118 protein-coding genes, 2 tRNA genes, 2 pseudogenes and 1 riboswitch (1 of these 123 running past the window's edge) are annotated in these 115343 nt (G+C 41.6%); of the genes and pseudogenes, 33 read left to right on the top strand and 89 right to left on the bottom strand.

Annotation, left to right across the window (positions count from 1 at the left end):
* The 27 genes from infA to rpsL all read right to left on the bottom strand — a co-directional run.
* On the bottom strand, positions 1-11 hold the start of the coding sequence (infA, locus tag AC2JF7_RS05650; protein ID WP_500727718.1) for a translation initiation factor IF-1. The gene continues 211 nt to the left of window position 1, outside the view; the window shows 11 of its 222 coding nt (coding positions 1-11); it begins with the start codon at positions 9-11; its stop codon lies beyond the left edge, outside the window.
* Between the two features lie 68 nt (positions 12-79).
* Positions 80-733: an adenylate kinase gene (locus tag AC2JF7_RS05645; protein WP_500727717.1), complete on the bottom strand. Its 654-nt coding sequence runs from the start codon at positions 731-733 to the stop codon at positions 80-82.
* A gap of 10 nt (positions 734-743) precedes the next feature.
* On the bottom strand, positions 744-2039 hold the full coding sequence (secY, locus tag AC2JF7_RS05640) for a preprotein translocase subunit SecY (protein WP_500727716.1): 1296 nt from the start codon (positions 2037-2039) through the stop codon (positions 744-746).
* A complete protein-coding gene (rplO, locus tag AC2JF7_RS05635; RefSeq protein ID WP_500727715.1) occupies positions 2039-2479 on the bottom strand; it encodes a 50S ribosomal protein L15 in 441 nt (146 codons plus the stop codon). Before rplO ends, secY begins: the two co-directional genes overlap by 1 nt.
* 20 nt (positions 2480-2499) lie before the next feature.
* Positions 2500-2685 carry a 50S ribosomal protein L30 gene (gene rpmD / locus AC2JF7_RS05630; RefSeq protein ID WP_500727714.1) on the bottom strand — a complete coding sequence of 62 codons (186 nt, stop codon included), beginning with the start codon at positions 2683-2685 and terminating at the stop codon, positions 2500-2502.
* Between the two features lie 13 nt (positions 2686-2698).
* Positions 2699-3205 (bottom strand): 30S ribosomal protein S5, encoded by a 507-nt coding sequence (gene rpsE, locus AC2JF7_RS05625; protein ID WP_500727713.1) that lies wholly within the window; start codon positions 3203-3205, stop codon positions 2699-2701.
* A gap of 16 nt (positions 3206-3221) precedes the next feature.
* Complete coding sequence (rplR, locus tag AC2JF7_RS05620) at positions 3222-3578, bottom strand: 50S ribosomal protein L18 (protein ID WP_500727712.1); 357 nt, start codon at positions 3576-3578, stop codon at positions 3222-3224.
* A 23-nt stretch (positions 3579-3601) separates the two neighbouring features.
* Positions 3602-4132, bottom strand: a complete 531-nt coding sequence (gene rplF, locus AC2JF7_RS05615) for a 50S ribosomal protein L6 (protein WP_500727711.1) — start codon at positions 4130-4132, stop codon at positions 3602-3604.
* A 24-nt stretch (positions 4133-4156) separates the two neighbouring features.
* The gene (gene rpsH / locus AC2JF7_RS05610; RefSeq protein ID WP_500727710.1) at positions 4157-4555 is read right to left on the bottom strand and encodes a 30S ribosomal protein S8; all 399 of its coding nucleotides are present in this window, start codon (positions 4553-4555) and stop codon (positions 4157-4159) included.
* A 21-nt stretch (positions 4556-4576) separates the two neighbouring features.
* Complete coding sequence (locus tag AC2JF7_RS05605) at positions 4577-4762, bottom strand: type Z 30S ribosomal protein S14 (RefSeq protein WP_046307561.1); 186 nt, start codon at positions 4760-4762, stop codon at positions 4577-4579.
* Positions 4763-4782: 20 nt separating this feature from the next.
* Positions 4783-5325, bottom strand: a complete 543-nt coding sequence (rplE, locus tag AC2JF7_RS05600) for a 50S ribosomal protein L5 (protein WP_500727709.1) — start codon at positions 5323-5325, stop codon at positions 4783-4785.
* Between the two features lie 14 nt (positions 5326-5339).
* Positions 5340-5591, bottom strand: a complete 252-nt coding sequence (gene rplX / locus AC2JF7_RS05595) for a 50S ribosomal protein L24 (RefSeq protein WP_500727708.1) — start codon at positions 5589-5591, stop codon at positions 5340-5342.
* A 16-nt stretch (positions 5592-5607) separates the two neighbouring features.
* Positions 5608-5976 carry a 50S ribosomal protein L14 gene (rplN, locus tag AC2JF7_RS05590; protein WP_500727707.1) on the bottom strand — a complete coding sequence of 123 codons (369 nt, stop codon included), beginning with the start codon at positions 5974-5976 and terminating at the stop codon, positions 5608-5610.
* Between the two features lie 31 nt (positions 5977-6007).
* Complete coding sequence (gene rpsQ, locus AC2JF7_RS05585; RefSeq protein WP_500727706.1) at positions 6008-6274, bottom strand: 30S ribosomal protein S17; 267 nt, start codon at positions 6272-6274, stop codon at positions 6008-6010.
* 18 nt (positions 6275-6292) lie between these two features.
* On the bottom strand, positions 6293-6490 hold the full coding sequence (gene rpmC, locus AC2JF7_RS05580; protein WP_500727705.1) for a 50S ribosomal protein L29: 198 nt from the start codon (positions 6488-6490) through the stop codon (positions 6293-6295).
* The gene (gene rplP, locus AC2JF7_RS05575; protein WP_500727704.1) at positions 6480-6920 is read right to left on the bottom strand and encodes a 50S ribosomal protein L16; all 441 of its coding nucleotides are present in this window, start codon (positions 6918-6920) and stop codon (positions 6480-6482) included. Before rplP ends, rpmC begins: the two co-directional genes overlap by 11 nt.
* The gene (rpsC, locus tag AC2JF7_RS05570) at positions 6920-7588 is read right to left on the bottom strand and encodes a 30S ribosomal protein S3 (RefSeq protein ID WP_500727703.1); all 669 of its coding nucleotides are present in this window, start codon (positions 7586-7588) and stop codon (positions 6920-6922) included. Before rpsC ends, rplP begins: the two co-directional genes overlap by 1 nt.
* A 13-nt stretch (positions 7589-7601) precedes the next feature.
* Positions 7602-7955, bottom strand: coding sequence for a 50S ribosomal protein L22 (rplV, locus tag AC2JF7_RS05565; RefSeq protein WP_122018831.1), 354 nt, complete (start codon positions 7953-7955; stop codon positions 7602-7604).
* Between the two features lie 19 nt (positions 7956-7974).
* Complete coding sequence (rpsS, locus tag AC2JF7_RS05560; RefSeq protein WP_500727702.1) at positions 7975-8256, bottom strand: 30S ribosomal protein S19; 282 nt, start codon at positions 8254-8256, stop codon at positions 7975-7977.
* 18 nt (positions 8257-8274) lie between these two features.
* Positions 8275-9111, bottom strand: a complete 837-nt coding sequence (gene rplB / locus AC2JF7_RS05555) for a 50S ribosomal protein L2 (protein WP_500727701.1) — start codon at positions 9109-9111, stop codon at positions 8275-8277.
* A 15-nt stretch (positions 9112-9126) separates the two neighbouring features.
* Positions 9127-9432 (bottom strand): 50S ribosomal protein L23, encoded by a 306-nt coding sequence (gene rplW, locus AC2JF7_RS05550; protein WP_500727700.1) that lies wholly within the window; start codon positions 9430-9432, stop codon positions 9127-9129.
* Positions 9429-10061: a 50S ribosomal protein L4 gene (gene rplD / locus AC2JF7_RS05545; protein WP_500727699.1), complete on the bottom strand. Its 633-nt coding sequence runs from the start codon at positions 10059-10061 to the stop codon at positions 9429-9431. Before rplD ends, rplW begins: the two co-directional genes overlap by 4 nt.
* Before the next feature lie 14 nt (positions 10062-10075).
* Positions 10076-10705 carry a 50S ribosomal protein L3 gene (rplC, locus tag AC2JF7_RS05540; protein ID WP_500727698.1) on the bottom strand — a complete coding sequence of 210 codons (630 nt, stop codon included), beginning with the start codon at positions 10703-10705 and terminating at the stop codon, positions 10076-10078.
* A gap of 26 nt (positions 10706-10731) precedes the next feature.
* Positions 10732-11040 carry a 30S ribosomal protein S10 gene (gene rpsJ, locus AC2JF7_RS05535; RefSeq protein ID WP_500727697.1) on the bottom strand — a complete coding sequence of 103 codons (309 nt, stop codon included), beginning with the start codon at positions 11038-11040 and terminating at the stop codon, positions 10732-10734.
* A 369-nt stretch (positions 11041-11409) separates the two neighbouring features.
* On the bottom strand, positions 11410-13503 hold the full coding sequence (gene fusA / locus AC2JF7_RS05530; RefSeq protein ID WP_500727696.1) for an elongation factor G: 2094 nt from the start codon (positions 13501-13503) through the stop codon (positions 11410-11412).
* A gap of 21 nt (positions 13504-13524) precedes the next feature.
* Positions 13525-13995, bottom strand: a complete 471-nt coding sequence (rpsG, locus tag AC2JF7_RS05525) for a 30S ribosomal protein S7 (protein ID WP_500727695.1) — start codon at positions 13993-13995, stop codon at positions 13525-13527.
* 14 nt (positions 13996-14009) lie between these two features.
* The gene (gene rpsL / locus AC2JF7_RS05520; protein ID WP_046307589.1) at positions 14010-14417 is read right to left on the bottom strand and encodes a 30S ribosomal protein S12; all 408 of its coding nucleotides are present in this window, start codon (positions 14415-14417) and stop codon (positions 14010-14012) included.
* Between the two features lie 179 nt (positions 14418-14596).
* Between rpsL and AC2JF7_RS05515 the strand changes: the two genes are divergently transcribed.
* On the top strand, positions 14597-15277 hold the full coding sequence (locus AC2JF7_RS05515) for a prepilin peptidase (RefSeq protein ID WP_500727694.1): 681 nt from the start codon (positions 14597-14599) through the stop codon (positions 15275-15277).
* A gap of 61 nt (positions 15278-15338) precedes the next feature.
* On the opposite strand, the gene rpoC is transcribed toward AC2JF7_RS05515, so the two are convergent.
* The 19 genes from rpoC to pth form a co-directional block, all read right to left on the bottom strand.
* Entirely contained in the window at positions 15339-19004 is a 3666-nt protein-coding gene (rpoC, locus tag AC2JF7_RS05510) for a DNA-directed RNA polymerase subunit beta' (protein WP_500727693.1), read from the bottom strand.
* 12 nt (positions 19005-19016) lie between these two features.
* Positions 19017-22661, bottom strand: a complete 3645-nt coding sequence (rpoB, locus tag AC2JF7_RS05505) for a DNA-directed RNA polymerase subunit beta (RefSeq protein WP_500727692.1) — start codon at positions 22659-22661, stop codon at positions 19017-19019.
* A gap of 209 nt (positions 22662-22870) precedes the next feature.
* The gene (locus AC2JF7_RS05500; protein ID WP_500727734.1) at positions 22871-25369 is read right to left on the bottom strand and encodes an ATP-dependent Clp protease ATP-binding subunit; all 2499 of its coding nucleotides are present in this window, start codon (positions 25367-25369) and stop codon (positions 22871-22873) included.
* Positions 25370-25571: 202 nt separating this feature from the next.
* A complete protein-coding gene (locus tag AC2JF7_RS05495) occupies positions 25572-25832 on the bottom strand; it encodes a hypothetical protein (RefSeq protein ID WP_500727691.1) in 261 nt (86 codons plus the stop codon).
* Between the two features lie 459 nt (positions 25833-26291).
* Complete coding sequence (locus tag AC2JF7_RS05490; RefSeq protein ID WP_500727690.1) at positions 26292-27869, bottom strand: ATP-binding cassette domain-containing protein; 1578 nt, start codon at positions 27867-27869, stop codon at positions 26292-26294.
* 33 nt (positions 27870-27902) lie between these two features.
* On the bottom strand, positions 27903-28319 hold the full coding sequence (locus AC2JF7_RS05485) for a hypothetical protein (protein ID WP_500727689.1): 417 nt from the start codon (positions 28317-28319) through the stop codon (positions 27903-27905).
* Positions 28320-28828: 509 nt separating this feature from the next.
* Positions 28829-28902: transfer RNA gene (locus AC2JF7_RS05480), tRNA-Pro, on the bottom strand.
* A 42-nt stretch (positions 28903-28944) separates the two neighbouring features.
* Positions 28945-29016, bottom strand: a tRNA-Gly gene (locus tag AC2JF7_RS05475).
* A 459-nt stretch (positions 29017-29475) separates the two neighbouring features.
* A complete protein-coding gene (gene lysS, locus AC2JF7_RS05470) occupies positions 29476-31023 on the bottom strand; it encodes a lysine--tRNA ligase (protein ID WP_500727688.1) in 1548 nt (515 codons plus the stop codon).
* Positions 31016-32056 (bottom strand): tRNA dihydrouridine synthase DusB, encoded by a 1041-nt coding sequence (gene dusB / locus AC2JF7_RS05465; protein ID WP_500727687.1) that lies wholly within the window; start codon positions 32054-32056, stop codon positions 31016-31018. The genes lysS and dusB overlap by 8 nt, the downstream gene beginning before the upstream one ends.
* A gap of 96 nt (positions 32057-32152) precedes the next feature.
* On the bottom strand, positions 32153-32779 hold the full coding sequence (locus tag AC2JF7_RS05460; RefSeq protein ID WP_500727686.1) for a histidine phosphatase family protein: 627 nt from the start codon (positions 32777-32779) through the stop codon (positions 32153-32155).
* Between the two features lie 230 nt (positions 32780-33009).
* Entirely contained in the window at positions 33010-33894 is an 885-nt protein-coding gene (gene hslO, locus AC2JF7_RS05455) for an Hsp33 family molecular chaperone HslO (protein WP_500727685.1), read from the bottom strand.
* Between the two features lie 55 nt (positions 33895-33949).
* On the bottom strand, positions 33950-36187 hold the full coding sequence (gene ftsH / locus AC2JF7_RS05450) for an ATP-dependent zinc metalloprotease FtsH (protein WP_500727684.1): 2238 nt from the start codon (positions 36185-36187) through the stop codon (positions 33950-33952).
* Between the two features lie 86 nt (positions 36188-36273).
* Complete coding sequence (gene tilS, locus AC2JF7_RS05445; RefSeq protein ID WP_500727683.1) at positions 36274-37533, bottom strand: tRNA lysidine(34) synthetase TilS; 1260 nt, start codon at positions 37531-37533, stop codon at positions 36274-36276.
* Positions 37523-37891, bottom strand: a complete 369-nt coding sequence (locus tag AC2JF7_RS05440) for a S1 RNA-binding domain-containing protein (protein WP_500727733.1) — start codon at positions 37889-37891, stop codon at positions 37523-37525. The genes tilS and AC2JF7_RS05440 overlap by 11 nt, the downstream gene beginning before the upstream one ends.
* A complete protein-coding gene (locus tag AC2JF7_RS05435; protein ID WP_500727732.1) occupies positions 37888-38265 on the bottom strand; it encodes an FtsB family cell division protein in 378 nt (125 codons plus the stop codon). Before AC2JF7_RS05435 ends, AC2JF7_RS05440 begins: the two co-directional genes overlap by 4 nt.
* Before the next feature lie 78 nt (positions 38266-38343).
* Positions 38344-38586: an RNA-binding S4 domain-containing protein gene (locus AC2JF7_RS05430; RefSeq protein WP_500727682.1), complete on the bottom strand. Its 243-nt coding sequence runs from the start codon at positions 38584-38586 to the stop codon at positions 38344-38346.
* A gap of 14 nt (positions 38587-38600) precedes the next feature.
* Positions 38601-42092: a transcription-repair coupling factor gene (gene mfd / locus AC2JF7_RS05425; protein WP_500727681.1), complete on the bottom strand. Its 3492-nt coding sequence runs from the start codon at positions 42090-42092 to the stop codon at positions 38601-38603.
* Between the two features lies 1 nt (position 42093).
* Positions 42094-42660, bottom strand: coding sequence for an aminoacyl-tRNA hydrolase (pth, locus tag AC2JF7_RS05420; RefSeq protein WP_500727680.1), 567 nt, complete (start codon positions 42658-42660; stop codon positions 42094-42096).
* Between the two features lie 221 nt (positions 42661-42881).
* On the opposite strand from pth, the gene cbpA reads away from it, so the two are divergent.
* The gene (gene cbpA / locus AC2JF7_RS05415; RefSeq protein WP_500727679.1) at positions 42882-43589 is read left to right on the top strand and encodes a cyclic di-AMP binding protein CbpA; all 708 of its coding nucleotides are present in this window, start codon (positions 42882-42884) and stop codon (positions 43587-43589) included.
* A gap of 58 nt (positions 43590-43647) precedes the next feature.
* Here cbpA and alr read toward each other — a convergent pair whose 3' ends face one another.
* The 10 genes from alr to rbsK form a co-directional block, all read right to left on the bottom strand.
* Positions 43648-44784, bottom strand: a complete 1137-nt coding sequence (alr, locus tag AC2JF7_RS05410) for an alanine racemase (protein ID WP_500727678.1) — start codon at positions 44782-44784, stop codon at positions 43648-43650.
* 2 nt (positions 44785-44786) lie between these two features.
* Entirely contained in the window at positions 44787-45140 is a 354-nt protein-coding gene (gene acpS, locus AC2JF7_RS05405; protein ID WP_500727677.1) for a holo-ACP synthase, read from the bottom strand.
* Positions 45141-45213: 73 nt separating this feature from the next.
* Entirely contained in the window at positions 45214-46794 is a 1581-nt protein-coding gene (gene cshA, locus AC2JF7_RS05400; RefSeq protein ID WP_500727676.1) for a degradosome RNA helicase CshA, read from the bottom strand.
* 10 nt (positions 46795-46804) lie between these two features.
* Positions 46805-48172: a UDP-N-acetylmuramoyl-tripeptide--D-alanyl-D-alanine ligase gene (locus AC2JF7_RS05395; protein WP_500727675.1), complete on the bottom strand. Its 1368-nt coding sequence runs from the start codon at positions 48170-48172 to the stop codon at positions 46805-46807.
* 130 nt (positions 48173-48302) lie between these two features.
* Positions 48303-48551: a type B 50S ribosomal protein L31 gene (locus tag AC2JF7_RS05390; protein WP_500727674.1), complete on the bottom strand. Its 249-nt coding sequence runs from the start codon at positions 48549-48551 to the stop codon at positions 48303-48305.
* A 114-nt stretch (positions 48552-48665) separates the two neighbouring features.
* Entirely contained in the window at positions 48666-49508 is an 843-nt protein-coding gene (locus AC2JF7_RS05385) for a transporter substrate-binding domain-containing protein (RefSeq protein ID WP_500727673.1), read from the bottom strand.
* Between the two features lie 10 nt (positions 49509-49518).
* On the bottom strand, positions 49519-50259 hold the full coding sequence (locus AC2JF7_RS05380) for an amino acid ABC transporter ATP-binding protein (RefSeq protein ID WP_500727672.1): 741 nt from the start codon (positions 50257-50259) through the stop codon (positions 49519-49521).
* A 5-nt stretch (positions 50260-50264) separates the two neighbouring features.
* Positions 50265-50942, bottom strand: coding sequence for an amino acid ABC transporter permease (locus tag AC2JF7_RS05375; protein ID WP_500727671.1), 678 nt, complete (start codon positions 50940-50942; stop codon positions 50265-50267).
* Positions 50923-51582 carry an amino acid ABC transporter permease gene (locus AC2JF7_RS05370; RefSeq protein ID WP_500727670.1) on the bottom strand — a complete coding sequence of 220 codons (660 nt, stop codon included), beginning with the start codon at positions 51580-51582 and terminating at the stop codon, positions 50923-50925. Before AC2JF7_RS05370 ends, AC2JF7_RS05375 begins: the two co-directional genes overlap by 20 nt.
* A gap of 421 nt (positions 51583-52003) precedes the next feature.
* On the bottom strand, positions 52004-52909 hold the full coding sequence (gene rbsK / locus AC2JF7_RS05365; RefSeq protein WP_500727669.1) for a ribokinase: 906 nt from the start codon (positions 52907-52909) through the stop codon (positions 52004-52006).
* Positions 52910-53107: 198 nt separating this feature from the next.
* Here rbsK and AC2JF7_RS05360 point away from each other — a divergent pair, with 198 nt between their 5' ends.
* The gene (locus AC2JF7_RS05360) at positions 53108-54439 is read left to right on the top strand and encodes an APC family permease (RefSeq protein WP_500727668.1); all 1332 of its coding nucleotides are present in this window, start codon (positions 53108-53110) and stop codon (positions 54437-54439) included.
* A 177-nt stretch (positions 54440-54616) separates the two neighbouring features.
* On the top strand, positions 54617-55258 hold the full coding sequence (locus AC2JF7_RS05355; protein WP_500727667.1) for an SDR family oxidoreductase: 642 nt from the start codon (positions 54617-54619) through the stop codon (positions 55256-55258).
* Between the two features lie 70 nt (positions 55259-55328).
* Here AC2JF7_RS05355 and AC2JF7_RS05350 read toward each other — a convergent pair whose 3' ends face one another.
* Together AC2JF7_RS05350 and AC2JF7_RS05345 are read right to left on the bottom strand one after the other, a co-directional pair.
* A complete protein-coding gene (locus AC2JF7_RS05350) occupies positions 55329-55388 on the bottom strand; it encodes a hypothetical protein (protein WP_500727731.1) in 60 nt (19 codons plus the stop codon).
* Between the two features lie 640 nt (positions 55389-56028).
* The gene (locus tag AC2JF7_RS05345; protein WP_500727666.1) at positions 56029-56940 is read right to left on the bottom strand and encodes a LysR family transcriptional regulator; all 912 of its coding nucleotides are present in this window, start codon (positions 56938-56940) and stop codon (positions 56029-56031) included.
* A gap of 110 nt (positions 56941-57050) precedes the next feature.
* Here AC2JF7_RS05345 and vprA point away from each other — a divergent pair, with 110 nt between their 5' ends.
* The 4 genes from vprA (at position 57051) to AC2JF7_RS05325 (ending at position 60984) form a co-directional block, all read left to right on the top strand.
* Complete coding sequence (vprA, locus tag AC2JF7_RS05340; RefSeq protein ID WP_500727665.1) at positions 57051-58505, top strand: vinyl phenol reductase; 1455 nt, start codon at positions 57051-57053, stop codon at positions 58503-58505.
* Between the two features lie 180 nt (positions 58506-58685).
* A complete protein-coding gene (locus AC2JF7_RS05335) occupies positions 58686-59564 on the top strand; it encodes a hypothetical protein (RefSeq protein WP_500727664.1) in 879 nt (292 codons plus the stop codon).
* A gap of 46 nt (positions 59565-59610) precedes the next feature.
* Positions 59611-60390, top strand: a complete 780-nt coding sequence (locus AC2JF7_RS05330; protein WP_500727663.1) for a helix-turn-helix domain-containing protein — start codon at positions 59611-59613, stop codon at positions 60388-60390.
* A gap of 45 nt (positions 60391-60435) precedes the next feature.
* The gene (locus AC2JF7_RS05325; protein WP_500727662.1) at positions 60436-60984 is read left to right on the top strand and encodes an AraC family transcriptional regulator; all 549 of its coding nucleotides are present in this window, start codon (positions 60436-60438) and stop codon (positions 60982-60984) included.
* A 171-nt stretch (positions 60985-61155) separates the two neighbouring features.
* On the opposite strand, the pseudogene AC2JF7_RS05320 reads toward AC2JF7_RS05325, so the two are convergent.
* Positions 61156-62177, bottom strand: a pseudogene (locus AC2JF7_RS05320) (zinc-binding alcohol dehydrogenase family protein).
* Positions 62178-62335: 158 nt separating this feature from the next.
* Between AC2JF7_RS05320 and AC2JF7_RS05315 the strand changes: the two are divergent.
* Complete coding sequence (locus AC2JF7_RS05315) at positions 62336-62680, top strand: winged helix-turn-helix transcriptional regulator (protein ID WP_500727661.1); 345 nt, start codon at positions 62336-62338, stop codon at positions 62678-62680.
* A gap of 106 nt (positions 62681-62786) precedes the next feature.
* Here AC2JF7_RS05315 and AC2JF7_RS05310 read toward each other — a convergent pair whose 3' ends face one another.
* Positions 62787-63548 carry a hypothetical protein gene (locus AC2JF7_RS05310; RefSeq protein ID WP_500727660.1) on the bottom strand — a complete coding sequence of 254 codons (762 nt, stop codon included), beginning with the start codon at positions 63546-63548 and terminating at the stop codon, positions 62787-62789.
* Positions 63549-63962: 414 nt separating this feature from the next.
* Between AC2JF7_RS05310 and AC2JF7_RS05305 the strand changes: the two genes are divergently transcribed.
* From AC2JF7_RS05305 to AC2JF7_RS05295, 3 genes are all read left to right on the top strand, one after another.
* Positions 63963-64931 (top strand): helix-turn-helix domain-containing protein, encoded by a 969-nt coding sequence (locus AC2JF7_RS05305; protein ID WP_500727659.1) that lies wholly within the window; start codon positions 63963-63965, stop codon positions 64929-64931.
* A 106-nt stretch (positions 64932-65037) separates the two neighbouring features.
* Positions 65038-65892, top strand: a complete 855-nt coding sequence (locus tag AC2JF7_RS05300) for an SDR family NAD(P)-dependent oxidoreductase (protein WP_500727658.1) — start codon at positions 65038-65040, stop codon at positions 65890-65892.
* A 208-nt stretch (positions 65893-66100) separates the two neighbouring features.
* On the top strand, positions 66101-66262 hold the full coding sequence (locus AC2JF7_RS05295) for a hypothetical protein (RefSeq protein WP_500727657.1): 162 nt from the start codon (positions 66101-66103) through the stop codon (positions 66260-66262).
* A 471-nt stretch (positions 66263-66733) separates the two neighbouring features.
* On the opposite strand, the gene guaA is transcribed toward AC2JF7_RS05295, so the two are convergent.
* Positions 66734-68284, bottom strand: coding sequence for a glutamine-hydrolyzing GMP synthase (gene guaA, locus AC2JF7_RS05290; RefSeq protein WP_500727656.1), 1551 nt, complete (start codon positions 68282-68284; stop codon positions 66734-66736).
* Between the two features lie 188 nt (positions 68285-68472).
* A riboswitch (purine riboswitch) is annotated at positions 68473-68570 on the top strand.
* A gap of 71 nt (positions 68571-68641) precedes the next feature.
* Between guaA and AC2JF7_RS05285 the strand changes: the two genes are divergently transcribed.
* The gene (locus AC2JF7_RS05285) at positions 68642-69220 is read left to right on the top strand and encodes a xanthine phosphoribosyltransferase (protein ID WP_500727655.1); all 579 of its coding nucleotides are present in this window, start codon (positions 68642-68644) and stop codon (positions 69218-69220) included.
* Positions 69220-70521, top strand: coding sequence for a nucleobase:cation symporter-2 family protein (locus tag AC2JF7_RS05280; RefSeq protein ID WP_500727654.1), 1302 nt, complete (start codon positions 69220-69222; stop codon positions 70519-70521). The genes AC2JF7_RS05285 and AC2JF7_RS05280 overlap by 1 nt, the downstream gene beginning before the upstream one ends.
* A 47-nt stretch (positions 70522-70568) precedes the next feature.
* On the opposite strand, the gene AC2JF7_RS05275 is transcribed toward AC2JF7_RS05280, so the two are convergent.
* Positions 70569-70775, bottom strand: coding sequence for a hypothetical protein (locus tag AC2JF7_RS05275; protein WP_500727653.1), 207 nt, complete (start codon positions 70773-70775; stop codon positions 70569-70571).
* A 55-nt stretch (positions 70776-70830) separates the two neighbouring features.
* Positions 70831-72405 carry an ATP-binding cassette domain-containing protein gene (locus AC2JF7_RS05270; RefSeq protein WP_500727652.1) on the bottom strand — a complete coding sequence of 525 codons (1575 nt, stop codon included), beginning with the start codon at positions 72403-72405 and terminating at the stop codon, positions 70831-70833.
* Positions 72406-72689: 284 nt separating this feature from the next.
* Between AC2JF7_RS05270 and AC2JF7_RS05265 the strand changes: the two genes are divergently transcribed.
* Positions 72690-74105: a C69 family dipeptidase gene (locus tag AC2JF7_RS05265; protein WP_500727651.1), complete on the top strand. Its 1416-nt coding sequence runs from the start codon at positions 72690-72692 to the stop codon at positions 74103-74105.
* 61 nt (positions 74106-74166) lie between these two features.
* On the opposite strand, the gene AC2JF7_RS05260 is transcribed toward AC2JF7_RS05265, so the two are convergent.
* The 12 genes from AC2JF7_RS05260 to AC2JF7_RS05205 form a co-directional block, all read right to left on the bottom strand.
* Positions 74167-74772: a response regulator transcription factor gene (locus AC2JF7_RS05260; protein ID WP_500727650.1), complete on the bottom strand. Its 606-nt coding sequence runs from the start codon at positions 74770-74772 to the stop codon at positions 74167-74169.
* Positions 74765-75913 carry a sensor histidine kinase gene (locus AC2JF7_RS05255; protein WP_500727649.1) on the bottom strand — a complete coding sequence of 383 codons (1149 nt, stop codon included), beginning with the start codon at positions 75911-75913 and terminating at the stop codon, positions 74765-74767. Before AC2JF7_RS05255 ends, AC2JF7_RS05260 begins: the two co-directional genes overlap by 8 nt.
* Before the next feature lie 53 nt (positions 75914-75966).
* A complete protein-coding gene (locus tag AC2JF7_RS05250; RefSeq protein ID WP_500727648.1) occupies positions 75967-76704 on the bottom strand; it encodes an ABC transporter permease in 738 nt (245 codons plus the stop codon).
* Positions 76705-76707: 3 nt separating this feature from the next.
* On the bottom strand, positions 76708-77583 hold the full coding sequence (locus tag AC2JF7_RS05245) for an ABC transporter ATP-binding protein (protein ID WP_500727647.1): 876 nt from the start codon (positions 77581-77583) through the stop codon (positions 76708-76710).
* A 471-nt stretch (positions 77584-78054) separates the two neighbouring features.
* Positions 78055-78927: a fructokinase ScrK gene (gene scrK / locus AC2JF7_RS05240; protein WP_500727646.1), complete on the bottom strand. Its 873-nt coding sequence runs from the start codon at positions 78925-78927 to the stop codon at positions 78055-78057.
* 130 nt (positions 78928-79057) lie between these two features.
* Positions 79058-79435: a VOC family protein gene (locus AC2JF7_RS05235; protein ID WP_500727645.1), complete on the bottom strand. Its 378-nt coding sequence runs from the start codon at positions 79433-79435 to the stop codon at positions 79058-79060.
* 13 nt (positions 79436-79448) lie between these two features.
* Complete coding sequence (locus AC2JF7_RS05230) at positions 79449-80858, bottom strand: GH32 C-terminal domain-containing protein (RefSeq protein ID WP_500727644.1); 1410 nt, start codon at positions 80856-80858, stop codon at positions 79449-79451.
* A gap of 18 nt (positions 80859-80876) precedes the next feature.
* On the bottom strand, positions 80877-81287 hold the full coding sequence (locus AC2JF7_RS05225; protein WP_500727643.1) for a PTS sugar transporter subunit IIA: 411 nt from the start codon (positions 81285-81287) through the stop codon (positions 80877-80879).
* A gap of 15 nt (positions 81288-81302) precedes the next feature.
* A complete protein-coding gene (locus AC2JF7_RS05220; protein ID WP_500727642.1) occupies positions 81303-81791 on the bottom strand; it encodes a PTS sugar transporter subunit IIB in 489 nt (162 codons plus the stop codon).
* Positions 81792-81802: 11 nt separating this feature from the next.
* Positions 81803-82591, bottom strand: coding sequence for a PTS system mannose/fructose/sorbose family transporter subunit IID (locus AC2JF7_RS05215; protein ID WP_500727641.1), 789 nt, complete (start codon positions 82589-82591; stop codon positions 81803-81805).
* On the bottom strand, positions 82584-83357 hold the full coding sequence (locus AC2JF7_RS05210) for a PTS mannose/fructose/sorbose/N-acetylgalactosamine transporter subunit IIC (RefSeq protein WP_500727640.1): 774 nt from the start codon (positions 83355-83357) through the stop codon (positions 82584-82586). The genes AC2JF7_RS05215 and AC2JF7_RS05210 overlap by 8 nt, the downstream gene beginning before the upstream one ends.
* A gap of 142 nt (positions 83358-83499) precedes the next feature.
* The gene (locus AC2JF7_RS05205) at positions 83500-86235 is read right to left on the bottom strand and encodes a sigma 54-interacting transcriptional regulator (RefSeq protein WP_500727639.1); all 2736 of its coding nucleotides are present in this window, start codon (positions 86233-86235) and stop codon (positions 83500-83502) included.
* Between the two features lie 390 nt (positions 86236-86625).
* On the opposite strand from AC2JF7_RS05205, the gene AC2JF7_RS05200 reads away from it, so the two are divergent.
* The 4 genes from AC2JF7_RS05200 to AC2JF7_RS05185 all read left to right on the top strand — a co-directional run bounded on the left by AC2JF7_RS05200 (position 86626) and on the right by AC2JF7_RS05185 (position 89017).
* On the top strand, positions 86626-87054 hold the full coding sequence (locus tag AC2JF7_RS05200; RefSeq protein WP_500727638.1) for a hypothetical protein: 429 nt from the start codon (positions 86626-86628) through the stop codon (positions 87052-87054).
* Positions 87055-87309: 255 nt separating this feature from the next.
* Complete coding sequence (locus tag AC2JF7_RS05195; protein ID WP_500727637.1) at positions 87310-87807, top strand: hypothetical protein; 498 nt, start codon at positions 87310-87312, stop codon at positions 87805-87807.
* 67 nt (positions 87808-87874) lie between these two features.
* Complete coding sequence (locus AC2JF7_RS05190) at positions 87875-88504, top strand: hypothetical protein (protein ID WP_500727636.1); 630 nt, start codon at positions 87875-87877, stop codon at positions 88502-88504.
* Positions 88505-88654: 150 nt separating this feature from the next.
* Entirely contained in the window at positions 88655-89017 is a 363-nt protein-coding gene (locus AC2JF7_RS05185; RefSeq protein WP_500727635.1) for a hypothetical protein, read from the top strand.
* 88 nt (positions 89018-89105) lie between these two features.
* Here AC2JF7_RS05185 and murA read toward each other — a convergent pair whose 3' ends face one another.
* From murA to AC2JF7_RS05135, 10 genes are all read right to left on the bottom strand, one after another.
* Complete coding sequence (gene murA / locus AC2JF7_RS05180) at positions 89106-90377, bottom strand: UDP-N-acetylglucosamine 1-carboxyvinyltransferase (RefSeq protein ID WP_500727634.1); 1272 nt, start codon at positions 90375-90377, stop codon at positions 89106-89108.
* 129 nt (positions 90378-90506) lie between these two features.
* Positions 90507-92126, bottom strand: a complete 1620-nt coding sequence (gene pyrG, locus AC2JF7_RS05175; RefSeq protein ID WP_500727633.1) for a CTP synthase — start codon at positions 92124-92126, stop codon at positions 90507-90509.
* 126 nt (positions 92127-92252) lie between these two features.
* A complete protein-coding gene (rpoE, locus tag AC2JF7_RS05170) occupies positions 92253-92798 on the bottom strand; it encodes a DNA-directed RNA polymerase subunit delta (protein WP_500727730.1) in 546 nt (181 codons plus the stop codon).
* 46 nt (positions 92799-92844) lie between these two features.
* The gene (locus AC2JF7_RS05165) at positions 92845-93249 is read right to left on the bottom strand and encodes a YwiB family protein (RefSeq protein WP_500727632.1); all 405 of its coding nucleotides are present in this window, start codon (positions 93247-93249) and stop codon (positions 92845-92847) included.
* Between the two features lie 259 nt (positions 93250-93508).
* Positions 93509-94228: a PucR family transcriptional regulator gene (locus AC2JF7_RS05160; protein ID WP_500727631.1), complete on the bottom strand. Its 720-nt coding sequence runs from the start codon at positions 94226-94228 to the stop codon at positions 93509-93511.
* Between the two features lie 122 nt (positions 94229-94350).
* Positions 94351-95292: a carbamate kinase gene (gene arcC, locus AC2JF7_RS05155; RefSeq protein WP_500727630.1), complete on the bottom strand. Its 942-nt coding sequence runs from the start codon at positions 95290-95292 to the stop codon at positions 94351-94353.
* A 17-nt stretch (positions 95293-95309) separates the two neighbouring features.
* On the bottom strand, positions 95310-96743 hold the full coding sequence (gene arcD / locus AC2JF7_RS05150; protein WP_500727629.1) for an arginine-ornithine antiporter: 1434 nt from the start codon (positions 96741-96743) through the stop codon (positions 95310-95312).
* Positions 96743-97789, bottom strand: a complete 1047-nt coding sequence (gene argF / locus AC2JF7_RS05145; protein WP_500727628.1) for an ornithine carbamoyltransferase — start codon at positions 97787-97789, stop codon at positions 96743-96745. Before argF ends, arcD begins: the two co-directional genes overlap by 1 nt.
* 32 nt (positions 97790-97821) lie before the next feature.
* Positions 97822-99066, bottom strand: coding sequence for an arginine deiminase (gene arcA / locus AC2JF7_RS05140; RefSeq protein ID WP_500727627.1), 1245 nt, complete (start codon positions 99064-99066; stop codon positions 97822-97824).
* Between the two features lie 327 nt (positions 99067-99393).
* The gene (locus AC2JF7_RS05135) at positions 99394-100569 is read right to left on the bottom strand and encodes an MFS transporter (protein WP_500727626.1); all 1176 of its coding nucleotides are present in this window, start codon (positions 100567-100569) and stop codon (positions 99394-99396) included.
* A 197-nt stretch (positions 100570-100766) separates the two neighbouring features.
* Here AC2JF7_RS05135 and AC2JF7_RS05130 point away from each other — a divergent pair, with 197 nt between their 5' ends.
* From AC2JF7_RS05130 to AC2JF7_RS05120, 3 genes are read left to right on the top strand one after another with little or no spacing between them, the layout of a single operon-like run.
* Positions 100767-102125, top strand: a complete 1359-nt coding sequence (locus AC2JF7_RS05130; RefSeq protein WP_500727625.1) for an HD domain-containing protein — start codon at positions 100767-100769, stop codon at positions 102123-102125.
* A gap of 10 nt (positions 102126-102135) precedes the next feature.
* The gene (locus AC2JF7_RS05125) at positions 102136-102483 is read left to right on the top strand and encodes a hypothetical protein (RefSeq protein ID WP_500727624.1); all 348 of its coding nucleotides are present in this window, start codon (positions 102136-102138) and stop codon (positions 102481-102483) included.
* 16 nt (positions 102484-102499) lie between these two features.
* On the top strand, positions 102500-102787 hold the full coding sequence (locus tag AC2JF7_RS05120; RefSeq protein WP_500727623.1) for a bacteriocin immunity family protein: 288 nt from the start codon (positions 102500-102502) through the stop codon (positions 102785-102787).
* 268 nt (positions 102788-103055) lie between these two features.
* Here AC2JF7_RS05120 and AC2JF7_RS05115 read toward each other — a convergent pair.
* The 3 genes and pseudogenes from AC2JF7_RS05115 to AC2JF7_RS05105 all read right to left on the bottom strand — a co-directional run.
* Positions 103056-103178, bottom strand: a pseudogene (locus tag AC2JF7_RS05115) (IS3 family transposase); the annotation flags it as partial.
* 60 nt (positions 103179-103238) lie between these two features.
* A complete protein-coding gene (locus AC2JF7_RS05110; protein WP_500727622.1) occupies positions 103239-104486 on the bottom strand; it encodes an MFS transporter in 1248 nt (415 codons plus the stop codon).
* A gap of 11 nt (positions 104487-104497) precedes the next feature.
* Complete coding sequence (locus tag AC2JF7_RS05105; RefSeq protein WP_500727621.1) at positions 104498-105154, bottom strand: ThiF family adenylyltransferase; 657 nt, start codon at positions 105152-105154, stop codon at positions 104498-104500.
* Positions 105155-105392: 238 nt separating this feature from the next.
* Between AC2JF7_RS05105 and AC2JF7_RS05100 the strand changes: the two genes are divergently transcribed.
* The 10 genes from AC2JF7_RS05100 (at position 105393) to AC2JF7_RS05055 (ending at position 113499) form a co-directional block, all read left to right on the top strand.
* Positions 105393-105662: a helix-turn-helix domain-containing protein gene (locus AC2JF7_RS05100; protein ID WP_500727620.1), complete on the top strand. Its 270-nt coding sequence runs from the start codon at positions 105393-105395 to the stop codon at positions 105660-105662.
* A complete protein-coding gene (locus AC2JF7_RS05095) occupies positions 105662-106258 on the top strand; it encodes an Rgg family transcriptional regulator (RefSeq protein WP_500727619.1) in 597 nt (198 codons plus the stop codon). The genes AC2JF7_RS05100 and AC2JF7_RS05095 overlap by 1 nt, the downstream gene beginning before the upstream one ends.
* 95 nt (positions 106259-106353) lie before the next feature.
* Positions 106354-106629: a hypothetical protein gene (locus AC2JF7_RS05090; protein WP_500727618.1), complete on the top strand. Its 276-nt coding sequence runs from the start codon at positions 106354-106356 to the stop codon at positions 106627-106629.
* Positions 106630-106818: 189 nt separating this feature from the next.
* Positions 106819-107181, top strand: coding sequence for a hypothetical protein (locus AC2JF7_RS05085; RefSeq protein ID WP_500727617.1), 363 nt, complete (start codon positions 106819-106821; stop codon positions 107179-107181).
* 974 nt (positions 107182-108155) lie between these two features.
* Positions 108156-108254, top strand: coding sequence for a putative holin-like toxin (locus AC2JF7_RS05080; protein ID WP_500727616.1), 99 nt, complete (start codon positions 108156-108158; stop codon positions 108252-108254).
* A gap of 37 nt (positions 108255-108291) precedes the next feature.
* On the top strand, positions 108292-109119 hold the full coding sequence (locus AC2JF7_RS05075) for a helix-turn-helix domain-containing protein (RefSeq protein ID WP_500727615.1): 828 nt from the start codon (positions 108292-108294) through the stop codon (positions 109117-109119).
* A gap of 677 nt (positions 109120-109796) precedes the next feature.
* Complete coding sequence (locus AC2JF7_RS05070; RefSeq protein WP_500727614.1) at positions 109797-109940, top strand: type A2 lanthipeptide; 144 nt, start codon at positions 109797-109799, stop codon at positions 109938-109940.
* 22 nt (positions 109941-109962) lie between these two features.
* Positions 109963-110124 (top strand): hypothetical protein, encoded by a 162-nt coding sequence (locus tag AC2JF7_RS05065; protein WP_500727613.1) that lies wholly within the window; start codon positions 109963-109965, stop codon positions 110122-110124.
* Between the two features lie 484 nt (positions 110125-110608).
* The gene (locus tag AC2JF7_RS05060; protein ID WP_500727612.1) at positions 110609-112756 is read left to right on the top strand and encodes a peptide cleavage/export ABC transporter; all 2148 of its coding nucleotides are present in this window, start codon (positions 110609-110611) and stop codon (positions 112754-112756) included.
* 17 nt (positions 112757-112773) lie between these two features.
* Positions 112774-113499 (top strand): hypothetical protein, encoded by a 726-nt coding sequence (locus tag AC2JF7_RS05055; protein ID WP_500727611.1) that lies wholly within the window; start codon positions 112774-112776, stop codon positions 113497-113499.
* Positions 113500-114203: 704 nt separating this feature from the next.
* On the opposite strand, the gene AC2JF7_RS05050 is transcribed toward AC2JF7_RS05055, so the two are convergent.
* On the bottom strand, positions 114204-114800 hold the full coding sequence (locus AC2JF7_RS05050; RefSeq protein WP_500727610.1) for a recombinase family protein: 597 nt from the start codon (positions 114798-114800) through the stop codon (positions 114204-114206).
* Between the two features lie 149 nt (positions 114801-114949).
* Here AC2JF7_RS05050 and AC2JF7_RS05045 point away from each other — a divergent pair.
* A partial coding sequence (locus AC2JF7_RS05045) for a hypothetical protein (RefSeq protein WP_500727609.1) occupies positions 114950-115343 on the top strand: 394 nt, incomplete at its 3' end.

The raw sequence follows: 115343 nt of genomic DNA, 5'->3' as shown, positions 1-115343 counted from the left end.
TCTTTTGGCAAAGCTGTTCCTCCGCATTTAAACAGTCATACTTTGAAATTATAACACGGAAAAGTAAAGATACCAATTATTAGTTTTTACTTAAAACCGCATCGACTTTTTCAAATACTTTTTCTGTAGATTGTTCACCGTCAACAACAGTCAACAACCCATTCTTTTGGTAATAGTCCTTCAAAGGAGTATTCATCTTTTCGTTAACTTCCAAACGATTCTTAACTACTTCAGGCTTGTCATCTGGACGTTGGTAAAATTCATGGCTGCCGCAACGATCACAAGTGCCTTCAACTTTAGGCATCTTTGTAATCTTGTTATAAGTGGCGCCGCAACTTTTACACATGAAGCGTGCCGATAAGCGTTTAACCAAAGTTTTCTCATTGACTTCTAGTGAAATCACACTGGTCAGAGGCTTATTCAACCGTTTAGTGATCCCTTCCAAAAGTTCTGCTTGAACAATTGTCCGGGGAAAGCCATCTAATATATAGCCTTGCTTGATATCCGGTTGGCTTAAGCGTTCTTCAACCAGCCGAGCAGTAACTTCGTCTGGTACCAGATTGCCCTTGTCAATATAACTTTTAGCTTCAAGACCAACTTTGGTCTTGTTAGCCATTGCTTCTCTAAACATATCCCCAGTTGAAATATGAGTTAGATGATATTTATCGACAATTTGTTCTGATACCGTGCCTTTCCCTGCACCCGGCAATCCTAAAAGAAATAAGTTAATCATTTATCCATTCCTATCTGATGAATCCAATGTATTCTCTCTTCATTAACAAACCGTTAACTTGACGAGATAATTCTAAGACAACTCCGATAACGATCAAAAGGCTTGTTCCGCCTAGACCAATAGAACTAGGTAAGTTCCAAAGATTAGTTGCAAGCTGTGGTAGTAAGGCTACTAGTCCCAAGAAAACAGATCCAACTGTTGATAGTCTAATCAACAACTTGGAGACGTAATCTTGAGTGTCCTTACCTGGCCAAACGCTAGGGATATATGCACCTTGCTTCTGCAGATTCTTTGCCAGCTTCTCAGGGTTAACCTGAACAAAAGCATAGAAGAAGGTAAACAGAATAATCAAAATGGTGTAAATTATCACCCCTGGCGTTGTCTGCATACTAAAGATGTCAGTCATTACTTTGTACCATTGCTGATCGCCTTGGGATCTTTGAAAGGCCATTAAAATTGTTGCTGGTGTAATAATAAACGAACTAGCGAAAATTACGGGAATAACACCTGAAACGTTAACTTTTAATGGTAGGAAACTTTCAGAGCCACTGATAGTTGCTCGTCTTGTATATTGGATTGGAATCCGGCGATCTGCCTGTTCAACCCACGTAACGATCTGCGTTACGATGAGGATTGCAATGATAATCGCGATGAAGAACAAAATCCCTTGCCAACGATTATCCGCACTAGTATTGACAACTCCCTCTTTATAAAGCTGCCAGAGGCCGCGTGGGAGTCGTGCAATAATACCGGCAAAGATAATCACTGAAACACCATTGCCGAGACCCTTGTCAGTGATTTCATCACCAAGCCAGGTCAAAAGCATTGTTCCTGCCGTCATTACGATGGCAATTTCAATATAGGTCTGTGGTGTTTGCGTCTTAACCAAACCCATTTGGGTTAATGCATTAAAGCCAAGCGTAATGCCTATGCTTTGTACAAATGCAACTCCCAATGAGAGCCACCTAGTGACTTGGTTAGTCTTGCGCCGACCAACTTCACCTTGCTTGCCCCACTCTACTAATGTTGGAACAATGTCCATCTGCAACAATTGAATAACAATTTGGGCAGTAATATAGGGGGACACACCCAGTGAAAAGATTGAATAATTATCTAGCCCACCACCGGAAACAGTATCCAGCATTGGGACTAAGCCAGTCTGTGCGACTTGAGTAATCGCTTTTGCATTAACACCTGGAACCGCAATATTAGCCCCAATACGGTATAGCAAAAGAATAAAGAGCGTGAAATAAATCTTATTTCTTATTTCTTTATCCTTAAAGGCGTTCTTCAAGGTCGAAAACATTAGATCACCTCAACAGATCCGCCAGCTGCTTCAATTGCTTTTTGAGCAGCGGCAGAAACTTTGTTAACCTTTACGTTTAACTTAACTTTTAACTCACCTTTGGCAAGTACTTTAACACCTGATAATTCTTTCTTAACCAAGCCTTTTTCTTTAAGACTAGCAACAGTTACTTCGCTGCCGTCTGCAAACTTGTTTAAGTCTTCCAAATTAACAATTACGTAATCCTTACGGTTAACATTCTTAAAACCACGCTTAGGCATAGTTCTGAATAATGGCATTTGACCACCTTCAAAACCTAAACGAGTATGGCCGCCTTGACGAGACAATTGTCCCTTTTGTCCACGACCAGAAGTCTTTCCGTGACCACTTGAAGTACCACGACCAACACGTTTTCTTGTGTCGCGTGAGCCTTCAGCGGCATGTAATTCATGAAGCTTCATTAATTTGAGCACCTCCTCGATTAATTTTTAATCTCTTCAACAGAGATCAAGTGGGCAATTTTCAACAATGCGCCACGAGTGGCAGCATTGTCTGGTAGAGTAGCTGAACTGTTGATTCTACCCAAGCCAAGAGCCTTAACAATTTTCTTTTGGTTAGGTAGACGGTGCGCAGCACTTCTAATTAAAGTAACTTTTAATTCAGTCATTTATCTAGTCTCCCTAATCTAAATTTGCGTGGCGAAGTTTTTCAATATCTTCACTCGTTCTTAGCTTCTTCAAGCCATCCATCGCTGCGCGAACGACATTGATTGGCGTGTTTGAGCCCAGTGACTTAGAAGTAACGTCTGCAATACCAGCCATATCCATGACGATACGAACGGCACCACCAGCTGCAACACCAGAACCGGCAGGAGCAGGCTTGAATAAAATGCTGCCTGAGCCATAGTGACCAATTACTTCATGCGGAATGGTTGATCCAACTGTTGGAACGGTAATCATATTCTTCTTACCAGCTTCAACTGCCTTACGGATTGCTTCTGGAACTTCTTGAGCTTTACCAGTACCAAAGCCGACGCGACCTTTTTTGTCGCCAACGATTACCAGGGCAGCAAATCTCATTCTTTGACCACCCTTGACAACCTTGGTGACACGATTGATAGCTACTAACTGATCTTCGATGTCGTCTTTATTTCTGCGATTATTATGAGAATCGTTGCGGTTTGCCATGTATTATTCTCCTTCCCTAGAAATCTAATCCGTTTTCACGAGCGGCATCTGCCAAAGCTGAAATACGGCCGTGGTATAAGTAACCACTTCGATCAAACACAATGCTTGAAATGTTTTTTGCTTTAGCTGCTTCGGCAATAGCCTTGCCAACAGCTTGGGCTTGTTCTACCTTAGTCGAACCCTTAACAGATTCATCTAAAGTTGAGGCACTTGCTAGCGTTACACCCGCTACGTCATCAATTAATTGAGCGTAGATGTTTTTATTTGAACGGAAAACACTTAAGCGTGGGCGCTCAGCAGTACCAGAAATCTTGCTACGAATACGTTTATGACGCTTTAAGCGCAATTTATTCTTATCTGGTTTTGAAATCACAATTTCACCTCAAAATTTATTTATTACTTACCTGTCTTACCTTCCTTACGACGTACGTATTCATCAACATAACGAATACCTTTGCCCTTGTAAGGTTCTGGTGGACGTACAGCACGAATTTCAGCAGCAAACTGTCCAACATTTTGCTTCGAAATTCCTTCTACTTCAATATCTGTGTTTGAAGTGGCATTTACAGAAACACCTTCTGGTGCAGTCATTACGACTTGGTGCGAAAAGCCAACGTTTAGCGTTAACTTGTTACCCTGTGTAGTAGCACGGTAACCAACACCAATTAACTTCAATGTCTTCTTGTAGCCGTTAACTACGCCTTCAATCATTGATGCCAAGTTAGCTCTTTCAGTTCCGTGAAGTGCTTTGTCACTTTCACTAGAACGAGAAAAATTAATCTTGCCATCTTCTTGCTTAAAGGTAATTTTCGGATCGAAGTATCTAGTTAATTCACCCTTTGGTCCCTTAACCGTAATGTCGTTACCCTTTTTGGTAACTGTGACATTGTCCGGGACTTCAATTGTTTTTAAACCTATACGGCTCATTGATTATGCTCCTTTCTGTCAGAATTACCAAACGTAAGCAACAACTTCGCCGCCAACGTCTTTTTGTCTAGCTTCCTTGTCGGTAATTACACCAGCAGAAGTAGAAACGATGGCAATGCCTAAGCCGTTAAGAACTTTAGGCAAGTTCTCAGCGCCAACGTAATTTCTTAAGCCTGGCTTAGAAATACGCTTTAAACCTGAAATAACCCGTTCTCCGTCTGGACCATACTTCAAGAAAATCTTGATAACGCCTTGCTTATTGTCATCAGTTACTTCGTAATCACGGATGAAGCCTTCGCGTTTCAAAATTTCTGAAATAGATTTTTTAATATTTGATGCAGGAATTTCAACTGAACTATGCTTTGCCATGTTGGCATTTCTAATTCTAGTCAAGTAATCTGCGATCGGATCTGTCATGACCATTATGCTATCCTCCTAACCGTATTACCAACTGGCCTTTTTAAGACCTGGGATTTGACCCTTGTGAGCTAAATCCTTCAGACAAATACGGCATAAGCCAAATTTACGGTAAACGGAGTGTGGACGACCACATCTCTCGCAACGAGTATATTCACGTGAAGAAAATTTAGCAGGACGATGATTTCTAATTTTTTGTGATGTTTTAGCCATTAATGTCCTCCATTATCTTGCTATTTTGCAAACGGCATACCAAATTGACTGAGTAGCGCTTGGGCTTCCTCGTCAGTGTTGGCAGTAGTAACGATAACAACATCTAACCCTCTAGTCCGATTAACCTTATCAAAGTCAATTTCGGGGAAGATAAGTTGTTCCTTAATACCTAATGTGTAGTTGCCACGGCCATCGAATGAACGACTTGAAACGCCGCGGAAGTCACGAACACGAGGAAGTGAAACATTGACTAACTTGTACAAGAAATCGTACATCCGATCTCCTCTAAGTGTTACCTTAGCACCAATCGACATACCTTCACGCAAGCGGAAGTTAGCGATTGACTTTTTAGCCTTAGTGACTAATGGCTTTTGACCAGAAATTAAAGTCAATTCTTCAACTGCTTCATCCAAATTCTTGGCATTTGAAACAGCATCACCAACACCCATGTTCAGAACAATCTTATCGATTTTAGGAACTTGCATTACAGACTTGTATTCAAACTTTTCTTGTAGTGCAGGAATAATTTTTTCTTTATATTCTTGAGCTAATTGATTTGTCATTTGTATCCTCCCTTCTATTTCTTAGTTTCTTCTTTTTTGCTTTCAGACTTGGCAATAACCTTGACATTTGATGCGTGAATTGAACCTTCAGATTCAACTACACCACCATTTGCATTGTTTTGCGAAGGCTTTTGGTGTTTCTTAATCGTATTAACGCCCTTGACAACCACACGGTTTTTCTTAGTGTTAACAGAAAGAACGATTCCTTCTTTGCCCTTGTCTTTTCCGGCAATAACTTTTACTTTGTCACCAGTTTTAACAAACATCAGTGCACCTCACTTATTATAAGACTTCAGGAGCAAGAGAGACGATCTTCATAAAGTCGTGCTCACGCAACTCACGTGCAACAGGCCCGAAGATACGAGTACCACGTGGACTCTTGTCTGCATTAATAACTACGCCAGCATTCTCATCAAATTTAATGTATGAGCCATCTTCACGGCGTGCGCCTGATTTTGTCCTAACAATGACCGCTTTAACAACGTCACCCTTTTTGACAACGCCACCTGGTGTTGCTTGTTTAACAGTTGCTACCACGATGTCGCCAATGTTACCGGCCTTACGCTTTGATCCACCTAAGACTCTAATAACCAAAAGTTCTCTGGCACCTGAGTTATCAGCAACCTTCAAACGGGATTCATTTTGAATCACGATATAATCCTCCCCTCACTAAATCCGCAAGTTAAACAGATTTCTTAACAATTTCTACTAAACGAAAGCGTTTTGTACGAGATAATGGACGAGTTTCCATGATACGAACAGTATCGCCAACTTTAGCTTCATTATTTTCGTCTTGTGCGTAGTATTTCTTGGAATATTTGATACGCTTCTTGTATACAGGGTGGTTCTTGTAAGTATCAACAACAACAGTAATTGTCTTGTCGTTCTTATCAGAAACTACGCGACCTTGATATACGTGACGATGATTTCTTTCGATTGATTCGCTCAAGTTAATAACTCCCTTCCACTAATCGTTCTTCAATGCTTTTTCACTAAGAATTGTTTTAATTCTAGCGATGTTTTTGCGGACTTTACTCAGGCGAGCGGTGTTTTCTAATTGACCCGTTGCTTGTTGGAAACGTAAGTTAAAGAGTTCTTCTTTATATTGCTTTTCCTTGTCTAACATTTGATCAGTGGTTAATGCTCTGATTTCCTTAGCCTTCATTAGAATTGCCACCTACTTCCGAACTTTTCATCACAAACTTACATTTAATTGGCAGTTTGGTTGAGGCAAGACGGAGTGCTTCACGCGCAACTTCTTCGCTCACGCCACCAATTTCAAACATGATCTTTTCTCTCTTGACTACAGCAACCCATCCGGCTGGTGCACCTTTACCAGAACCCATCCGGACACCAACACCTTTAGCAGTGTATGATTTCTGCGGGAAAATTCTAATCCAAACTTTACCACCACGCTTCATGTAACGAGTCATCGCAACACGGGCAGCTTCAATTTGTTGAGAGGTAATCCAGTGTGATTCAAGGGCTTGCAGTCCAAATTCACCAAAGGCAATGGTCTTACCGCCTTTAGCAGCACCACGCATCTTTCCACGGAATTCACGACGGTGTTTTACTCGCTTTGGTACTAGAGGCATTATTTGTTTCCTCCCTTCACATTTTCGGGCTTCTTACTCTTAGAAGGTAAGATTTCACCCCGGTTGATCCATACTTGAACACCAATTTCACCGTAAGTGGTGTAGGCATTTACCCAAGCATAGTCAATATCCGCTCTTAATGTTTGCAACGGAACACGGCCTTCTGTATGCCATTCTCTTCTTGCCATGTCAGCACCATTTAGACGACCAGATGTTTGAACTCTGATTCCTTTGGCACCTGCACGCATAGTTCTTTGCGTAGCTTGACGGATTGCACGTCTAAAGGCAATACGAGCCTCTAATTGACTTGCAATGCTGTCTGCTACAAGCTTGGCATCAAGGTCCGGCTTCTTAATTTCAACAATATTAACGTGAACTTGCTTGTTAGTCAAAGCATTTAGTTCTTTTCTTAAAGTTTCAACTTCAGAACCACCTTTACCAATTACCATACCTGGTTTAGAGGTATTGATTGATACATTGATTCTGTTAGCTGCACGTTCAATTTCAACAATAGAAACAGAGGCATCCTTTAATTTCTTAGAGATGAATTTTCTAATTTTCAGGTCTTCAGTTAAGGTTTCTTTGTATCCCCTGTCAGCATACCATTTAGATTCCCAGTCACGAATTACGCCGAGACGAAAACCATTTGGGTTAATCTTCTGACCCATTAATATACCTCCCTTAATCGTTCTTTTCAGAAACTACTACAACTACATGACTAGTTCTCTTGTTAATCGGAGAAGCCATACCTTTGGCACGGGGTCTAAATCTCTTCAATGTTGCACCTTCATTTACGTATGCTTCTGATACGTAAAGGTTTGCACTTTCAAGATCGTAGTTGTGTTCTGCGTTAGCAATTGCTGAGCGCAAAACCTTTTCAACGATTGGGGAAGCAGCTCTAGGCGTAAATTGCAAGATTGCCAATGCTTCAGCAACGTCCTTGCCGCGAATCAAGTCAACGACTAAACGTGCTTTTCTTGCAGCAATTCGAACAGTTCTTGCTTCAGCCCTAGCTGAACTTATTTGTTCTGCCATTTAAGTGTTTCTCCTTCCTCTATTTTGCAGTAGCCTTGTCACTAGATGTCTTATGTCCACGGAAAGTTCTCGTTGGAACAAATTCACCTAGCTTGTGGCCAACCATGTCTTCAGTAACATATACTGGAACATGTTTTCTACCATCGTAAACAGCTATAGTCAATCCAACGAAGGAAGGGAAAATAGTTGAACGACGTGACCAAGTCTTAATAACCTGTTTTTTATCTGAGTTTGCCTGTGCATCAACTTTCTTTAATAATGATGCATCTGCAAAAGGCCCTTTTTTAATACTACGGCTCATTAATTAACCCTCCTTCTACTAATTGCTACCCTTACGGTGACGAATAATCAAGCGTTCGCTGGCTCTCTTCTTGTTTCTTGTCTTAACACCACGAGCCTTCTTGCCCCATGGAGTCATCGGTTGAGGACGACCAACTGGAGCCTTGCCTTCACCACCACCGTGTGGGTGATCGTTAGGGTTCATTACGGAACCACGAGATTGTGGACGTCTGCCCAACCAACGGCTGCGACCTGCCTTACCCAATTGGATAAGTGAGTGCTGCTCGTTGCCAACGACACCAATAGTTGCCCGGCAAACAGACAAGATCTTGCGAACTTCGCCACTTTGCAGTCTAACTAAGGTGTACTTGCCATCATTGCCTAATACTTGGGCACCAGTTCCGGCACTTCTTACCAGTTGGCCACCCTTGCCTGGTCTCAATTCAATGTTGTGAATTGTAGTACCAGTAGGAATGTCCTTAAGTGGTAAAGCATTACCTGGCTTAATATCAGAATTAGGACCAGACTCAACAATATCGCCAACTTTTAGACCCTTAGGAGCTAAAATGTAGGCCTTAATACCATCAGTGTAGTGAAGAAGCGCAATGTTAGCAGTTCTATTTGGATCGTACTCGATTGCCTTGACAACTGCCTTAGCGTTGTCCTTATTACGTTTAAAATCGATAATACGGTATTTTTGCTTGTGACCTCCGCCACGGTGTCTACTAGTAATATGACCATATGAATTACGACCTGCAGTGTGTGATTGCGATTCAAGCAAGGTACGTTCAGGCTTGCTCTTAGTAATCTCAGCAAAGTCGGAAGAAGTCATATTACGGCGACCATTTGTGGTTGGCTTATAAATTTTAATAGCCAATTGACTGACCTCCTATTACTTACTTTCTTCGTTATTTTCGTCTTTAAAAATCTTGATGTAGTTTGAATCATTTGTCAGAGTAACGATTGCCTTGCGGCTGCGGGCAGTCTTACCAGTGTAACGACCAACTCGCTTGTCCTTGCCCCGAACATTCATGATGTTAACTTTCTTAACTTTGACATCAAAGATTTCTTCAACAGCATCGCGAACTTGCGTCTTGGTTGCAGTTAAAAGCACGTTGAAAGTGTACTTCTTATCATCCATTAAGTTCGTTGACTTTTCAGTAATGACAGGTCTTAAAATGATATCGTGTGCACTCATTTTTGTGAAGCCCCCTCAACATTCTTTTCAATTTCTTCAACAGCATTCTTAGTTAAGATTAACTTGTCGCAATTGACAACATCTTCAACATTTAAGCCGTTGATTGCAATTACCTTGACCTTGGGTAAGTTCTTGGCAGATAAGTGGACATTCTTGTCCTCTGCAACAACCAATACCTTGCCTTCAACTTTCAAACCATCCAGAATTGCTTTGAATTCCTTTGTCTTAGGAGCTGACATTGTCAAGTTGTCCACAACAATTAAATCTTGGTCAAGCAACTTTTGTGAAAGAGCTGACTTGATAGCCAGGCGACGTTGCTTCCTTGGCATTGAATATGCGTAAGAACGTGGGGTTGGTCCGAAGACTACACCACCGCCGCGCCATTGTGGTGATCTGATGGAACCTTGACGAGCACGTCCAGTACCCTTTTGCTTCCATGGTTTCTTACCACCGCCGCGAACAGCAGATCTATTCTTAACCTTTGAGGTGCCTTGCCGCTTACCAGCTCTTTGTCTGATAATTGCGTCAAAAACAACGCTTTCGTTTGGTTCAATCCCAAACACATCATCTTTTAAAGTAACTTCGCCAGCAGCTTTACCCTTTTGATCGATAACCTTTAAATTAGCCATTCTAGTCCTCCTTCCTAATCGTTATTCTTAACAGCAGATCTAACAGTAATCAATGAGTTCTTAGCACCTGGAACATTGCCTTTGATCAGCAATACATTCTTGTCAGCTACAACTTTTTCAATTACTAAATTTTCAATGGTAACTTTCTTAGTACCCATGTGTCCTGGCAATCTCTTGCCCTTTGGCACACGGTTAATGATGGAACCCATTGAACCAGGAATTCTGTGGTATCTTGAACCGTGAGTTTCTGGTCCCCGTGATTGGCCCCAACGCTTAATGTTACCTTGGTATCCATGACCTCTTGTAATTCCAGTAACGTCAACAACGTCACCTTCCTTAAATGTGTCCACAGTTATTTCTGAGCCGACTTCGTAGTCCTTAAGCTCAACTCCGCGGATTTCACGTATGAAGCGCTTAGGCGAAGTCTTTGCTTTTGCAGCATGACCTTTTTCTGGTTTGTTGCTCAAAACTTCACGCTTATCCTGGTACCCAACTTGAATTGCTTCGTAGCCGTCTGATTCAACAGTCTTAACTTGCATAACAACGTTAGGAGCTGCTTCAACAACAGTTACGGGTACAAGGATACCATCTTTGGTGAAGACTTGAGTCATACCGACTTTTCTTCCTAAGATTCCTTTGGTCATGATCACACCTCTTTCTTTTTTTAAAATTATAACTTAATTTCGATGTCAACGCCGCTTGGTAGATCAAGCTTCATTAGCGAATCAACAGTCTTAGGTGTTGGATTTAAAATGTCGATCAAGCGCTTGTGCGTCCGTATTTCAAATTGTTCACGAGAATCCTTGTTCTTGTGTGGAGAACGCAAAACAGTGAACAAAACCCTTTCTGTTGGCAAGGGAACTGGACCTGAAATTTCAGCACCCGTTCTCTGCGCAGTAGCTACAATCTTTGCAGCTGATTCATCGAGAATACCATGTTCGTATGACTTAAGTCTGATACGAATTGATTGACTTGCCATTAAATTACCTCCTTAACGTCTTCTTTAAAAGATGACTAGCTTCCGCAAAAATTCCCAGCTCCACCACTGTGGCAATGCATCCTGGTGTGCCGCAACCTTTTGCATCAACGCTTTACAACAAATATGCGCATAAGGACAGAGTATGCCCTAAAAGCACAAAAACTAGTATACCTTCTCTAAGCTGAAATATCAAGGGTTTTAGGGGCTTTTATTAATCTTTTTTACATATTTAAGCTTCCCGTGATGAACAGTCTTTACTAATAGAAAATCACAGCTATTTCCAACTGCTTTTTGGTACACAAAAAGAGGCATTGGCTCTACCAATGTCTCGATTTACTATTTATATTCAGTTTTTATCTGATAATAATCTTATTCAGCGTGACCGCCACGTGACTTAATGATTTCTTCCTGAATTGACTTAGGAGTAACTGCATAATGGTCAAATACCATAGTGAAGGTACCACGACCTTGAGTCGATGACCGCAAAGTAGTTGCGTAGCCAAACATTTCAGCAAGTGGAACCATTGAGTTCAAGACTTTAGCACCTGCACGGTCTTCCATGTTGTCCATCGTACCACGACGAGCAGTAATGGAACCCATAACATCACCCAAGTAATCTTCTGGCGTAATTACTTGCACTTTCATGATTGGCTCAAGGATTACAGCACCAGCTTTTGATGCAGCATTTCTCAAGGCTAGCGATGCAGCAACCTTGAAGGCAGCTTCAGAAGAGTCAACTTCGTGGTAACTACCATCGTAGAGTTTAGCCTTAACGTCAATGAGTGGGTAACCGGCGAGGATGCCATTCTTCATTGATTCTTGCAAACCTGCATCAACGGATGGAATAAATTCACGCGGGACTACCCCTCCGACAATGGCATCTTCAAATTCATAGCCCTTACCACGTTCGTTAGGTGTAAATTCAATCCAAACGTCACCGTATTGACCCTTACCACCAGATTGACGCACAAACTTACCTTGTGCCTTAGTTGGTTTAGTAAAGGTTTCCCGGTAGGCAACTTGTGGTTGACCGATCTTGGCTTCAACGTGGAACTCACGCTTCATCCGTTCAACCATGATTTGCAAGTGGAGTTCACCCATTCCGGAAATCAAGGTTTGACCAGTTTCAGCATTGGTTTCAGCCCTGAAGGTCGGGTCTTCTTCTGTCAGCTTTTGCAAAGCAACATCAAGCTTATCACGGTCAGCCTTAGATTCAGGTTCAATTGAGACCTGGATAACTGGATCTGGCACTTCCAAACTTTCCAAGATCAATGGATGATCTGGGTCGGTTAATGAATCACCTGTAGTAGTATTCTTTAAACCAATTGCACCAGCAATATCACCTGAGAAGACTTCAGAAATTTCGCTTCTTGAGTTGGCGTGCATTTGCAGCAAACGACCAACACGTTCACGGTTATTCTTAGAAGCATTCAGTACGTATGAACCGGATTCAAGTGATCCAGTGTAAACCCGGATATAAGTCAAACGGCCAACGAATGGGTCGGTAGCAATCTTAAATGCAAGTGCGGCAAACGGCTTGTCGTCGCCAGCCATTAATTCACTTTCTTCACCTGTCTTAGGATCATGAGCGATATAAGGCTTAACGTCTACTGGAGATGGCAAGTAGTCAACAACACCATCAAGCATCATTTGCACACCCTTGTTCTTGAAGGCTGACCCAGCAAATACTGGGAAGATCTTCAAGTCCAAAGTAGCTTTACGGATAGCTGCTTTCAGCTCTTCAACGGAAATTTCTTCGCCGCCCAAGTACTTTTCCATGATGTCATCATCGACATCAGCAACTTGTTCAACTAACTCATTGCGCCGCTTTTCAGCTTCTTCCTTGTATTCATCAGGAACGGGAATAGTGTCCCAGTTTGAACCAAGCTTGTCTTCGTCATAAACGTCCGCTACCATGTCAATTAGGTCGATTACCCCTTCAAAGGTCTCGGCAGAACCAATTGGCATTTGAACGGCCAAAGCATTGGCGTTTAAACGCTCGTGCAGGGACGTGACAGAGTTGTCGAAGTCAGCACCAATTTTATCCATCTTGTTAACGAAAACAATTCGTGGAACACCGTAAGTTTCAGCTTGACGCCAAACATTTTCAGTTTGAGGTTCAACGCCGGCTTGAGCATCAAGAACAGTCACCGCACCATCAAGCACACGCAAGGACCGTTCAACTTCGATTGTGAAGTCAACGTGTCCGGGAGTGTCAATGATGTTGATCCGGTAGTCTTTCCACTGCGCAGTCGTTGCGGCTGAAGTAATGGTAATACCACGTTCTTTTTCTTCGTCCATCCAGTCCATCTGGGAGTCACCCTCGTGGGTTTCACCAATCTTGTGGATTTTGCCAGTATAGTAAAGAATACGCTCTGTAGTGGTTGTCTTACCCGCATCAATGTGGGCCATGATACCAATATTACGTGTTTTTTCTAATGGAAATTCACGCTTATTAGCCATAAATTTTTCTCTCCTTAAAAATTAGAAACGATAGTGGGCAAATGCACGGTTGGCTTCAGCCATCCGGTGAACATCTTCCCGCTTCTTAACAGCTGAACCAGTATTGTTAGAAGCATCAATGATTTCATTGGCCAAGCGTTCATCCATTGTATGTTCATTACGCAGACGTGCATATGAAACAAGCCATCTCAAGCCCAAAGTTGTTCTTCTTTCAGGACGAACTTCAACTGGGATCTGGTAGTTAGAACCACCAATACGGCGTGCTCTAACTTCCAAAACTGGCATGATGTTGTTCATAGCTTCTTCAAAGACTTCAAGTGGTTCCTTGCCAGTCTTGTCTTTAACGATGGTGAAAGCATCATAAAGGATTGAGGATGCCTTAGCTCTCTTACCGTCCAGCATCAAGTGGTTGATCAACTTGGTTACGAGCTTTGAGTCGTACACTGGATCTGCTAAAATATCTCTTTTAGTTACATGTCCTTTTCTAGGCATTATTTAACTCCTCCTTAATCTTTCTTGGCACCGTACTTAGAACGGCTCTGCTTTCTGCCATCGACACCAGCAGTATCAAGGGCACCACGGATGATGTGGTAACGCACACCAGGAAGGTCCTTTACACGACCACCACGGATTAGAACAACCGAGTGCTCTTGCAAGTTGTGGCCTTCACCTGGAATGTAGGCAGTAACTTCGATTAAGTTAGAAAGGCGAACACGGGCATACTTACGCAATGCTGAGTTTGGCTTCTTTGGCGTCATTGTACCCACACGAGTTGCAACCCCACGCATTTGAGGAGCAGGATTGTTGACCAATTCCTTCTTCATACTATTGTAACCGTAGCTTAAAGCTGGCGATTTTGATTTAGTCGTCTTGGTGTGACGACCTTTTCTTACCAATTGGTTAATGGTTGGCATTAAATTTTTCCTCCTAAAATCATTTTTGTTCACACATCCAGGAGTTTCTTTTTTACTCCTGAAATATACTTCAAAATGCACAAAGACTATTGTACGCGCTTCTAGGAAAAAATCAATCTCTATTTAATAAAAAGATAAAAAACTAGTTTTCAGCATACTTACTAAGTGAGGTGGTAACGATGGAGAAAATTTATTGCTTAACTAACTTTGTGCTTGGCGCATGCCTGGCTTCGCATGCAGCTGTAGTCGTCGAACGGATGGGCAAAGAAGACTTCATTTTCGCGCGTTCTCGTTGTGCTGCATGCCATAATGAGCTTAGCCTGCTAGATGAATTGCCGATTATTTCTTACTTTTGGCTTAAAGGGCACTGCCGCTACTGCCATAGTCCTATTCCTGCTAACTTATTAGTTACTGAAGTCATAGGTGGGGCAGCATATTTTGGCGTTGACTTCAGCCGCATCCAGGGACTTGCACTTGCACTTTTGCTTTTCAGTTTGTTGTTAACTGCCCTTTCTGACTGTGAACAGCAGGAATTCGACCTTGCTTTATTGCTGCCCACAATCATACTTGCACTTGGTCAGATTAACAAGGTTCTCCATTTCCAAATTTTTGACTTCATTGAGCTAGTTCCCATACTGCTGCTTTTAATTTACTATGTCTGTTGCGGTAAATTGGGCAGTGGCGATCTGATTATCTATTTGATTCTTGTCGTTTACTTTAATCCGCATTTTGCTAATCTAGTTTTCCTGCTTGCTTGCCTATTTTTCATCGTCCACTTCTTACTGGAAAGAGCAAACACTTCAGCCCAGGTGGCCTTTGTTCCCTACCTCTTTTTGGGATTGACTGTCTTACTGCTTTGAAAACAAAAAAGGCCTTTCTACTCTAATAGTAGAAAAGCCTTTTTACTTGCAACAACGTTGCCTAGCTTTGTGGTTCCTTTGTTTCATCAGCCTCTTTCATCTTCTTTTCAATATCAGCGATTGAATATACAGACTTTGGCTTTTTAACATCGGATTCAGGTTCCATGTTGCGGTAAACGGGGAGACCGGTACCAGCTGGAATAATCTTGCCAATAATGACATTTTCCTTCAGACCAAGTAGTGGATCATTCTTGCCTCTAATCGAAGCATCAGTCAGAACCCGAGTCGTTTCTTGGAAGGAAGCAGCAGATAAGAAGCTGTTCGTCTCAAGGGCGGCCTTGGTGATTCCCAGAATGACACTTTGGGCCGTAGCCGGGATGCCTCCAGAAATAATCACGGACTTGTTGCGATCCTTGAATTGGTCGATATCCATTACCTCACCTGGAAGCAAAGTAGTCTCGCCTGGATCAAGGATACGAACTTTTTGCAGCATTTGTCTAGTTAAAACCTCGACGTGCTTGTCAGAAATGTCCACACCTTGCATCCGGTATGCCTTTTGAACTTCAACCAAGATGTATTCTTCTGTCGTTAAGGTGTCGGTAACTTGAATCAATTCCTTCGGATCAACTGACCCTAAAGTCAACTTGTCGCCGCGGCGAACTTCATCGCCTTCAGCAACAGCTACTGAGGCAGTATAAGGAATGCTGTAGCTTCTAGTATCAATCTTGCCCTTAACGGTAATTTCACGTGTATGCTCAGCTGGGTTCTCCTGAATTGAATCAATTGTCCCATCAACTTCAGAGATGATTGCACGACCTTTAGGATTACGTGCTTCAAACAGCTCCTGCACACGAGGAAGACCCTGAGTAATATCTTCAGCGCCGGCCACACCACCGTTGTGGAAGGTCCGCAAGGTAAGCTGCGTACCTGGTTCACCGATTGACTGGGCAGCAACAGTACCAACTGCTTCACCCACTTCGACCTCTTCACCAGTTGCCAAGTTCATACCATAACACTTGCGACAAATACCATGAGACGTATCACAAGTCAAAATTGATCGTATCTTAACATCTGTAACGCCTGCGTCGCAAATCTTCCGCGTCAGATTTTCATCAATCAACTCGTTAGGACCTACAATTGCTTCACCAGACTGTGGGTCCTTGACAGTTTCAGCCGTAAAACGGCCTAGCAGACGATCGTAAAGCGGTTCAATCAGTTCATCGCCTTCCATGATTGCATGCACATTGATTCCGCGATCAGTGCCACAGTCATCTTCACGAATGATCACGTCTTGAGCAACATCAACTAGCCGTCTAGTTAAGTAACCAGATTGAGCAGTCTTTAGCGCCGTATCAGTCATTCCCTTACGAGCACCGTGAGTGGACATGAACAATTCAAGAACAGACAAGCCCTCTTTGAAGTTAGAGGTAACAGGAATTTCAAACAAACCACCGTTTGGCGTAGCCATCAGACCACGCATCCCGGCCAATTGCGTAAAGTTTGAAATGTTACCCCGGGCTCCAGAGTCAGCCATGATGGTGATTGGATTACGTGGATCATAAATCTGCGCAATCTCATCCTGTACCTGGTCCTTACACTCGTTCCAGATACTAATAACACGATCGTGTCGTTCTTGCTCAGTAATCAGACCCCGTCTAAATTGCTTAGAAACAACATCAACTTGCTTGTGGGCCTTGGCTACCTTTTCGTCCTTGTCATCGATTTCAGGAACATCGGTCATACCAATGGTGATGCCTGAAGTAGTAGAGCTGGTGTAGCCCAAAGTCTTCAAGTCATCAAGGTATTCTGACGTCCTTTGAACCTTGTAGTACTTATAAATCGTGGCAATTGAATCAGACAAGAAAGACTTCTTGAATGGCGTGGAAACCAGTTCACCGGCCACATCATCAATCTTTTCATGGATGTCTTCCCCTGCTTCTAAGAAGTACTTAGCTGCAAGCGGATTATTCAAATTCTCTTCCGTTGGCTCATTAATATAGTAGTAATTTTCTGGGAAGATCTGGTTGAAGATTACGCGACCGTATGTGGTAATAAAAATACCATGTTCATAACCTTTAGGCCATGCCTTTTGCGGCATTGAATCAGCAGCAATACCAATGATTGAGTGGTAGTGAATGTCGCCATTGTTATATGCAACAGTTGCTTCATCAGGCGAATTGAAAATCATCCCTTCGCCTTCACGACCTTTTTCAGCTTGAGTTAACCAGTAGTTGCCCAAAACAATATCCTGTGATGGCGTAACGATTGGCTTACCATCTTTAGGAGCCAAGATATGGTGGGCCGCAAGCATCAGCAAACGTGATTCTGCAACTGCTTCATCTGATAGTGGAACATGGATGGCCATCTGGTCACCATCGAAGTCGGCATTGTAGGCCTCACAAGCTAGTGGGTGTAAACGAATCGACTTACCAGGAACGAGTACTGGTTCAAAAGCCTGAATACTTAACCGGTGCAATGTTGGTGCGCGGTTCAATAAGACAGTTCTTTCCTTGATGACATTTTCTAGTACATCCCAGACATCATCATCTTCACGGTCAATCTTGCGCTTGGCACTCTTGATATTTGATGCCAGCTTGCGCTTAACTAATTCGTGCATTACAAAGGGCTTGAACAGTTCAAGTGCCATTGGACGCGGAACACCACACTGATAGAACTTCAATTTTGGTGAAACATCAATAACTGAACGACCAGAGTAGTCAACACGCTTACCCAGCAAGTTTTGACGGAAACGTCCTTGCTTACCCTTGAGCATGTGTGACAGGGACTTGAGCGGACGGTTGCCCGGTCCTACAACAGAACGGCCACGCCGGCCATTGTCGATCAAGGCATCAACTGCTTCTTGCAGCATCCGCTTTTCGTTTTGGACGATAATATTTGGTGCATTAAGGTCAAGCAGACGCTTCAAGCGATTGTTACGGTTAATAACCCGACGATACAAGTCGTTTAAGTCAGAAGTCGCAAAGCGGCCACCTTCTAGTTGTACCATTGGCCGCAAGTCTGGCGGAATAACTGGTACAGCATCAACTACCATCCATTCAGGCTTATTGCCCGAATTATTGAAAGCATCAAGAATATCTAGTCGTCTGATTGCTCGCGTCCGCTTTTGTCCTGTTGCCGTCTCCAGCTCTTTACGCAAGTCAGTAACTTCTTTGCCTAAGTCAACCTTGCGCAACAAGTCCCGAATTGCTTCGGCACCCATCTTAGCGATGAAGCGGTTGCCATACTTGCCCTTTTGCTCACGGTATTCAGCCTCAGTCATCAATTGCTTGAACTCAAGATCAGTATCACCTGGGTCAATCACAATGTAAGCCGCAAAGTAAATAACTTCTTCTAGCAATCTAGGTGACATATCAAGAATCAGACCCATCCGCGATGGGATTCCTTTAAAGTACCAAATATGAGTAACAGGCGCAGCTAATTCAATGTGGCCCATACGTTCTCTTCTAACTTTAGAAGAAGTAACTTCAACCCCGCACCGGTCACACACTATGCCACGATATCTTACGCCCTTGTACTTGCCACAGGCACAAGACCAGTCCTTGGTTGGACCAAAGATTCGTTCATCGAATAAACCATCTTTTTCTGGCTTAAGGGTACGGTAGTTAATTGTTTCTGGCTTCTTAACTTCGCCATATGACCAACTCCGGATCTTGTTCGGTGATGCAAGGCCAATCTGCATACTTTCAAATTTATTTACGTCGATCAAAAGTTTAACCTCCTACTTATTAGAAATCTTGTTTTCATCATCAGACTCATCTACAGGAGTTTCAGCTTCTGCCGGTTCTTCTGCTTCACCATCTTCAGATTTTGCGGTTTCTTCGGCCAACTTCTTCTTTTGTTGCTCTTCAGCCATCTTGGATAGAGTGTCGATGTTCAAATGCTCATTAGAGTCATCATCCATGTCGCGCAACTCAATTTCCTTGTGATCCATGTCAAGAACTCGAATGTCTAGTCCTAGAGATTGCAGTTCTTTAACTAAGACCCGGAATGATTCGGGAACACCTGGCATTGGAATTCTTTCACCCTTGACGATTGCTTCGTATGCCTTCACCCGGCCAACAACATCATCTGACTTGTAGGTCAGAATTTCTTGAAGCGTGTATGCAGCACCATAAGCTTCCAGGGCCCAAACTTCCATTTCACCGAAACGCTGGCCCCCAAATTGTGCCTTACCACCAAGAGGCTGCTGCGTAACCAATGAGTAAGGCCCAATTGAACGCGCATGGATCTTATCGTCAACCATGTGGGTTAGCTTCAAGTAGTGCATGATACCAACGGAAACACGGTTATGGAATGGTTCACCTGTACGACCATCGTAAAGAACAGTTTTACCATCCTTGTCAATACCAGACTTGTGGACAGTGTCCCAAACATCATCTTCGCTTGCACCATCAAATACTGGAGTAGCCACATGAATACCAAGACTATTAGCAGCACGGCCCAGGTGCAATTCAAGCAGCTGGCCAATGTTCATACGTGATGGAACACCCATTGGGTTTAAACAAATATCAACTGGTGTACCATCTGGCAAGTAAGGCATGTCCTCTTCTGGAACCACGGCTGCAACCGTACCCTTGTTACCGTGACGACCAGACATCTTGTCGCCAACTTGAATCTTTCTCTTTTGGGCAATATAAACTCGAACTAACGTGTTTACGCCAGGAGAAAGCTCATCTCCGTTTTCACGGGTATAGACTTTGACATCACGGACAATACCGCCGCCACCGTGGGGTACGCGCAAAGAGGTGTCACGAACTTCACGGGCTTTTTCACCAAAAATCGCGTGCAGCAGTCTCTCTTCTGCTGATAGTTCAGTCACTCCCTTAGGCGTAACCTTACCAACTAAAATGTCGCCGTCATGTACTTCAGCACCAATGCGAACAACTCCTTGGCCGTCAAGGTCCTTCAATGCATCTTCACCTACATTAGGCAATTCACGTGTAATTTCTTCAGGACCAAGTTTAGTATCGCGGGCCTCTGATTCATAGTCTTCAATACTAATAGACGTATAAACATCATCTTTAACCAGACGCTCTGAAAGCATGATAGCATCTTCATAGTTGTACATGTTCCAAGTCATAAAGGCGATAACTGGGTTTTGGCCCAAGGCTAGTTCGCCATGGTCCATTGTTGGACCATTGCCAATGACTTCGCCTTCATCAACCTGATCACCCAATCTCACGTTAGGAGTTTGGTTGTAGGACTTGGAGTTGTTAGAACGACGGTACTTTTCAAGCGTGTACTTGTCCAGTGTGCCATCTTCGCGTCTAATCCGGATTGTATTGGCGTCAACGTATTCAACCGTTCCTGCAGCCTTAGCTAAGACTGCTGCACCTGAATCATGCGCAGCCCGGTATTCCATACCAGTACCAACAAGTGCACTATGTGGATTGATCAGTGGAGCAGCCTGACGCTGTTGATTGGCACCCATCAATGCCCGGTTAGAGTCATCGTTTTCCAAGAAAGGAATACATGCTGAAGCTACGGAAACAACTTGCTTAGGAATAACATCCATGTAGTCAATCTTATCAGAAGTGACTTCGACGTTGTCTTCTTTTTGCCGCGCTAAAATCAAGTCGTCTTTAAATGAGCCGTCTGGATTCAAGCGGGTGTTGGCACCAGCAATTGTGTAATTATCTTCAACATCAGCAGTCAAGTAGTCAATGCGGTCAGTAACCTTGTGCGTCTTCCAGGAAACGCGTCGGTATGGTGTTTCAATAAAACCATACTTGTTAATTACCGCATAAGTAGCCAGGGAGTTGATTAGCCCGATGTTCGGGCCTTCTGGCGTTTCAATTGGGCACAAACGACCGTATTGCGTATAGTGCACATCCCGGACTTCATAGCCGGCCCGGTCACGGGTCAACCCACCAGGCCCCAAAGCAGACATCCGCCGTTTATGCGTCAACTCGCCCAAGGGGTTGTGTTGATCCATAAATTGAGACAGTTGCGAAGAACCAAAGAATTCTTTGATGCTGGCAACAATCGGACGAATATTGATTAATTGCTGTGGCGTAACAGTTGACGGGTCTTGAATGGACATTCTTTCCCGTACAACACGCTCCATTCTAGCTAAACCAATTCTAAACTGGTTTTGGAGCAATTCGCCTACCCGCCGAATGCGGCGGTTGCCCAAGTGGTCGATATCATCTGTATTGCCAATGTCATCCTGCAACAACAAGAAGTAGTTTATCGAAGCCAAAACATCGGCTGGCGTCAAGTACTTGACCCCCTTGTCAATGTGACCATTAGAAATCAACTTGACCACACGCTCTGGATTAACCTTAGAGTAAACTTTAATCTCTTGAACGTTGATTGGGTCTTGCATTACGCCTTCTTTTGAAGGTTGGTAGGTAACCATCTTGAAGTCGTCCCGGTCAAGGTACTTTTCCAGAGTTTCCATTAATTCATGGGTAACAATCGTGCCCTTTTTAGCAACGATTTCACCTGTATCAGGATCGGCTAGCGTTTCTGCTAAAGTCTGTCCGTATAAGCGGTTTTTAAGCGAGAGCTTCTTATTAACCTTGTAACGACCAACCGAAGCCAAGTCATAGCGACGTGGGTCAAAAAAGCGTGCATAAAGAAGTGACCGTGACGAATCAGTCGTCTTTGGTTCACCTGGACGCAAACGTTCGTATACATCCTTTAGCGCTTCAGCAACGCGTGAATCTGCCGGATTCTTGTGTACATCCTTTTCCAAAGTGAATTGTAAAGTATCACTTTGTCCAAAAATGTCCATAATCTCATCTTCAGAGCCGATTCCAAGCGCCCTAATCAAAACCGTTAGGGGCAGTTTACGCGTGCGGTCAACGCGGACATATGATACGTTCTTGGCATCTGTTTCGTATTCAAGCCAAGCTCCGCGGTTGGGAATAACCGTCGTGCCAAAAATCTGCCGACCATTTTTATCGTAGTCACCAGAATAATAGACACTTGGGGATCTAACTAATTGGGAAACGATAACTCTTTCAGCACCATTAATAATGAATGAACCTGATTCAGTCATTAGGGGCAAGTCACCAAAGAAAACATCTTGGGTCTTAATTTCACCGGTTTTTTGGTTGGTCAACTTTAAGGTGACATTCATCGGTGCAGAATAAGTTGCATCGTGGTCTCGCGCTTCATCTACAGTATACTTTGGTTTCTGCAGCTTATAGCCGATATATTCCAGAGAAAGCTTACCTGAAAAGTCACTAATGGGCATTATGTCGTCAAAAACTTCTTTAATACCTTCATCCAAAAACCATTGATATGATTCGGTCTGGACATCGGTCAAGTTAGGTAGTTTAAGCACTTCTTTAATGCGGGAAAAACTACGTCTTGTACGATGCTTGCCAAAATTCACTACGTGTCCGTTTAACAAGGAGAAAACATCCTTTCTGTCAGAGAAAGCTAATATTACATTTTGGTTACAATTTTAAAAAGGATTGATTTTAGGCATAAAAAAGACAAAAACAACCATTGTCGTTTTTGTCCTTATTATTTTGCTGGACAATATATCAGCAAAATCCTGAAAATCAGCTTTTTAGTCACGCATAAGCATAACAAAAAAACTTTTTAATGTCAACGACCTTACCTTGCCCCAACAAGTTTGCCAGACTGCGCATGCACAATCTCAAACTTCAACTTATTGTGGCTACAGCCAATTTTCAACAAGTCGCCTGCTCTTAGGTCGCCTTTGATAAGCATTGCGGCGATCTCGTCTTCAATGTCCGTTTGAATAGCCCGGCGCAACTGCCGTGCTCCCATTTCTGGATCATAACCATCTTGGGCAACCTTGTCTAGCGCTGCTGGCGATATCTTTAAACTGATTTCTTGCTTGTGCAAGCGGTCAATCAGCTTATGGGTCAGCAAAGTCACAACTTGACGCAGCTGCTTTTGGTCAAGCTCGTCAAAGATAATTGCTTCATCAATCCGGTTGAGAAATTCTGGCCGGAAGAACTGCTTTAAGGCTTGTTGAACTCGGTCATGCCGCATTTTGGCTTGACTAGTATGGTCTGCTGCAAAGCCAACTGCTTTAGTGTCAAACAGAGACCGTGACCCTAAATTAGAAGTCATAATAATAATCGTGTTCTTGAAGTCAACCTTGCGTCCCTTAGAGTCAGTTAAAAAGCCATCATCCAGCACCTGAAGCAGCAGATTAAAGACGTCGGGGTGAGCCTTTTCAACTTCATCCAGCAAAACCACTGAATATGGGTGGCGCCTAACTTGCTCAGAAAGTTGGCCACCTTCATCATAGCCCACATATCCAGGTGCCGAACCGATCAGCTTGCTGCTGGCAATTTGATCCATGTACTCTGACATATCGATTCTGATTAAATTATTTTCTGAGCCAAAAATTGCCGCTGCAATTGCCTTGGCCAGTTCAGTCTTACCAACACCAGTTGGTCCTAAAAACAAGAAGGACCCAATTGGACGATTTTCATCCTTGATGCCGCTGCGGCTACGTCGTACTGCACGACTAACTGCTGAAACAGCCTTGTCTTGACCAATAATCCGCTTATGCAGGTCGCCTTCAAGGTTGGCTAACTGCTTAGTTTCATCACGATTCATCTGCGTAACTGGCACGCCAGTCCAGTTGGAAACCACTTTGGCAATATCTTCCGGCTGGACGATAGCCTTATGGGTAACTGACTTTTCCAGGCGGTCAGTCAGCTTATCTTGTCTAATCTGCAAACTATTTTGCCGGTCTTGCAGCTGTGCTGCTTTAACAAAGTTTTGGTTAACAGCAGCTTGATTTTTTTGGTTAATTACATTTTTAATCTGCTCGTTAATCTGCAGCAATTGGTTGTTAGACCCTTTGCCAAACTTAACCTTAACAGCCGCACTGGCCTCATCAACCAAGTCGATAGCCTTGTCTGGCAGGTAGCGGTTAGAAATGTAGCGGCTAGATAAATCAACTGCATTTTCAAGTGCAGTATCCATGATTCTAACATGGTGAAACTTTTCATATTTGGGCTTCAAGCCGTTCAGAATTGCCAGCGACTCAGTGCGCGATGGTTCTTCTAAACGTACAATCTGAAAGCGCCGGGCCAAGGCCTGGTCTTTTTCTACGTATTTTTGATATTCATCAAAGGTTGTAGCGCCAATCATTTGAATATCGCCTCTAGCCAGTGAAGGCTTCAAGATATTGGCTGCATCAATTGAGCCTTCAGCGCCCCCTGCACCAATCAGCGTGTGCATCTCATCAACAAAGAGAATAATGCTGCCATCTGCCGTGATTTCTTTGATAATCTTTTTCATGCGATCTTCAAATTCACCACGATACTTGGTTCCAGCTACTAAACCGCCTAGATCAAGCGATACTACCTGCTTGTCTTGGAGGTCGTGAGGCACGTTTTTGTTAATGATTGCTGTTGCTATTGCTTCAGCCACAGCCGTCTTCCCAACGCCAGGTTCACCAATAAGAACGGGATTGTTTTTATTGCGCCGTGAAAGTATCTCAATTACGCGCGCCACTTCTCGATCACGTCCAATTACTGGATCAATCTGCCCATTCTTGGCACGTTCATTCAAGTTAACTGAAACCTGGTCAAGTGTTGGGGTTGAGCTTTGCGCATTAGGCGTATCATAGTCAGGGCCATTAAAATTGGACCAACCACTGTCATCTGCTTGACTGCTGCCACTCACGTCTTCTTCTTCGCCAAGGCTATGAAGAACATCATTGCGCAGTCCCTCAAGATCAATGCTCAAGTTGCGCAAGATAACTGAGGATAGCACTTTTTCATTGAGAATAAGGCCAAGCAGGATATGGCAAGTTCTAATCTTGGCTGAGCCCTCGCGTTCGGCCAAAGTTCCAGCATAGGCCAGCACCATGCTCAAGCGCGGCGACATCTCCATATATGTAGTCTTGCCTGCAGACCCATAACCGGTATAGCGTTCAATTTCTTCGCGAATTGCTGTTGGCGTTGCACCCCAAGCACGCAAGTCTTTACCCGCTTCACCGTCTGATTCGATTACCATAGCCAGCAGCACATGCTCTGTCCCAATCAATCGATGGTGAAAGGCCTGTGCCTGCTCGCGCGCAATTTCCAAAACTTGGTTTGCACTGTTTGTATAAGATTTTTTCATCATTGCACCACCTTTAAAAATGACGTGTTTCGACTATAAACTTTTTCATCGAAATGTAAATTATTATGTACTTATTTTTTGCTCACGTAAAAACATTGCAATCATTATAGCAAAGTCCACCATGTGATGCTAATTTTCCTCTTTTTCGTGAATTTTATAAAGAAAAAAACTCGCTAGTGCGAGTTTTGTATCCAAATTATTATTAAATCCAAACAAAAATGCCTTTATCGGGAAAAGATAAATGCCCTAAACTTTTCTGAATTTCCTTCATTGAAGCTCCAGAATCGAATAATAGGGATGCATGTATTTGCCTAAAGGCGTGCATCGTTAAATCTTCAGCGACTAAACTCTGCTTGTGACTGCTTTCAACCAAAACTCCTCCTGCACCATCACCAAACAAAACCTCCGCTCCAATAACAATGCCGTATCGATAGATAGTTATCAATTTACCTGCAATCGTCAAGGCATAGACAAAACCTGCACTTGCATCATTAGTTGTCTGCTGACATAGCCGCCACAATTATAAAATCAATATTTTCTGCTGAACATTTACCTTTTTTCAGTAAATCTTATGCTGCTTTTGTTGCTAAATCAGATGTTTGTTAACTTTTAGCAACATGGCGTATTTTAATTCCTGTACGTGAAAGGATCAATTCATTCGAAGTATCATCATTATTTAGTGACTATCTTAGCAGGAACATAAAGAGCGTTTTTTATTTTAAGCTCCATACAAATTATTCCTTTTATTTTCAAATTTTACGGTTATCCTCAAAATTGCTTTAAACTACTAATTTAATCTTAGAAACAGCAAAAGGTATTAAAATTAGACAAAATCAACATGTTAATTGATATGATGCTTTATTTTTTGTGCTCCACAATACTAATACATTTATGGTGTCAATCTCTTTTTCCAATCTATTATTTACCTATCTTGATAATCTGCTAAATTAATTACCTGATCATACTTGTCTAAATCAGCAATTTGATAATGATGAATCACCTCTATGAAGGTTAAATTTGAATGCAATAATATCTGATGAATTGCGGCTGAAGTCGCTTGATCGAGTGAAGCATTGATTTCATCAAGTAACAGAATTGGACGTTTTGATAAAATTGCTCTGGCTAATTCAATTCTCGCTAACTGTCCACCAGATAGCTTGTCGGCATTATCCCCTAATTGATAATTAAAACCTTTTTCCTCTACCATGGTATTTAACTCTAATTGCTCACAAACTTGTTCAACTTCGTTCACAGGTAATTTTTCACCTAACGTTAAATTAAACCAAAGTGTATCAGCAAAAATAACTGGTGCTTGACTGGAATATGCAAATAGATTAGATATTTGATCAGCCTTGACTTTTTGATTATCAATCAAGATATTTGATGCTTTTCCAAATTTATTAGACATCATAAAATACAACAAAGTAGACTTGCCGCTGCCAGAAGGTCCAATAACTGCTATCTTTTCTCCAGGATTAATAGTTAAATTAAGCCCACTGAGAAGTTGCTTTTTATCCCTTACCAAACAGATATTTTGCCAATTTACTTGTTTATTGAAAGTATATTTGTCTGATAACTCTTTGGTAGTTGACAGATCCAAATAATAATTAACCTTTTTTACAATATCTTTAGTCGTTGATAAGTGATTGCGCTCTTCTAAAATTTGCATAAGCGGATTAACAAACGAATTTGATAATTGAACAATTGCAAACAGGACACCCATCGTTGTTTGCCCGTGTAATACCATTAACCCGCCTAAATAGGCTGGAATGACAAATGTACCATAAATTCCTACAAAACCTATAACTGTACGAGTATTATCACTCAACAAATTAATCTTACACAGAGCTTGTTCTAATCTTGAAACTTTTGGTAAATTTTCATCAACAGCATTAGCTTGCTTTTGATATAACTTTAAAGAATCCGTTCCTGCTAAGATGTTTTTTATTTGACTGACATACCTACCATTGGCTTTGGTCCAATGATTTGAAGCTTTACGTATTGGCTTTTGTAATAAAGCTGAAACTAGTATTGGAAGGGTAGAACCTATTAGAAAAAATACCGTCAAAATCATATTAATATACATTGCATAAATTAGTGAAAGCGCCACCGTCACAAAATAAAAGACAATATTAATTTCAGCATTAAATCGATTAGTTTCTAACAATTTAAAATCATTGGTTAAAAACCCTAAAGCCGAAGCATTATCTTCTTTAGACGTTTCTAACATTCCTGCGAGAATTTTGGTTCTCAAAAGGGTATTGACTTCCTTAACAGCATCATTTTTTAAATAATTATAGCCTAACTCAGCTACTAAAACGATTAAGAATAAAATTAGAGCAACTAAAAACATGTGCGGTAGCTCATGCAAATTTCTATCTGCTAATGCATTTGTCATGGTTTCTAACACATAAGCCATCACAATATTCTGTGTACTAGCAATTATGCCAAGTATTGCAAGTGCTGCAAGCTTCCATTTAGTATAATATCTAACAATCATGATTTCTCCTTGCCTAATACTAATAATAATTGCTTATTTTAAATCATTACTGATAAGTAACTTTCGGTATTCACTAGCTCCTACCCATTGATCAGGAGCAGAAAAAATAAGTTGTTCTAAATTATTGTAGAAATCATTCTGATAATTAAAAGTACCTTCTTTAAAACTAATAATAAGCTGATCATTGGAAATTCTTGTATACATTGATACATAAGCAATCGATAATTTTCTAATCATGTCTTCTAACCTAGAAGAATAAATATATTTATTTCCCATAAAGTCTAAAGTTCTTCTGTACCTTTTAATAGGAAGCTCAGTTGAAAAATCACCAGCAATTGCAACTGCTTTATGATGTTTTACCTTTTCTAAAAGATCCCATATTGCATTTTCACTATCAGAAAATTTGACAATAGTAGCTTCTATTTTTCTTTCTAATATAGATAATATCATCCTTTATCAAAAATAAAAAATTTTTGAAAATAAATATAATATTATTATAAAACACAAAGATTTATATAATTTATTTTTTACTGCTCTCACCAAAGGGCCAACATCGTGCTTTTTAAGACCATTACCACGGTTAATGGTTTTGAATTTGTGAATTTAGACCAGTTAGAAGGAGTATTGCAGACGATGGTCTACCTCGCGCACCCTTACACTTCTTGTGAGAAGAACGAGATTGAGAGGCACAACCGATTAATCAAGCATTTTATGCACAAAGTCCAGTACATTGCTGTCTTTTATTATCAAAGTACAGCTTTTTTAGTATAGCCTGGTATTTTGCATCACAATTATTAACGGCTTAACAGATTATATATAAGCCTAATGCCTAATTATAGTCACTAGTTAATAACATGAATTTTTCAGCCCGTTTTAAACCAATTTCAGAAAACTTAAAAAACAAAAATGCCTTCATGCCAACGTTTCAAGCCGTTAGCATAAAGGCAAAGTGCTCATTATCGGGAAAACAGGATTCGAACCTGCGACCTCTACGTCCCGAACGTAGCGCTCTACCAAGCTGAGCTATTTCCCGTTCAATAAAAAACCCACCATAAGCGGTGGGCTTTTTCGATAGAGCGGAAGACGGGATTCGAACCCGCGACCCCCACCATGGCAAGGTGATGTTCTACCACTGAACTACTTCCGCAAGACAGATATTATTATAGCAAATGAATTTGATTTTGCAAAGTCTTTTTGCCAAAAAAATCAAAAAGTCTTACTTGCAATAAGGTAATGCTTATCAACCACCAGCAGTTTACAATTAAAGATGAGAATGAACTGTTCACTCTCGTCAAGACTATTTGGCACAATATGTCAGTAACCTTTATCGACGATGAGCTCAAGCACAGACTAGACTGACAGAAGAAGTAGAATTGTACCGCTTGTATAGCTTGCTGCGCCTGCTGCAAAACTGGTGCTTTTTCAGCAACTCACCAATCGTCATGTCCAATGCCTCCCATTACTCTGCAAGGTTAAGTATAGTCTAGCCTACTGTGAACAATACTGACAATAAGTCTTATGTAATGATGCATGAAAAACAGTTAAAAGATTGGAATTTTAATTTATACCAAAAGAAGACGAACGCAGAGTTCGTCTTCTTTTTCTATTATTTACTTTTATCCTTTTTCTTCAAATCTTCTTGCACTTCACGCTCAATGTCTTCAATCTTTTCTGGACGCATCGTCGGGAAGAGCAGCACATCGCGAATTGCTGGAGCGTCAGTCAAGAGCATGACTAAACGATCAATTCCAATACCTAAGCCTCCCGTTGGCGGCATACCGAATTCCATCGCCCGAAGGTAGTCCTCGTCAATCATGTCGGCTTCATCGTTGCCGGCTTCACGCTCAGCCATTTGTGCCTCAAAGCGCTCGCGTTGGTCATCTGGATCATTGAGCTCGGAAAAGGCATTGCCATATTCCTCACCCATGATGTAGATTTCGAAACGATCAGTAAAGCGTGGGTCATCGGCATTCTTCTTGGCCAGCGGCGAAATTTCTACCGGGTGACCGTACACAAAGGTTGGGTCAACGATGGTTTCTTCACAATACTTTTCAAAGAAGGCATTAATGATGTGGCCTACGCCCCAGAAGCTTTCAACTTGAATCTTATGGTCACGGGCAATTTGTTTTGCTTCTTCTAAGCTCATCTGTTGCCAGAAGTCAACGCCGGTCTTCTCTTTAATAAGATCAACCATGTGTACGCGGCGGAAGGGCTTGCCTAGATCAATTTCTGTACCTTGGTAAGTTACCTTGCCATCGTCGGTTACGACGCTGGCAGCGGCCCGGATAATGCCTTCTGCTTCATCCATCACATCATGGAAGTCCCAGTATGCGGCATAGGTTTCGAGCTCAGTAAATTCTGGGTTGTGGTGAGTATCTAGGCCCTCATTACGAAAGACACGGCCAATCTCATAAACCCGCTCCATGTCACCAACAATCAGGCGCTTAAGGGGCAATTCAAGTGCAATACGCATGTATAAATCAATGTCTAAGGCATTATGATGGGAAATAAATGGTCTAGCTTCAGCACCACCAGGAATATTATGCAGGACTGGCGTTTCTACTTCTAAAAAGTCCTTCTCATTTAGGAAGTCACGAATTGCCTGAATGATCTTGGTCCGGTGGACAAAACGCAAGTAACTTTCATGGTTAGAAATGAGGTCAAGATAACGTTGGCGGTAAATGTGTTCAACATCCTTGAGGCCGTGGTACTTGTCGGGTAATGGCCGCAAAGCTTTTGACAAGAAGGTGACGTGCTGGGCGCGAATTGTTAATTCACCTGTGTCGGTCTTCATGACCTCGCCATCAATTCCTAAAAAGTCACCGATGTCAGCCTTTTTAAAAATCTGGTAGTTCTCTTCACCCACAATATCCTTGCGGACATAAATTTGCACCTTGCCAGTACGGTCATAAAGATCAGCAAAACCAACCTTGCCCTTGCCTCTTTTTGCCAATATTCTGCCAGCAATCTTAGTCTTAGGCAATTTTTCGTTTAACTCATCCTTATCTTCTCCGCGATATTTTTCATTCAAAGTGCGTGCTAAGTCCTGACGGTCAAACTTTCTCATGCCAAACGGTTCAATACCATTTTCACGCAATTCCTGCAACTTTTGCCGACGAACAATCAATTGATCATTCATTTCACTTTTAGCCAATTACTTTTCCTCCAATAGTTCTTTCACTTCTAGCAGATCGTTGGGCCTGCCTTTTTTCATAGTCTTCCACAAAATTATCAAGCAAGTCATAAACTTCTTGCGCAGTCCAGACCTCATTTACCTTGGCACGAGTTCGTGCTGAACGAGGTATTCCCTTAAGGTAATACGCGGCTTGCTGGCGAAACTCTGGAACCGCAATCTTCTCGCCTTTGAGCTCGACTAACCCCCGCAGTTGATGCTCAGCGGTTGCAACTCGCTCACGCACCCCTTGAGGCTCGAGCTTTTCACCAGTTTCCAAGTAGTGGACCATATCTTTAAGAATCCATGGGTTGCCTAATGCAGCTCGACCCACCATAACAGCAGTACAGCCTATTTCTTTTAATGCCTTTTCTGCCAGCTCAGGCGTAGCAATATCACCATTGGCTACAAAGGGCACGTCAAGAACCTGGGCGACATCATGTAGCGTTTCCCAGTCGGCTTCTCCTTGATACATTTGCTTACGCGTCCGTCCGTGCATTGCAATCATTGCAGCACCAGCCTCTTGAGCTGCAAGTGCATTTTCAACAGCAAAAATATGCTTGCGATCCCAGCCAATACGCATCTTAACTGACACGGGTTTGGAAACGTTTTGCACTACCCTATGCACCATTTGGTAAATCTTGTTGGCATCAAGCAGCCATTTAGACCCAGCATCCGTCTTAGTGATTTTCGGTACCGGGCAACCCATATTAATGTCAATAATGTCAGCTGCTGTATGCTGATCTATGTACTGTGCTGCCTCCAGCAAGGTCTCCTCAGAGCCCCCAAAAATCTGGATGCTCATTGGGTGTTCACGCGGATCGACCTTCATCATCGCCATTGTTTTTTTATTGCGGTAAATAATTCCATGATCGGAAATCATCTCACACACGACTAGCCCAGCACCAAATTCTTTGCAAATTATGCGAAAAGCTGCGTTAGACACGCCTGCCATGGGCGCTACAACAACCCGATTGGGAATGGTTAAATCGCGAATTTTCCAGCTATTATCCACCAAATCATCCTCTCATATCTTTCATATCATACCAAACAGCACCTAATTAGCAAAATCTCAAGGGACCTTGTGGGCCAAAAAGGGCTAGATTCTAGTTTATTTTGCAATAATAAACTTTCCTGGTGCAACGCGATTATAATAGCGCAAAAATGCCTTCTTGCTGTGGTCATCAACCAAAATGTTAGTTACAGCAGCATTTTGGACTTCACCAATACTGGCAATCGCTGGTATTTTCAAAATGCCTTGAACCAGTGCTCGAGAAGCTGTGCCATGAAAAACAAGGACAACTGCTGCATTTGTATGTTTTTGCACCAGGTCACTCCAAAAATCCATCAGTCGCGCAGTCAAATGTTCATAGCTTTCACCAGAAGAATAATCACTATATTTTTCATTAAAGTAGCCTAGCTCGTCAAAGACCTGAGGGTACTTGGCTGCAATTTCCTCAATTAACTTGCCATCCCAATTACCATAATTCATTTCTTTTAAGCGGTCATCTAAGATAATCTGGTGTCTGTCCTGGTCCAAAATTTCAGCTGTCTGCTTTGCCCGCAAGAGTGGGCTGGCATATACATAATCAATATTGCTTGTATCAAAGCTGTCACGCAGAGTTTCAACTTGCTTGATTCCTGTTTCGTTTAAAGGCAGGTTGGTTCTTGACCCATTGATGGCATCAGTCTTGTTAGTATCTGTTTGTCCATGGCGCACAATGTACACGTTCAGCATTAGGGAACTCCTTTGGTTTAGATTAATTCAACTCTTTCATTATAATCAAAATCGGTCTTTACCGCACCCCTTTAAGCTGGTAAATTAAGCAAATTACAAGCAATATGCCAATACTGACTAGTCTGCTCCTCTACTAATTTGACCACATTATCAGCGTACTGCAATTCTGTTGCCCAGAAGTCAACGCTAATAATTGCTGCGTAGAGCAAATAAGCAGACCTTGAGCACTTTTATTTCACGTCTTCTCTTCTTTCCAATATCGTCTTCAATTCTGCCTCGCTATAGTGGTATTTATTGCCACAGAAGCTGCAAGTTAGTTCAGCACCATGGTCTTCATTGATCATTGCCAATAACTGATTCTTTTTGATCGTAGCTAAGATTTTACCATACTTTTCTTTAGAACAATCACACTTAAAGGCAACTGGGGCTTTTTCCAGTATTTTGCAATCTTCTCCTAAAATTCGCGGCGCCAGGTCTTCAGGGGGCATTTCCTCTAAAAAGGAACTAGACAGTTCTGGCAAGCGATTGATACGCTCAATTGTCTTGTTAATCAAGTTATCACTAGCGCCCGGCAAAGCCTGGAGCATAAAGCCGCTGGCCTCACCGATTGTATTGTTAGGATTAACAAAGACTGATAAACCAACCGCAGAGGGAATCTGTTCAGATTTAGTTAAATAATAAGCTACATCTTCGGCAATTTCACCTGACACAATTGGTACTTGGCCTGTGTAAGGCTCTTTTAGACCCAGGTCCTTGGTCACTTCAAGCCAACCTTGGCCTACTGCCTGCTTTACGTCAATGTGACCATTCTTTTTGGGTGGAAGTGCAATGTGGGGATTTTTCAGGTAGCCCTTAACCGACAGGTCAGCCTTGGCTGTAACTACTGTTGGACCAACTGGTCCATTGCCAAGAAGGCGGACGGTTAATTCCTCTTGATCGGTTAATTCTGCACCGGCAAGCAATAACCCAGCAACCAAGGTGCGGCCAAGTACTGCAGAAGATGCTGACCAAGTGTCCTGCCTAGTTTGTGCTTCTTGGACTACACCTTTGGCGGTTATAGTCAATAAGCGCAAATTTTTACTTCGGTCAATTGCTTTAATTAAATAGTCTTCCATGATATTCTCCTAAAAAAATAGAGCCCGCAAGCGGCTCTATTTATAATGTTAAATTTTAACGATGATCGTCTTCATTCGCATCTTCACTTGAATCAGTATTGTGCGCATTAGACTCTGTAGAAGTTGACTTGAAAGAGTCAGCATCAGCAGCTTCACTAGTGGAATCTGCTTGCTGTGGTCTTTCCTGATTTTCTTCTTCAGTCTTGCGATTCTTTTCCAAAGGAGTTTCGTCAACTTTATTAAGAGTTGCTTGGTCCCTTAGCTCTTGTCCATCTTCTGAATTAGCAATGGTTGCTTTTTGGGTTTCTTTTTTCTCTGCAGCAGCCTTAGCTTCTTCATAAGTTAATGCCTTAGATTCACTTGGATATTCTTGCTCAGTTTTTTCTGGCATCTTACCCGTCGTGTATAGCGACATGATTTGCTTTTCGTCTAATGTTTCATACTTAAGCAATGCTTCAGCGATAATGCGGTGCTTTTCACGGTTGTTCTTAACAATCTTGACCGCCTCTTCGTGAGCTTCATCAAGCAATTGCTTCACAGCCTGGTCAATCTTGGCTGAGGTTGCTTCACTGTATGGCTTAAAGCCATATGGGTTAGTATCGCCTTCTTTTTCAAGTTCAACCATACCTAATGAATCAGTCATACCATAGTTGACGACCATGCTGTGAGCAATCTGAGTGGCTTGCTCAAAGTCGTTTGAAGCACCAGTTGATTGATCGCCTACAACAACTTCTTCACCAGCGCGGCCACCCATCAGGCCCACGATCTGCTCCATCAGCTGCTTTCTTGTCAGCAAGAACTGATCATCTTTAGGCAGCATCAAGTTGTAGCCACCAGTACGGCCATGAGGCACAATGGTAACTTTGCGGACGGTCCGCGAATCACTTAAGACCAGGCCACAGATTGAGTGTCCCGCTTCGTGGAAGGCAACTCTTTGTCTCTCCTTCTTCGAAATCAAGCTATTCTTCTTGGCTGGACCAGCGATCACCCGGTCTTCTGCCTCATCAAGGTCGCTGGCAGCAATTTCACTAGCATTGCGGCGAGCAGCTAGCAAGGCGGCCTCGTTCAACAAGTTGGCCAAGTCTGCACCAACAAAGCCTGGGGTTTGCCGTGCAATTTCTTTCAGATCAACGTCTGCAGCCAGTGGCATGTTCTTGGCGTGTACCCGCAAAATAGCTTCACGGCCACGTACGTCAGGACTGCCAACCAAAACCTTACGGTCAAAACGACCAGGCCGCAGCAAGGCTGGGTCCAAAACGTCTGAACGGTTGGTGGCAGCAATAACGATAACGCCCTCGTTGCCTTCAAAACCATCCATTTCAACCAGTAATTGGTTTAAAGTCTGCTCCCGCTCATCATTGCCGCCGCCGGCTGAATTGCCGCCGCGACGTCGACCAATTGCATCAATTTCATCGATAAAGATGATGCTGGGGGCATTCTTCTTGGCATTGGTAAACAGGTCACGTACTCGACTGGCACCAACACCGACAAACATTTCAACGAAGTCGGAACCAGAAATTGAGAAAAAGGGAACATTAGCTTCACCAGCAACGGCCCGCGCCAAAAGTGTTTTACCAGTACCAGGAGGACCCTCAAGAAGGACACCAGACGGAATCTTAGCACCAAGTTTGGTAAACTTTGCCGGACTCTTTAAGAATTCAACTACTTCTACCAGTTCCTGCTTTTCTTCCTCTTCACCAGCAACATCGGAAAAACGAACCTTGTTCTTTTTAGGATCTTCTGGTTTTACGTGGGAGCGACCGAAATTCATGATGCCGCCACCATTACCGCCGCGGCCACCGCCACTGCTCTGGCTCATCAACATCCAAAGCATGACAATAAAGAGAATAGTCGGAACTAACATGACAATGGTCGAAATCCAGTTGCCAGATTGCGACTCACCCTGAGTCGTCATCTTGGTGCTGTTCTTTCGAGCCAAGTCTTGCACAGTCGCTACGCTGGAATCATTCTGCAGCATCGTCGTGGAAAAGCGCGACACCTTAGGATTGGAACTACCACCAAAGAAGTCAAAATTATTCTTTGTCTGTGCTTTAGTGTCTTGTGCTTCCTTGTAATCGCCCGTAACGGTATAAATGCCGTTTGCGGGCTGAACACTAAAGTTCTTAACTTTGCCTTGACGCAGGTCTTGCACAAACTCTGAGTAGCTGATATTTTCACTGCCACCAGAATTGTCAGACCCGCCAAGAGCCCAGTTAATTCCCCCTAGTAATAAAAGGAAAACAATTATATAGAATAAACCGTTTGAAAACAGCCGATTCCGGTTATTTTTCATAAAAAACCTCCGCAAAGTGTCTAGAGATACACGAATAAGAGTTTACCATAAATTTTACTCACACTCTAACATTTTATATTTTCTTATTAATTGCTTACATATAAATAATATTTCTGTAAGCCATCTGAATTGTGCGGCTTGCAATAAACGTGTTCAATATATTCAACCTTGCCATCTTCATACAAGGTCAAGCAGTATGGCCGCAAAGCAGCTGGAATTTTTGCTTGGGCAAACTTCTTTTTGCTCTTGGCATGCTGCCCGTTCTTGAGCAGCAATTTTTTGCCTGCTAAAAGCGAGCCTACGTTTAACTTTGCAGCTTGCGGCAAGAATATGTGATCCAGCAGTTGGCCTTGCTGGCATTTAGTCGTAGTTAGAAGAAAGCGCCGCGGTCCAAATGAAAATTCATGCTCCACTGTGATTGGACTAATTGTAATCGCAGGGGGCAGGCGCTTAGGCAGCAGATAGAAATAGCCTTGATAGGTAATTAGGCCCATGCTGCCCAAATTTTCATTTACACGCACATGCTGCTTGTGCCAGATAAAATTTTGCCAGTAAGCAGTCTGCTGGTCCGGTGAAAGATTGGCTAGGGCTGCTTGCGGCAGTCGAAATGCCAATCCTAAAAAAGACTGCGGTTGCTCTAAGTGTGAAAATTCAGTTTCAATTAATGTCGTCATCTGGCTAATCTGCCTGCTAAAGCGCAAAGCATTTTGACCAAGTTGTGTGTTTTCACGCTTGAGCATGGGCACTACCTGGTGGCGGAGCCGGTTGCGTAAGACCGTGTCTTCCTTGTTGCTTTTATCAATTACAAAGGGAATATCATGACCACGATCATAGACCAGCAAAGTTTCCTTTTCAATTGATAAGAGCGGCCGCAATAGTAATGCCCCGCGCCACTTGCTTACAGCGGTCAAGCTATTCATTTCACTTGGATTGCCTGAACGAATAAACTTGATCAAGATATTTTCTACCAAGTCATCACAGTGGTGTGCTGTTAGCAAGTAGTCTCCTGCGTTTGCCTGCATCACTTGCGCCAAAAAGTCATACCGGTACTTGCGTGCAGCAGCTTCTGTTCCATTTTGGGGATGTATGCTTTGGGGCCAGGAACCATGTACCGTCTTGATTTGCTTGTCTTGACAATAGCGGTCAATCACTTCAGCTTCACGCTGGGAGTCTTGGCGCAGCTGGTGATCTAAATGGGCTGCAATCAAGTGGAAGTTCTGGCTAGTTTTAATATTATTAAGCAAATCCAAAAGCGCCATTGAATCTGGGCCTCCGCTAGTCGCCACTACCAGTGTTTTACCGTTTAAAGACAGGTCTTCTCTTTGGAAAAAAGCTTCAATCTGCATAGCTAGCCAGCTCTTGCTGCAATTTCTCAAGCTCTTTTTGGCCATCAGCCACAGTTTGGGTCAACACGGTCCCAAAATCTTCATTTTTGACTTTTGTAAATTGGTTAGTCCGATCCGCCAGGCTTGGGTCATTGACCCTCATCTTAGAAAGGGCAATCTTGCCCTTGTAGACATTCAAGACTACCACGCGAACAGACTGACCTACTTGGTAATTGCGCCTTTCACGTGCCCAATTGTCCACAAAATCGCTATGGTGAATAAGACCTGAAGTCTGCTTGGGCAGCGTCAAAAAAATGCCTAAGTCGCTAATGTTATTGATGATGCCTGTAATACGTTGTCCAACTTGATACTTCATCAGTTGTTGTTCTTATCCTCTGGCAAATTATAAATTGTCTCATTTGGTTTTGAATATAAAAACTTGAAGCGAACCAGCTTTGCCACATAGTCTGGATCTTTTAAGTCATTTTTCTTAGTAGTCAAGCTACTCTTTTGACTATTGATCTTTTTCAAAGTTTGCTTGGAAGTTTGCACTCGCTCGTTGATTTGGCCGGTCTGGGCATGCGTATATGCAATTTGACCACCCAAGACGGCAAAAATCAGTATAAAAATGGCAACTATCCGGTTACGTCGAATCCGGTGAACTTCTTTTCCCCTTTTTTCCTGCTTACGCCGCAGACGCGCCATCCGCTCCTCAGGGCTGAGCGAATTATAGATGCGTGGTCCCTTCATAATTTCAAACCTCTATTACTAAAACAATACTCTTTTAATTATAACAAGGGCCCCTATAAAAGTCATTACACAGTAGACGATTTAATCGACTAATTCGTAGAGTTCGCTTGCTTCAGCCTTTTTAGTCGTCTCTTTAATATCACAAACCTTGGCCTTAACCATCCTGGAACCATAGCCAACCTCTATTACATCGCCAACCTTGACGTCATAACTTGACTTGACAACGCGGTCATTTACTTTAATGCGGCCTTGATCAGCCATTTCTTTAGCAATTGGACGTCTCTTGACCAAGCGCGAAACCTTTAAAAATTTGTCTATTCTCATTTTAATACCTCTTTTTATCTTTGAATAATATCACTAGCTGCACTCATAAACCTGGTTAATTCATTAAAGAGCTGGCGGCTATGCAAGCCTTCTGTCATCTTGAGCAGCACCACCAAGGTATGTTGCGGCGTTAAGCTGATTTTGGCCTTGAAAGACACATGTTCTAATGCTTTTAAAATATTAGGGCCAGTGAGTTCTTTTGCTGCATGGTGTTGAAATTCCACCTTCACCTGTTGGCCAGTCTTAATAATGCTTAGCACTTGGGCCTGATCAGCTTCAGCTTTTAACTGCGAAATTGCTAGCAGGTTTTCAACTGGTTCAGGATAGTCTCCAAAGCGGTCAATCAGTTCATCCTGAATCTGGTCAATATCTGCAATATCGGCTGTCTTGATCTTTTTGTAAAACTCAATCTTTTCTTCTTGGTCACCGATATAGCTGGCAGGAATATAGGCTTCAAGACCCAGGTCAATCTCTGCGTTGCCCTTTTTGACTTTTGCTTTGCCTTTACGGCTTTTAACAGCATCAGCCAGCATCTGTGAGTACAAGTCGTAGCCGACACTGTCAATAAAGCCATGCTGCTGGGCACCCAACATGTTGCCAGCGCCGCGAATTGACAAGTCGCGCATGGCTATTTTGAAGCCGGACCCAAGTTCTGTAAAGTCGCGAATAGCGTCCAGCCGCTTCTCACCCACCTCAGTCAGTACCTTATTAGATTGATACAGAAAGTAGGCATACGCAAGTCGAGCACTGCGCCCAATCCGACCGCGCAACTGGTAAAGCTGGCTGAGGCCGTAGTGGTCAGCATCTTCAACGATCATTGTGTTGACATTGGGCATGTCGATCCCCGTTTCAATGATAGTGGTAGTGACCAAAATATCAAATTCACGGTTCAGGAAGCGATAAAGTATATCCTCCATCAAGTGCTTGCCCATTCGTCCGTGGACACTAGCTATCCGTGCAGTTGGAAGCAAGCCTTGCAATTCATTGACCACCTCATCGATATCGCCAATCCGGTTATGCAGGTAAAAGACTTGTCCGTCTCGCTCCATCTCACGCAAACAGGCATCCCTAATTACGCTAGGAATTTGCTCCATCACATATGTTTGAATTGGATAACGGTTAGAGGGCGGCGTCTCCATCACTGACAAGTCACGTACGCCAACCATCGACATGTGCAAGGTGCGCGGGATGGGGGTTGCGGTCAAAGTAAGGACATCAATATTGGCTTTCAGTTCCTTTAATCGTTCCTTATGCTTAACACCAAAGCGTTGTTCCTCGTCGACTATTAGCAGGCCTAAATTTTGGAAGTGAACATCTTTTGATAAAAGTCGGTGCGTTCCCACTACTAGGTCAATCTTGCCACTCTTGAGGCCGGCAATAATTTCTTTTACTTCCGCCGGGGTTTGGAAACGAGATAAAACAGCATAATTTACTGGAAAGTTTTTAAAGCGGTCCTGAATAGTTTCATAGTGCTGCTGGGCCAAGATGGTGGTAGGCACTAAAAAAGCAACCTGCTTGTTATCTTCAATTGCCTTAAAGGCAGCTCGCAAAGCCACCTCGGTCTTGCCAAAGCCCACATCGCCCACCAGCAACCTGTCCATCGGCTTGACTTGCTCCATGTCATGCTTAACCTCGTCAATTGACCGGAGTTGGTCTGGCGTCTCGACATAGGGAAAGGCATCTTCAAACTGTCGCTGCAGCTCATCGTCTGGTGAGTAAGCAAAGCCTTGTTCTGCTTCACGCTTGGCATATAGGTCAATCAGCTCATCTGCAATGTCTTCAACCTTGGACTGGACACGCCGTTTGGTTTTAGCCCATTCACTACCGCCCAGCTTGTTAATGTGAGGCGTCTTGCCCTCGCTCGCAACATACTTTTGAACTAATTTCAGCTGGTCTGCCGGTACAAATAGCTGGTCACCATGCTGGTAGGTTATCGTAATATAGTCCCGCTTAATGCCATTGTTTTCCAGCGTTTTAATGCCTTCAAACCGGCCGATACCATGGTTGACATGAACAACGTAGTCGCCAGGTCTAAGCTCCGTATAGCTGCGCAGTCGCTGTGCGTTTTCTAATGTTTTAATGCGCCGATTATGGTGCACAGCCTTGTTGAACAGTTCGCGTTCAGTTAGGTAAACCAAGTCACTCACAGGCAGCATGAAGCCGCTAGCAAAAGCGTTCACCGTAATCTGAGTGCGCCCTTCTAGCAGATCATTACTATCAACAACAGGTACGTCTAAGCCGAACTCGGCCAGCGTTTGACTAATTTGCCGGGCTCTTTTGGCATTATCTGCTTGAAGAACAACGGTTTGCTGTTTTTTCTGGTAGGATTCAAGTTCAGCTTTAATCAGCGGCATTTGACTAAAAAACTGCTCAGGCTCTCGGGTTTGCCAGTCAAACAGTTGGTCTAGACGAACATGCCCCAGACTTCTTTGAAAAAGTGAAAAGTAGATGTGATGGTGGCTATCAGCTGCCCAGTTACGGTTAAAGTCAGCGCGCAACTCTTGTCCTGGCAGCATTGCCCCCGTTTTAAGCTCATCATCAATAAAACCCGCATTTTGCTGGTCAACGGTCTTGACTGCTTGATCGATTAGGGGCCAATCATCAAGCATCACCAAGCCCGTTTGGTCCAAATATTCGAGCAAATTGCTAGGATGCTCGATTAAAAAATCAACCAAGAAGGCATAGTTTGCAGGTAAACTGCCATTATTCAGCTCTTCCACAAGCGGGGCAAAATGATTGCTGACAGCTTCTGCTGGCGCTGGGGCACTTGTCATCGCTTCCCTTATTGCGCTAGTAGCCCGCTTGAAGTCTTGACTGGTAAATACCCGGTCCTGGGCTGCTGAAACTACTACTTGATCCAGCATTTTTTGGCTACGTTGACTTGTCAGATCAAACTCTTTAACTGTATCCACCTCATCGTCAAAGAACTCGATCCTCACTGGATTTTCCCTGTCGAGTGGATATATGTCCAAGATATCGCCCCGCAAGGCAAATTCGCCGGGCTTAGCAACTAAATTCTCCCGCAGATAGCCTGCTCGCACGAGCCAATTTGCAAGTTCGCGCAATTCAAATTCCACGCCCGGCTTAAGCGTAAGTCTGGTTGCACCATAATCCTTGGGTTTAGACAGCTTATATTGCAATCCTTGTGGCACTGTGACCACTATGCCTGGCTTTTGGCTCAACAAAAAGTTAAGCGTCTGGATTCTGCTGCTCAATTCATCTGCCGAACTGATTGCTGTTTGCGTGGCAATTGTTGCATCAACAGGAAAAATTTGCACGTGACCGGCAGGCATTAGCGCATTCAGCTCACTGAACCGCTTCTGGGTCTTATTCTCATTCTCTTCAACCAAGATTAGGGGGCAATTAAGCTTGGTGACAATCTGCATCAAGAGCAGACTAAAGGCACCGGCATTTGCTCCTGTAATTAGAGAATTGTCAGCTTGAACAATTTTGGCAATAAAATTATTGAGATCTTGATCTTTTTCGACTAGGTTGGTTAAGCGCATGTTAATTATATTTATTCATCAAAAACTGGCTGCTCTTGCCTGCAATAAAATCAGCAATCACTTGACTGCTAGCAGCAAAGGCAGCATCCATTAATTTTTGCTGGTCGCCATCAAAGGGTGACAGTACCCATGAAACTACACTCGCTTCTGTTGCATTGTCCGGATGGCGGATGCCAATCTTTAACCGGTTGAAATTGCTGCTGCCCAGATCACGAATAATGCTCTTGATGCCATTGTGACCGCCTGACTTGCCGCCTGCACGAATACGCAATTTGCCTAAAGGCAAGTCCATATCATCATGGATAATGAGAATGTCTTCGTCCGCAATTTTAAAAAAGCGGGCAAATTGAGCAACTGAGCGACCAGAATCATTCATAAATGTCTGCGGTTCAAGCAAGATCACATTTGTTCCCATGACTACTTGTTTAGTATACCTGCCAGTGAATTTTTCTCGTTCCAGCTGCAGGTTACTTTGCTTTAAATAGTAGTCAAGTGCCATAAATCCTGTATTATGTTTAGTACCATCATATTTTTGGCCCGGATTTCCCAGACCCGCAATTAATTTCATTGTATTTCCCCTCATTTTTAGTCGTATTAATGATAGCACATTCGCTCGCTTTCAATTACTTTGGACTATTACACTTTGATTGCACCTGACAAAAAGACTTTTTAATTCCAGGTGCAAGTGCTAAACTTAATTGATCAAAGTTTGATTTTTAATGTTTATTTAATAGAATTATTGTTTATGGTATAATTATTGGGAGTAATTTTATCAACGGAGGCTGTATCATGCTTATCAAATCTTTAGTTATTAAAAAAGATTACCTCACCACGGTTAACGAACACGCTACACTTGAAGAAGCACTTAAAATTTTGGAAGACTCAGGTTTTCGATGTGTGCCGATTTTAGATGATACGGGTACTATTTTCCGGGGCAATATATATAAGATGCATATATACCGCCACAAGTCACAAGGCAAAGACATGAGCCTGCCTGTAACTTACCTGCTTAAGAATGCTACTAAGACTATCAAAGTAAATTCGCCCTTTTTCAAAGTATTCTTTACCATTAAGGACTTGCCTTACATTGCAGTCTTAGACGAAAGTAGCAAGTTCTATGGTATTCTGACCCACTCCCGCCTGCTTGACATGCTGTCAGATGCTTGGAACGTGAAGAATGGCTCTTATGTCTTAACTGTATTAACCGATAATTCACGCGGCAATTTAGTTAAAATGGCCAAAATCATTAGCAAGTACACTGTGATTGCAGGAACGATGAGCTTGGACGCTTCCAGTACTGCTAAAAGCGCAAACACCGTGCGGCGCATTCTTTTCACCTTGCCAGCTGGTGTAACAGAAGATACTTTAAAGACAATTGTCAAGAAGTTGGAGAGCAAGAGCTACGTTGTAGCTGAAATCGAAGACTTGCAAGCTGGAATGACTATCATGAGCGATGAAAACCCTGGTGTCTATCTCAGTGAACCACTAGACAACTAGCTATAAATCAAAACATAAAAAGACATTGCTAATTGAAGCAATGTCTTTTTTGTATCTATTAATCTTCATAGTATTCACGCGGCAGACGGTCATTAAGCAAGCAAGCAACCTCATAGTGGATAGAATCCACGTAGTCAGCCGCCTTCTTAATGCTATTGGGTGCTGCTGGATCATTTGAAATCAGAACCACTTTGCTTCCTGCCGGCATCTCTTGGGGCAAACGTACCATTAGTTGGTCCATGCAGATGCGGCCCACAATGGGACAGTAACAGTCCCCAACCTTGACCTTAAAGCCTTGGAACTTGCGGATAAAGCCATCAGCATATCCAATTGGAACAGTGCCAATTACCTGCTCTTCGTCTGCAATATAGGTTGAACCATAGCCTACTCCCTGACCCTTGGGAATCTTGTGCACCTGAACCAGTTCACTTTCAAGTGACAAGGCTGGTGTAAGTTCAACACTCATTGCAAGGTCAGGGCCATTAGGATTAGAAGAAGGATTGAGTCCATATATGCCAATACCAAAGCGAACTAAGTCGCTATGCACTTTTTTGTTATAAACACTGGCTGCTGTATTGTCAACATGAATCCACTTAGGCTTCAGCTTCAACATGCTCTTGAAGTGGTCAAAGCGGTTAACTTGGCCCTGAAAGTATGAATCGTCGCTGCTATCAGCTGAAGCAAAATGGGTAAACATGCCCTCGACCTCAAAGCGAGGATTATCGCGCAACAAGTTGTTCGCAGCAAGAAAGTCTCGATCCTGGTTAAAGCCGATACGGCCCATACCCGAATCAATAGCCAGATGAATTTTAAGACACAGATCGGCTTGGACGTGTTTCAGCTTCTGGTCCGCTGCTTGCAACCAATCTAGATCAGGTACAGTTAGTGAAATACCATTTGCTGCCGCTAGCGGGGCATATGCTGCTGGCGTCACGCCCAAAACCAAAATTGGCTGGACAATACCAGCATGCCGCAATTCCAGTGCCTCATCCAAAATAGCAACACAAAAGCCACTAGCGCCAGCCTTGAGGACCTCGCGTGCGACCCTTACTGCACCGTGACCATATGCGTTTGCCTTGACGACCGCAAATAGCTTCTGTCCAGGTTCTAAGTGCTTTACTTCACGTTCAACGTTATGTCTAATTGCAGTTAAATTTACTCGCACAGCCGCTGGGCGGTGTATTCCTGGTACCATTTCTACTTCTCCAATACAATTAAAGTGACTATTTCATGATTATCGTGAGTAATACTAGGAAAGATCTTCCCTTTAAATTTAGATGAAGTGGTCACTGGATGACCTAAATCATCCCATAATGTTTCAACGTCCTGCAGACCAATGTCTTTGCCTAACCCTGTACCCATTGCCTTGGAAAAAGATTCTTTAAGCGAAAAGCGTCCACCTAAATATTCTACTTTTCGCTTGCCCTGCATCTTTTCGTATTGAGTAAATTCTCGTGGGGTCAGCGCTTTGCGTGCAAATCCATCGCCCTTAGCAACGATCTTGGCTACGCGTTCAACTTCGACCGCATCTATTCCTACTCCAGCAATCATTTCTATCACCTCACTTAAATTATAATACCAAAAAAGAGTTGCACTTTAATACAACTCTTTTTTAGTAAAATTGTTAATCTTTTTTATTCTTGATTACAAAGCTGTGGCCGCCACCTGAACGGTGTGAGTTGTTACCACGATATCCGCCACGGTTATGATGGTCGTGATCGCCACCGCGATAACCACCATGATCACGATGGTCGCGATCGCCACCACGGTAGCTGCCGTGTCCATGACCACTATGACCATATCCACCACGACCGCCGCCACGATAACCACCATGGCCGCCGCCATGACCATATCCACCACGACCGCCACGTCCGTGACCGCCATGATTTGGAAGAGGTTTTTGTGAACTAATGTTGACTTCAACATCCGACGAATCCTTGGATAAATTCTTCAAAAATGCAGAAACAAGATCGACTGCAGAATAATTCTCCAGCAGCTCGCTTGCATCGTCAGTGTACTTGGAAAGGTCTTCCTTCATCAAGTCTTCGATCTTGGACTTGGCAATCTTAAGTTGACCATGCAAAGCTTGGTCATCTGTTGGTGGTGTCAAAGGCATCATCTTTTTCTTAGTCAATTGCTCAATCGTCTTCATGTAACTCATCTCACCTGGTGTTACAAAGGTAATTGAGTTGCCGTTCTGACCAGCACGGCCAGTACGGCCAATACGGTGAACGTATGAATCTGGATCTTGAGGAATGTCATAGTTGTATACGTGGGTAACGCCTGAGATGTCAAGTCCACGAGCGGCAACATCAGTTGCTACAAGGATATCAAGCTTGCCAGCACGGAAGCGTTTGAGAACACTAATTCTACGGGCTTGCGATAAGTCGCCGTGAATCCCAGCTGCATTATAGCCACGAGCCTGCAGACCCCTAGTAACTTCGTCAACGCGGCGCTTGGTCCGGACAAAGACAACAGCTAAGTCAGGACTTTCAACGTCGAACAAGCGGCACATGATGTCAAATTTTTCTGAATCTTTGGCACGTACATAGTATTGGTCAATCAGGTCAGCAGTTAATTCTTTAGCCTTGACCTGCACAATCTCAGGATCGTGCATGAACTTTTCACTAATGTTGAGGATTGGCTTAGGCATCGTTGCACTGAACAGCAAGGTCTGCTTGCGGTTCTTCACATAACTCAAGATACTTTCGATATCTTGAATAAAGCCCATGTCAAGCATTTCGTCAGCTTCATCTAAGACAATGGTGTTGACATCTTCTAAGTTGACCGTCTTGCGCTTTAAGTGGTCAAGTAACCGACCAGGCGTACCCACTAAAATAGCTGGCACATTATTCTTTAAAGAACGAATCTGGCGACCAATATCAGCACCGCCATATACTACCTGAACACGGGCGTGCTCATCACGACCTAAGCGGAAGAGCTCTTCTTGAGTTTGGATGGCCAATTCACGCGTTGGTTCAATAATCAACGCCTGAATTACCTTATTATGGTTATCTAAGTTTTGCAAAATGGGCAGGGCAAAAGCAGCCGTTTTACCGGTACCTGTCTGCGCCTGACCAATCACATCTTTGCCTGCTAAGGCAAGTGGAATTGTCTGTTCCTGAATTGGAGTTGCTTCTTCAAATCCTGAACGTTTGATGGCCTTTAAAAGCTCATCGTTTAAACCTAATTCCGTAAATTTCACTAAATTCTCCTTATCTAAGCCGCTCTACCACTTTTTCGAGGTGCATCCCATGCGATCCTTTGAGGACAACTATGTCGTGCGGCTTAATATCATTCTTCAGATCAGCTATCATACGCTGCATCTGGTCTTTTGGGTAATAATGCAAATGTTCTGGCCCGTAATTGCGCTTTAGTGCATCAGCTAAATTGTTCATCTCAGAGCCAAATAAATATATTTCGTTAATCACTTGGGGATCAAGGCAGTCAGCCAAGTCACGGTGCAGGGCTGCGGATCTTTGACCTAATTCTAGCATGTCACCCAAGACAGCGATTCGTCTGCTGCCTTCAGGTACTTGAATTTGACCAAAGCTAGTCAAAACTGCACGTACAGCGGTTGGGTTAGAGTTATAGACATCACTCATAATATCTTCGCCAACGTCGCCTTTTTCCCATTCCATCCGGTTTGCAGTTGGAGTAAAACTGGCTAAAGCAGATGCAATCTCTTCGTCGCTTTCACCGAAGTGTCGACCAACACACAATGCTGACAATGCGTTTGATACATTGTGCTTGCCAATCATTGGGATGGTAAACTTGCACGCTGAATCAGCAACAGTAAAGGTGGCATGGTGCTTATAGCTGCTAAAAGAAGTTGCATAAACTTGATCATCTTTAGCAAAACCAAAGGTGACCCTTGTCTGGTTAATGCGGGCAGCACGTTCGCGCAAGAGTGGTTCATCGCCATTATAAATGAACTCGCCATCCTCACGCAAAAAGTCCGTAATTTCCATCTTGGCATCAGCAATTTGTGCACGCGACCCCAAAAACTCAATGTGGGCTTCTCCAATCATCGTAATTACAGCTACATCAGGGTGGGCCAACTCGCTCAATTGGTGGAGCTGGCCAGCATGGTCCATCCCCATCTCGAGCACTAAAATTTCCGTGTTGGGTTTCATCTCCAAGATGGTCATCGGCACGCCAATTTCATTGTTAAAGTTGGCATCCGTCTTATGCACATTGAAGCGCTTAGCCAAAGCTGCAGCCGTCATGTCCTTGGTGGTGGTTTTGCCATTTGAACCGGTAATACCTACAACCGTTGGATTGACCTTGCTCAAGTAATACTGGGCCAGCTTCTGCATGCTGCTGAGAGGGTCTTTGACCTCAAGTACTGCAATACTATCTGGCTTTCCAGGATGACCCTTTTGCCAGAGCGTTGCTTTTGCTCCCTTGCTGATTGCGCTATTGATAAAATTATGGCCATCTCGTTCACCTTTCAGTGGGACGAATAAGCCGCCTTCTTCTATCTTACGCGAATCAAAGGCAACAGAAGTAATAACAGTTGCACAATCACCCTCACAAGTTGAACCAATTGCCTTGGCAATTTCTGCTAGTTGCATTTTCATCTATTTTTCTCCTAGCTAAAAAGAAATTTCAGTAAAGCAACGACAATGTCTGCCTCAACTTAGTATAACATTTCAGAGCTTTACATAAAAAAGCAGCCCCAATGGGACTGCTTCCACCAGATCAAAGATACTACTTATTTTTCATACCATACTTCTTGTTGAACTTGTCGATCCGTCCATCGGCCTGAGCAAACTTCTGCTTGCCAGTGTAGAATGGGTGCGAGTCTGAAGTGATTTCAACCCGAACTAATGGGTAAGTTTTACCTTCGAAATCTACTGTTTCCTTTGACTTAATGGTAGAACCAGCAACAAATTTAGCACCTGTTGCGGAATCCATAAAGACAACTTCTTGGTAATCTGGATGAATGCCTTGTTTCATATTATTACTCCTTTGCCATGACCTTATTGCAAGCCATAGATTAATCGATTAACGGTTTCTACTGTAACATTTTTACCAGCAAAGTTCAAGACCTAATTAAATTGGCAAGCACGTCTAGTTCAAAACGATGTCATCAGGTCTCACTTCTTTGCCAAAATATGGTTTGAGCTCTTGCTCATAGTCACTGGTGAAAAACTTGTGCTTGTTCAATTTACTGATTTCCTTGTTGGTCCAACTTAAAAGTGACTTGTTGCCCTTTTTAACAGCTGGACTAATGAATTGCTTGGGACCAATACTTTTAATACCGACCGTGTAATTGGGATTGCGCTTTACCCAGGCATAGAGGTAGGAGTTGTCATCAGCCAAGGCCGCAGCACGCTTGTTTTTGATAGCGTTAAACTGCTGGGTCTTGGAATCAAACTTAAGCAGGTCAACATTCCCCTTCTTGGTGAAGTAATTCTCAGCCGTTGTTCCCTTGGTTACAATCACGTTCTTGCCCTTCAGCTGGCTTTGGCTGCTGATGGCGGCCGTTTTAGGCGAAATCACGCCAACCGATACCTTCATATAAGGGCGGGCAAAGTCAACAACCTGCTTGCGCTCCGGTGTCACCGTGAAGTTGGCTAGAATCAAATCAGCCTTGTCAGAATTCAAAGTGTCTACGCGGTTGTTGGCATTAACCTGGACAAATTTAACTTTAACGCCCATATCTTTGGCCATTTGCCGAGCCAAGCGAACATCATAACCGCGCCGCTGACCATGGTCATCAACCCAGCCGTATGGTGGCAAGTCACCAAACACAGCGACTCTGAGGGTTCCCCGCTTTTTAATGGCAGCCACGCTGCTCTCATTTTGATTAGCATTGTTGCCAATTGACCCTTTAATTCCAAAAAAGGCTGCAACCGCCAGAATCACAACTACCAGTATGCCAATGGTGATATTCCTCGTCTTATTCTTCATCGTTTACTCCTTAAAATTCCATACTGCTTAAAAAGTCCTGTGCCCTATCCGTCTTAGGGCTAGTGAAAAAGTCCTTGCCTGGTGTATTTTCCAAAATTCGGCCATCTTCTAAAAATAAAACTTGGTCGGCAATCTGTCGTGCAAAGTTCATTTCATGGGTTACGATAATCATCGTCATGTGGTCTTTTTTGGCTAAGTCTGCCATGATTTGCAAAACGCCGCGAACCATCTCTGGGTCAAGTGAAGCAGTGACCTCATCAAAGAGCATGATTTCAGGATGGAGGGCTAGAGCCCGTACAATTGCAATGCGCTGCTTTTGACCGCCTGATAATTCTCGGGGGTAAGAATCAACATATTCGTCTAATTCTACCCTCTTTAGCAAGTTGATTGCTTCAACCCTGACCTCTTCTTCAGGCCTCTGCTGAACCTTGACTGGTGCGAGCAAGATGTTTTCAATCACTGTCAAATTAGGAAAGAGGTCGTAACTCTGAAAGACCATGCCAATTTTTTGCCGCAAAGCTTGCCAGGTCTTGCTTGATCCATCTACTTTTTTGCCCTTGAAGTAAATAGCCCCGCTGCTATATGCTTCAAGACCATTTAGGCACCTAATTAGGGTGCTTTTGCCAGAACCAGACGGGCCTAGCAAAGTCAGCACCTCACCCTTGTGCAGGGTCAGGTTAATGTCATGCAGAGCCTGCCAGTCACCATAATACTTGTTCAAATTTTCAACTCGTAAAATTTCTTCTGTCATTTTCCTTACCTCTTCTGCTTGGCAGCCAAGCGCTTTGCCCAAAGGGACAACGGATAATCAATTGCAAAGTACAAAATAAAGATCAAGCCGTAAATCCAAAAAACTGCAGTTGGATACTGCTGGTTGTTGGCTTCAATAATCTGCTGGCCAATTGCAATCACGTCCATGATGCTGATCATCATGAGCAGCGATGTCGTCTTAATCACCCGTGTGGCCAGGTTAATAGTAGCTGGTAGTTCTAGTTGCATTGCTTGGGGCAGTAAGACATAGCGAAATAATTGGCTGGTGCTTAAACCCAGTGCTTGACCGGATTCTTTTTGCGTAATAGGTACTGACTCAATGGCTCCGCGCACAATATCGCTGAATTCAGCTGCCACCCATAGTGAAAAGGCCAAAACCGCCATCCAGCTGGCTGGCCAGTTGATATGCAAGCTCCGCGGCAAAATATAGTAGACCAAGTACAGCAAGACAATGGTAGGTACAATCCGGAAAAATTCCAAGTAAGCCCGTAAAATAAAGCGGACAATTTTGTTAGGCAGGGTCCGTAAAATACCAAACAGGGTTCCTAGCACTAAGCCAATTAATAAGCTGAGCGCAGCAATCCATACCGAGGTCCAGAGACCTTGCAGTATTCGAGCAAGGTTATTGCCAGCAAAGAAGACGTTAATTGCCGAATGTCCCATAACGCACCTTCCTCTCCACATAATTTAACAGTAAGATCACTGGAACCAGAATAATTGCATAGGCAATGACCAACACCAGCAGGTATTCATTAGACCGATAATACATCCCAATCAAGTCCAAAGCAGTATTAGTCAATTCGGGGATCGCAATGACTGAAAAAATCGATGTCTCCTTAATCAAGAAAATAATATTAGCCGTTAAGGCTGGCATGCTCAAAGCAAAGCCCTGTGGAAAAACAACATAACGCGCTAGTTGCAAATCATTCATTCCTAAGGCTTTACCATCATCGATTTGAGTTGTACTAACACCAGCAAAACCACCAGTGAAGCCTTCAGCCATATAGGCCCCACCTAAGAACACCAATCCAATAATGCCACAAACCTGGGCCGACATTTTCAAGCCAATAACTGGAAAAGCATAGTACAAGAAGAACAATTGGATCAATAGCGGCGTGTTGCGAGCAAGCTCTACGTAAATTGTCAAAACCTGTTCCAATACAGGGACTTTAAAATACTGCACCAAACTGGTAACCAGACCAACGATGATTGAGCACACAATGCCTACACACGATAGCCAAAGGGTTAATTCAAAGGCCTTTAAAAAAATAGGCAAACTCTGTGTAATTATCTGCCAGTTCATTTTTACCTCCCACTTTTAAGTAGACGACCTGGTTTCATAATCAGAACACCAAGCACAGTCAGATAAACAAAAAATCTACGAATCAAGCTTATTCACAGATTTACCATAATAATTGCCAGCATAACTGCTACAAGTGAAAGACCAAGCTCCCCCAACTAATTTCATTAGGAATCACTAGTACTGCTCCCCTTTAATAGCTGGTCTTGCCTGCTCCCTGCTTCCACTTCCTTTTTGTTAGCAACTATAAGTGTCTATCATGCTAGGCGTTCACTTACTTTTTGTCAATTATTTGATTTGGTCACTCATTCACAATATTCAAGTCTGCATACAAAAAAAGGCAAGCATTCTCAAATAATCTTGAGGTCTGCTTACCGCTTTAACAGCAATATTTTTAGCTATTTTTCAAATGATTGACAATTTTTTAGTTGATTTCCTTTTGGTAGGGAATTGAGGGCTGGGCCCCATAGCGCTGTACCGTGATTGATGAAGCATGATTAGCATAGGTAATTGCTGCGAGCAAGTTGGAAAGATCTGGCTTGAGCTGGCTCGCCATTGCCCCAATGAAGGTATCACCCGCCGCTGTTGTATCAAGCGCCTTAACCTTGCATGCTGGAATCAACTGACTTTGGCCTTGCCAATCATAAAAGGCACCTTTAGAACCGATAGTGATGATTACTACGGCCACACCCCAATCATGAAGCTTTGCTGCTGCCTGCCGGGCACTAGCCTCATCGACCACCTTCACGCCGGTAATTGTTTGCGCTTCAGATTCGTTTGGGGCAATAATATCAGTTAACTCTAGCAGTTCTGCTGGGATTTCTTTCATTGCAGGAGCTGGGTTCAGAATGGTCTTAACGCCGGCTTTACGGGCTATTTCAAAGCCCTTAATCGTTGCTTCAAGTGGGGTTTCAAACTGGGCAATGACAAAGTCGGCATCCGTAATCAGCTTGCTCTTCACAGCAACTTCAGCTGCGCCAAGGCTTGAATTGGCGCCTGCATAGATGGTAATGGCATTTTGCCCCTCATCATCAACTGTAATAAAGGCCTGTCCAGTCGACTCTTTGGCAACCACGTCAATGCCCGAAATATTAATACCTTCTTGCTTAAGCAGACTAAGCATCTCTTTTCCAGGTGCATCATTGCCGACCCCGCCAATGAAGCTAACGGCACAGTTGGACCGTGCAGCAGCAACTGCTTGGTTAGCTCCTTTACCTCCAGCTGCAGAATAATGTTCTTTAGCATGAATGGTTTCGCCAGGTTGGACCATCCGCTCAACCCGCAAGTTAGTATCCAAGTTAATACTGCCAATTACTGTAATTTTGTTCATATCTTCTCCTTTGCCTGAGTATAAGGAAATGTAGACCTTTGCTTTACCAAATAATACCACATTCGTCTCCACTTTGACTTGTTTCAGAGAAAGTATGAATCCTGCTTTAAAACTTTGTTAACAAAATTTCATTCTTTTTATTTTAGACATCATAGCCTATAATTACAAATATTAATCCGTACCTATTAAGGAAGCACTATGAAAAGACAACTCAACTTTTTTGCCGCGTTGGCAACAATCATGGGTACCATGATTGGTGGCGGCACTTTTTTTAAAATTGCCAACGTATCAGCTTTAACTCACAATGCTTGGCTTAGCATCTTGGTTTGGCCACTTGCAGGCTTTGTTACGCTGATGGCTGGACTCTCAATTGCAGAACTGGCCTCTGTTTTTCCAAAAGATGGCGGACCGGTCAAGTACCTAGAGGCCATTTATGGACCTAAAGTCGCCTTTTTATTTGGCTGGTCGCTCATTATTGTTTACTATCCAGCTAACATCGCCGCCTTGTCCATTGTCTTTGCCACACAGTCCAAAGACATCCCTATTTTTAAGGGCCTATCAACAACCGTCATTGCCTTGGTAGTGATGCTGACGGTTTTGTTCATCAACTGGATGGGGTCAAAATTGAGCTCGCAAGTGCAAAAACTCGCTCTCGTTATCAAGCTGCTGCCAATTGCTGCTATCATCTTGTTCGCCCTCTTTTATGGTGGACCTAACCAACTGACTGGAGCCCCTGCTCCGAACGTCAATTCAGCTTCAAGTGCGGCTGCCTTTGGTCAGGCGCTTTTGGCTGTCCTCTTTGCATATGATGGCTGGTTGAGCATCGGCAACCTCGCCAGCGAAGTTAAAAATCCATCTAAAACACTGGCTCAAGCCATAATATGGGGATTGTTTGGCGTTACTATCTTGTATACGTTAATCAATTGGAGCTACGTCAAAGTAGTTCCCTGGGTACAAGTGGTTGGCAACCAGACGACCGCAATCTTAACGGCTAAGAAGCTATTTGGCAGCTTAGGTGGGACACTCATTACAATTGGAATTCTAGTATCAGTCTTTGGGGCCATTAACGGGCATCTCTTGCTAGGCTCCCGCATGCCTTATATCCTGGGGCACGAAAAGAAATTGCCAGCAGCTAACTTTTTTGGCAAGTTGAATTTAAAAACCATCGTACCAACCAACAGCATGCTCTTTGAATGCGCAATTGCTGCCGTTATGGTCTTTTCGGGAACTTTCGACTTTTTGACTAACATGTTAGTCTACGTTTCCTGGATCTTTTCGATTCTGCTCTTTAGCGGCGTCTTTATATTGCGGCGACGTAAACCAAACTTGGTGCGGCCATACAAGGTTCCTTGGTACCCACTCCCGCCAATCTTGGCCATCGCTGGTGCACTCTTCATAGTAATTAGTACCAGTATTTCCCAGCCTGTTTTAGCCGTTATCGGTATTTTGCTGACGCTAACTGGTTGGCCAGTCTACCTTTATGTTCAGCGCAAAAGCAGCTATGAAGAGAGACCAGACAAAGATAATTAGGATACAATTAAGCTACTATTATTGCTTTTTAAAATCAATCGAGCTTGCCTGAAGGTAAGCTCTTTTTGTAAAAAATTCACATATTTACTGGCCACTTTTAATTAGTAAGTGCTTCTATTTGCGAAAATAATTTAATAAGCCTATATTAAAAATGAAAGAGATTAGAGGTATTCAATAATGACTAATTTATTAATTTTAGGAGCAAGCGGCCAAATTGCTGTAATTGCTGAAAAATTACTACATCAACACGAAGAAGTACAGGAAACATACTATTTACGCCACTTAGACAAATTGCCTGAAGCTCATAAAACTTGGGGCACGATTGTCCAAGGCGATGCCGCCGACACTGCTAAGTTAGCGCAAACAATGGCTGGACAAGATATTGTTTATGCCAACCTAGCCGGCAGCAACATCGAGCAGCAAGCTCAATCAACGGTGACAGCCATGAAGAAGCAGCATGTTAAACGCCTAATTTGGATTTCCACTCTCGGTATTTATGACGAAGTGCCCGGCAAGTTCGGCGAATGGAATAACCAAATGCTAGGCAAAAGCTACTTGCCAACATACGCAGCAGCTGCCAAAATAATTGAGGAAAGTGGGCTTGACTATACCATCATTCGACCCGCTTGGCTACAGAATAATGATGAGATTGACTACGAACTAACCCAAAAAGGTGAACCCTTTAAGGGAACAGAGGTTTCACGTAAAAGCGTTGCCAGTTTGGTAACGGATCTTGTACTTGACCCAACTAAGCACATTGGGGAATCCTTAGGTGTTGATAAACCTGATACTACAGGTGATAAACCTAGCTGGTATTAGTTAGTTCATCGAATAATAAATAGGCCATATATATGATGTGACCCCCAAATTTAGGACAGTTTAATAATTTCTAGCTGAGGACTAACTCCCGATATTCAGAAGGAGTCAGTCCTTTTAGTTTTGCACTGATTCTTTTGGTATTGTAGTAATACGTACTTTCTGATTGCTTCTTCCAGTGCCGGTTGCTTACGCCAGGCCTGCCTTAACATGTCCATAGTCTGCTCAAGGCTGGGACTGTGCGATAAGTGCAGCAGGTCGGGAATGGCATAAATAACTTCAAGAATAAAAGTTACGCTGACTTTGAGTTCGAATCTCATGGGTAACTGCCCGGACTATTTCCGCTGGTCGACTAAGGCGCTCAATTTTTTACGAATTCGTTCTCGACGAACAGCTTCAAGTTCTGCTGGCGCAGCCAATTGGCCAACATTCCAGAACTTTTCAGGCGCAGATCAAGAGCTACTTGATAGGCCGCTTCACCTTTGACCAGCACCCGCCTAATGGCCTGCTCTTTAAAGTCAGCAAAATAGTTTAGTTTATATAAGGGCGGTCAAGAATGGTTGTACCATGGTAATTGATGAGGGCAAGTAAATAAGTAATACCAGCTACATTAACCTGATAGCGGCGACTTAATTCCTTAGAACCAATGCCATAATTCTGCCAAAGATCAAAGATAGCAATTTTATCTTGTTTAGTTAATTAGTCATAATAATACCCCCAAATTTGTCCTAAATTTGGGGGTTGTATCGCGATTGTGAATGGCCTTTTTTTACTTAAAGCAAAAATTTCTTGATTGAGTTTACAAAACTTTTGAGTGCTACTGACCTATTAGTCTTCAAATATATCAATTGCATTGAATAGCTTTGTTCTTGCCGTGAATGAAAATGCCGGTAAACAATTTCGTCATCCGGCTTCATTATTTGGTTAATCAGGCCCTTGGGGATATAAGCAATCCCCTGATTAAGCGCTGTACTTGTCATCAGCTGTTCAATTGAAGAAACTCGAATAATCCGATAATTATTCATGTTTTTATGCAAAGTAGCGGTAAACGTCTTCCGCATAAAATCAGAATTTTCACTGCTGTAATAAAGTAAAGTTTGCCCGTCCAAGTCCTTTTCTTCAAGGTAGCGCTTCGTGCTCAATGCATTCTGCTTACTAATCCCTATCACCATCTCATTAGAATAGACTGGAACAAATTCGTACTCAGAAGCTTGCGGAATGTCATAACTACCATAGTGGTTAATGTAGGCGCAATCCAGCTTATTGAGAGCGAGATCGGCTAAGATGTGTTCGACACTCTCTTCCGTAGTAAAGAAGTCAATTTTAGGCTCTAGCCTTTTAGTCTGATAATTAATGATTTCCTTTTCCATTATAAAAGCGTCAAAAATTGAAAAGTAGCCAATATAAAGCGAATTACCAGTAGCTTTAGAAATATTTTTCAATTCAGAAATCGTCGCGTCCAGGTTGTTCAGGTATTCCTGCGCACGTCCGGCAAAATATTTGCCTGCCGCAGTTAAGGTGACTCGATTATTGCTTCGTTCAAATAATTCGGCCCCAATTTCTTTTTCAAGCCGGGCCATCTGCCGGGATACCGCACGTTGAGTAACATACCTTTGTTCTGCAACCCTGCCAAAACTGCCTTGCTGGACCACAGCCAGGAAAACTTTCAATTGTTCACTATCCATCTATTTTCACCTGTACATTTATATCCTAGTGGCGACTAAATCTACTATAGCACATTTTGCATGTAAGCGATTATAATTTTAGTATAGATTACTTGTAGGAGGTTTCACAAATGGAAATCAAAGAAAATTATGATGTTGTTATCGTTGGTGGTGGTGCAGCCGGTTTTACAGCCGCATACCAGGCCAGTCAACGTGGACTATCCGTCTTAGTCGTTGAAAAGGGCCGCAATACGGGCGGCAGCGGCGAGCATATCGAAGGCGCTTTCGCCGTTGACTCATACTTACAAAAGCAGCATAACGTCAAGTTAACTAAAAAAGAGGCCTTAAACGAAGAGTTAGATTATTCACATTACCGGGCTGACACACAGGTTTGGAAAGAATATATTGATGCTTCTGCTGGCATCATCAAGTGGTTGAACGACATCGGCGTTGAATACCTGGACGTAGCACCGCTTGGCAGCGGCTACCGGACCTGGCACTTGTTTAAAGGACTGGGTAAATCCGTTATTCATGACGTTTTAGAGCCTAAGTCAAAGAAACAAGGCGCAGAAGTTGTTACTTCAACGACTGTAAGCAAGATTAACTTAAACAGCAAGGGCCAGGTCGAAAGCCTAGTTCTCAAAGACTTGACCGATAACTCAACTAAAATAGTTTCAACTAGAGCAGTTGTACTGGCAACGGGTGGCTACTTAAACAACAAGGAAATGATTAAAAGCGAAACCCATTACGATGAGAATCAACTCATCCCGGTTAACTCAATGAAGAACACGGGTGACGGACTTAAGCTTGCCTGGGATGTCGGTGCACAAAAGTACGCAATGGACATGGCAATGCTCTTTGGTGGTTATCTTAAGGACCCGACCAAGCCAGGCTACGTTTACCGTTATTCAGAATTAAACGGTGCGGCCGACCAGCAGTCACTGCTCTGGGTTAACGAAAACGGCGACCGTTTTGTCAATGAAGAAGTTGTTGATAACTTTGCACTAGCCGGCAACGCTTTGTTCACCCAAGGCAAGGTTTACTCCATTATCGACGAGGCCACTATTGATCACTTGGCTGACGTAGGTCTCTATAAGCCGATGGGAACTTGGGACTACCACGACACTAGACTTCCACACTTGAAGGAAGAAATGCAAAAGGCCTTTGACGAAAATGCGCCCTACATTACCAAGGCTGATTCAATTGCCGAATTAGCACAAAAATTAGGCTTAGCTAACTTAGAGCAAACTATTAGCCACTACAACGCGATGGCTCACAACGGCCAAGACGTTGACTTTGATAAGAAGGCTGACTTCATGATTCCAGTCGAAAACGGTCCATTCTATGCGTTTGAACTTGGCATCGGTGCCTTCTGTACAATGGGTGGACTGAAGACCGATACTGAACATCGGGTTTTGGATAAAAGCGGCAAGCCGATTAAGGGCTTGTACGCCGCTGGCAATGACGGCGCTGGCATGCTGATTGGTGACACTTATGGCCCTAACATGCCTGGTACGGAAGCAGGATTTGTCTTCTACTCCGGCAAGCATGTTGCCAATGTAATTGCTGACCAACTACAAGGTTAAATTATATTAGCAATTAAAAAGAACGAGTCTCAGTACTCGTTTTTTTTGTTTGTACCCCCCGACTTCTACTAAAATAAACGGGTTTTACCCCGCCTTTTGTGCCAATTATCAGTATTCTGATTGGCTCGTTCCGCCAGAAAGGATTAACCTTGCATCATTAAAGAAAGCAGGTTAGCAAACATGGTTAAAGCAATTATTCAAATAGGTTATCGGCAAGCAGAATTGCAGGACAAGGCTGCAGATGCGCTCACGCCCTTGTCAATCAAAATCGAAACAAAATTCGTGCCGCTCTTTCGGTATGACCTTTTAAAATTAGACCAGCAAATGCACTCACAAGTGCCTGCCGTCTTAGGTTATGGTGCAACGGGCATTGTTAAAGAAGTGGGCAGTTTGCGATCTACGGCACTTTTGGGGCAGCCCGCCTTGTTACTGCATCCCTGGGGAACCTTTCAGGAAGAGATCACTTCCAGCATCCCGCCGCTTGCAATTTCACTCATTTCTGGTGTTACATTAAGGGACGCAGCTATACTAATCGGTGGCGGTGACCTAGCTTTGACTCTTTTTAAAATTGCCCAGAAAAAGCAGCAGCCACTGGTGATTTATGGTGCAGATTCATTGACCGGTCTCATCTTGATGCAGCTATTGACGCACCACAGTCAATTGCCTTTCATCCCCAAGGTGCGACCAATTTCACAAGACTACCTCAATGAAAAAGCCACTAAGTACAACATCAATACTGCACGGCCAGTTAACTCGGCGAATAAACTTGTCCTTGACCTAGCCGGTGCGGGCGTTAATCCCCAGTTACTGGCCCACCTGCAAGACGGTGACCAGGTAATCAGCGTCGCTCAAAAGGACGTGCCCGGCATTCAGTTCATTAGTAAGCCCTCTTTACCCAAAAATTATCTTTATTTAATGCAAGAGATCCAGCTTAAAAGATTATTCGTCCCTATCAACAAAATATTTTCCTACCACAACTTTGATCAGGCAATTGCTACTCAAGCCCAAGGACCAAATCGCGGTCGCAATTTGATTTCTTTTCAGGAATTACCAGAATAGGCATATAATATAGTCGATTAATCATAAAATACTGTTCGAGGATCACATGCAAAATTACGAAGAATTGATTTCACAAAAGATTGGTATATTGGTCAAAAACGCCCGCGTAAAGCAACGACTTTCCCAGCAAGAACTCGCTAGCGGCATCTGCTCGCAAGCGTTGATCAGCAGTATTGAGCACGGCGAATATATTCCCAATGCTGCTATTTTTATTGCTCTCTGCAACAAGCTGCATCTTTCAATCGACGATGCCTTCTTAAAAGAACGCCTAAATTTTGGTAACAACGACCAGCTGGCACAAGCAGCTTTTGACCTTTGTCGCCAGCACCAATATCAGCAACTTTTGCAGTACCTTGATCAGCAAACAATTATTAGGTCGCTTAACTCAGACTTAGACTTTCAAATTTATTATTACTATTACGGCTGTGCCGTTTACCAGGTAGAATGCAACCTAAGCGACTGCCAGCACTACTTTAAACTCGCTATTTCCTACACGATGGATATAACTCAACCCGTACCGCGCAATACCGTTGAACTACTACTGGTAAACGCCCTAGGCTTTATCTACGCCCAGCAAAAAAGAACTGAAGAGGCCTTTGTCCTCTTCAAGACAGTTAATACCACTCTTCTTAAAACAACCGCCCAATCCGAAAACCTTAACGTAATCCACTTTCAGCAGGGTAAAAGTTACTTTGAATTAAAGCAGTATGACCGCGCTTTAGACACACTTCTTACTGGTCTCAAACGCATCAACCAGTTTAACTCGACCTTTATGTTAAACAATTACGCACTGCTAATCCTGGAATGTTACCAGCACTTGCAGTAAATCACCTAAAAATCCGCCGCTTGAATTATAGCAGCGGATTTTGTTTTGGCAGAAAAAGTAATGCTTCATTTTAAAAGCCATGTTGTAAAAAATTTTAACTGCACTTACAATTGTGCCAACAACCCCAAAATATTGATAGTACAGGAGAAACAACAATTGATTATTGAAGAATTTAAAGACATCCAAATTGCATATATGCGCAGAATTGGTAAATACGGAGCGAAAAACAAACAGCTAATGGAAAACTTTAAGGCATACTTAAAAGCAAACAACTTGTTCAACAATGATACTGCCATACTAGGAATCGCCTTAGATGATCCAATGCAAACACCGGCAAAGCAGCAAAGATACGATGTAGGCGTCATTGTGACTAACAAGGTGCAGCTCCGTGAATTACCAACTCGTGGAATTACCAACGGGCGCTACGCAATATTTGAAATTGCGCATACAGCAGAGGCTGTAGCAAACTTCTGGAACAACACTCCCGCTTTAACTGCCAATCTGCCAATAGACAGCACTAAACCAATAATTGAGCGCTATGCTTATCCCAAAATTGCACAGCACTTATGCGAATTTTGCGTCCCACTGCAATAATCACCTAAAAAAGCTTCATCGTAATCAGAATCTTGCCCAAATACGTTGAAGCCTTTCAGCATTTCAATAATTATTGTTTTTCTGCGCGCATTGAGTGCATTGCTTTGATCAGCCGACCTTTTGCTTCAGGGTGCAAATTTGACCCAGAATTGCTTTTTTAAGGCGCAGCCTTTATTTCTGCCAGCCTGCTACAACTGCCTTGCCGATCATGTGACCACTCTCCACCAGTTTGTGGGCCTTGCGCAAATTTTGCGCATTCAACGGCGTCAGCGTTTTAGTCAGCGTACACTTAAGCAACCCGCTGTCTAGCATGGTCGCTAACTTGTTGAGAATTTCATGTTGCGAAATCATATCGCTGGTCTGGTAGTAAGACTTGGTAAATATCCATTCCCAAGCAAAGTGCGCCTTCTTCATAGTCAATGCGCGCAAATTAATGGGCCGCAGGTTTTCAGTGGTCGAAACAATTCGCCCTTCCGGCTTGATTAGCTTGCACATTTCATTCCAGTGCCGGTCCAGGTCGCTTAATTCAAGGATATAATCAACATACTGATGGCCCAACGCCCTAACTTGCCTTACTAAATCGCTGCGGGGATTGACAACAAAATCGGCACCATAATTTTTGGTCCATTCAATGCTGTCTGGCCTTGAAGCAGTTGCGATTACCTTTAGTCCGGCCAGGTGGGCCAGTTGGGTTGCAATAGAGCCGACGCCACCGGCGCCGTTAATGATTAGGATGGTCTTGCCCACATTTCGGCTCGGATCTATTGCTAATTCCAATTGTTCAAACAGGGCCTCATATGCAGTAAGCGCGGTCAAGGGCATTGCAGCGGCCTGAGCGGCGGTCAATTTCTGGGGCGCGCTGCCGACAATCCGCTCGTCAACCAGCTGGTACTCGCTGTCGCTGCCCGACCTAACAAACGAACCGGCATAATAGACGCGTGCGCCGGGCCTGAACAGTGTAACCTCTGTCCCACTTCAGCAACGGTTCCGCAAGCGTCCCAACCAATAACTTGGGGCTCCTTCAGGACGCCGTGACCGTTTTTTCTAATGCTGACGTCAACCGGGTTAACCGCGACCGCACTTGTTTATACCAAAAGATCATGCCCTGTTGCAACGGGCCTGGACACCTCTACGTCAACCAGGCTTTTTTCATCGTCAATATCCAAGTGTTCTCTAAAACCAATAGCTTTCATTTCTGCTCCTTTGCGTTTTGCCTACCCCTCAATAGTACTTGGCCGCAGGAGAAAAACAAGACGTGAATTTTTATTTACTAAGTAACAATTTATTCCCCTAGCATACTAACGGATAAAACGCTAAAATTAGCAGTGTACCGCAGAAAGAGAGTGATCATTTGCCACGCCACGCCTATAATTGTGCTCGGGGCTGTCCCGTCGAAAGCACGCTGCAAGTAATTGCGGGAAAATGGAAGAGCGTCATTATTTACCACCTAATCACCAATAAATCCTGCCGGTTTAGCGAGTTGCAGCGGCTGATGCCCCATATTTCCAGAAGGATGCTGGCCCTGCAGCTGAAGGAACTGGCAGGCGACAACGTCATTGCAAAAACCACCTATCCGGTGGTGCCGCCCAGAACCAGCTACGAATTGACCGACTGGGGCAAAACGCTTACCCCGCTAATCCTGGAAATGGAAAAATGGGGCGAAAAATACAACCAAACGCACGTTAACGATGATTAAGACCATTATTTCTTAGGGGGGCAAGACGGAGTCAAGAAGCGCAAAATAATTCAGAAAAATAAGCAGCAAAAAAAGAGGCCGGGGCCTCTTTTTTTAATCAATCAAATTACTTGTTAGCTGGCGTTGTCGCTGCTGGCTTTTGATCCGTCGAACTGGTTGAACCAGCAGGAGTCGTTGCAGTCTTGGAGTCGTCCTTGGCTGGCGTAGTTGCAGTCTTGGAATCATCTTTAGCTGGTGTAACTGGCTTCTTAGCGTCGTCTGCAGCTGGTGCAGTTGTTGGCTTTGAATCGTCTTTAGCAGGAGTCGTTGGCTTCTGTTCTGGCGTAGCTGCTGGCTTTTGGTTAGCGGCCTTGATCTCGGCCTTGAGTGCCTTAATCTCAGCGCTCAAGTATGAGCGGTAACGCTTAGCGTACTTAGCGTGGTTCTTCTTGAGGTGCTTCAGGGCCTTCTTGTACAAGTTCAGCTTCTTCTTGTCGGACAGCTTAGCGCCCTTCTTGACAGTCTTGTTGAAGTAATTGTTAGCCTTCTTGTGCTTCTTCGTCCATGACGCCTTGGTCTTGCGGATCGGGCTCTTCTTTGCCGGTGCAGTCGCAGTTGGGCCGTTGAAACCAGGGTCCAGCGGGTTGGACGGATCAAAATCCGTTCCCTTAATCGGCTCGTTGATTGGCTGCTTAGCAGGCTCTTCAGCTGGCTTTTGTGCAGAATCCTTAGCTGGTGCTGTGGTTTGATCTTGTTTAGCAGTTTGATCTGGCTTAGCAGTTTGGTCAGCTTGCGTATCAGCCAGTACCATTGCGGTCTGACTAACAACTGGAGTCAGTGCGGTTAAACCGGCAACGGCCAACATGATGGCATTTTTCTTTAAATTCATAATTACCTCTCCGTATCTGAAATATTTTGTTCAAAAGGGTGCCTTTTGAAATTTCCTATAGTATACACGCTTTTGGGCGTTTTTGATACTAAATTTTTATAACATCACAGTGTTAAAGAATTTGTTCTAAGAATTTCAATCGAAAATTGCAATTTGCCAATTATAAAAATAAAGATTGTCAACATTTCCTTAAATGAATTACATGTAAGAGAAGAGGAATTCTACTTTGCAACAGTGATCTGCAGGAGCTATTTCAAGTAAAGGCTTCATTCATTTTGTGGCACGAAGCGAAAAGCATATGGCGCTTAATAACATTTCGTTTGCTTGAATTATTACCTATAATAGAATAAAGTAAGGAAAATTATTGTCAGGGAAAGTTAGAATTATCATGGCAATATAAAGGAGCGAATCAAGATGAAAGTTACGATTTCGAAGCAATTTCAAGCATTTATTCAGGAGGTTGGAGTACAGCTGGACGATCTTTTGGAACGAGCCTCTATTCCCAACGTGTTATGGAAGGAAGAATTAGAACTATCCCCTGGGGATTACGTGAAGTTTCTAGGGGAGTTAGACAAGGATATTACCGATGAACAAATTCTCGCTTTCAGTGAAGTGAAGAATATTAATAACTTTATGCCACCCTTTTTTGTGGCACTCTGTGCGAAAAATTCCCGGGAAGCCTTTCACCGCTTTGGCTTGTACAAGCAATTGATATGTCCCTTAGTCGTGTCTATCGATGAACAGTCAGAAACGCTGACCATTCAGTTAAGTTTTGGTATTGAAGGTGCTGATATGCCTCGGTTTACTCTGTTAAATGAACAGCTAGCTCTGCTTAGCTTAATACGTACAGGGACAGGAAAAGATATTGTTCCGGTGAGTGTTACTAGTCCTTATGAGTACAGTCAACTATTAGTGGATTATTTAGAGGTACAACCGGAATTAGCAGATCACAATTCCTTGGTATTTCGCACAGAGGATGTACAGATACCGTTCATCACCCAAAACAACGTGATGTGGGAGTACTTGGAGCCGGAGTTAAAACGTCGCTTAGAGGAGCTATCGAAAGATCATTCTTTTTTAAATCTTGTGGAAAAGGCACTCTTTACCGCCATTCCCAGTGATCGATTTTCTCGGGATGAAGTCGCAAAATCTCTAGGGGTTAGTGTGCGGACCATGCAGCGGAAATTAAAAGAACAAGGAGTGACCTTTGCGCAGCTGGTGCAGAAGGTCCAAAAATTGTTAGCTCTAAGTTATATGGACACCCAAGAGCTTTCTACCGGAGAGATTGCATATTTGGTGGGTTATAAGGAACCGGCTTCTTTTTCCAGAGCCTTTAAGAATTGGACTGGCCAGACGATAACTGCTTATCGGGGAACTTTATGAAAACAAATGAATGGCTCTTTTGGCTATGATAAAGGCACGTTATGTTATTCATTTTTCGCGTCAATCTTTTTATAATTAAATGGAAAGAGATGGGAGGAAGTATATTATGAACGGGAAAACAGTAATTGTAACCGGAGCAAGCGATGGAATCGGAAAAGCTATTGCTACTCAAATGAAGGAAAAAGGCTATCAGGTGGTGATTGTCGGTCGTTCATCAAAAAAAACCATGGCTGTGGGTAAAGAGCTAAATGTTCCTTACTATGTCACAGATTTTACGAAGTTAGACGAAGTTCGCAAACTAGGTCAAGCATTGAAGGAGAAATATCCGAAGATTCATATTCTCTTTAATAATGCTGGGGGGATTTATGGCAAACGGGTGGTAACGGTGGATGGTTTTGAAAAGACCTTTCAAATTAACTACTTGGCCCATTTCTTATTGACTCAGATTCTTTTTGACAATTTGGTTGCTGGACACGCTACAGTAATTAATACCTCTAGTGTGGGGAATAGTGCTTTGAGTAAGTTAGACATCAACGATTTAAATATGGAGAAAAAATACAGTAATACTAGCGCTTATGGGAATGCAAAACTAGAAGTGATTCTTTTTGCCAAGGAATTCACCAAACGATACGGAAATTCAGGCGTCTCTATGGTAGCTTTCCACCCAGGGAATGTGTTGTCAAACTTTGCTTCAGAAGCAGAAGGGTTTATTCATGGAATATACAGTTTTGCTCTTCGGTCCAAGTTTGCTCAACGGATTTTTTCCATGATTCCGCCTGATCAAGGAGCAGACACTGGTGTGTGGTTGGCAACAACACAACCAGGAAAGGATTGGCAGCCGGGACAATATTATTATAAACGTAAGATTGCTAAACCTCATAAGTTAGCCAATGATTCTGAAGTTGCTCGCTCTTTGTGGGATCAAAGCGAAAAAATGGCTGGTGTCGTCTATCCAAAGTAATACTTTTTGAAAGAATGAACTTGGTAGTAAGAAGGTTCTGCTTGTAATCTAGTGCGTTTACTCTATGTAAAGAAAGTGAGGGAAATTATGACCGTTCAGTATGATTTTACAGATAAATTGGCCCTAGTTGTAGGTGGGACTGACTGGCAGCGCTGCTTAGGTATCTGACTTTGACCTGGGCATGGCCGTTGTGCCAGATATGAGCTGAATGGCAGTAAGGACAGGCAAGCAATTTAAGGGTGCAGTAGCAGACTTTAGTTTCAACGTTATTAACTGTTTCCAAGACCACCTGGTTAATTTCTGGGTGTTTAATGTTGAGGAAAAGTTTAATATAATTAAAGTGAGAGGTTATAATCAAACTCCTAAATAGATCTGAAGAGTAGTGTCAAAAGATATATGGCAAGAGGGCTTAGGGCCTCTTTTATTGTACCCAAAAAAGTCCTGCCAATAGCATATCATAGAAACTAGTCTAAGATATCTATACAGGATTTATTAAAGAGCCTATAAAATAAGGCTGTACTAGTTTGACTTGGTACAGCCTTATTTTTTTAATGTCAGTTTGCTACAACTAAAAATTGAACTTAAAAGTGTTTTGTCAAAAATTCATTTACAATTCCATACGTCTGATTGAATTTTTTAATTCTAGGATTTAAGAACATATCACACGTTCTCTTCCAATTATTATAACTGATACCTAACAAGTGACTATTCATCATTCCAATCACCTTCTCTTATGACTAAAAAGACCCCTAGTATAACTAAGAGTCCTGGTAAACAACCATGTTTGTAGATAAGTTTTTATCTAATTTAGTTCATACAAATCTAAGTAATATGGCTAATTTTATTCCCACTCAATCGTTGACGGTGGCTTGCTCGTCACGTCGTAGACCACGCGGTTGACGTTGGGCACCTCGTCCACGATGCGGGTCGAGACCTTCTGCAAAACGTCCCACGGCAGACGGGCAAAGTCAGCCGTCATGCCATCGACCGAAGTCACGGCGCGGATGCCGATCGTGTAGTCGTAGGTGCGGCCGTCGCCCATCACGCCAACGGAGCGGATGCCAGGCAGCACCGTGAAGTACTGCCAGACCTCTTCTTCGAGGCCCGCCTTTTTGATTTCAGCGCGCAGGATGGCGTCGCTTTCGCGCACGAGCGCCAATTTGTCCTCGGTCACCTCGCCTAATACGCGGATGCCTAGACCCGGGCCCGGAAACGGCTGCCGCCAGACCAGGTCGTGCGGAATCCCCAGCTTTTCGCCCAGGACCCGGACCTCATCCTTGAACAGCTTGCGCAGCGGCTCGATCAGCTTGAAGTGCATGTCCTTGGGCAGGCCACCGACGTTGTGGTGGGACTTGATTGTCTGCGCGGTGTTCGTGCCACTCTCAATCACGTCCGTGTAGAGCGTGCCCTGCGCCAGGAAGTCCACGCCGCGCAGTTTTTGCGCCTCTTCGCTAAAGACCTCGATGAACTCCTTGCCGATGATCTTGCGCTTCTGCTCCGGGTCGCTGACGCCGGCGAGCTTAGTCAAAAAGCGCTCCTGTGCGTTCACCCGGATAATGTTCACGCCCAGGTCACGGTTCAAGGCCGCCATCACCTCGTCGCCCTCGTTTTTGCGCAACATCCCGTGGTCGACAAAAATCGCGGTCAGCTGGTTGCCAATCGCCTTGTGCAGAAGCGTCGCCGTGACGCTTGAGTCAACGCCGCCGGACAGGCCCAGAATAACCTTCCTAACGCCCACCGTCTTTTTAATAGCAGCAACCTGCAATTCGATAAAGTCGTCCATCGTCCAGTTGGCGCGCGCCTTGCAGACCTTGAAGGCGAAGTTGCGCAAGATGTCCAGCCCGTACTGGGTGTTGCGCACCTCGGCGTGGAACTGGATGCCGTAAAACTTCTTGGCGTTGTTAGCGATAGCGGCAATCGGACAGTTCTTGCTCGAGGCGACCGTCACAAAGCCGGGCGGGGCCTGCTTAACCAGGTCGCCGTGGCTCATCCAGACATATTCATCTTGCGGCAAGCCGCTAAAGAGGACTGATTCAGGCTCTTCCACCTGGATGTCAGCACGGCCATATTCAGAATTGTCCGCTCGCTCGACTCTGCCATCCAGATAGTATGACATCAGCTGCATGCCGTAGCAGATACCCAGAATTGGAATCCCCAGGTCAAAGATTGCCGGATCAACCTTTAGTGCGTTGTCATCGTAGATGCTATTGGGCCCACCCGAAAAGATGATGCCCTTGGGCTTAATCTCTTTGATTTTAGCTATGCTCAAGTCGTGCGGCAATAATTCAGAATAAATCCCAAAGTCACGCAGCCTCCGCGTGATCAATTGGTTGTACTGACTGCCAAAGTCCAAAACAATAATTTCATCAAAAGCGTGCTTGTTTTTTCTCACTGCAATCCGGTCTCCTTTAATAGTGCAAACAATAATTACTTCAACTGTACTAAGAATTAAAAGCACGGTCAACTCTTTTTGATCAAAACTGCACCCCTTGCCGAATTATATCTTATATGCCAAAATCAATTCCACCTTATCTTGATAACGTTAGTCTTGCGCAATCTCTTTTTCTTGTGTTAGAATGCAGGCACAAGTAAATATCGGTCTATATATTGCCGAAATAAGGTCGGCAGTTTCTACTCAGAACCGTAAATTCTGAACTATGGATAATTAAGACGGTATAACGTGCTGTTACCAGGGTCTTTTTATCATAGTTATGGTAGAAAGGGCCTTTTTTGATTCAAGGAGGACATCGTGAAATTATTTGAAGAGCGCATTCGCCGCGACGGGGAAGTTTTGCCAGGGAACGTACTGAAGATCAACTCGTTTTTAAACCACCAGGTCGACCCCGAGCTGATGATGGCAGCGGGACAAGAATTCGCCCACACATTCAAAGACCAAGGCATCACCAAGGTCTTGACCTGCGAAGCCTCCGGCATTGCACCAGGAGTGATGGCTGCTTATGAAATACACGTACCCATGGTCTTTGCCCGCAAGAAAAAGCCATCGACGCTCAACGATGAAGTCTATTGGGCCGATGTTTATTCCTATACTAAGAAAGTTACCAACCAAATCTGCGTTGAACAAAACTTCATCAGCAAAGAAGACAAGCTTTTGATAATTGATGACTTCCTAGCCAACGGCGAAGCCGTTAAGGGCATGATTAATATTGCCCAGCAGGCAGGCGCTAATATTGTCGGCGTAGGAGTAGTGGTAGCCAAGACCTTCCAAGGCGGAACCGCTTGGCTAAAAGACCACGGCTTTACCCTTAAGGCACTTGCCCAAATCGACAGCCTGGAAAATGGTCAAGTCCACTTTGCAGGGGAAGAATAATGGCGCCAAAAGAAGTTAGTCAACAAAAAGCAGCTATTCTTGGCCTGCAACACCTTTTGGCCATGTATTCTGGTGCAGTCGCAGTCCCCCTTTTAATCGGGACTGCCCTCCACTTCACGGCAGCGCAGATGACCTACCTGGTCTCAATTGACATTTTCATGTGCGGGTTAGCAACCGTCTTGCAACTTTTAACCAACAAGTTTTCCGGGATCGGTTTCCCAGTAATTCTAGGTTGCGCTATTCAAGCAGTAGCACCTTTGCAGATGATCGGCCAGAAATTCTCCATCAACGACATGTATGGTGCAATCATTGCCGCCGGAATTTTCGTTATTTTGATTGCCGGAGTTTTTGCCAAGGTTAAAAAACTCTTCCCACCAGTAGTGACTGGGACCTTGATCACCACCATTGGACTATCCCTCATTCCGGTAGCCGTCCAAAACATGGGCGGCGGTAGCGCTGACGCCAAGAGTTTCGGCAGTGGCCAAAACCTGCTGCTCGCCTTTGCCACCATGTTCATTATCCTGGCCTTGCAAATTTGGACCAAGGGCTTCATGCGGTCGATTTCTGTTTTAATCGGTCTGGTAGTTGGAACAGTCATCGCTGCATGTATGGGCCTGGTCTCCTTCAAGCCAGTCATGGAAGCTTCCTGGTTCCACCTGCCCCAACTCTTTTATTTTGGGGTCCCTCACTTTGAGTGGTCGTCTAGTTTGACGATGATGATCATTGCCCTGGTTTCAATGGTGGAATCAACCGGCGTCTTCTTTGCCACTGGCGACTTGATCAAGCACCAGGTCACGGAAGAAGACCTTAAGAAGGGCTACCGGGCCGAGGGCATTGCCCAGATTTTCGGCGGTTTATTCAACGCTTTTCCGTACACCACCTTTTCACAAAACGTGGGCCTGCTCCAGCTGTCGGGCATCAAAACCAAGCGGCCTATTTACTGGGCTGGTGGCTTGCTGATGGCCATGGGACTCTTGCCGAAGATTGGCGCAATGGTGACCATCATCCCGACGCCCGTTCTCGGCGGGGCCATGTTGGTCATGTTCACCATGATTGCTGTTCAGGGCATCAAGACTCTGACCAAGGTCGACCTGAGTGCCAACAGCAATGTGTTGATCATTGCTATCTCGGTTGGACTAGGTCTAGGCGTTACAATTTATCCGCAATTCTTTCAGAACTTGCCGACAAGTGTGCAGCTTTTCTTAAGTAACGGCATCGTCATAACCAGCCTGTCAGCAACGATTTTGAACCTGCTGCTTAACGGACTAGGCTCTAAAAAGAACCTGGCCACTAACAATTAATAGCAATTAAAAACGACACTTTCCATTAAAGATAGTGTCGTTTTTAATTAGTCAATTTTAATGATGCCAGTTGCACAGCGGCTGGCTGCTTGAGGGCGGCACAGGAACTTTTCAACCGTGTCCAGCATTTGTTCGCCCACCGCCTTGAACTTGGGATCAGCAACCTTGTCGGTGTACTTCATGATGCCAATCGCCGTGCTGAAAATCAAGGCAGCAATTCCCATCCGGCTTTTATTGGACTGGTACCCTTGCATAAAAGCATTAATTACCTCCTAAAGAAAATAATAGTTACTTTAGAATTGCACCTTCTTAAAGATAAGAATTAAAGTCGATTACCTGGTCATAATGCGCCAACTCATCTGGTTCATAGTGGTGGATAACCTCAATAAAGGTTGAGTCCAAGTTGAACAGGTAGTCGTGAACCTGATTAGAGGTCTGGCGGTCCAGCGAGGCATTAACTTCATCCAGCAAGAGCAGCGGCCGCTTGGACAAGATTGCCCGTGCTAGTTCAATTCTAGACAATTGTCCACCCGACAACTCGTCAGCATTATCGCCCAACTGGTAGTCTAAGCCCTTTTCTTGGACCAGTTGGCCCAGACCGACGCCCTGACAAACTGCCAGAATCCTATTTTGCGGAATATCAGCTCCCAAAGTCAAGTTAAAGGATAAAGAGTCAGCAAAAATCACTGCACTTTGGCTTGAGTAGGCAAACAGATTGGTAAAGCTGCCAGCAGCAACTTGCTGGTGGTTGAGCAAGACTTGCCCAGCCTTCCCATAATCACCGTACATGAGAAACTGTAATAGCGTTGATTTGCCTGCCCCTGATGGCCCGATAACCGCCACTTTTTGGCCCTTTTTAATGGCCAAGTCAACCTTACTAGCGAGCTGCTGGCCTTGCCGAGACAAGTTCAGCCCCTTTACTTCTAATTCTGCAAAGCTATTATTTGCCGCAGTTGCAGTTTTCTTATAAGTGTCAGCCTTTTGACAGAATTGTTCAATCCGCTTAACGATGCCCTTGGTCGTGGACAGGTTGTTGCGCTCGTTGAGAATCTGCAGGATTGGATTGACAAAAGAGTTGGAAACCTGGATGATGCCAAAAAGTGCACCCAGAGTAGTAGAGCCTTTAATTACCAAGATAACCCCCACAGAAAAAGGTATTAAGAAAGAGCCACCCATAGCAATAGTGTTAAGGTAGGCATTGGTATTGTCCTTCAAGTTATTCATCTTGGCCAACTTGGTTTCCAGTAAATTGATTACACCACTGTCGCGCTTGACAGCATTCTCTTGCTGCTGGTATAAGTTCAATGTACTGGTTCCTGCCAAGGTGTTCTTAGTCTGGTTGACATAGTGGTCATTGGCCTTGGTCCATTCATCAGATGCATTTTGAATTGGCTTTTGCAAAAAATTAGAAGCAATCATCGGCAAAAGTGAACATACCAAGAACATGATAGTTAAGAGCGGGTTCAAGTAGAGCGCATAGGCTAGCGCCAAAACGACCGTATAAAAGTAGGTCAAGATGGAAATTTCTGCTTCATAGCGGTTGGTTTCCAATAACTTAAAGTCATTGGTCAAAAAGCCTAAATTAGCTGAATCTTCACTATTATTTAAAAGCATGCCCTTGAGTACCTTGGTCCTCAGATTGACGTTGGTCTCTTTAATTGCATCTGCTTTTAGATAGTTAAACAGCAAATTAGCCAGTAAAACCAGCACTAGACTTACTATAACTTGGACAATCAATTGCGGTAGCCTAGTAAATTCCTTGGCAGTCGCCATATTGGTTAAAGTTCCGACCATGTAGGCAATAACAACGCTTTGAGCACTAGAAATAAAGCCAAAAACATTTAACCAGAAAAATTTAATGTGTGAATAATTTTTAAAAATCATAATTTTCTCCCTAATTGAAAATTCTTTCTTACCCTGCAATTGCTAGTCTTAATTTAACACTAATTTTTTTATAAAATATAGCTCATTTTCGTAAGCGGTCAATTTTACTGGGTAAGTGGTCGCTAGCAGCTAGGCCAAAAGATTGCTAGTTCTCCTGATCTTTTGCCATAAGCTCTTTTCATTTGCGGACAACAAACAATTTAATAAAGATTGCTTTATTTCTTTGCAATTACTTGATAATTTTTAATACAATAAGGACTATGAAATATGAAAGGACCGATTTTATGAAACAAACAGAATGTACTACTATCTTAGTCGGCAAAAAGGCATCCCTAGACGGCTCAACCCTGATCGCCAGGAGCGAAGACGGCGGCCGCGAAATTATTCCTGAAGGCTTCGAGGTTGTGACGCCAGACAAGCAGCCCAAGCACTATGAAAGTGTTATTAGCCACCAAAAGATTGATGATGAAGATCTGCTAGATAATCCTTTGCGTTACACCAGTGCACCTGATGTGTCTGGTGAAAGCGGCATTTGGGCTGCGGCCGGCATCAATGCCGCCAATGTGGCCATGACTGCAACTGAAACCATTACCAGTAACGCCCGTATCCAGGGAATCGACCCACTGCTTGAGCAAGGAGGATTAGGCGAAGAAGACTTCGTAACTCTGGCCCTGCCTTACTTGCACAAGGCAGTTGACGGCGTTAAGCGGGTAGGTTACCTGCTGGAAAAATATGGTACCTATGAGATGAACGGCATGGCTTTTGCCGACCACAATGAAATCTGGTACCTTGAAACTATTGGTGGCCACCACTGGATTGCCCGCCGCATTCCCGACGATGCTTATGTAGTGGCACCCAACCGCTTAAACATCGACGAGTTTCACTTTGGCCAAGATGGTTTTATGGCTGATGATGGCTTAGAAGACCTGATTGCACAATATCAGTTAAACCCAGATTCTGAAGGCTACAACATGCGTCACATCTTTGGCAGTTCCACAGTCAAAGATGCCCACTATAACAACCCTCGTGCTTGGTTTGTCCATAATTACTTTGACCCTGACTTTGGTGGTCAGCCCGGCGACCAGGACCAGCCTTTCATCTGCCGCGCCAACCGCAAGATCAGCGTTGAGGACATTGAATGGATTGAAAGTTCTCATTACCAGGACACCCCCTACGATCCATACGGTGACTTGGGCACACCTGAGCAAAAGAAGAGCTTCCGTCCAATTGGACTCAACCGTAACTTTGAAACACACATTCTCCAAGTACGCAATGGGGTACCAGCAGAAGTTGCTGGTGTCCAGTGGCTAGCCTTTGGTCCAAACACCTTCAATAGCATGGTGCCTTTCTATACTAACGTTCACGACACGCCTGCTTGCTTCCAGACTGGTCCTAAGTTTGACCTCAAACAAATTTTCTGGCTGAACAAGCTGACCGCCCAACTCGGCGATACCAACTTCAAGGTGTACGGTGAACTCGAAACTGACTTTGAGCAAAAGTCACAGGCCCAGTGTCACTTCATTCAACATGAAACTGACCAGCAAATTGAAGGCCTTTCTGGTCAAGGTGTCGAAGATGCTTTGACCGCCGCCAACCAAAAGATGGCTGACCAAGTATACAACAACACGATTGAATTGCTTGGCAACATGGTTAAGGAAGGCCATAATTTGATGACACTTAAGTTTGATCTATTAGATTAGTAGTTAAGCAAAAACAGCAACAAGCCAGATGACTTGTTGCTGTTTTTTTTGTGTGAAATTTTTAGAGCCAGCCTTGATTACGGGCAATCTGCACTGCCTCAATGCGGTTTTTGGTCCCCAACTTACTGAAAATAGCCGATATATAGTTGCGGACTGTGCCATTAGAAAGGAACAGTTTGCTGCTGATTTCAGCAGTGGTCCAACCCGCGGCAATTCCTGCCAAAACCCTGTGCTCCTGGACGGTCAGCGGATCTGATGCACCATTTAATACCGATTGGACAAGTTCCGGGGCATAGATCGTAGCACCAGCCACCACTTTATGAATTGCAACCACCAGATCAGTGCTGGAGCTATCCTTGAGCAAGTAGCCCTTGGCATCTGCCGCCACAGACTGTTCAAAATAGCCCTTGCTGGCAAAGGTAGTCAGAATCATCGCCTTCGTTTTCAGGCCCTTGTCCTTAATTTTTTGCGCAACCTGCAGGCCGGTCAATCCTGGCATCTCAATGTCAAGCAGCGCAACCTCTGGCTGCTGATCCTGAATGGCGCGCCAAGCCGTTAAGCCATTGTCATAGCTACCTTGGACTCTCAGGTCAGTTTCTAAGTTTAGTATCGCTGTTAGGGCCGAATTCAACATGGCCTGGTCTTCGGCCAGAATAATCTCAATCATCGCTCTGCTTCTTTAGTGGAAAAATCAATTCAATCTTGGTGCCGTGGTGGTTGCTGGTAAGTGTAAATTCACCTTGTAGTTGTTGCACACGCTCTTTCATCCCGCGCAGCCCGTGTGAACCTGGCCGCATCGCCTGAATGCCCTGGCCGTTGTCGTTAATTTCAACCCGAGCCGTCTGCTCTACCTGGACAAAATTCAGGGCGACCTGATCAGCCTGGCTATGCTGCATAACGTTCGTCATGGCTTCCTGTAGAACCGCCGCAATCGTTTCCTGAATTGCAACTGGCCATTCCTGTGCCAATTCTTCGTTGTGCGTGACTAAAGAGATGTGCAAGCTGGCCATTTTGTCAGTTAAATTAACCAATACTTCGGTTAACGTCACCCGGCGCAAGTCGCTAACAATCTCACGCACTAAGGTCAGGTTATTCCGCGAAGCTGTTTCAATTTCACTTAATTGCTGCCGGGCTGCAGCCGGATCACGCGACAGCAGCTTGGAAGCCAGTTCTGTTTTCAGCGTAATGGTTGCAAACGATTGGCCAAGGCTGTCGTGGAGGTCGCGGGCAATGCGGTCGCGTTCTCCCTGACGGATCAACATCTCATAACGCTTGTTTTGCTGCTTCAGGATGTCTGATTGCTCATAGGTGCTGCGAATGGAACGTCCGCCCAGTGGAGAAAGGATGATAAAGAGAAAAAATACCAGGGAGGCAATAATGGTGCCTTCTTGGTCGGTAGCTGCCCAAAACTCTGCTGCACTAAAGTGTACTTTTTGTGCAAGAATAACGATACCCACCGCCAAAAAGGCATAGTATGTTGCTAAATACCGGTTAAAGAGCTTCTTTGCCAATGGTAACGATCCAATAACCCACGCTGTAAACAAAAAGAGCGAGAGCATCCCTTCTAAGTAGGTTAGAATCAGTATCAACAGATATTGACTAGTTATCCAAAATTGCAACCGCGGCGTCACCGTCCAGCTGTTGCGATAAAAGATGACAAATATCCCTAGTAAAGCTAGTGATATTTTTTCCTGGACTGCACGATACGGATACATCTGCACCAAGGGAATCAGCAGCCACAATAGCCACAGGTATGGTGCTAACTTAAAGCGGCGGGGAAATAAAAGATACTTACGGATAAAAGCCATTACATCTATCCTTTCTCAAGCAAACGACCTAGTAATTATTAGTTTAACATTTCTTATACGGCTTTAGTCCGCAGTTTTTGCAAGAGCACAATACTACCAATGCCCAGGACAAGCCAGACTAACTCACCCCACAGTGAAGACTGCGGCCATGTGTGTCGGTTAAGCAATTGGTCAATGATATTGGCGGTTTGGTAAGTGGGCAGCATTTTGCCGACATTTTGCAGCCAAGTGGGAAACAACGCTAGCGGAAACCATAAGCCACTGAGAATGGCCACCGGGAAAACAATCATGGAAGAGAGCAGGTTTACCATGCTAGCATCCCCCAGATAGGTAATTGCCGCACCAAAGAGCATTAATGTAACGCTGCCCAGCGTTGCAATAATTGTGATCGTAGCCCAGGCAGCAATAGATAGGCGGAGTCCTGCCGCAAAATAGCCCACCAATTCTATCGCCAATACTTCAACCACCGTTAAGAATAGAATGGTGATAAAAAATGACGCATAATAAGTCGCTCTGCCCAGCGGCGTAACATCCATTAACCGCCAAAAATGCTGGTCTTTATCATCCAGCGTGTTGTTGGAAACAGTGTTGATAGAACTCAGCAGGGTAGCAAAGAGAATCATGCTGACCAGGTAGGTTTGCTTGAAGTTGTTAGACAAGCCCTGGTTTATAACCTCGGTGAAGAGCAGGTAAAAGGCCGCTGGCAGCAAAATATCAAAGGTAAAAAAGCGTAGATTGCGCACAATCAATCGGTTGAAATTAATTTTGGTTAACACTAGAAAAGTTTTCATCGTTTATTCCTCATTGATCTGGTCAAAAATGTCATCTAGGGTGGTCTGCTGGATCTGCAAGTCATGTATCTGCGCCATTTGTGGTGCTAATTCCTGCAAGAAGCGATCGACATCAGCCACAACAAAACGGTAATGGTTATTCTGGTGCACCACTAACTGTCCTTTCGTCATTTGCAATTCTTGCGGCTCTAGGTCAGTTTCAAAATCCACCGTATTCTGACTAAAGTCGCGTTGCAATGCCGCTAAAGAGCCATCATGAATTAGGTGGTGGTCCTTCAAAAAAAGAATCCTCGTTGCCACGTCTTCGATCTCAGCCAAGTAATGACTGGTCACAATAATGGTCTTGCCTTCCGTCGTTAGTCTTTGAACATATTGCCAAAAATGATGGCGGCTGGCCGTATCCATACCCGCAGTCGGTTCATCCAGAAACAAGACTTGTGGGTCGCCTGCTAATGCCAGTGCAAAGTTCAGTTTGCGCAATTGCCCTCCTGACAGCTTGTCGACATAATTCTGCAGGTCGCTTCCTAGGCCGGCAATCTGTTCTAGCTGCTGCATTGACAGCGCATGTGGGTATAGGGATTGGACTAATTCCAGCAATTCTTTAGCGTGCACCCTTTTCATGACCAAATTATCTTGGAACATGACGCCAATCTGTCCTTTAACAGTCTGTGCCTGTGGCGCTTGCCCGAATATCTGAATGTTACCTGAAGAACAAGGCCCCAACCCCAGCAGCATGCTAATCAGGGTTGTTTTCCCCGCTCCGTTGGCGCCAATTAGCCCCACCACTTCTCCTGGCTCAACAGAAAAATTTAGGTTGTCCAAAACCATTTTTCTGCCGTATTTTTTGCTAAGTTGCTTAACTGTAATAACTTCCTGCATAAGCTGTCTCCTTTGAGTTGATGTACCCAGTTTAGCAATAGACCATTTGCGTTAGAAGTTATAACTGTCACCAGCTTGGATGACAAATGTCATATAGAAATAGGACCTAAATTCAGACAAATAATAATTTGATAAAAGTTGGAGCTTTTAGCTAAATGACAAAAGCAATTAAATTCACAAAGACTTTTAAAAGCGAAAACAGCATCCTAACTGTACCCAATATTAATCGGGCCCTTCTGAAAGAAATTGATAACCAAAAAAGTAGCCCCTGATATTTAATCATTCACTGCCTAATGAAGATATCAGCATTTCGGACTACTTTTACCCACACCAGAAATATTTTTTACTGGAATAGGCACGCATAGCGAATTATTCCAATAAATTATATGCAAATAGAACACCCATCTCATAAAATGGGTGTTCTATTCATTTTACTAAAATAAGCCGTGCTGCAAGTAGCTCCATCAGCCCCTATTCCCTCAACATCCGCTTAGCCAGGGCAAAGTCACCCACGGTGGCAGAACCATTGTTGCTGATTTCAGGTAGCGTAATGTACTGGTCGAGTGCTGGCACGTGAACATAATTATTCAATAACTTGGCAAAGTCGCGGCGAACTTTTTGTAAAAAGTCCTCGCTGGTGACGCCGCCGCCAAAGACAATCTTGTCCGGGCGTAAAATCAATGTCACTTGAAGAGCCGCTTGAGCCGCATAATAGCTCATGATATCCCAGACTGGGTCACTCAGCGGCACATCCTGGCCCTTTTTATTTAAGCGTGCCTCAAAGGTTGGTCCAGAAATCAGCCCCTCCAAACAGTCTTGGTGAAAGGGGCAAACCCCAGCAAAATCCAGATCATCTGGGTGGCGCTTTAATTTCACGTGCCCCATTTCTGGATGGCCAGCCGAGCCAACGAGTTTGCCGTTGTTGATGGCACCACCGCCAACACCAGTACCAATTGTGTAGTAGACTAGTGAATCGACGTCTTCATTGGATAGTTGCGCCATCACGTATTCGCCAAAGGCTGACCCGTTCACATCAGTGGTGAAATACATTGGCACCGCTAGCGTCTTTTGCAAAAAGCCAACAAAATCGATGTCGCTCCAACCTGCCTTGGGCGTGTCGGTGATATAGCCATAATTGGAGGCCGTCTTGCGCACTTCAATCGGGCCAAAAGATGCAATGCCAATCGCCTCAACGCCTGAGTCTTTAAAGTAGTCTGCCGTTTTTTGCAGCGTTTCTTGTGGTGTAGTGGTTGGAAATGTGACTTTGTCTTTAATCTGGTAGTTTTCATTGCCAATGGCACAAACAAACTTGGTACCACCGGCTTCAATTGATCCTAATAGCATATGGTGCTCCTTTTAATTCAAATCTTTCCATGTTAATTTTACGCTAGTCCGCAGCTGATTTTTAGTTTTTTCAAAAAAATTCTGCTCGTCGAAGGTTCGACATCGCAGACTGTTAATTACTTAAACAAATTTATAATTTCTGGCAAACTTCAAAAATTTCTTTATTAGGTCCGTAAAAGTTAAAATATTTAATTCCTTTTTCCCAATATGGCAAACTTTGAATACCATCTTCAACAAACTCTACATTTAATTCCTGAACGAACTCAAAAGCTTCATCAATATCACTTGTATCAAGTGCAATATGATTAATTGCTCCTACTTTTTCTGGTGCCTCTTTTGGCGACTCCCAACTTTCTATAGTTAAGGAAGCTAATTGATAAAAGCCAACCCGCATTCCATTAACGTTCTCAGTATTAACTAATATAAAACCTAAGTCTTCATAGAATTGTCCACTCTGATCAAATTTTTTAGTTGGTATTCCAATATGTTGTAACCCATTAAAATACATTGTTCACCTCAACTTATCTCACAGTATCTTTCCACTTAGTGTAATATTTAATATCTGAAACCGCAATCTTTCCTTCTGTAACAAAGAAGCTAAGACCAGTACCAGTTTTATTGTACATCCGGGCGCTCAAAGCAATATTGTTAACGTACAAAATAATGATACTATCATCAACCACTAACTTAATATCATAAGTTCGACCCTTTGTTAATGTTATTGGACGCTCAAGACCAGTTTCAAAGTATGACGGCCATGGATAATTGGGTGTGCGTGAAAACTTGAGCGCATGTTCAGGACCTGAAATTTTATATTGATAGCCTTCTCTAGTTTCGTTATTAACAAAGGCTTTAAGACCAAATTCTTTGGTATCAGCAACCACCTGAATCTGAGCTTCTAATAAAAATTGCTCTGGTATTTCACGAATAGCAGCTTCTTCCTTTTTTCCGTATTCTTGTCCAAGTTCAAAGGAATTTAACTGCTCAGTTGCAGCAAAGTTATCAATAATTGTTTTGGGCAAGGTCACGCCTAATGTATTGTCATCATTTTGAACTACTTGATGAGGGACAAAGGCACCGCCCCAATCCCAATTACCTAAGTCTTGATTATTTTCTTTTGTTGCAACCCAACCAGTCAAGTAGCGTCCAACTTGATCATTGCCTACGGTTCTTGCAGCATAGTATGCCTTACCATCAAAAAATTCATCATTAAGAGATTTCCATTTACCAAATAAGTCTTGACTAACACGATATTTAGTTCGCTTATCCTCAGAGTATTCGGAAAACACCAAGTACCAGGTATTGTTTAGTTTAAATAGGTCTGGCATTTCTATCATGTTAAATTCATTAGGTGTCCAAAAATCACCCTTGAAATGCCAATTTTTCATGTCTACTGATTCAAAGTATACTAAACGCCCAGTAGGTTTTTTCTTATCACTTGGTAGTTTAGCACCTAAAACCAAAATATAGTGGCTGCTTTTTTCATCATAGACAATCACTGGATCACGCCAATCGTTGTGATCATATCCTGCTTGTGGTACTAAGCTTGCAGTTTGTCCGACCTTTTGCCAATGAATTAAGTCTTGGCTTGTGGCTGACATTAATATTTCAGATGTCTTTTTCGCTAGCCTTGCCTGACGATTATGTCCAGTATAAAAAGCGATTTTTTCACCCTTACCCTGCGCTACACTTCCTGCATAAATAAATTGATCAGTTGCATCATGAGACCCCTTAGGCAAAACCTCACCATAGTCTTTAAAATTAACAAAGTCTTTAGTCGTCACTAGAGACCATCCAAAAGGATCCGTCAATGGCTTTGGTTTTCGCGTATCTCTTTGATGAAAGAGGTAAAAAGTCTGATCTTCTTCATTGAAGAACGGCATACAATCGCCAAACCAGCGATCTTGAGGTTGATAGAATATTTTTTGCATTTTTACACTAATTCTTCCTTATTCATCTTCTGCGCCTTTAATATTTTTGAGTTCAAACTTAGTTAATGAACTTAGTCGCTGTATCTTTTCAGTTACTTTTTTTAGAGTTTCATGTTGCATTCTCAAATTCAAAGTCTCAACTAAAATCGGCAAACTAACACCGCCAAACAGATAAAATTCTTCTTGCCAAAGAATACTTCTTTTAGCAAATTCATTGTATGGTGTACCGCCTGCAATGTCACAAAGAACAATTGTAGGTTGCTTGCCTATAGATGCCACTGTTTTATCAACTTGAGTGGAAAATTGTTCTATTCCCTGATTACCCAGTTCTATTGCAGTTACTTGCTGAGTCTTACCAAAAAATGACTGTAAAATCTCTAAAAATCCTGTAGCAAGATGGCCATGCGTGGCTATGATAACGTTGAACATTGAATCCAATTCCTTCTATATATAATCCTTTAAATGAACAGTTGGGCTTTGTGGCGTTGGAATCACAGTTACATCAACCCCTCGTTCAATTAACTGTTTAAAAGCAGTTCTTTCTTCCTGCGTTACATTGATCGATGGGCGAATACGCTCGGTTCCATCGCGTTGTGCCAAATTGCCTACATTTATCTCGTCAATAGGTAAACCATTGCCAATCAAATAATTAACATCCATTGGTGAAACACAGATTAATAAAACGCGTTGTCCTTTATACTTGCCACTTTTGATATTGGCTAAGGCCTTCTCTTTTCCTAGAATTGACGTGCTTACATTTGCTGGCGCAGCAAGCCTAACCACTGTTTTGCGCATCTCATCGTCCATAATCGCATCATTAATCACCATAATTCTAGTTGCGTTCAGACGACCGCTCCATTGCGTTGCTACTTGACCATGAATCATCCGGTCATCAATTCGAATATGAATGATTCCTTCCATATCTTCTGTCATTATTCTTACCTCTAAGCTAAAATATGCATTGCATTCAATGCTACGGACACTACTAATACGATCAAAATCACATACAATGGTTTTACTTTTTTACCAAGCAGGTAATATACTAATGCAACTGCAGCTGCCGGTAAAAGACCTGGCATAATTTGATCCAAAATGTCATTACCGGTCATAGTTAATTTTCCTTGTTTAAATGTAAAGGCCAGATTAACTTTGACCATTGTTGCAGCCAAGGCACCAACAACCATTAAACCAAGAACTGATGCAGCATTGGTTAATGCCTTAAGCGTGGTATTAATTGATGATAACATTTTGGTGCCGGACTTATAACCTGCATTAAACATAGGATAAGCTGTAAGCCGCAATAAAATCGAAGCAACAATCCACATGAAAACGCCAAATGCATTGCCATGTAAAGCCATATTAGCAGCAATTGCACCGAAGATAGTCCAAGGAATCGTAACAAAGACACTGTCTCCTATTCCAGCAAGTGGACCCATTAAGCCAGTTTTTAATGCGCTGACTGCTTCAAGCGATTCCGTTTTGCCTTTTTCTTCCATACCGACATCAATACCCATGATAAAAGGTGCAGTATACGGCGTGGTATTGAAAAACTGTAATTGAGTTTGGACTGCTGTTTTTTTGCCTTCTGGATCATTTTGATAATTCTCTTCAATGAACGGCAACATTGCATAGGTATAACCTAAGCCCTCGTACTTTTCATAATTTAAAGAAGTGGCTCCAAACAAAATCCACCGATTCATTACTCTTCTGTGTATCTTTTTCATTTTACTCATCTTCGTTTGAACCTCCACTTACACTTTCTTGCACTGCATCAGTGCCTTTTGTCTGGTTTTTGTATAAAATCAAAGCAATTGCAAAGCCAATTAGAGAGATACCGATAATTGGCATCTTCAGGTAGATTGCTAGTACAAATCCAATGATGATGTAAGAAAAGTAGTCTCTGGTCGGCAAGTATTGCAGTAGCATGCCGATACCTACTGCAGGCAAAATACCTGCAGCTGTCTTTAACCCACCTGATAACCAAGCTGGGATATAGTTGATAAAACTACCGACAATCTTTGGTCCAAGAACAACCGTTAACAAGACTGGGATGCCCGACACAAAACTTGTAAATATAGTAGCTAGATACTGCATATAGTTAATCATGCGGTAGTTACCTTGCTCAGCATATTTCTCTGCTCTTTGCTGGCAAAAGATGTTAGCTGACCATTTTAAAACATCAAGCTGAACGATTAGTAAGGCAATTGGAATTGCTAAGGTAATCCCAATTGCTGCCTTTTGGTGAGTTGCTAAAGTTAGGTAGGTACCAATTAAAGCAGCTGTCTGATAATCCGGTACCGACGCACCACCAAAACTGGTAATCCCAAGCGTCATCAGTTGCAAAGTACCTCCGATAAAAAGCCCTGTTGCAGCATCTCCCATGATTAGACCGGTAATAAAGCCAGCCACCACTGGCTGTGATATCCCAATCTTAGGGCCTTCTTTGTCAAAATTAATAATAAAACCGTAAATTACTACTAAGATGTTACTTAATAACATTTTTCTCTCCTTCTTGAAAGATATACAATAACTTGTTTATTCCTGTAAACACCACTTTTCTTCTATATCCTTAATAGCAACATCTATGCCAAGTACCAGCAAAAAAAGACAGAATACCGTTAAACATTGGTGTTCTGCCTTTTTATTGCCGATTAAATACAATTTGATCGATGTAAATTAACTCCGATGTAGGAATTTTCACACTGTAATTGTCCCTAATCACAGTGAATGCAGCTTCGATTTCTTTTAATTCTGCACCGTGTTCTTGAGCAAAGACTTCTTCAAAGTCAGGATTAAGATTATTCTCTTCCTTGCGTATTAATCGTTCAATTAAGTAGCTAATATGGACATAGAGCGTAAACTTCTTTTGATTAGATAATTCGATGGCAAAGCGCCTTTCCAGTTCTTGGATAAAAATTGTGATATTTTCAATTACTTTGGGTGCATCAAGAATTGTCACCATGTTAATTGTTTGCTCAAGCGAGAAATTTTTAACCAAGTTGTTCGAAATCTTAACAATTTCCTGATTGGAAAAAGCAGCAGTCAGCCACTTTTTCAGTTTGGCTGTATCCTGATCTGATAAGATTTTTTCTAAATAAATAAAGTCCAAGCCGGCTATCTTAGGATTTTCAGTGCCGATAATGCCCACAACATCGTACATTTTGCGGATCACTTTAATCTCATGAGCATCTTGTAAAACCTGGTAGTCATAGGGGATTATTTTAATCTTTTTGGGTGTAGGCAAACAGCGCTCGAGCAAACGAGCAACATGGGTGGCCGTACCAATTCCTGAATAGCACGTCGTCAAAATCGCCTTTTGGCGATTTCTTTGTGGATAAGTCAACTTAATGTCTAACTGACTGGTCTGCTTGGCCAGTTGGCTGATTTCTTGGAAGCTGCGCTTTTTTAGCACACTTTCTCCCACCATTAAAGCCAAAGGCGTAGAAACATTATTCATCAACAAAATTGGCGCATTAATCTGCCGTGGAAAAAGCTTTTCAATTTCTTTAAGCGAACCCATGTCAACCAGAATTATCAGGCCGTGTGTGACATCATTATCCTCACTATAGTCAATGATTTTATTAGCGATTTCTTGAGCACTAACATTAATTGGCATGTCAAAGGCGTCCAAAGTATGAGTGCCAAGGAGCCGGTTTACCACATTAGCAATACTACCTGCAGTTGCATAACCATGTGCCAGAACAATTGCCTTGACCAGACCGGTTTTAGTGATTATCTCTAGTTTGTTGAGGTAAATCGCTAAAAAGACTTCATCAACCTCATTGAGTTCGATATCTAAATTGTCTTTGATCAAACTAATCAACTTGGCCACATAGCCAGCCACTTCGGGGTAACGCTGTCCGACATCTTTAGCCAATTTTAGTAGAGCAGACTTATTCTTAAGGTCATCAACATTCCACTGAATCTTTTCCCGCTCAAACAGGTAATAGCTAATAGCATAGACTGCATTCCCACTAATTTTTAGCTGATAAGCGTTTTTTAGTTGATCAAACAAATGCTTGACACTCTCAATCACATAAGACAGCAGGGGCACTCTCTTGTTGCTATCCTTTTCAAACAATAATGTATCAAACAACTGGTAGACAACTTGCTTCAGCCCTGACTCACACTTGTTTAGGTTTTTATTGCTTTCGTCATATAGGTCAAGCAAGCGACGCAGGCTATTGAGAAAAATTTTCTTCTCAGGAAAATTATGGGCTATTAAGTCGCCTATTTCTGTTTCATTAGTAATGACGAGGGCCTTAGCTGGCGTATGATAAAGCTCAACTTTGCTCATGCTTAAAACATTGGCTGGCAAATGATAGGCAGTGATAGTTATCTGCTGCTTCTTTTGACCAGCATTTGCCTGCGCAATGGTTAGCTTAATTGCGTTTTTTAGGTCACCTATATTGCCACTTGGTTGATAATTAGCCAGCAATTCTAGTACTTGATCACTAATTGTCAGTGACTTGCCAATTTCCTTTTGTTCATGGTTAAAGAGCGTGTAAACCAAGTTAAGACGCTCTTCTCTGCTCCTCTGGCTAAGGGGTGGCAGGGTGATTTTCACTGGGATTCGTCTTATAAAAGTGGTCAGAAATCCCTCATCCAGTTCCTCCGTCGTTGCAAAACAAAGACGGACATTCACTCGTTTGCCATTCTTGGTTTCACCAACCGGGTAGATTAGACCCTGGTCCAGGTAAGTGAATAGCTTCTCCTGTCCTTTGGGTCCTAAGCGGTGTACTTCATCTAGGAACAAGATACCACCATCGGCTTGGACAAAGGCGCCAGCGCGATCTTCATCTGCTCCAGTAAAAGCTCCTTTGACATAGCCAAAGAGGTTACTGGTCAGCAATTCGGGATTGTCGGCATACTGTGCGCAATTAATTGTAATAAATGGAGCTGTTGCCTTAATCAACTTATGCACGCGGCAAAAGCGATTGATTAAGCCTACCAAGTAGCTTTTGCCAGTCCCACTCTCACCAGTAATTAGCAGCGGTAACCCCCCATTAGGATAAAGAATAGCGGCCCGCACTCGTTCAATGCTTTCTTTTAAGCTAGGATTTATTTGGGTGAAACTCTTTAAAATGTCCTGCTCGTTATTTTCTTTTTCAAGTTGGGCAATTGAGTTGTAGACATTCTGCTTCAGGCGATAGTTATCATGCTCAAAACTTGCCTTATGGATGAAGCAAACAGGCCGCGTTTGAATCTTAACCAATTTCTGTTCGCTGGTCAGTTGATTGAGATACAGACTGACCGTGTTCCGGTTGGCATGTAGCCTTTGAGCAACACCTGCAGCAGTGAACTGATCATTTAGGTGGTCCAAGTCAATTGTCTTAGTCTGCTCTTTAAGGAATGTCAGTATCTTTTGTTTCAGCATTTCCAACCTCCACAATAGTGATTAATCGCTTTCACGGTTCATTGTACCGCATCTGATTAACACTTTTGCGCTTTTTTCACGCTTTTCTTCTGTGAAAAAAAGCTGAAGCTCATTTTACCGCTTAAAATGCTGCCACAAGAATGCTTATCTTTTTTAAATAAGTTTTTGTTAAAACGATAGTGTGATTTTTATTTGCTAGTGTGAAAATAATTTAAAAATCACTCAAATAAAGCAATCACCTTTCCCCAATATAAAAATTTTGCCTTTTTATTAATTAATTCTATTATATATATTAAACATTTATTGATATTTATTACCATTATCTATATAATTAAAATATTATAAATTTACAAAAAATAAATAATATATTTATATAGTAAGAAGAATGACATGAAAAATAAAAAGTTTTTTAAAAGCGGACTCATTGCATTAGCAATTGGTTTATTATTAAGTACAGCTTCAAACACAATCATAGCTGCATCTCAATCCAATGAGGAGAGCACGACTGTTCAAACAGGCAAAGCAGGCAGTAAAGCTTCTAGTAGCTTAAGTAAAAAAAAGAAAACCAAAAAGAAAAAAAGTAAAGCCGGAAGAGCTGCAGTTATACCAGCTGCTGCAGTACTTTACTTTGTTCCTGGCTTAGGGCAAGTGTTATCAACTGCTACTGGAGCCTTAATAATTGCTGGTACAACATATGCAGCAGGCTCTGCGATATACAAGATTGCTCGAAAAGCTATTCAAAATGGAACAGCAAAAAAAATTAAGTCAACAACGAAAAGTAAAGTTAAATCTTCAAAAAAAGTAAAAACAGAAGTTTAACTGTAGCTAAAACTATTGAAAAAAAATTCCGAAACGGCTGAAAAAAGCAATTAACAAAGTAGACTTGAAAAAGTTCTTTAAGAGATTGAAAGGTGGAAAACGACAAGAAAAGAAAGGCTGGACAATTGAACCAGATAGAGCACGAGGCCGCGCACATAAAGGGAGCAAATGGAAACTTAGAGACAAAAATGGAAGAAGAATAAGCACTTTAAATGAAGATGGAACAATCATGCGAAAATAAGGAGATTCACTGCAATGGACTCAAAAAAAGCTTTTAACATCATTGATAAGTTATTGGAAAACAACTATTTAGAAAAGAGCAAGAATGATTATCTGATTGACTTTGTCCCTGTTACTTTTCAAAATGATAATTTTAACGATTTAGCGGCATATTTGGAAAAACACTTTAAACCTGACTATGTCAAAAAAATTACTTTTATTGCCTTCACTATTATGCATTACTACGAATCTTACGTTTTTTTAGACGATGCTGAAGAGCCACTTTATCCAGAACTGATTAATAAGGATTTGCGCCACTTAGGGTTAGAAAAATTAGCTAAGTTACTTAAAGAAATCGTATTCGAAAATTGGTCAAGCATCAATATCCTTTTCAAAAATGATGGGAAATTTTCACTTTTGCGAATTGAAGACGGACTAGAATCTTTCTTCTTCAACATTTCTGCTGAGACTTTAGAAATTGCTAAATCTTTGGTAACCCAGCAAGGTTTATATCTAAAACTCATCTACAAATAAACTTATCAATGATTTAAATGAAAAGAATCACCGAACAATCAGAGTTAACACAACAAGGAAAGCTAATATGAATGGTGGAAAAGCATTCAAACTTATCGACAACCTATTAGACAATGAAGAAGACAATTACTATGTCGACTTTGTCCCCATCACCTTCCCAGATAATGATCCAGATGACTATGGCGAATTAGTGAAATACCTCGAAGAGCACTACAAGCCAGACTTCGCTGAAAAAATTATCTTCATTTGCTTGACCATACTCTACTACTATCCCACCTACATCTTTTTAGATGATGGTAGTGAGGACAAGAGCAATATTTCTCCAGAAGAGATAGCCGATCTAATCAAAGAAATGGTCATTAACAACTGTATCGGCTTAAATATTCTCTTCAAAAACGAGGACCGCTACTCACTGATGCGGATTGAAGATAGCTACGACACTTTCTTCTGTAATCTCTCTGGTGAAGCTCTGTCTGTAATTGAACAATCAGTGCAGCACCAAGGATTATGGTTGAAGCAGCACGCTGGCAAATTCGGCAATGAAATCAAAGAAGCAGATGGTGGCTGGCAAATTCGACCAAACAACCGCAAGGGCTTGCAGCCCCACGGCGGCGGTCAATGGAAGCTTTTCAATTCCGATAATCCGAGGAAGAGAACCGCTATTCTAGCAGAAGACGGCAAAATCTTAAGAGGATGAGCTGGTTTTAAATTTTACTTCTATTAATACCTGTTCTTGTATATTAAAGCAGTAGAGAAGTTTAGGAAATGGCTGCTTTTAGTTTCTGGAGGTGGGTGCCTATGGGATTAACCTGTAGACCTAGAAACCTAAAGAATGAAGGTGGCCCAAGTGTCTGTATCAGATGCTCTGCAACTAGCAATTGGAGCTGGTCTTTTGATCAAACTTAATTACGTTAGTTGTAATCTGCTTAAAATCAGACAAAAAAATAATCGCCTTAGCTTGGACGAGCTAGCGATTATTTTTAATCAACAGTTAAGCCTCCGTAAAAGCGGCTCTCCCAGAGAAAGTTCTGTTGGAACCTCCTCTTTATATTGCTATTATAACAAGGCCATAAAAGACAAGCCAGTTTTATTGAACAAATCCGAGGTACCTGCTCAGCAACTAGCAAAAGCAGCTGACAATTTGATCATCACCTTGATTGCGCTAGTTGTAAATCCGCTTAAAAACCAGACAAGTGCATTAAAACTATAAATGTTGCAGCATCCTAATAGTAAGTCCTAGCCCTATCTAGTCGCAAAGCAGGCAGAATTGAATTCTGCCTGCTTTTTTACTGCTTTTATTAATCTGGCATATCTTGGATTTTCACATCTGCTCCTAGTAAGCGCAGCTTCTCTTGAACACGGTCGTAACCGCGCAGGATATTGCCCGCGTTATTAATCACAGTTTTGCCTTGGGCCATCAGGCCAGCAATCATCAAACAAGCTCCAGCCCTGATTTCACCAGCCGAAACGTCAGCACCATGCAATTGAGTTGTTGGGTGGACCAAGATGATATTGTCTTCCACCTTAATATCAGCACCCATCTTGCGCAGCTGTTCAATATGCCCTACTCGTTTAGGATAGATCTGATCAATGATCACGCCTTCACCGCTCTTAGCAGTCAGCAAAAGCGGCGTCACAGGCTGTTGCAAATCAGTTGCAAAGCCCGGGTATGAACCTGTCTTAATCTGTGTCATCTTTAGGTCGCCTGCTGGATAAACATACAAGGAATCTTCAGCGGCATCAATCACAACACCCATCTCTTCGACTTTAGCCAGGTAAGCATCAAGGTGTTCCTCAATAATATTATGGATGCGAATACCATTGCCAATGCAGCCAGCAAGGGCAATATAGGTACCAGCTTCAATCCGGTCAGGAATGATTGTATGCGGCGTCTTGGCTTCCAGTTTTTCAACGCCTTCAATTCTGATTGAATCTGTTCCGGCACCCCGAATAGTGGCACCCATATTATTCAAAAAAGTTGCCAAGTCAATTATCTCAGGCTCTTTTGCGGCATTATCAATAATGGTTTGGCCATGGGCCGTGACTGAAGCCATGATGATATTCATTGTCGCCCCAACTGAAGGCATTTCAAGGTGAATTGTTGCTCCCTGCAAGCCTCCAGCAGGAGCCGTAATTATTATTTGATCATTTTCATTTTTGACGCATGCACCAAGAGCCTCAAAGCCCTTAATGTGCTGGTCGATGGGACGGGGACCAATGTCATCCCCGCCAGGGAAGCCCACAACAGCCTTACCAAAACGACCAAGAAGAGCCCCCATAAAATAATAGGAAGCACGCAAACTCTTGATCTTACCACTCGGCAATGGGCTCATCTTAATGTTCTCTGGGTTGATGCGCAGGGTCGTCTGGTGAAAATCACTCTCGACATCCATTTCACTCAATAAATCCATTAGGTTGTCAACATCCGCAATCCTTGGAACACCTTCCAAAGTCACGGGGGTACGCGACAAAATGGACGCAGGTATCAACGCTACGGTTGAGTTCTTTGCTCCACCAATCCAGACATCACCCTGCAGGGGCTTTCCACCATGAATTATCATTTGCTTCATTGGCGAAAATTTCCTTTTCTATTTCTTTTTGTAATAATAATGTTAAAGGAATTTAACAGAAAAAACAAGGGCAGACACCTGTCTTCCCCGTTCAAATTTCAGATTTTTGTATTATTCAAATTCGCACAATTACAGCTTTTCTGCTGGCAAGCCAGAGGCAGCACCGATAAAGGCTTGGTAGAGGCCTTCTGGTCGCTGCGGCCGGCTCAAAAATTCTGGATGATATTGTGCAGCAATAAAGAACTTATTCTTTGGCAGTTCAATTACTTCAACCAAGTGATTATCCGGTGAAACTCCCGCAAAGGTCATTCCAGCATTTTCAAAGGCTTCCCGATATTCATTGTTAAATTCATAACGGTGACGGTGACGCTCTTGAATTACATCTAGATTGCCATAAGCTGCAGCCGTCTTAGTGTCCTTCTTAAGAGCTGTCGGATATAAACCGAGTCTAAGAGTGCCGCCAATATTTTCTTCATCGCGCTTGTCAGCCATGATATCAATCACGTTGTGCTTGGTTTCAGGATCAACTTCAGTAGAGTTAGCATCTGTTAGGCCCAAAACGTTCCGGGCAAACTCAACAGTTGCCATTTGCATGCCCAAGCAGACGCCAAGGAAGGGGATGTCATTTTCGCGCGCATACTTAATGGCAGTAATCATACCTTCTAGTCCACGAGTACCAAACCCACCAGGAACAATCAGGCCATCTGAACCTTCCATGTAACTGGCAATATTTTCTTCAGTAACATCTTCTGCTTGAACCTTGTTGATTTCAATGTTGGAATTGTACAAGTAGCCAGCATGCTTTAAGGCATCAGTGACGGAAATGTAAGCATCCTCAAGCTCAATATACTTGCCCACCAAAGTAATCTTGGTAGTGTACTTCAAGTTCTTAACCCGCTCGTCCAAACGCTTCCATTCCGCCATGTCAGCTTCCTTTTTTGGACTTTGCAAGTGCAGGAAGTCGCAGACTTTTTGGTCCATGCCCTGTTTTTGGAAGGACAGTGGCAAGTCAAAAAGAGAGGGGGCATTAATTGATTCAATAATGCGGTCAACTGGAACGTCAGTAAAGTTTGATATCTTGTCCTTGTGTTCTTGGCTAATTGGCATTTCTGCCCGTAATACCAGCATGTTGGGTTGAATTCCGATGCTGCGAAGCTCAGCAACGGAATGTTGGGTTGGCTTGGTCTTCATTTCTTTGGCAGCGTGCAAGTATGGTACAAGCGTGCAGTGGATGTACATTACATTATGTTCTCCTACTTCGCGCCGCATCTGTCTGATTGCTTCCATGAATGGCGTAGACTCAATGTCACCAACTGTTCCACCAATTTCAGAAATAACGACATCAGAATCAGTGGTGAGGCCAGCGCGCATGATTTTTTGCTTGATCATGTCAGTAATGTGCGGAATCACCTGTACAGTTGCGCCATGGTAGTCACCTCGCCGCTCTTTTTCCAGAACTTCCTTGTAAATCTTACCAGTCGTAACATTGGAGTACTTGCTGGTGCGCACATCAACAATCCGTTCGTAGTGCCCTAAGTCAAGGTCCGCCTCTGTACCATCATCTGTAACAAAGACCTCGCCGTGTTGGTATGGATTCATCGTGCCCGGATCGATGTTGACATAGGGGTCAAATTTCTGCATGGTCACCTTAAGACCCCGGTTCTTTAGCAACCGACCAAGACTGGATGCAGTTATGCCCTTACCCAAAGAAGAAACAACGCCACCAGTAACAAAGATATATTTTGTCATTAGCCAAACTCCTTTTCGCAAAAAATAAAATACTGAAAAATAAAAAAAGCTCCCAGATGGGAGCATAATCGCACATAGGGTGCCCAAGCTAAATACTATCTATTTTAAGCGGTGAAGTCAAGAAAATTATTCTTCTTCATCATCGTCTGTCAACTCTGACAACTGACCTTCAATCCCGTCTGGAAGTTCTGTATCATCTTCATCATCGGAATCATCAAAGTCATCATCGTCTCCGAAGTCATCGACAGCGTCATCTGCAGTAGCATCTAAGTCGCTATCTTCAGGATCATCATTATCATAGTCAATAATGTCATCGCTGCCTGTTGCACTGGCCAGGAAGGCGTTAACCTTCTTGTGGTGCGTGCGCGTATCTTCTTCATCTTCGTCTTCGGGGTGGTTAACTTCCTCGTCAACTGATTCATATGGAAACCACGAGCGCAGTGCCCAGATATTTTCTCCCATTGAGATAAACTCGCCGTTGGTATTCATATCTGTATAAAATTGGGGCAAACGTTCCCTAATTTCCTCATCACTCACACCCAAGTATTTTTGAACAGCATTAACAATGTCGGCAAAGGCCATTCTCTTGTTGCTATCTTCCAAAATTGCGCGAGCAACTTCAATCATCGATAATTCATTGCGATTTTTGTCTTTAAAGTCGTTTAATCCCACAATTGCATTCCTCTCTTTTACCAATCCTTTTTATTTTACTAGGCGTTCAAGTAAAAATCAACGTGATGGCATAATTACCTACTAAGTATAGACCACTGAAGAGGTCATATTCAATCTGCAACTGCCCAGAACCATCATTTTTAGGAAAAAATTTAATTGCTCGGGTTTTGCTCTTCAAGTCCATCTGGTAGCCCTGGGCCACATAGCGGCATTCTTTCTGCTCGCCCAGAACAAAGTGCAGCTGCGAGTAGTTCTGCCTATCGCTGCCGCGCCTAATAATCACGTTGTCTTCCTTAATTAAAATTTTGACCGGGATCTGCCCGTCTTCCAGATATGATATTCTGGTTGAAGCATCAGCCTGTACTAATTCGCCAGTTGCCTTCTTCTTAAACGTTGCGCTCTCTTGCTCTTGCTTGATTACACTGGTAAAGTCTATTTTTACTTTGGTCATTTTTCTGGTTCTTTTAACTAAAAAAGCTAATCAAAATAACTAGCTCCAAATTGATAATGCTAACTTAACTCGTCGGGCAATATTACTTTTACTAAGTATTATCACTAGTATAAGATAATTTGTGCTTTTTAGCCAGAAGTTCACAGTCTTGGTCTAATTGTAATTATTAATAAGGAAAAAGCATAATCCAGTCTCAGAGACTAGGTTATGCTTTTCACTGTTTTTAAGGAGATTTTTAAAATGTAATATTACTTACGTCCTAATTAACACTAACTGAAGTGGTCTTATCCCGCGGCAACATGTCGTTGGAAAAACTTTGCAGTTCATTTTCAAGGATGCGTAAGTTTTCGGTCTTTTCTTTCAAATATGCAACTGTCAATGGCAATAAGTCAATTCCCTTATGTGGATCAAGATCAGTAACAGACTTTATTTTCTGTAGCCGATATTCCACAGTTTTGGGATGAACCATTAAAATCTGTGCTAAAGACGACATTGACAACTGGTTTTTAGTGTACAACCATAAAGTTGTCTTAGTGTCTTCGTCAATTTTGCTTAATTTTTTACGTATTAAAGGGTAATCCAAGGATGAGTGGACAATAGCCGACATGTTTGCTATTTCAGTATAGTGAACAACAGGGGTAAACCTATTTGTTAACATCAATGCCATCAATGCTTCCTTAATACTGCCAGAAAGATCAAAATGACTGCTACCAATACCAATATAACTATTACGTGGCATGTTAGCCAAAAGTTCATTTTCCTTATTCGGTCGTACGACATAGACACGCTTAGTCTTGTCTAAGTTAAAGGCTAGCCTCCACTCAGGCAACTTGTTACCAATAGTAGTTGCCACCATAGCTACATACTTATTGTCTAAATCAACACCATTTAACTTGGCACGACCATCAAAGCCATTGTCAGCTACTGGAACATCATAGTCTGAAACATATAGCCACTCATGCATAAATTTTTCAAGCATATTCATATTCTCCCATACTTTATAAGTAATTACACTATAATTTTGCTTAATATGTGTTCATAATCACAAATAAGAAACTTGATTAGGTAAATTGATGATATCTATGCTTGTATAACTTTATGCTAATCTTTGGTTATTATTGTTCCATCACCCGTCGTCAAATATTGAGCCACATTATCCAATGAGGTGATGACTGCCTTCTTGTTAGTTGCTTCAGCAAACGAAATTGCCGCCTCAACCTTAGGCTTCATTGAACCGCCAGCAAATTGATCATCTTCAAGATAGCCTTTCATCTCTGCTACTGTAACATGGTGCAAGTCTTTTTGGTTGAGTTGTTTAAAGTTTAGTGAAACATATTCTACCGCGGTCAAGATGATTAATTCATCAGCATCTACTAATTCTGCCAGTTTAGCTGCTGAAAAGTCCTTGTCAATCACTGCTTCAACGCCGCGAATTTGGCTTTGTGTTTCTACAACTGGGACACCGCCGCCACCGGCAGCAATCAGTGTCATGCCCTTGTCAACTAATGCCTTAATAGCGTCAGTTTCCATGATGCTGACTGGTTTTGGTGAAGGGACTACTCTTCTGAAGCCCCGCCCTGCATCTTCAACCAACTGCCATTCTGGATATTTTTGACGAATTTCAGCCAGTTCAGCTTGCTTATAAAACGGGCCAATCGGCTTTGAGGGTTCCTTGAAGGCAGGGTCCTTTTCATCCACCACTGTCCTGGTTAGCATTGTCATCACATCTATTGGGATATTGCGCTTGTCAGCATTCATATTTAGCGCATTAGCCAGCCAAAGGCCAATTTCACCTTGAGTCATTGCTCCAACTGTATCCAGAGGCATCGTTGGATTCTTTTCAGTACTGCCATCAAGTTGCTGCAACAATAAGTTGCCTACTTGCGGGCCATTACCGTGAGTGATTACCAATTGAATGTCTCCTTGAGCAATGAAGTCCATCAAATAGCTAGCTGTTTTCATCAGCGCTTCTTGTTGGGCTTGAGCTGAAGGATCATCTGTTAAAATTGCATTACCTCCTAATGCAACAACAATTCTTTTCATACTTTTTTCCATACTTTCTATATTTTTATTTTGCCCATAAACAGAGCAATTACTGCCAAGACTGCCAACAAGCAGATAATAATCATTAGGAACCATTCCAGCTTGCTAATAGTATGACCATTGCTCTTGCGAGCACGGTAATACAAGACAAAGCCAATTACATAAGCAATAGTACAAAGCCATAGGTATTGCAATCCTGAAAAGATGATTGCCATCACTTCAAACACCAAGGCTATTAAGCCTGGGATAATGGTCTTAAGACTCCAATTTTGCCACCCCAATTTAAGCTGGTATGCACCAACTAGCGCATAGCAGACTGCAATTGCTGAAGTACAAAGCGAATATGCAAAGTCATATGCCTGATTGGTAAACAGCAGCGTAATTAAAAAGAGTTGAATCAAAACCTCGGTCAACCACAATGAATTGGCTGGGGCACCATGCTTGTTTAACTTGCCAAACCACTTAGGCAGCAAGTCTTGCTGGGCCATTTGAGAAGTTGCCTCTACTGGCAGCATTGTCCATGAAAGCCATGCACCAAGAATTGAAATGATTAAGCCGATAGCGATAAAGGCGCCCCCAAAAGAGTTGGTCATATCTCTAAACAAATAAAGCAATACTGGATGACGCATAGTTTGCAATTTTACTAGTGGCAAGTAGCCATATGGCAAGATTGACACCACAACATAAATAATTAAAAGTGAAATCAAACCAATAATGGTTGCTCGCCCAGCATCGGACTTTTTGTTAGCCCTTGCAGCCATGGTTGTAGCTCCTTCAATACCAACAAAAACCCACATCATCACCATCATGCAGCCCTTAATCTGATCAAAAATACCAGCAGGGGTGGCCGTAGAGTATGTTAAACTGCCACTAAGATTGGTAGACAGATTTACCCAGAAGTGACTAGTAAAGACGCCAGCTTTAAAGTTAAGAATGGCAACTACAATGAATGCAAAGATTGGAATCATCTTAGTGACCGTCACAATTGCATTGATAAAGGCTGCTGATTCAATTCCATGCGTGACTAAAATTGTTAGCGCCCATGAAATAACCGAAGCTACGATAATGGCTGCAATACTATTACCCGACTTTAATGCCGGAAAAAAGTAACCTAGAGACGACATCAACATCGTTGCAAATGCAACATTGCCTAGCCATGCAGAAAGCCAGTAGCCCCAACCAGAAATGAAACCAGCAAAGTCGCCAAAGCCTGCTCGAGCATAGTCAGATACGCCGGTTAGTTCAGTTTGGTTAAGGACGAGGTTGTTCAAACTCAATGCTAAAGCTAGAATACCTATTCCAGTAATGACCCAAGCAGCTAAAGCTGCTCCAGGTGTAGCCGCCTTAGCCAAAGTTGATGGCAAGTCGAAAATGCCTGAACCGATAGCCGAACTGACTACCAGAGCAACAAGGGCTGGCAGTGCAATTCCTTTTTCCTTTGTTTCAGCCATTATTTTGTTGCATCCTCAAGTGGTGGAACATCCGGAATAAAGAGATTGCCTAAAGTTGCAGCCATTATTGCTTTGATTGAATGCTTACGGTTTTCAGCTTCTTCAAATTGACGCGCATACTGGCTCCGGAAAACTTCATCAGTAACTTCCATCTCAGTGATGCCGTACTTTTCTTCAATGTCTTTGCCGTATTCAGTATTAACGTCATGAAAGGCTGGCAGACAGTGCATGAAGATTAACTCATCTGGGCCCATTCCGGTCTTCTTAATCATTTCCATATTGACTTGGTATGGCTTCAAAAGCTTAACTCGGCTCTCCCAGTCAGTTTCGCCCATTGATACCCAAACATCGGTATACAGAACGTTAGAGCCTTTTACACCCTTGTCAATATCAGCAGTAACCATTAATTGCGCACCAGATTTAGCTGCAAACTTATTGGCCAAGTTAACAACTTCTTGACTTGGATGTAGTTCTTCTGGAGCAACAATGTGAATATTTACTCCCAACATTGCACCAGTAACTAGTAAAGAATTAGCCATATTGTTACGGCCATCACCAATAAAGGAAAGTGTCAAGCCCCATAAGTGCCCAAAGTTTTCTTTGATCGTCATAAAGTCGGCAATCATCTGGGTTGGATGCCATTGGTCTGTTAAGCCGTTCCAAACTGGTACGCCAGAATATTTAGCTAATTCTTCAACGTCTGATTGCTTGAATCCTCTAAATTCAATCCCGTCAAACATCCGACCCAAAACAATTGCAGTGTCTTCCACTGATTCTTTCTTGCCAAGTTGAATATCATTGGATCCCAAGTATTCTGGGTGAGCACCTAATTCAATTGCAGCAGTAGTAAATGCTGACCGGGTCCTAGTTGAAGTCTTTTCAAACAAAAGAGCGATATTCTTGCCTTCTAAGTAGCGGTGCGGGATATTCTCGTGCTGCAAGGTCTTCAAATGAAGACCAAAGTCAACTAAGTATTGAATTTCTGCAGGAGTGAAATCCTTTTCTGCCAATAATGAACGTCCTTGAAATACTGAATTAATCGTCATATTATTTTTCCTTTACTAATTTTTCTAAAAATCTATAAGTCTTCACGCCACAATGGTTGTGACATACATCTTGGGCCGCCACGACCGCGTGACAATTCACTTGAAATCACTTCGTGCACTGTAATGCCATGCTTACGCAGAATTTCATTGCTGATATAGTTACGGTTATAAGTAACAACCTCACCAGGAGCAATCGCCAGTGTATTTGATCCATCATTCCATTGTTCACGCGGTGATACGATTGGATCCCCGTTACCTGTAAGAATCAGGTCTAGTTCTGATAAGTGCAAAACTTGCTTCAGCGTTTCTGCTAAATCAGTATGGTGAACCATCTTAATTTCACCATTATCACCTGGTGTCAGTACAAAGATGTTCATCTTTCCTGCATCGTCCATAATGCCTGGGAAAACAGTAAATTGATCATGGTTGACCATTGTGAAAACCGTGTCTAAGTGCATCATGGCGTGATTATGGGGAATTTCCACTGCAACCACTGTGTCAAACTTGCTGTCACTACTTGCAAATAGTTCTTTAGTAAGTGCCTCAATTGTTCTTGAAGATGTTCTTTGCGAAATACCAATTGCCAAAACATGATCATTTAGGACTAATTCGTCTCCGCCCTCAATCCGAGTATCATGGTTGCGATCGCGCCAAATGTCTACATGACCGGCAAAACGTGGATGGTACTCCATTACAAATTCCGTAAACAATGACTCTGGTTGCCGAGCTTTAAAGGTCATATGGTTAATCGTAATACCGGAACCAATTGCTGCTTGTGGGTCTCTAGTGAAATACGCATTCGGCAATGGACTAAGCAAGAAGGGACTACTTGCATCGCCTCCAGCCAAATCATGTAAAGATTCGTCCTTAAGAGCAACATCTAGTTCGCTGCGCCTAATTCCACTGTAGAGCTTTGTGACCATTTCACGAACACTAAAACCATTGAGGTATTCTTCCAGTGCATCATGCATTTTTCCTGCACTATAGTTGTGTTCGCTGAGGTATTGCTCGACAAATTGGTGTTTAACCTTTTCATTTTGCGAAAGGGCCTCAACAGCTAACTCATCAATGTACAATATTTCAGCACCATTATCTTTAAGCGTCTTTGCAAAGTAATCGTGTTCTTTTTGAGCAATCTTCAAATACGGAATATCATCAAAAAGAAGTTCTTCCATTGAATCAGGGGTGATGTTTTCAATTTCAGCACCGGGTCGCTTCAGTAATACTGTCTTTAATTTCCCGATTTCCGAATTAACATTTATTGCGGGATCTTTCATAACTGCTTCTCCTTATCTACCAACAGTGAATCATCAATTAAAAGCGCTTTCCTTGATTCACGAGATTATTATCACAAATTCGTTTTTCCAGTAAAACGGCATTTTAGATAGACTTTTTTATCCATTTAGATAAATGTCCAAAAATGCCTACTAAACTGCTAACAGTAACAACTGTTTTTCTAGTTATTACGACTGAATTAAAAAAACCGAACAGGTTTCTTGCTCAGGCAAATGAATTTCTATTTGATGATAAATTAACTACAAAAAAAGCGACTCATGCTAAGTCGCTTTTTTTATTGAAAATATTCTACTTATTCAGGCATGGGTCTAATCTTCTTGGACAAATAACAAGTTGATTCCACCCAGGGCAACCAGCACGGTGCAGATAAAAATCAATAAGTTTTCACCAGCATGGTCAAGCAAGATTCCAGCTGCAATTGATCCCACTGGTCCACCAATCTGCGTGCTAGTCCTAATTGTTGTTAATACGCGGCCCAAGTATCGATCAGAAGTTGCAATCTGCTGACGTGATTCGCCCAATATATTATGGATGCTGGTAGTGAAAGCAAAAAGAAAGATTAAAACCGTAAAGGCAAGCAAGTTGCTTCCGCACAAGAGCATAAGTCCTAGCGGAAGTGCACTAAGAAGCCAGGTCCACGCAACGGTGCGACTTTTGGCAGCCATCTGGCCACAAACTAGTGCACCTACGATGAAGCCCAGCATCAAGACAATATAAAAGGTGCTGTACCATGAAGCCTTGCCTGCTTTCTGGGCGACTCGTGGCAGAATTAGAATCATTGCTGGAGCCGCAAATGAATATAGCAAGGAGGACCAGAAGTAACGCTTTAAAAACTTGTTTTGCTTAATATACTGGTAGCCGCTAATCACGCGTTGCCAGTAACTTGCAAGCACGACTTGGTTTTTTTCTTCGTGCGCAGTTTTTATCGGGACGCTTTTGAGAACCCGCATCAAAAAGAGCAGTCCAAGCAAACTAAGACAGGCACAAAGCAAGATGATTTGACCACTTGTAGCTAAAACCAATAGCACGCCTGAAAGAGCAGTCCCGCCAATGCTGACCACTTGGTCAATAATGTTAACCTTGGAAATGATCCCTGTTAGTGCCGCCTCGTCTGGAACTGCACCCTTCAATATTGCACGATCAGCTGGACCAAAAAATTCATCACAAATAGACAGCAGACCAGCAAGAAAAATAGCCAAGAAATAATTATGCGTTAAAAAGACCATAACCACGGCCAAGAGAAAAGTCAGCACTACCTGGATGACCATTGAATAGATGCTCGTCTTTTTATAGGAGTGACTATCAATAAAAGGACCATAAAAAATCGATAAGGCAGCTGTCACCGCAAAAATTGCGTTGGCCAGGCCAACAATGGTCGAGCTCTTAGTCTGAACTTGCAGCCACCATGTAAAGACTAGGCCATACAGCGAATTGCCGAGGCCACAGGCCAAACGGGAGATTAAATAGGACTTCTTTTCAATCATGCGTTTTCTTTCCTAATTTATGCTTGTAAACTTCTCCTTATCATAATCTAAATACTGCCCAGCAAACAATTGCTTTATTATTTTTTTTAATTATTTCTCCAGGTTGGTGGCTTAACTAACCCTGAATCCGCAAGTTTGCTATAATTTAGGTAATTAAATGTTTTGCACATATTAGTAGCAGATTTTGAGGACATAACATGCCTAAATTTCACAATCAAAAATTAACTAACGAAGTCGTCTTGCGCGACCCTGTTCACGAATACATCCACATCGAAGATCAGGTAATTCTAGACATTCTAAAAACTAAGGAATTTCAGCGCATGCGCCGCATCAAGCAACTGGGGCCAATTGCCTACATCTTTCCCGGAGCCACCCATACCCGCTTTGAACATAACCTAGGCGTTTATGAATTAACTCGGCGCATTTGCAATATTTTTGCCAAAAAATATCCCTCGCGCACACCAGGTGATGGACTGTGGGATGACAACAACCGTCTCCTAGTCGAATGTGCTGGGCTTTTGCACGATATCGGACACGGCCCCTATTCACACACTTTCGAGCATCTTTTTGGCACCAATCACGAGAAGATTGGTCAAAAGATTATCACGGATCCCTCAACGGAAGTCAACCAAGTTTTGCGCCGCGTTGCTCCAAATTTTCCTGACTTGGTGGCCAGTGTTATTGCTAAGACCTACCCTAATCCGCAAGTAGTTAAGATGATCTCTAGTCAGGCCGACGCCGACCGGATGGACTACCTGGAGCGTGATGCTTACTATACGGGTGTAACCTACGGGGAATTCGACTTGTCGCGCATCCTGCAAGAAATCAGGCCATATAGTGACGGCATTTGCTTCACCATGGCGGGCATGCATGCAGTGGAAGACTACGTGGTCTCTCGCTACCAGATGTACCAGCAAGTATACTTTCACCGGGTTGGTCGTTCAATGGAAGTAATTTTGCAGCACTTGCTTGAACGAGCAAAGATTGTTTATAAGCAAGGCAAGCTACAGGTTACGCCTAGTTTGGGCCATTTTTTGGCGGGTAGCTGGACGCTGGACGACTATCTTAAGCTAGATGATGGTGTAATGGAAACCAATTTTTCAATGTGGACCACGTCAGGCGACTTGATTTTAGATGATTTGACAAGCCGCTACTTGTTCAGAAGACCCTTTGCCAGCATCTGTATCGACCATGAAACCAAAAATCTCTTGCCCAAGATGCGTGACCTAATCAAGCAGGCTGGCTTTGATCCCACTTACTATACTGATACTAATTCTGCCTTTGACGAGCCTTATGATGCCTACAAGCCTAGTGGCAAGAATGCCAATAGTCAGATTGAAATTATGCAAGATGATGGCCAGCTCATTGAACTGTCCCAACTAAGTCCACTAGTGCGTGCCCTTAATGGCACCCTTCAAGGCGACGAGCGCTTCTTCTTTCCTAAAGTTATGATGTCAAATAGTGACGAACCGCAGATCTTTGACCCACTCTACCAGCAGTTCCAACGCTACGTGAAAAATGGTCATTTGCGCTACTTGAGACGGCCTAAAAAATAGGAAAAGTTAGATGGTATTTTTCACTTTCGTTAGGTTTTTAACACAAATTATTGTGCAAAAGAAGCTTGATGGAGACACTGAATTTCAAGCACCGCTTCTATGGTGGTTAGCTACGTTATTGATTAATCAAAAAAGCCAATCCATGTTAGATTGCTGTACCAATATAAATATATTATTTAAAGATATAAATTATAAATGGCACATAGTAGAATCTATTACTGGTTCTAATGGATACTTAATGCAAAGCAATCAAGGGCATTATAGGTCTAGTGCTCCCGTTGGTCACGATATGGCACAAGGAAGAAGAGATGCTCTATGTTTTAGCTTTGGATTTGGCTCTAATAAATTTCATCATTAAAATATGAGGTTCTACAATGAAAAGAGAAAAACCAGAAACTGTATTATTAGCTGAAATTAATGCCTGTCTACAGGAACCTATTTCAGCAGAAGAAAAGAGAATTTTTCTTTTAGCCAAGAGAGACTTGGAAAAGAAAAAATATCTTGCTGCTACAATAAGTGCTCTTCAAAATGAGCTAACTCCATTAGCAATTCGGCAGGAATTATCTGATAGTGGGAGAAGAATTTACCGATTATTGCTTGATCCTAAATTCCCTGGAAGACGTAGATTTGGAATAGGAATAATGTCACTTTTTGGAGGATAGACTAATGCCTCAATTGAACTTTTTGATTTTTCCTTTATCTTTGTTAAATTTATCAGTAACTGATTCGCACACACTCACATCATTAAAGCAGCTGCAACATTATAAGAAGATACTGACACGCATACAAAAATCTTTACAAAAAGAAAAAAGTTGTGTTAAAAATTAGAAGTGAAGATTACTAGGCTATTGATTGTCTCTAACTAAAGAAAATCACTAATTTTTAGGATTTGAAGTGAGTCCCAAAAGTTGGACTAATAAATGTTAATAATTATTTTGCTAGGGCTTGGTGTCGATATTCAATCGGCGTCAGGCCTTTTAGTCTGCACTTGATGCGTTTGTTGTAGTAATCAATGTAGTCACTAATTGCTGCTAATTCAGTTAAATTGCGGTAGCGTGCTTATTGACCATAGAATATTTTGACTTTTAAGAGCTCAACATTTTGGAGTTCACATCATTTTAATTGTTTTTCATTGGGATTGGCTACTACTACTTTTATTACTATTCCTAAAATAACTAAACTAACCCCTAATAGTGTATATAAAGCTAAATTTATATCAGCAGAAGCAATTGTAGTAATAATAGAAGTCATAAGAGGGGCACTTATAATAAGGATGGTATTCAGGGCGCCCATAGACGATGCCAAAATATTTTGGTCAACAGTGGAAACTAGCCATTGCATCATTTTGGGAGAAATAGTTCCAATAAAAATTCCTAAAAAAAGCAAAATGATTAAAGAAAGAAATATATTTTTAGATAAAATAGCAGTAACAGTAGCTACGCTAGTTATAGCTGATAACAATGTGATTGTAAAAATAGAAGTTTTTTTGAATACTTGTGGTCCAAAAATGCTGCCTAAAATAATCCCACATGACATCGCTGCTCCTACCAAAGCAATCGTAAAGCTATAAGATAATATTATCATGGAGTTTCTAGCAGAAGCTACCACTATAGAAAGAATTGGTTCTACGGTTCCAATAATACCATTTAGTAATGCAAGAATAATGGTGGTGGTTAGTAATCCCTTAGACTTTTTGATTTGCTTTAATGAAGTAGCAAAAGTTTTAAAAAAGCCTTGCTCGTTAACCTCTTGCTCTGGTAACTGCTTATTGGATCCAGCATATTGAACTTTAACTTTTAAAAATAGTATTCCAGCCAATAAAAAAGTGAAAGCATTAATCCAAGCTAGTCCAGAGTATGACATTACTAATAAAAGTCCAGCTCCCATAAATTGGGCAAGCATAGTTATAATTTCAGAGATTCCACCGTTAAATCCAGTTGCTTCCCCTATTTCGTCTTTATTGACTAAGTTAACAATAAGAGGCATTTGTAATCCATTAGAATATGCACCCATTGAATCGGAAACTAGGTTTACTATAATTGAGATTATAACTAAATTCCAACTAGCAATATTCTTTGCGAATAATATACCTATAACAGAATATAAAGCAAAACGAAATAAAGATAATAAAATAATATATTTAAATTTGTTTTTGGTTTTGTCAGCGTAATACCCAGCAACAGAATTGAAAACTTTTGGTAGTGCTTCTGAAATGGCAATTAATGATATAGCTAACGAATAATTGCTTAATTTACTTGCGTAGGTTATCAATGCTAAATAGAATAAAGAGTCTCCAGCTCCTGAAAGAATTTCAGCAATTGAAAAGGTTCTAAAATATTTATTTTTTAAAAAGACATTCATGGTTTAATCTCCTAACTTGTTATGCGGTTATATAAGGTTTGTATATCTTTTAAATTACAGGCGATAGCATAAACATATTTGAAACAACGAAAAGGCTTTTGTATATTTATATCTGTATCTAATATTCCAAGAATTTCTTGTTTAGGGACAGTTGCAATAACAGGTAACGATTGGAAATTTTTTATTTGCTTGTTTAATAGCTTAGTTAATTCATTATAAGATTTAATATATGTCTTAAATATTGTAATTTGAGTTGAAGAATCTGAATTCTCTCTTTTTAAAATATCAACTTTATATTTACCAATATCTTTTTCTTTGTAGTTTTGGGCAAATAAATTTTTGGACTCAACTGTATCTTTATCAACTAAGGTGTAGGTCTTAATACCTAACCGTTTTAAAACTTCAATTTGAAAGCTACCACCTGTTCCTACTCCTAATATTAAGACTCGAATATTGTTAAGCTTATCTTCATAATTTTCAAAAGTTGTATTTGGAATAGTAGATACAAAATGCTGTAAACGACTATACTTAGGATCTATGTCAATTTCAGAATATAGGTAATTTTTATCTTCTAAGAATTGAACCACTTCATTTATAAAATCTTTTGGAATATTTGGAAGAAGTTGATATAGTTCTAAGATTGTTGTGGGTTTGCATAATTGCTTCATGATAGAAAACATATTATCAGGATCTTTAGTATAAATACGTTTTTGTAAATCTGAACTATATGTGTAAACACTTATGCCGTTTTTTTGTAATTTTCAATATAGTTCTTTTTTTAATGTAAATCGTTTGTTTAAATTAATATTTTTCATATAGAATCACCCCTCAAATAGTTTCATCAAGCATAGCAAGAAGTGATATAATTTCTCTAAAAAGGTCATATATGAATTTTAAGAGGGAATAATGAAAAAATTTGGAGAATCACTTAGAAAAATTCGAGAATCAAAGGGAGTAACTATAAAGCAAGCTGCTGGGCATACTGTTACACCAGCTTTTTTATCGAAATTTGAACGTGGGGAAAGTGAGATATCATTTTCCAAACTAATAGAAATATTGGATCATATTAATGTTGATATTGATGAATTTCTACTCCAAGCAAATAATTTTGAAAGGCACCCACAACATATTTTTTATCAGGACTTTCTGACGCTGTTGATGCTAAGAGTAATGTAATGCTAAAAAATTTGGAAGAAACGGAATTATTATTATACAAGAAAGAAAAAAATATACGGTATAAACATAATATTTATCTTTGTCGATTATATGCAACTACAGTAAACGAAACAGAGCCTAATATTAGTGATTGGGAACCAATTAAAAATTACTTATTTGGGGTGGAGGATTGGTCATATTATGAATTTCTTTTATATGCCAATGCTATTCCATTCTTACCTACGGAAATAATAGAACTATCAAGCAAGTCCGTATATCAAAAAGGTATGAGGTATTTATCGCTTATAGAAAATAAAAATGGATTGACTGAAACGTTGTTAAATACTATCGAAATTTTAATTAAAAGAGATAGGCTAGACATGGCAGCAACGTATTTTACATTAGTTGAATCATTATTGGATTCACCTGATTCTATATTTGAAATGATACGATTAAAGCTTTATCACGGAGCAATACTTTATATGTCTGGTAACAGTGAAGAAGGTTTACAAAATATGGATAACGCTATAAAAGCTTTAAACATGTCAGGTTATCGAGGGAATCAAATTCCTGAATTTGAAAGATTTGAAAGAGCAATAGTCAAAAAAACTATATGACTTTTTTAGAAAGCAAAATTGGATTAAGAAGGAATCTATAAACATAAATTGAGTTAAGCCTCAAATTTATGAATTAAAAAAAGGAAATCAATTATATGAAACTGCTTAAAAAATTATATGGTAAGTATCAAACCACTTGTGTAAATTGTATTTTCTTTCTTTTTCCTTTACAGGCATTACTTCTCGAGCATAGCATGAGATCTTTTATAAGTCTTATAATCTGGGAAATAAGTATGTTGTTTGCAAGTTTAATTGGAGACATTAATGCTAATAAGGCAGAGACTGAAAACGTGAGAATAAAAAGACAACAAAGAAATGGCATTATAATTGCACTCATTTGGTTTATAGCATTAGGAATAATTGAGTGGTAATGATTATGGACATGTTTTTTGGAATTAATTAAGGCCCAAATAACTAACGCTAGGTCACATCTAGTAGTTGCTTATTTTTTCCTTTAGTAAAAAATATAAGCTTAACAGATTTGTTGATTTTTATAATATTGACACTCCCTGTATTTTTTAGAGTTACAATATTATTGAAAACGTAATGAGGTGATGACTGTGACTAAAACAATAAAGGTCTCTTTATATGTAAGCATTGTTGTTTTGGGACTGTTCGTATCTATTTTTTGGATGGCAAATAGATATATTCCTACTGTAGCGCAATATCAGATTAATCAAATAATTAAAAAACACGATATACAAAAAATGGAAAGAATTTCCACTAATAAAAAAACAGAAAACTTATTAACTTCTCTTAAAGCTAATGATTGTTGTAAAGAAGTCAGTGATTTTCAAGGTGGAACAAAAGAAATTGGCTATTACACTGCAAAAATAAAAAATAATAATATCGGTATATATATGCAAAAAGATGAAAATCTTTATTGGAAATGGAAGATAAAAAAGATTTGGTGTCTTGATTAGGAGGTAGAATTAAAGATGAGACGTAAATGTAATAATTTATTGAAAGCTATTGTTTGCCTGCCCCACTTAGCATAAAAGTGTTGCAGGATTGCACGTGCTTCTGGCAGGTTTGGAGCATGATGCAGCATTTGGCAGAGGCTAAGGACAGTGTTTTAGTCTCACAGCAGCTTGGCCAGCGTGGTACCTCTGCCACAGATTTGTACACCCATGTTGATCAAACAGAGTAAAAAGATGCTTTAAACAACATTAAATAAATAATTAAATAAAAAATTTATTTAATGACAAAATGCCAGCGAATTTTGGTCAGAGACAAACTTAACCATAGTTAAACCCTCTAGATGGATTTCAGTCCAATCTAGAGGGTTTATTTTACAAGTACGACTTTTATTTTTACTTAAATGCATTAGTTTATTCAACAACTATTACTTTCTCTTTCAATTTAGGATAATACAAGTATGACTTTTTATTTGTAATTATCAAAATTCCATTACCTCCAGTTTTAGGCTTCAATATATATGCATTATCCGCAGATTTTTTATAGATTCCACGGTCAAACTCCCTGGATTGGAAATAAAATTCGGTAGGCGTTTTCTTGTAGCATTGCAAAAGTAATATCTACCCTATCTGGCTGAGCTATTTTATTAGAAGCTGTTATACTAGAAAAGGATCCCATGATACTCGGTGGATTTTTTGTTGCATTCAACAGAAAAATAAGTGTAATAAATAAGTAGTGCGCCCAAAATTTTGTCGCAAATTGCCAAATAAAAAAGCCTTATAAGTGTCATATAAATCAGTAGGATTGCTGTACCGAAAACAATCTAATTTAGGCTAGTATTTGAAGGATTTTACAATGGTTAAAGGTACAATCAGTTTGTTATAATTAGGTTTGAATTGATAGCAAATTGTTTTGAGGGCGGTTGGCTGTTTCACTTGAAGGGAAAGGGTGCCTATGGCATGAAATCTTTTAGGAAGGTGTGCAGTCGGTGAGTGTGTATCATGCGCTAGAATTAGCGCTGGCATTTGCCTCGTTTATTATTATCTTGTTGACGTATATCGACAAGCACAGATATTGACTAGTTAAGTTAGTAGGACATGACATAAGGTGATTATATGGCTGATTTTCAAATAGGTGCCCTTTTAAAATCAGAAAGAAAAAATTTGGGTTTAACGGAAAAACAATTTAACAGTGGAGTTTTATCTGCTTCACAATATTCCAGAATGGAAAATGGTGAACAAGATTTAAGAGCTACTAATTTGATTAAAATTTTGAGCAAAAACAAAATAAATATTAAACATTTTTTCGAAAAAATGTTAATTGAAATTGATGTAGATGGTCCCAAGTCTGAGGACAAAGTTTTAAATGTTATTGCTCAAAGCTTTTACAGTTATGATTTAACTGGGCTTAAGAAAATACAAAAAGAGATCAAAAAAATTTCGTATAATAGTGCATTAGAGTTATGGCTAGAATTGATAATTGCAATATTACAGGATGATGTCCAAAGTATAAGCAAAGAAACAAAAATAAAATTATCTGATAAGCTCAATAAAAGTGAGGATTGGGTACACGATAAAAATTTCTTATTAGTTTTTGGAAATACAATGATAATTTTAGATCAAGAAAGACTAGGCATTTATATGAAAAAAATAATTTCTGCTTATAGAAATAATATATACCAGCAAACTTTTGAACTACAAAGAAGGATATCTGGTATATGCATTAATTATTTGACTAATTGTTATCAGAATAAAGTTGACTTGTATGTTATAGATACGCTGAATTTATTAAAAAATACATCGGAAAACCCTGATTTGTTGATGTATAAATTACTTGGATTTTATTTTGAATCGTTATTTTCAAAGAAAGATGCAGATGCAGAAGGCATTAAGCTTTTGCTAGAAAAAGTTGGATACAAAGAATTTATCAGAAATTTGCCGTAAATTTGTATATTTACAATTTTTTGCAACTTTTAATTATTTGGAATTAAAATTTAAGCAATAAATAAGAACCAAGAGACAGAAGAAGGGAATGAAAAACGATGGTTATTGTAGTAACTAAATTAGGACATGTTGTTAATTTTTAGTTGAAGACTAATTCTTGATATTCATAAGGATTCAGTTTTTATAGTTTGATACAGAAAATTAGATAGTCTAAATGCAAGACCCACTGCACGGTTCCGATATTTTATCAGAGTCGTGTATTTTAGTTTGTTTAATCTTCTGATGTGTTCGAATCGGCAAACATAATCATGCTACTGCCTGTATTTCTGATGGCGAACTAATCTTAATTCTGTTGAGTTTCTCTCGGCTTATTATGGTAGTTGCCCTTGTGCGTCATGCTTTGCTTAATTTTCGTTTGCCTTAGCTTGACCTGAATGCAATCTAAAAGAGTTGCAAATTTGCAAAAATTAATAAATGAAAAATAAATTAATTTAAAATATAAAATATAAATCAAAGAATAAAGATTTAAATGCTTTGGGAGCAATAATAATCTGATTCTTGTGATTTATACTAGTTAACTTAGTGGTTGTAATGGTCAATTTGTTTTGTTTAATATACAGTAAAAGTTTATGGTACAAGAGCAAATAAGATAAATTATAGAAAGGAAGTCTTTTATAATGAAAAAGAATAATGTGTTATCTTTATATTCAAGTTTGAATGAAGAAGAATTGAGAAATTTAGTTGGTGGTAAAAGACATTGGTGGCAAACCGTAGGTGATGCCATTGGAAGCTTCTGTCAAGGGTTTCTAGATTCAATTTAATTAGTGTATTAGGAGTATAAAAATGGAAAATATCGCAAGCTTAAATAAGTTTAATGAAATTAATTCAGTAGAATTGAGAACAATTGATGGTGGTCGCAATCAAGCTGCATATTATACTGGGTATTATACCGGTAAAACTGCCCAATGGATACTTCTTGGAGTAACTATCTGGCTTGCTGCGTAAAATTGTTTATTTAGTATAGAAAGGTAATTATATGGCAAAAGATATATCGAAAGAAAAAAGATTAAAATCTAAGTTGTGTATTTTTCTTATATTTTTCATTATTTTAAAGAGTTTGCCCTCACCACATAGTGAATTATTAAAGATAGCAATTATTTCCATTGTCCTTTTTATGACTGTAATGATTTTAAAACTCAAAAAGCTTAAAAAGCAAAGGCTTAATAAGGATAATTAGAGGGTGGACAAGTAACTATGTAAACTTATTAAATTAATTGTAGTACATTGTTCAAAGGATTTTTGTTTTAAGAACGTATACTTTTGAAAGGTTGAAAAATCATTGTCTAATTAACGTGATTTTTCAACCTTTTGCTTAAATTTTCCATAATTCACGCCAGAATATGAGCTGTATTAAGGCATTCATAAACCATAATACAAATTGCTATCATATTATTTTGGCTTTTTATAATTTTAATAAAGGTATTTCATTGTGAAAAAGATTTATATTCCGCAAATTGATGAGACTGATTGTGGTGTTGCGGCTTTAGCTATGTTATTTAAATATTATGGTACTGAAATTTCTCTAGCAAAACTCCGTAATTTAGCAAAAACTGATCAAACAGGCACAACGGCTCTTGGTATTGTTCAAGCAGCAGAAAAATATGATTTTGAAACTAAGGCAATAAAAGCTGATATGAGTTTATTTGATATTAAAGAACTGCCACTTCCATTTATAGCACATGTTATTAAAAACAAAAATTTAGAACATTACTATGTCGTGGTAGAAGGTACTAAAAAATATATAAAAATTGCTGATCCAGACCCAACAGTTGGCATAATCAAAATGTCAAGAAAGAAATTTGAGCAAGAGTGGACGGGAGCCGCAATCTTCATTGCACCCAAGTCTATTTATGAACCAGTAAAAGAAAAACAGAGTTCTATGCTATCTTTTGTTCCTGGATTGCTTAAGCAAAAAAAACTTATAATTAATATTACCATGGCTGCCTTGCTAACGACATTGATTAGTATTGTTGGATCATATTTTCTTCAAACTACTATTGATACGTATATTCCAAATAATATGCAGAATACTTTAACAGTTGTTGCTTTGGGTTTGATAGTTTTTTATGGCTTTCAAGCTATTTTTACTTATGCAAAAGATTTTTTGTTAGCAATACTAGGACAGCGGTTATCAATAGATATTAACTTGGGATATATTAAACATATTTTCAAACTTCCAATTGAATTCTTTTCAACTCGTAATACTGGTGAAATCGTATCACGATTTTCTGATGCCAGTAAAATTATTGATGCACTAGCAAGTTCTGTGTTATCAGTATTAATTGATGTTGGAACCGTAATTGTTATGGGAATCATTTTAAGCCTTCAAAGTATAAAATTGTTTGTAATAACATTAGTATCTATTCCAATATATATGTTGATTATTATCGTATTCTCAAAACCGTTTGAACGATTAAATCAAAGAGTAATGGAGTCTAATAGTAAAGTTAGTTCCTCTATTATTGAAGATATTAGAGGTATTGAAACGATTAAAGGACTTAATAGTGAAAATCAGTGTTATCAGAAAATTGATAATGAGTTTGTAGATTTTTTGAAAAAAAGTTTTAAGTATACAAAATTAGATACTCTGCAACAGGCAATTAAACTGTTTATACAACTTAGTCTAGAAGTTTTTATTTTATGGATAGGATCAAATTTGGTCATACATAATAGTTTATCGATTGGTCAATTGATGACTTATAATGCATTATTATCTTTTTTCGTTAATCCGTTACAAAATATTATTAACTTGCAACCTAAACTACAAAGCGCACACGTTGCCAATAATCGACTAAGTGAAGTATTTTTAGTTAATAGTGAATTCAAAAAAGAGCGATATTTAAAGCAGATTTCTCAGTTGCGAGGTCCAATTGAATTTAATAAAGTTAGTTATCAATATGGATATGGAGTTGAAATTTTACATGATGTCAACTTAGTAATTAATGAAAATGAAAAAGTAACTATTGTTGGCATGAGTGGATCTGGTAAATCAACACTAGTTAAATTGTTGGTTAATTTTTTTGAACCATCATCGGGAGAAATTTTATTAAATAATAAACAATTAAGCATGGTTGATAAACACGTTTTACGCAAATATATTAATTACTTACCACAAAATCCATATATATTTTCTGGTACAATTTTTGAAAATTTAAAATTAGGTAATAAAGAAAATACAAGATTAGAAGATATTTTTCAAGCTTGTCAAACAGCGATGATTGCAGACGAAATTATAAAAATGCCTTTACAATTTGAAACTAATCTGGATGAAGATGCAACTGTACTCTCTGGTGGTCAGAAGCAACGAATTGCAATTGCTAGAGCATTGTTATCTCCAGCAAAAGTTTTGATTTTGGATGAATCTACTAGTGGTCTGGACACGATTACTGAAAAGCATCTAATTAGAAATTTGTTAAATATAAAAAATAGAACTATTATTTTTATTGCTCATCGGCTGTCAATTGCTCATGATACCAATAACATTGTTGTACTCAGTGAAGGTAATATTGTTGAACATGGAAGTCATCAGGAATTATTAGATAAGCATGGCTTTTATTATAATTTAGTAAAAGGGTGACATGGAGGAAATGCGTTGTGGAAAATAAATATTTAGAGAGTAGTGAATTTTATTCTAAACGTTTTAATAACTTTTCGACTTTAATTATTATTCCTGTCGTGCTTGTTGTTTTAGTGATTTTCATTTTTTCTTTTTTTGGTAAACGAGAAATTACAATTGATGGAATGGGTTCAATAGAACCGATACAGAATGTTTCAATAATTCAGTCGTCTTCAAATAATTTTATTAAAAAGAATAATTTAAATGAAGGAAAATCAGTTCATAAGAATGATGTCTTACTGATTTATAAAGATGGTACTAATGATTCTGGTCCGTGTATAATCAAAGCGCCTAAATCGGGAGTACTCCATCTTAACTATCAATATAAAAATGCAAAATATGTTCCTGTTGGAAGCGAAATTGCTGAAATTTATCCTTTAATAAAGAATGCAAAATATGTTACAATTAACGCTTTTGTTTCGACGGATGAAATTTCCTCAATTGAAACAGGTCAAAAAATAAGATTTAAGGTTACACGTAATGTGCCTAAGCCAATTATTCTTGATGGTACAATTAAGACTATCAGCGTAGCACCAATTAATATTTATAAAAACATCTGTTATTCAGTGACATCAATTGCCCGAATCAATCCAAAAATAAATAATTTGTTGAAATATGGCATGTCAGGTTCGATGTCAGTCGTTGTTGGAGAAAAATCATTCTTTAATTATTATAAAGATAAGATTATTAACAAGGATAGTTAATGTTATTTTGTGCTAATTTATAACGTAAATTGTAAAATAAAAATAAAAAAGGAATCTCTTCCTCATATGATTGTCTTGTAAAATGTAAAATCAACGAAAGAGAAATTTCCTCATGGATAATTCTACCGAACAATTAATGACTGCACTAGCTTAATCTGGTGCTGTTGGTGTTAAAGAGGTTTTTAGAGCGCACAAGTTGGAACATGCCTTAAAGAAGGCTATAGCAGCCGCTCTATGGCTCAATAATTGGAGCTGGATCACAAGATTGCCACCTGGGCAACGCAATACCAATATTTTGACGGACAGAGTCTAGAAATTCAGTCAGCGACTGCAGACTAAATATGTGCTAGACGGCTTAAACTGCCGTACCCGATGACGATTCACAGCGACCAAGGCATTCAATACCAGTCCCAAGCATATTGTTATACCTTAAAGTAGCACTGTGTTTTTCAAAGCAAGTCGCGGTGAGCTACTTGCCACGACAATGCGGCCTGCGAAAGTCGCTTTCACATCATGAAGGTTGAACTGGAAGCAGGCACACGTTAAAAAGCCACACCTCAATTGAATATTGGAATACGGCCTTAGTGAATATGAATTAATGTTAATATAATTTAGCTGATTGCCTTTAAACCGGCTGCTTGAAATTCAATAGGAAATTCTGTTTAACAGAGCTTCTTTTTATCTGTACTGACTTTGTACAATGATTAACTTATCCGGGTAATCCCTAATTTTTCTCTATACCGTTTGAATGTTATCCGATTGATTCCAGTTACCTTGCTGACGGCAGTGTCTGTCATACCGTCTTGATAAAGTTTAAAGGCGTGTTGCAATTGGGGACTGTCCTTATTGAATTTGGGCTTGCGGCCATGATAGCGGCCCTCAGCTTTAGCAATTGCTATCCCCTGTCGCTGCCGTTCTTTAATGCGTTTGCGTTCGCTTTCAGCCTGATACTTATATAACTCTAAAATGAGATTATTCATTAATTGCCGCAAGTTAGGATCTTCAATGCCCCGGAGAGACGGGAAACTTAAAATATCTAGTGTGGCCCCCTTAGCCTTAATTGCGCCCATAATCTTAGTTAAATCCAGGTTATTACGGCCTAAGCGATCTAGTTCGGTTACAATTACCACATCGTCATCACGAATGTAATCTAACATTTTTTGCAGTTCCGGGCGTTTGGTAGTTGCTCCCGACATTTTGTCGCAGAATAATTTATCTACTTTAAAATTTTCTAGGGCTTCAATTTGCCGATCTAAATTTTGGTCGCGACTGCTAACGCGTGCATAACCAATTTTTGCCATAGTTTAAGATTCCTTTTTGAACATACTCTATTGAACACTTGTCTTATTAATAATAACATGATTTTTGTGAAGTTCAAAAGGGTGTACTCTATTAAACTTTCTACAGAGCCTTATTTGTTATATTCTGAATTTATCTATGAGGAGAAAAAATGAATAAAAAAGAAAATAGTAAAAAACGTAATCAAGAAATTAAAGAAGAATTTTTATCTTTTTTAAAAGATGATGTACTAGATAAGTATTTTTCTTTTAGAGCCAATAAAGTTGATTTTCTATTAGTTGTTATAGTTATATTCGCCACCTTAATAACTAGAAATATATATATATTTATAAGCTTATATGTACTTTTAGTATTCAATATTTTTACAGGTATATTTTTTGTTTTTAGTCGAGAGAGTTTTAATAAATGTAAAGGGTTCAAAAAATTAAAATGCCTAAGAAAGGTATCTGAATACTTAAAAGAAGTATCTGAATTTAATTTTATAACGGGAATGGTTAGCTTTATCTGGATAACTTCTTGTGGAGGTACCTTAATATTAGAAACAA

Source organism: Lactobacillus sp. XV31L (assembly GCF_059900865.1).
The sequence above is the reverse complement of the archived record's forward strand: the minus strand, read 5'-3'. Positions and strand labels throughout refer to the sequence as shown.

Excerpts from the sequence above, each read along its gene's own strand:
- AC2JF7_RS05645 (WP_500727717.1), bottom strand. The coding sequence starts at position 733 with ATGATTAACTTATTTCTTTTAGGATTGCCGGGTGCAGGGAAAGGCACG.
- secY (WP_500727716.1), bottom strand. The coding sequence starts at position 2,039 with ATGTTTTCGACCTTGAAGAACGCCTTTAAGGATAAAGAAATAAGAAAT.
- rplO (WP_500727715.1), bottom strand. The coding sequence starts at position 2,479 with ATGAAGCTTCATGAATTACATGCCGCTGAAGGCTCACGCGACACAAGA.
- rpmD (WP_500727714.1), bottom strand. The coding sequence starts at position 2,685 with ATGACTGAATTAAAAGTTACTTTAATTAGAAGTGCTGCGCACCGTCTA.
- rpsE (WP_500727713.1), bottom strand. The coding sequence starts at position 3,205 with ATGGCAAACCGCAACGATTCTCATAATAATCGCAGAAATAAAGACGAC.
- rplF (WP_500727711.1), bottom strand. The coding sequence starts at position 4,132 with ATGAGCCGTATAGGTTTAAAAACAATTGAAGTCCCGGACAATGTCACA.
- rpsH (WP_500727710.1), bottom strand. The coding sequence starts at position 4,555 with ATGGTCATGACAGATCCGATCGCAGATTACTTGACTAGAATTAGAAAT.
- AC2JF7_RS05605 (WP_046307561.1), bottom strand. The coding sequence starts at position 4,762 with ATGGCTAAAACATCACAAAAAATTAGAAATCATCGTCCTGCTAAATTT.
- rplE (WP_500727709.1), bottom strand. The coding sequence starts at position 5,325 with ATGACAAATCAATTAGCTCAAGAATATAAAGAAAAAATTATTCCTGCA.
- rplX (WP_500727708.1), bottom strand. The coding sequence starts at position 5,591 with ATGTTTGTTAAAACTGGTGACAAAGTAAAAGTTATTGCCGGAAAAGAC.
- rpmC (WP_500727705.1), bottom strand. The coding sequence starts at position 6,490 with ATGAAGGCTAAGGAAATCAGAGCATTAACCACTGATCAAATGTTAGAC.
- rplP (WP_500727704.1), bottom strand. The coding sequence starts at position 6,920 with ATGCCTCTAGTACCAAAGCGAGTAAAACACCGTCGTGAATTCCGTGGA.
- rpsC (WP_500727703.1), bottom strand. The coding sequence starts at position 7,588 with ATGGGTCAGAAGATTAACCCAAATGGTTTTCGTCTCGGCGTAATTCGT.
- rplV (WP_122018831.1), bottom strand. The coding sequence starts at position 7,955 with ATGGCAGAACAAATAAGTTCAGCTAGGGCTGAAGCAAGAACTGTTCGA.
- rpsS (WP_500727702.1), bottom strand. The coding sequence starts at position 8,256 with ATGAGCCGTAGTATTAAAAAAGGGCCTTTTGCAGATGCATCATTATTA.
- rplW (WP_500727700.1), bottom strand. The coding sequence starts at position 9,432 with ATGAGTGCACACGATATCATTTTAAGACCTGTCATTACTGAAAAGTCA.
- rplD (WP_500727699.1), bottom strand. The coding sequence starts at position 10,061 with ATGGCTAATTTAAAGGTTATCGATCAAAAGGGTAAAGCTGCTGGCGAA.
- rplC (WP_500727698.1), bottom strand. The coding sequence starts at position 10,705 with ATGACCAAAGGAATCTTAGGAAGAAAAGTCGGTATGACTCAAGTCTTC.
- rpsJ (WP_500727697.1), bottom strand. The coding sequence starts at position 11,040 with ATGGCAAGTCAATCAATTCGTATCAGACTTAAGTCATACGAACATGGT.
- fusA (WP_500727696.1), bottom strand. The coding sequence starts at position 13,503 with ATGGCTAATAAGCGTGAATTTCCATTAGAAAAAACACGTAATATTGGT.
- rpsG (WP_500727695.1), bottom strand. The coding sequence starts at position 13,995 with ATGCCTAGAAAAGGACATGTAACTAAAAGAGATATTTTAGCAGATCCA.
- rpsL (WP_046307589.1), bottom strand. The coding sequence starts at position 14,417 with ATGCCAACCATTAACCAATTGGTAAGAAAAGGTCGTCACACCAAGACG.
- AC2JF7_RS05515 (WP_500727694.1), top strand. The coding sequence starts at position 14,597 with ATGGAGAAAATTTATTGCTTAACTAACTTTGTGCTTGGCGCATGCCTG.
- AC2JF7_RS05500 (WP_500727734.1), bottom strand. The coding sequence starts at position 25,369 with ATGAAAAAATCTTATACAAACAGTGCAAACCAAGTTTTGGAAATTGCG.
- AC2JF7_RS05490 (WP_500727690.1), bottom strand. The coding sequence starts at position 27,869 with ATGATTGTTAGATATTATACTAAATGGAAGCTTGCAGCACTTGCAATA.
- AC2JF7_RS05485 (WP_500727689.1), bottom strand. The coding sequence starts at position 28,319 with ATGATATTATCTATATTAGAAAGAAAAATAGAAGCTACTATTGTCAAA.
- AC2JF7_RS05460 (WP_500727686.1), bottom strand. The coding sequence starts at position 32,779 with ATGCTGAACGTGTACATTGTGCGCCATGGACAAACAGATACTAACAAG.
- hslO (WP_500727685.1), bottom strand. The coding sequence starts at position 33,894 with ATGGAAGACTATTTAATTAAAGCAATTGACCGAAGTAAAAATTTGCGC.
- ftsH (WP_500727684.1), bottom strand. The coding sequence starts at position 36,187 with ATGAAAAATAACCGGAATCGGCTGTTTTCAAACGGTTTATTCTATATA.
- tilS (WP_500727683.1), bottom strand. The coding sequence starts at position 37,533 with ATGCAGATTGAAGCTTTTTTCCAAAGAGAAGACCTGTCTTTAAACGGT.
- AC2JF7_RS05430 (WP_500727682.1), bottom strand. The coding sequence starts at position 38,586 with ATGAGAATAGACAAATTTTTAAAGGTTTCGCGCTTGGTCAAGAGACGT.
- mfd (WP_500727681.1), bottom strand. The coding sequence starts at position 42,092 with ATGCGCTTAACCAACCTAGTCGAAAAAGATCAAGATCTCAATAATTTT.
- pth (WP_500727680.1), bottom strand. The coding sequence starts at position 42,660 with ATGAAATTAATTGCGGGTCTGGGAAATCCGGGCCAAAAATATGATGGT.
- cbpA (WP_500727679.1), top strand. The coding sequence starts at position 42,882 with ATGCTTATCAAATCTTTAGTTATTAAAAAAGATTACCTCACCACGGTT.
- alr (WP_500727678.1), bottom strand. The coding sequence starts at position 44,784 with ATGGTACCAGGAATACACCGCCCAGCGGCTGTGCGAGTAAATTTAACT.
- acpS (WP_500727677.1), bottom strand. The coding sequence starts at position 45,140 with ATGATTGCTGGAGTAGGAATAGATGCGGTCGAAGTTGAACGCGTAGCC.
- AC2JF7_RS05395 (WP_500727675.1), bottom strand. The coding sequence starts at position 48,172 with ATGAAAATGCAACTAGCAGAAATTGCCAAGGCAATTGGTTCAACTTGT.
- AC2JF7_RS05390 (WP_500727674.1), bottom strand. The coding sequence starts at position 48,551 with ATGAAACAAGGCATTCATCCAGATTACCAAGAAGTTGTCTTTATGGAT.
- AC2JF7_RS05385 (WP_500727673.1), bottom strand. The coding sequence starts at position 49,508 with ATGAAGAATAAGACGAGGAATATCACCATTGGCATACTGGTAGTTGTG.
- AC2JF7_RS05380 (WP_500727672.1), bottom strand. The coding sequence starts at position 50,259 with ATGACAGAAGAAATTTTACGAGTTGAAAATTTGAACAAGTATTATGGT.
- AC2JF7_RS05375 (WP_500727671.1), bottom strand. The coding sequence starts at position 50,942 with ATGGGACATTCGGCAATTAACGTCTTCTTTGCTGGCAATAACCTTGCT.
- AC2JF7_RS05370 (WP_500727670.1), bottom strand. The coding sequence starts at position 51,582 with ATGAACTGGCAGATAATTACACAGAGTTTGCCTATTTTTTTAAAGGCC.
- rbsK (WP_500727669.1), bottom strand. The coding sequence starts at position 52,909 with ATGAACAAAATTACAGTAATTGGCAGTATTAACTTGGATACTAACTTG.
- AC2JF7_RS05360 (WP_500727668.1), top strand. The coding sequence starts at position 53,108 with ATGAAAAGACAACTCAACTTTTTTGCCGCGTTGGCAACAATCATGGGT.
- AC2JF7_RS05355 (WP_500727667.1), top strand. The coding sequence starts at position 54,617 with ATGACTAATTTATTAATTTTAGGAGCAAGCGGCCAAATTGCTGTAATT.
- AC2JF7_RS05345 (WP_500727666.1), bottom strand. The coding sequence starts at position 56,940 with ATGGATAGTGAACAATTGAAAGTTTTCCTGGCTGTGGTCCAGCAAGGC.
- vprA (WP_500727665.1), top strand. The coding sequence starts at position 57,051 with ATGGAAATCAAAGAAAATTATGATGTTGTTATCGTTGGTGGTGGTGCA.
- AC2JF7_RS05335 (WP_500727664.1), top strand. The coding sequence starts at position 58,686 with ATGGTTAAAGCAATTATTCAAATAGGTTATCGGCAAGCAGAATTGCAG.
- AC2JF7_RS05330 (WP_500727663.1), top strand. The coding sequence starts at position 59,611 with ATGCAAAATTACGAAGAATTGATTTCACAAAAGATTGGTATATTGGTC.
- AC2JF7_RS05310 (WP_500727660.1), bottom strand. The coding sequence starts at position 63,548 with ATGAATTTAAAGAAAAATGCCATCATGTTGGCCGTTGCCGGTTTAACC.
- AC2JF7_RS05305 (WP_500727659.1), top strand. The coding sequence starts at position 63,963 with ATGAAAGTTACGATTTCGAAGCAATTTCAAGCATTTATTCAGGAGGTT.
- AC2JF7_RS05300 (WP_500727658.1), top strand. The coding sequence starts at position 65,038 with ATGAACGGGAAAACAGTAATTGTAACCGGAGCAAGCGATGGAATCGGA.
- AC2JF7_RS05295 (WP_500727657.1), top strand. The coding sequence starts at position 66,101 with ATGGCAGTAAGGACAGGCAAGCAATTTAAGGGTGCAGTAGCAGACTTT.
- AC2JF7_RS05280 (WP_500727654.1), top strand. The coding sequence starts at position 69,220 with ATGGCGCCAAAAGAAGTTAGTCAACAAAAAGCAGCTATTCTTGGCCTG.
- AC2JF7_RS05275 (WP_500727653.1), bottom strand. The coding sequence starts at position 70,775 with ATGCAAGGGTACCAGTCCAATAAAAGCCGGATGGGAATTGCTGCCTTG.
- AC2JF7_RS05270 (WP_500727652.1), bottom strand. The coding sequence starts at position 72,405 with ATGATTTTTAAAAATTATTCACACATTAAATTTTTCTGGTTAAATGTT.
- AC2JF7_RS05265 (WP_500727651.1), top strand. The coding sequence starts at position 72,690 with ATGAAACAAACAGAATGTACTACTATCTTAGTCGGCAAAAAGGCATCC.
- AC2JF7_RS05260 (WP_500727650.1), bottom strand. The coding sequence starts at position 74,772 with ATGATTGAGATTATTCTGGCCGAAGACCAGGCCATGTTGAATTCGGCC.
- AC2JF7_RS05255 (WP_500727649.1), bottom strand. The coding sequence starts at position 75,913 with ATGGCTTTTATCCGTAAGTATCTTTTATTTCCCCGCCGCTTTAAGTTA.
- AC2JF7_RS05250 (WP_500727648.1), bottom strand. The coding sequence starts at position 76,704 with ATGAAAACTTTTCTAGTGTTAACCAAAATTAATTTCAACCGATTGATT.
- AC2JF7_RS05245 (WP_500727647.1), bottom strand. The coding sequence starts at position 77,583 with ATGCAGGAAGTTATTACAGTTAAGCAACTTAGCAAAAAATACGGCAGA.
- scrK (WP_500727646.1), bottom strand. The coding sequence starts at position 78,927 with ATGCTATTAGGATCAATTGAAGCCGGTGGTACCAAGTTTGTTTGTGCC.
- AC2JF7_RS05235 (WP_500727645.1), bottom strand. The coding sequence starts at position 79,435 with ATGTATTTTAATGGGTTACAACATATTGGAATACCAACTAAAAAATTT.
- AC2JF7_RS05230 (WP_500727644.1), bottom strand. The coding sequence starts at position 80,858 with ATGCAAAAAATATTCTATCAACCTCAAGATCGCTGGTTTGGCGATTGT.
- AC2JF7_RS05225 (WP_500727643.1), bottom strand. The coding sequence starts at position 81,287 with ATGTTCAACGTTATCATAGCCACGCATGGCCATCTTGCTACAGGATTT.
- AC2JF7_RS05220 (WP_500727642.1), bottom strand. The coding sequence starts at position 81,791 with ATGACAGAAGATATGGAAGGAATCATTCATATTCGAATTGATGACCGG.
- AC2JF7_RS05215 (WP_500727641.1), bottom strand. The coding sequence starts at position 82,591 with ATGAGTAAAATGAAAAAGATACACAGAAGAGTAATGAATCGGTGGATT.
- AC2JF7_RS05210 (WP_500727640.1), bottom strand. The coding sequence starts at position 83,357 with ATGTTATTAAGTAACATCTTAGTAGTAATTTACGGTTTTATTATTAAT.
- AC2JF7_RS05205 (WP_500727639.1), bottom strand. The coding sequence starts at position 86,235 with ATGCTGAAACAAAAGATACTGACATTCCTTAAAGAGCAGACTAAGACA.
- AC2JF7_RS05200 (WP_500727638.1), top strand. The coding sequence starts at position 86,626 with ATGAAAAATAAAAAGTTTTTTAAAAGCGGACTCATTGCATTAGCAATT.
- AC2JF7_RS05195 (WP_500727637.1), top strand. The coding sequence starts at position 87,310 with ATGGACTCAAAAAAAGCTTTTAACATCATTGATAAGTTATTGGAAAAC.
- AC2JF7_RS05190 (WP_500727636.1), top strand. The coding sequence starts at position 87,875 with ATGAATGGTGGAAAAGCATTCAAACTTATCGACAACCTATTAGACAAT.
- murA (WP_500727634.1), bottom strand. The coding sequence starts at position 90,377 with ATGAAGCAAATGATAATTCATGGTGGAAAGCCCCTGCAGGGTGATGTC.
- pyrG (WP_500727633.1), bottom strand. The coding sequence starts at position 92,126 with ATGACAAAATATATCTTTGTTACTGGTGGCGTTGTTTCTTCTTTGGGT.
- AC2JF7_RS05165 (WP_500727632.1), bottom strand. The coding sequence starts at position 93,249 with ATGACCAAAGTAAAAATAGACTTTACCAGTGTAATCAAGCAAGAGCAA.
- AC2JF7_RS05160 (WP_500727631.1), bottom strand. The coding sequence starts at position 94,228 with ATGCTTGAAAAATTTATGCATGAGTGGCTATATGTTTCAGACTATGAT.
- arcC (WP_500727630.1), bottom strand. The coding sequence starts at position 95,292 with ATGAAAAGAATTGTTGTTGCATTAGGAGGTAATGCAATTTTAACAGAT.
- arcD (WP_500727629.1), bottom strand. The coding sequence starts at position 96,743 with ATGGCTGAAACAAAGGAAAAAGGAATTGCACTGCCAGCCCTTGTTGCT.
- argF (WP_500727628.1), bottom strand. The coding sequence starts at position 97,789 with ATGACGATTAATTCAGTATTTCAAGGACGTTCATTATTGGCAGAAAAG.
- arcA (WP_500727627.1), bottom strand. The coding sequence starts at position 99,066 with ATGAAAGATCCCGCAATAAATGTTAATTCGGAAATCGGGAAATTAAAG.
- AC2JF7_RS05135 (WP_500727626.1), bottom strand. The coding sequence starts at position 100,569 with ATGATTGAAAAGAAGTCCTATTTAATCTCCCGTTTGGCCTGTGGCCTC.
- AC2JF7_RS05130 (WP_500727625.1), top strand. The coding sequence starts at position 100,767 with ATGCCTAAATTTCACAATCAAAAATTAACTAACGAAGTCGTCTTGCGC.
- AC2JF7_RS05125 (WP_500727624.1), top strand. The coding sequence starts at position 102,136 with ATGGTATTTTTCACTTTCGTTAGGTTTTTAACACAAATTATTGTGCAA.
- AC2JF7_RS05120 (WP_500727623.1), top strand. The coding sequence starts at position 102,500 with ATGAAAAGAGAAAAACCAGAAACTGTATTATTAGCTGAAATTAATGCC.
- AC2JF7_RS05110 (WP_500727622.1), bottom strand. The coding sequence starts at position 104,486 with ATGAATGTCTTTTTAAAAAATAAATATTTTAGAACCTTTTCAATTGCT.
- AC2JF7_RS05105 (WP_500727621.1), bottom strand. The coding sequence starts at position 105,154 with ATGAAGCAATTATGCAAACCCACAACAATCTTAGAACTATATCAACTT.
- AC2JF7_RS05100 (WP_500727620.1), top strand. The coding sequence starts at position 105,393 with ATGAAAAAATTTGGAGAATCACTTAGAAAAATTCGAGAATCAAAGGGA.
- AC2JF7_RS05095 (WP_500727619.1), top strand. The coding sequence starts at position 105,662 with ATGCTAAAAAATTTGGAAGAAACGGAATTATTATTATACAAGAAAGAA.
- AC2JF7_RS05090 (WP_500727618.1), top strand. The coding sequence starts at position 106,354 with ATGAAACTGCTTAAAAAATTATATGGTAAGTATCAAACCACTTGTGTA.
- AC2JF7_RS05075 (WP_500727615.1), top strand. The coding sequence starts at position 108,292 with ATGGCTGATTTTCAAATAGGTGCCCTTTTAAAATCAGAAAGAAAAAAT.
- AC2JF7_RS05070 (WP_500727614.1), top strand. The coding sequence starts at position 109,797 with ATGAAAAAGAATAATGTGTTATCTTTATATTCAAGTTTGAATGAAGAA.
- AC2JF7_RS05065 (WP_500727613.1), top strand. The coding sequence starts at position 109,963 with ATGGAAAATATCGCAAGCTTAAATAAGTTTAATGAAATTAATTCAGTA.
- AC2JF7_RS05050 (WP_500727610.1), bottom strand. The coding sequence starts at position 114,800 with ATGGCAAAAATTGGTTATGCACGCGTTAGCAGTCGCGACCAAAATTTA.